At 69.2% G+C, this 112,787-nt stretch carries 101 protein-coding genes and 8 pseudogenes (1 of these 109 running past the window's edge); 33 read left to right on the forward strand and 76 right to left on the reverse strand.

Annotation, left to right across the window (positions count from 1 at the left end; all coding sequences use genetic code 11):
* Window positions 1–830 (forward strand): IS5 family transposase gene (locus AB0H86_RS07595; protein WP_362435226.1). Its coding sequence is split into 2 segments (ribosomal slippage): window positions 1–328 and window positions 328–830, totalling 831 coding nucleotides; the frame shifts between segments, so codons are not numbered across the junction.
* A gap of 32 nt (window positions 831–862) precedes the next feature.
* Here AB0H86_RS07595 and AB0H86_RS07600 read toward each other — a convergent pair.
* Window positions 863–1,512: pseudogene (locus AB0H86_RS07600) on the reverse strand (Ku protein); the annotation flags it as partial.
* Between the two features lie 311 nt (window positions 1,513–1,823).
* On the opposite strand from AB0H86_RS07600, the gene AB0H86_RS07605 reads away from it, so the two are divergent.
* The gene (locus AB0H86_RS07605) at window positions 1,824–2,102 is read left to right on the forward strand and encodes a hypothetical protein (RefSeq protein ID WP_362434177.1); all 279 of its coding nucleotides are present in this window, start codon (window positions 1,824–1,826) and stop codon (window positions 2,100–2,102) included.
* 316 nt (window positions 2,103–2,418) lie between these two features.
* On the opposite strand, the gene AB0H86_RS07610 is transcribed toward AB0H86_RS07605, so the two are convergent.
* Window positions 2,419–3,378: a DUF1152 domain-containing protein gene (locus AB0H86_RS07610; protein WP_362435229.1), complete on the reverse strand. Its 960-nt coding sequence runs from the start codon at window positions 3,376–3,378 to the stop codon at window positions 2,419–2,421.
* A 119-nt stretch (window positions 3,379–3,497) separates the two neighbouring features.
* Between AB0H86_RS07610 and AB0H86_RS07615 the strand changes: the two genes are divergently transcribed.
* Complete coding sequence (locus AB0H86_RS07615; RefSeq protein ID WP_362434180.1) at window positions 3,498–4,262, forward strand: IS5 family transposase; 765 nt, start codon at window positions 3,498–3,500, stop codon at window positions 4,260–4,262.
* A gap of 2 nt (window positions 4,263–4,264) precedes the next feature.
* Here AB0H86_RS07615 and AB0H86_RS07620 read toward each other — a convergent pair whose 3' ends face one another.
* Together AB0H86_RS07620 and AB0H86_RS07625 are read right to left on the reverse strand one after the other, a co-directional pair.
* Entirely contained in the window at window positions 4,265–4,636 is a 372-nt protein-coding gene (locus AB0H86_RS07620; RefSeq protein WP_362434183.1) for a hypothetical protein, read from the reverse strand.
* Between the two features lie 124 nt (window positions 4,637–4,760).
* The gene (locus AB0H86_RS07625) at window positions 4,761–5,270 is read right to left on the reverse strand and encodes a flavin reductase family protein (RefSeq protein WP_362434185.1); all 510 of its coding nucleotides are present in this window, start codon (window positions 5,268–5,270) and stop codon (window positions 4,761–4,763) included.
* A 75-nt stretch (window positions 5,271–5,345) separates the two neighbouring features.
* Between AB0H86_RS07625 and AB0H86_RS07630 the strand changes: the two genes are divergently transcribed.
* Complete coding sequence (locus AB0H86_RS07630) at window positions 5,346–5,867, forward strand: MarR family transcriptional regulator (RefSeq protein WP_358998120.1); 522 nt, start codon at window positions 5,346–5,348, stop codon at window positions 5,865–5,867.
* A 203-nt stretch (window positions 5,868–6,070) separates the two neighbouring features.
* Here AB0H86_RS07630 and tcuA read toward each other — a convergent pair whose 3' ends face one another.
* The 13 genes from tcuA to AB0H86_RS07695 form a co-directional block, all read right to left on the reverse strand.
* A complete protein-coding gene (gene tcuA, locus AB0H86_RS07635) occupies window positions 6,071–7,567 on the reverse strand; it encodes an FAD-dependent tricarballylate dehydrogenase TcuA (protein ID WP_362434187.1) in 1,497 nt (498 codons plus the stop codon).
* A 62-nt stretch (window positions 7,568–7,629) separates the two neighbouring features.
* Window positions 7,630–8,565: a pyruvate carboxyltransferase gene (locus AB0H86_RS07640; protein ID WP_362434190.1), complete on the reverse strand. Its 936-nt coding sequence runs from the start codon at window positions 8,563–8,565 to the stop codon at window positions 7,630–7,632.
* Between the two features lie 9 nt (window positions 8,566–8,574).
* Entirely contained in the window at window positions 8,575–10,218 is a 1,644-nt protein-coding gene (locus tag AB0H86_RS07645; protein WP_362434193.1) for an AMP-binding protein, read from the reverse strand.
* Window positions 10,215–11,183 carry an LLM class flavin-dependent oxidoreductase gene (locus AB0H86_RS07650; protein ID WP_362434195.1) on the reverse strand — a complete coding sequence of 323 codons (969 nt, stop codon included), beginning with the start codon at window positions 11,181–11,183 and terminating at the stop codon, window positions 10,215–10,217. The genes AB0H86_RS07645 and AB0H86_RS07650 overlap by 4 nt, the downstream gene beginning before the upstream one ends.
* Window positions 11,184–11,250: 67 nt before the next feature.
* Window positions 11,251–11,751: a PaaI family thioesterase gene (locus AB0H86_RS07655; RefSeq protein ID WP_362434198.1), complete on the reverse strand. Its 501-nt coding sequence runs from the start codon at window positions 11,749–11,751 to the stop codon at window positions 11,251–11,253.
* Window positions 11,744–12,736, reverse strand: a complete 993-nt coding sequence (locus AB0H86_RS07660) for an Ldh family oxidoreductase (protein WP_362434200.1) — start codon at window positions 12,734–12,736, stop codon at window positions 11,744–11,746. Before AB0H86_RS07660 ends, AB0H86_RS07655 begins: the two co-directional genes overlap by 8 nt.
* Before the next feature lie 467 nt (window positions 12,737–13,203).
* Complete coding sequence (locus AB0H86_RS07665; RefSeq protein ID WP_362434201.1) at window positions 13,204–13,521, reverse strand: nuclear transport factor 2 family protein; 318 nt, start codon at window positions 13,519–13,521, stop codon at window positions 13,204–13,206.
* Window positions 13,522–13,617: 96 nt separating this feature from the next.
* Window positions 13,618–14,466, reverse strand: coding sequence for an alpha/beta hydrolase (locus AB0H86_RS07670; RefSeq protein ID WP_362434203.1), 849 nt, complete (start codon window positions 14,464–14,466; stop codon window positions 13,618–13,620).
* Between the two features lie 94 nt (window positions 14,467–14,560).
* Window positions 14,561–15,016, reverse strand: coding sequence for a helix-turn-helix domain-containing protein (locus AB0H86_RS07675; protein ID WP_329825645.1), 456 nt, complete (start codon window positions 15,014–15,016; stop codon window positions 14,561–14,563).
* 786 nt (window positions 15,017–15,802) lie between these two features.
* The gene (locus AB0H86_RS07680; protein ID WP_362434206.1) at window positions 15,803–16,174 is read right to left on the reverse strand and encodes a hypothetical protein; all 372 of its coding nucleotides are present in this window, start codon (window positions 16,172–16,174) and stop codon (window positions 15,803–15,805) included.
* A gap of 132 nt (window positions 16,175–16,306) precedes the next feature.
* A complete protein-coding gene (locus AB0H86_RS07685) occupies window positions 16,307–17,065 on the reverse strand; it encodes a DUF2182 domain-containing protein (protein ID WP_362434208.1) in 759 nt (252 codons plus the stop codon).
* The gene (locus AB0H86_RS07690; protein ID WP_362434211.1) at window positions 17,062–17,676 is read right to left on the reverse strand and encodes a DUF1326 domain-containing protein; all 615 of its coding nucleotides are present in this window, start codon (window positions 17,674–17,676) and stop codon (window positions 17,062–17,064) included. Before AB0H86_RS07690 ends, AB0H86_RS07685 begins: the two co-directional genes overlap by 4 nt.
* Window positions 17,677–17,837: 161 nt before the next feature.
* Window positions 17,838–18,017, reverse strand: a complete 180-nt coding sequence (locus AB0H86_RS07695) for a hypothetical protein (RefSeq protein WP_362434213.1) — start codon at window positions 18,015–18,017, stop codon at window positions 17,838–17,840.
* 136 nt (window positions 18,018–18,153) lie between these two features.
* Between AB0H86_RS07695 and AB0H86_RS07700 the strand changes: the two genes are divergently transcribed.
* Complete coding sequence (locus tag AB0H86_RS07700; protein WP_362434216.1) at window positions 18,154–18,546, forward strand: replication-relaxation family protein; 393 nt, start codon at window positions 18,154–18,156, stop codon at window positions 18,544–18,546.
* A 273-nt stretch (window positions 18,547–18,819) separates the two neighbouring features.
* Here AB0H86_RS07700 and AB0H86_RS07705 read toward each other — a convergent pair whose 3' ends face one another.
* Window positions 18,820–19,272, reverse strand: a complete 453-nt coding sequence (locus AB0H86_RS07705) for a MarR family transcriptional regulator (protein WP_362434218.1) — start codon at window positions 19,270–19,272, stop codon at window positions 18,820–18,822.
* Window positions 19,273–19,335: 63 nt separating this feature from the next.
* Between AB0H86_RS07705 and AB0H86_RS07710 the strand changes: the two genes are divergently transcribed.
* On the forward strand, window positions 19,336–19,704 hold the full coding sequence (locus tag AB0H86_RS07710; RefSeq protein WP_362434221.1) for a VOC family protein: 369 nt from the start codon (window positions 19,336–19,338) through the stop codon (window positions 19,702–19,704).
* 461 nt (window positions 19,705–20,165) lie between these two features.
* Here the strand turns inward: AB0H86_RS07710 and AB0H86_RS07715 are convergent, their stop codons facing one another.
* A complete protein-coding gene (locus AB0H86_RS07715; RefSeq protein ID WP_362434224.1) occupies window positions 20,166–20,927 on the reverse strand; it encodes an FCD domain-containing protein in 762 nt (253 codons plus the stop codon).
* A gap of 158 nt (window positions 20,928–21,085) precedes the next feature.
* Between AB0H86_RS07715 and AB0H86_RS07720 the strand changes: the two genes are divergently transcribed.
* The 4 genes and pseudogenes from AB0H86_RS07720 to AB0H86_RS07735 all read left to right on the forward strand — a co-directional run bounded on the left by AB0H86_RS07720 (window position 21,086) and on the right by AB0H86_RS07735 (window position 24,816).
* Window positions 21,086–21,901: a carbon-nitrogen hydrolase family protein gene (locus AB0H86_RS07720; protein WP_362434227.1), complete on the forward strand. Its 816-nt coding sequence runs from the start codon at window positions 21,086–21,088 to the stop codon at window positions 21,899–21,901.
* On the forward strand, window positions 21,895–23,358 hold the full coding sequence (locus AB0H86_RS07725) for an APC family permease (RefSeq protein WP_362434230.1): 1,464 nt from the start codon (window positions 21,895–21,897) through the stop codon (window positions 23,356–23,358). Before AB0H86_RS07720 ends, AB0H86_RS07725 begins: the two co-directional genes overlap by 7 nt.
* Before the next feature lie 209 nt (window positions 23,359–23,567).
* Window positions 23,568–24,421, forward strand: a pseudogene (locus tag AB0H86_RS07730) (IS5 family transposase).
* Entirely contained in the window at window positions 24,418–24,816 is a 399-nt protein-coding gene (locus tag AB0H86_RS07735; protein ID WP_362434232.1) for a hypothetical protein, read from the forward strand. The pseudogene AB0H86_RS07730 and the gene AB0H86_RS07735 overlap by 4 nt, the downstream one beginning before the upstream one ends.
* A 114-nt stretch (window positions 24,817–24,930) precedes the next feature.
* On the opposite strand, the gene catC is transcribed toward AB0H86_RS07735, so the two are convergent.
* From catC to AB0H86_RS07860, 25 genes are all read right to left on the reverse strand, one after another.
* Entirely contained in the window at window positions 24,931–25,209 is a 279-nt protein-coding gene (catC, locus tag AB0H86_RS07740; RefSeq protein ID WP_362434234.1) for a muconolactone Delta-isomerase, read from the reverse strand.
* Between the two features lie 48 nt (window positions 25,210–25,257).
* A complete protein-coding gene (gene catA, locus AB0H86_RS07745) occupies window positions 25,258–26,112 on the reverse strand; it encodes a catechol 1,2-dioxygenase (protein ID WP_362434236.1) in 855 nt (284 codons plus the stop codon).
* A gap of 30 nt (window positions 26,113–26,142) precedes the next feature.
* Window positions 26,143–27,246, reverse strand: coding sequence for an enolase C-terminal domain-like protein (locus AB0H86_RS07750; RefSeq protein ID WP_362434239.1), 1,104 nt, complete (start codon window positions 27,244–27,246; stop codon window positions 26,143–26,145).
* Complete coding sequence (locus AB0H86_RS07755) at window positions 27,243–28,442, reverse strand: amidase (protein WP_362434242.1); 1,200 nt, start codon at window positions 28,440–28,442, stop codon at window positions 27,243–27,245. Before AB0H86_RS07755 ends, AB0H86_RS07750 begins: the two co-directional genes overlap by 4 nt.
* Entirely contained in the window at window positions 28,439–28,954 is a 516-nt protein-coding gene (locus AB0H86_RS07760) for a flavin reductase (protein ID WP_362434245.1), read from the reverse strand. The genes AB0H86_RS07755 and AB0H86_RS07760 overlap by 4 nt, the downstream gene beginning before the upstream one ends.
* 74 nt (window positions 28,955–29,028) lie before the next feature.
* Window positions 29,029–29,976, reverse strand: coding sequence for a PDR/VanB family oxidoreductase (locus AB0H86_RS07765; protein ID WP_362434248.1), 948 nt, complete (start codon window positions 29,974–29,976; stop codon window positions 29,029–29,031).
* Window positions 29,977–30,017: 41 nt separating this feature from the next.
* The gene (locus AB0H86_RS07770; protein WP_362434251.1) at window positions 30,018–30,779 is read right to left on the reverse strand and encodes an SDR family NAD(P)-dependent oxidoreductase; all 762 of its coding nucleotides are present in this window, start codon (window positions 30,777–30,779) and stop codon (window positions 30,018–30,020) included.
* Complete coding sequence (locus tag AB0H86_RS07775; protein ID WP_362434254.1) at window positions 30,776–31,291, reverse strand: aromatic-ring-hydroxylating dioxygenase subunit beta; 516 nt, start codon at window positions 31,289–31,291, stop codon at window positions 30,776–30,778. Before AB0H86_RS07775 ends, AB0H86_RS07770 begins: the two co-directional genes overlap by 4 nt.
* On the reverse strand, window positions 31,281–32,534 hold the full coding sequence (locus AB0H86_RS07780) for an aromatic ring-hydroxylating dioxygenase subunit alpha (protein ID WP_362434257.1): 1,254 nt from the start codon (window positions 32,532–32,534) through the stop codon (window positions 31,281–31,283). The genes AB0H86_RS07775 and AB0H86_RS07780 overlap by 11 nt, the downstream gene beginning before the upstream one ends.
* Window positions 32,531–32,890, reverse strand: coding sequence for a hypothetical protein (locus AB0H86_RS07785; protein WP_362434260.1), 360 nt, complete (start codon window positions 32,888–32,890; stop codon window positions 32,531–32,533). Before AB0H86_RS07785 ends, AB0H86_RS07780 begins: the two co-directional genes overlap by 4 nt.
* Before the next feature lie 15 nt (window positions 32,891–32,905).
* Window positions 32,906–34,015, reverse strand: coding sequence for an acyl-CoA dehydrogenase family protein (locus tag AB0H86_RS07790; RefSeq protein ID WP_362434262.1), 1,110 nt, complete (start codon window positions 34,013–34,015; stop codon window positions 32,906–32,908).
* 116 nt (window positions 34,016–34,131) lie between these two features.
* Window positions 34,132–35,358 carry an amidohydrolase family protein gene (locus AB0H86_RS07795; RefSeq protein ID WP_362434265.1) on the reverse strand — a complete coding sequence of 409 codons (1,227 nt, stop codon included), beginning with the start codon at window positions 35,356–35,358 and terminating at the stop codon, window positions 34,132–34,134.
* On the reverse strand, window positions 35,355–37,913 hold the full coding sequence (locus AB0H86_RS07800; RefSeq protein WP_362434268.1) for a family 78 glycoside hydrolase catalytic domain: 2,559 nt from the start codon (window positions 37,911–37,913) through the stop codon (window positions 35,355–35,357). The genes AB0H86_RS07795 and AB0H86_RS07800 overlap by 4 nt, the downstream gene beginning before the upstream one ends.
* Window positions 37,910–39,382 carry an ATP-binding protein gene (locus AB0H86_RS07805; protein WP_362434271.1) on the reverse strand — a complete coding sequence of 491 codons (1,473 nt, stop codon included), beginning with the start codon at window positions 39,380–39,382 and terminating at the stop codon, window positions 37,910–37,912. Before AB0H86_RS07805 ends, AB0H86_RS07800 begins: the two co-directional genes overlap by 4 nt.
* An 8-nt stretch (window positions 39,383–39,390) precedes the next feature.
* On the reverse strand, window positions 39,391–39,993 hold the full coding sequence (locus AB0H86_RS07810) for a response regulator (protein ID WP_362434278.1): 603 nt from the start codon (window positions 39,991–39,993) through the stop codon (window positions 39,391–39,393).
* A 1-nt stretch (window position 39,994) separates the two neighbouring features.
* Window positions 39,995–40,255, reverse strand: a complete 261-nt coding sequence (locus AB0H86_RS07815) for a hypothetical protein (RefSeq protein WP_362434281.1) — start codon at window positions 40,253–40,255, stop codon at window positions 39,995–39,997.
* Window positions 40,255–40,686, reverse strand: coding sequence for a nuclear transport factor 2 family protein (locus AB0H86_RS07820; protein WP_362434284.1), 432 nt, complete (start codon window positions 40,684–40,686; stop codon window positions 40,255–40,257). Before AB0H86_RS07820 ends, AB0H86_RS07815 begins: the two co-directional genes overlap by 1 nt.
* Window positions 40,683–41,510 carry an ATP-binding cassette domain-containing protein gene (locus tag AB0H86_RS07825; protein ID WP_362434287.1) on the reverse strand — a complete coding sequence of 276 codons (828 nt, stop codon included), beginning with the start codon at window positions 41,508–41,510 and terminating at the stop codon, window positions 40,683–40,685. Before AB0H86_RS07825 ends, AB0H86_RS07820 begins: the two co-directional genes overlap by 4 nt.
* Complete coding sequence (locus AB0H86_RS07830) at window positions 41,507–43,255, reverse strand: dipeptide/oligopeptide/nickel ABC transporter permease/ATP-binding protein (protein ID WP_362434290.1); 1,749 nt, start codon at window positions 43,253–43,255, stop codon at window positions 41,507–41,509. The genes AB0H86_RS07825 and AB0H86_RS07830 overlap by 4 nt, the downstream gene beginning before the upstream one ends.
* Window positions 43,252–44,193 carry an ABC transporter permease gene (locus AB0H86_RS07835; RefSeq protein WP_362434293.1) on the reverse strand — a complete coding sequence of 314 codons (942 nt, stop codon included), beginning with the start codon at window positions 44,191–44,193 and terminating at the stop codon, window positions 43,252–43,254. Before AB0H86_RS07835 ends, AB0H86_RS07830 begins: the two co-directional genes overlap by 4 nt.
* 39 nt (window positions 44,194–44,232) lie before the next feature.
* Window positions 44,233–45,738, reverse strand: a complete 1,506-nt coding sequence (locus AB0H86_RS07840) for an ABC transporter substrate-binding protein (RefSeq protein ID WP_362434296.1) — start codon at window positions 45,736–45,738, stop codon at window positions 44,233–44,235.
* Between the two features lie 108 nt (window positions 45,739–45,846).
* Window positions 45,847–46,734, reverse strand: a complete 888-nt coding sequence (locus AB0H86_RS07845) for a sugar phosphate isomerase/epimerase (RefSeq protein ID WP_362434299.1) — start codon at window positions 46,732–46,734, stop codon at window positions 45,847–45,849.
* Window positions 46,731–47,858, reverse strand: a complete 1,128-nt coding sequence (locus tag AB0H86_RS07850; RefSeq protein ID WP_362434302.1) for a Gfo/Idh/MocA family oxidoreductase — start codon at window positions 47,856–47,858, stop codon at window positions 46,731–46,733. Before AB0H86_RS07850 ends, AB0H86_RS07845 begins: the two co-directional genes overlap by 4 nt.
* A gap of 35 nt (window positions 47,859–47,893) precedes the next feature.
* A complete protein-coding gene (locus tag AB0H86_RS07855; RefSeq protein WP_362434305.1) occupies window positions 47,894–48,814 on the reverse strand; it encodes a sugar phosphate isomerase/epimerase in 921 nt (306 codons plus the stop codon).
* Window positions 48,811–49,962, reverse strand: coding sequence for a Gfo/Idh/MocA family oxidoreductase (locus tag AB0H86_RS07860; protein WP_362434308.1), 1,152 nt, complete (start codon window positions 49,960–49,962; stop codon window positions 48,811–48,813). The genes AB0H86_RS07855 and AB0H86_RS07860 overlap by 4 nt, the downstream gene beginning before the upstream one ends.
* Window positions 49,963–50,184: 222 nt before the next feature.
* Here AB0H86_RS07860 and AB0H86_RS07865 point away from each other — a divergent pair, with 222 nt between their 5' ends.
* Window positions 50,185–51,408, forward strand: coding sequence for an ROK family transcriptional regulator (locus AB0H86_RS07865; protein ID WP_362434311.1), 1,224 nt, complete (start codon window positions 50,185–50,187; stop codon window positions 51,406–51,408).
* A 507-nt stretch (window positions 51,409–51,915) separates the two neighbouring features.
* Here AB0H86_RS07865 and AB0H86_RS07870 read toward each other — a convergent pair.
* Window positions 51,916–53,550: a CocE/NonD family hydrolase gene (locus AB0H86_RS07870; RefSeq protein ID WP_362435232.1), complete on the reverse strand. Its 1,635-nt coding sequence runs from the start codon at window positions 53,548–53,550 to the stop codon at window positions 51,916–51,918.
* A gap of 178 nt (window positions 53,551–53,728) precedes the next feature.
* On the opposite strand from AB0H86_RS07870, the gene AB0H86_RS07875 reads away from it, so the two are divergent.
* Together AB0H86_RS07875 and AB0H86_RS07880 are read left to right on the forward strand one after the other, a co-directional pair.
* Window positions 53,729–54,442: a TetR/AcrR family transcriptional regulator gene (locus AB0H86_RS07875; RefSeq protein WP_362435235.1), complete on the forward strand. Its 714-nt coding sequence runs from the start codon at window positions 53,729–53,731 to the stop codon at window positions 54,440–54,442.
* 214 nt (window positions 54,443–54,656) lie between these two features.
* A pseudogene (locus AB0H86_RS07880) lies at window positions 54,657–54,746 on the forward strand (IS5/IS1182 family transposase); the annotation flags it as partial.
* Window positions 54,747–54,954: 208 nt separating this feature from the next.
* On the opposite strand, the gene AB0H86_RS07885 reads toward AB0H86_RS07880, so the two are convergent.
* Window positions 54,955–55,710, reverse strand: a complete 756-nt coding sequence (locus AB0H86_RS07885; protein WP_362434314.1) for a TetR/AcrR family transcriptional regulator — start codon at window positions 55,708–55,710, stop codon at window positions 54,955–54,957.
* 247 nt (window positions 55,711–55,957) lie between these two features.
* On the opposite strand from AB0H86_RS07885, the gene AB0H86_RS07890 reads away from it, so the two are divergent.
* Window positions 55,958–58,222, forward strand: coding sequence for an MMPL family transporter (locus AB0H86_RS07890; RefSeq protein WP_362434317.1), 2,265 nt, complete (start codon window positions 55,958–55,960; stop codon window positions 58,220–58,222).
* Between the two features lie 216 nt (window positions 58,223–58,438).
* On the forward strand, window positions 58,439–58,636 hold the full coding sequence (locus AB0H86_RS07895) for a hypothetical protein (RefSeq protein WP_362434321.1): 198 nt from the start codon (window positions 58,439–58,441) through the stop codon (window positions 58,634–58,636).
* A 54-nt stretch (window positions 58,637–58,690) separates the two neighbouring features.
* On the opposite strand, the gene AB0H86_RS07900 is transcribed toward AB0H86_RS07895, so the two are convergent.
* From AB0H86_RS07900 to AB0H86_RS07915, 4 genes are read right to left on the reverse strand one after another with little or no spacing between them, the layout of a single operon-like run.
* Complete coding sequence (locus tag AB0H86_RS07900; RefSeq protein ID WP_362434324.1) at window positions 58,691–59,542, reverse strand: ABC transporter permease; 852 nt, start codon at window positions 59,540–59,542, stop codon at window positions 58,691–58,693.
* A gap of 11 nt (window positions 59,543–59,553) precedes the next feature.
* On the reverse strand, window positions 59,554–60,465 hold the full coding sequence (locus tag AB0H86_RS07905; RefSeq protein WP_362434327.1) for an ABC transporter ATP-binding protein: 912 nt from the start codon (window positions 60,463–60,465) through the stop codon (window positions 59,554–59,556).
* Complete coding sequence (locus AB0H86_RS07910; RefSeq protein WP_362434330.1) at window positions 60,462–60,815, reverse strand: transcriptional regulator; 354 nt, start codon at window positions 60,813–60,815, stop codon at window positions 60,462–60,464. Before AB0H86_RS07910 ends, AB0H86_RS07905 begins: the two co-directional genes overlap by 4 nt.
* Window positions 60,812–61,333: a hypothetical protein gene (locus tag AB0H86_RS07915; protein WP_362434333.1), complete on the reverse strand. Its 522-nt coding sequence runs from the start codon at window positions 61,331–61,333 to the stop codon at window positions 60,812–60,814. The genes AB0H86_RS07910 and AB0H86_RS07915 overlap by 4 nt, the downstream gene beginning before the upstream one ends.
* A 158-nt stretch (window positions 61,334–61,491) precedes the next feature.
* On the opposite strand from AB0H86_RS07915, the pseudogene AB0H86_RS07920 reads away from it, so the two are divergent.
* A pseudogene (locus AB0H86_RS07920) lies at window positions 61,492–61,638 on the forward strand (GPP34 family phosphoprotein); the annotation flags it as partial.
* A gap of 308 nt (window positions 61,639–61,946) precedes the next feature.
* Here the strand turns inward: AB0H86_RS07920 and AB0H86_RS07925 are convergent.
* Together AB0H86_RS07925 and AB0H86_RS07930 are read right to left on the reverse strand one after the other, a co-directional pair.
* Window positions 61,947–62,939 (reverse strand): hypothetical protein, encoded by a 993-nt coding sequence (locus tag AB0H86_RS07925; protein ID WP_362434335.1) that lies wholly within the window; start codon window positions 62,937–62,939, stop codon window positions 61,947–61,949.
* A gap of 94 nt (window positions 62,940–63,033) precedes the next feature.
* A complete protein-coding gene (locus AB0H86_RS07930) occupies window positions 63,034–63,525 on the reverse strand; it encodes a peptidase inhibitor family I36 protein (protein ID WP_362434338.1) in 492 nt (163 codons plus the stop codon).
* 203 nt (window positions 63,526–63,728) lie between these two features.
* Between AB0H86_RS07930 and AB0H86_RS07935 the strand changes: the two genes are divergently transcribed.
* Window positions 63,729–64,766 (forward strand): winged helix-turn-helix transcriptional regulator, encoded by a 1,038-nt coding sequence (locus AB0H86_RS07935; protein WP_362434341.1) that lies wholly within the window; start codon window positions 63,729–63,731, stop codon window positions 64,764–64,766.
* Window positions 64,767–65,530: 764 nt separating this feature from the next.
* Here AB0H86_RS07935 and AB0H86_RS07940 read toward each other — a convergent pair.
* Complete coding sequence (locus tag AB0H86_RS07940; protein WP_362434344.1) at window positions 65,531–66,163, reverse strand: DUF2461 family protein; 633 nt, start codon at window positions 66,161–66,163, stop codon at window positions 65,531–65,533.
* Between the two features lie 476 nt (window positions 66,164–66,639).
* Between AB0H86_RS07940 and AB0H86_RS07945 the strand changes: the two genes are divergently transcribed.
* Entirely contained in the window at window positions 66,640–68,322 is a 1,683-nt protein-coding gene (locus tag AB0H86_RS07945) for a PE-PGRS family protein (RefSeq protein ID WP_362434346.1), read from the forward strand.
* Between the two features lie 204 nt (window positions 68,323–68,526).
* Here the strand turns inward: AB0H86_RS07945 and AB0H86_RS07950 are convergent, their stop codons facing one another.
* From AB0H86_RS07950 to AB0H86_RS07985, 8 genes are all read right to left on the reverse strand, one after another.
* Window positions 68,527–69,375, reverse strand: a complete 849-nt coding sequence (locus AB0H86_RS07950) for an alpha/beta hydrolase-fold protein (protein WP_362434349.1) — start codon at window positions 69,373–69,375, stop codon at window positions 68,527–68,529.
* Between the two features lie 481 nt (window positions 69,376–69,856).
* Window positions 69,857–70,231, reverse strand: coding sequence for a VOC family protein (locus tag AB0H86_RS07955; RefSeq protein ID WP_362434351.1), 375 nt, complete (start codon window positions 70,229–70,231; stop codon window positions 69,857–69,859).
* A gap of 356 nt (window positions 70,232–70,587) precedes the next feature.
* On the reverse strand, window positions 70,588–70,923 hold the full coding sequence (locus tag AB0H86_RS07960) for a transcriptional regulator (protein WP_362434354.1): 336 nt from the start codon (window positions 70,921–70,923) through the stop codon (window positions 70,588–70,590).
* A 31-nt stretch (window positions 70,924–70,954) separates the two neighbouring features.
* Window positions 70,955–71,551 (reverse strand): hypothetical protein, encoded by a 597-nt coding sequence (locus tag AB0H86_RS07965; protein ID WP_362434356.1) that lies wholly within the window; start codon window positions 71,549–71,551, stop codon window positions 70,955–70,957.
* A 546-nt stretch (window positions 71,552–72,097) separates the two neighbouring features.
* Window positions 72,098–72,322 carry a hypothetical protein gene (locus AB0H86_RS07970; protein WP_362434359.1) on the reverse strand — a complete coding sequence of 75 codons (225 nt, stop codon included), beginning with the start codon at window positions 72,320–72,322 and terminating at the stop codon, window positions 72,098–72,100.
* Window positions 72,323–72,464: 142 nt separating this feature from the next.
* Window positions 72,465–73,265: a hypothetical protein gene (locus tag AB0H86_RS07975; protein WP_362434362.1), complete on the reverse strand. Its 801-nt coding sequence runs from the start codon at window positions 73,263–73,265 to the stop codon at window positions 72,465–72,467.
* 420 nt (window positions 73,266–73,685) lie between these two features.
* On the reverse strand, window positions 73,686–74,240 hold the full coding sequence (locus AB0H86_RS07980; protein ID WP_362434365.1) for an XRE family transcriptional regulator: 555 nt from the start codon (window positions 74,238–74,240) through the stop codon (window positions 73,686–73,688).
* Window positions 74,241–74,250: 10 nt separating this feature from the next.
* A complete protein-coding gene (locus tag AB0H86_RS07985; protein WP_362434367.1) occupies window positions 74,251–76,464 on the reverse strand; it encodes a helix-turn-helix transcriptional regulator in 2,214 nt (737 codons plus the stop codon).
* A gap of 188 nt (window positions 76,465–76,652) precedes the next feature.
* Here AB0H86_RS07985 and AB0H86_RS07990 point away from each other — a divergent pair, with 188 nt between their 5' ends.
* Both AB0H86_RS07990 and AB0H86_RS07995 read left to right on the forward strand, forming a co-directional pair.
* Entirely contained in the window at window positions 76,653–76,991 is a 339-nt protein-coding gene (locus tag AB0H86_RS07990; protein WP_362434369.1) for a transposase, read from the forward strand.
* A gap of 175 nt (window positions 76,992–77,166) precedes the next feature.
* Complete coding sequence (locus AB0H86_RS07995; protein ID WP_362434372.1) at window positions 77,167–78,072, forward strand: hypothetical protein; 906 nt, start codon at window positions 77,167–77,169, stop codon at window positions 78,070–78,072.
* Window positions 78,073–78,186: 114 nt separating this feature from the next.
* On the opposite strand, the pseudogene AB0H86_RS08000 reads toward AB0H86_RS07995, so the two are convergent.
* The 3 genes and pseudogenes from AB0H86_RS08000 to AB0H86_RS08010 all read right to left on the reverse strand — a co-directional run.
* Window positions 78,187–78,363 (reverse strand): annotated as a pseudogene (locus tag AB0H86_RS08000) (transposase); the annotation flags it as partial.
* Window positions 78,364–78,426: 63 nt separating this feature from the next.
* Window positions 78,427–78,915 carry a carboxymuconolactone decarboxylase family protein gene (locus AB0H86_RS08005; RefSeq protein ID WP_362434374.1) on the reverse strand — a complete coding sequence of 163 codons (489 nt, stop codon included), beginning with the start codon at window positions 78,913–78,915 and terminating at the stop codon, window positions 78,427–78,429.
* A gap of 388 nt (window positions 78,916–79,303) precedes the next feature.
* Window positions 79,304–79,837, reverse strand: coding sequence for an AAA family ATPase (locus AB0H86_RS08010; RefSeq protein ID WP_362435238.1), 534 nt, complete (start codon window positions 79,835–79,837; stop codon window positions 79,304–79,306).
* 557 nt (window positions 79,838–80,394) lie between these two features.
* Between AB0H86_RS08010 and AB0H86_RS08015 the strand changes: the two genes are divergently transcribed.
* The 4 genes from AB0H86_RS08015 (at window position 80,395) to AB0H86_RS08030 (ending at window position 84,900) form a co-directional block, all read left to right on the forward strand.
* The gene (locus AB0H86_RS08015; protein ID WP_362434376.1) at window positions 80,395–81,165 is read left to right on the forward strand and encodes a ZIP family zinc transporter; all 771 of its coding nucleotides are present in this window, start codon (window positions 80,395–80,397) and stop codon (window positions 81,163–81,165) included.
* Between the two features lie 595 nt (window positions 81,166–81,760).
* A complete protein-coding gene (locus tag AB0H86_RS08020; protein WP_362434379.1) occupies window positions 81,761–82,699 on the forward strand; it encodes a TauD/TfdA family dioxygenase in 939 nt (312 codons plus the stop codon).
* 346 nt (window positions 82,700–83,045) lie between these two features.
* Complete coding sequence (locus tag AB0H86_RS08025; RefSeq protein WP_362434381.1) at window positions 83,046–83,579, forward strand: GNAT family N-acetyltransferase; 534 nt, start codon at window positions 83,046–83,048, stop codon at window positions 83,577–83,579.
* 283 nt (window positions 83,580–83,862) lie between these two features.
* Window positions 83,863–84,900 (forward strand): DUF2332 domain-containing protein, encoded by a 1,038-nt coding sequence (locus tag AB0H86_RS08030; protein WP_362434384.1) that lies wholly within the window; start codon window positions 83,863–83,865, stop codon window positions 84,898–84,900.
* Window positions 84,901–85,209: 309 nt separating this feature from the next.
* Here AB0H86_RS08030 and AB0H86_RS08035 read toward each other — a convergent pair.
* A pseudogene (locus AB0H86_RS08035) lies at window positions 85,210–85,386 on the reverse strand (substrate-binding domain-containing protein); the annotation flags it as partial.
* A 347-nt stretch (window positions 85,387–85,733) separates the two neighbouring features.
* On the opposite strand from AB0H86_RS08035, the gene AB0H86_RS08040 reads away from it, so the two are divergent.
* The 3 genes from AB0H86_RS08040 (at window position 85,734) to AB0H86_RS08050 (ending at window position 88,653) form a co-directional block, all read left to right on the forward strand.
* Window positions 85,734–86,423 carry an NAD(P)-binding domain-containing protein gene (locus tag AB0H86_RS08040; protein WP_362434386.1) on the forward strand — a complete coding sequence of 230 codons (690 nt, stop codon included), beginning with the start codon at window positions 85,734–85,736 and terminating at the stop codon, window positions 86,421–86,423.
* 217 nt (window positions 86,424–86,640) lie between these two features.
* On the forward strand, window positions 86,641–88,020 hold the full coding sequence (locus AB0H86_RS08045) for an MFS transporter (protein WP_362434388.1): 1,380 nt from the start codon (window positions 86,641–86,643) through the stop codon (window positions 88,018–88,020).
* Between the two features lie 156 nt (window positions 88,021–88,176).
* Window positions 88,177–88,653, forward strand: a complete 477-nt coding sequence (locus tag AB0H86_RS08050; RefSeq protein ID WP_362434391.1) for a hypothetical protein — start codon at window positions 88,177–88,179, stop codon at window positions 88,651–88,653.
* Window positions 88,654–88,743: 90 nt separating this feature from the next.
* On the opposite strand, the gene rph is transcribed toward AB0H86_RS08050, so the two are convergent.
* Complete coding sequence (gene rph / locus AB0H86_RS08055) at window positions 88,744–91,341, reverse strand: rifamycin-inactivating phosphotransferase (protein WP_362434393.1); 2,598 nt, start codon at window positions 91,339–91,341, stop codon at window positions 88,744–88,746.
* 644 nt (window positions 91,342–91,985) lie between these two features.
* Between rph and AB0H86_RS08060 the strand changes: the two are divergent.
* A pseudogene (locus AB0H86_RS08060) lies at window positions 91,986–92,132 on the forward strand (IS5/IS1182 family transposase); the annotation flags it as partial.
* A gap of 185 nt (window positions 92,133–92,317) precedes the next feature.
* Here AB0H86_RS08060 and AB0H86_RS08065 read toward each other — a convergent pair.
* Together AB0H86_RS08065 and AB0H86_RS08070 are read right to left on the reverse strand one after the other, a co-directional pair.
* The gene (locus tag AB0H86_RS08065; RefSeq protein ID WP_362434395.1) at window positions 92,318–93,961 is read right to left on the reverse strand and encodes an NAD-dependent malic enzyme; all 1,644 of its coding nucleotides are present in this window, start codon (window positions 93,959–93,961) and stop codon (window positions 92,318–92,320) included.
* A gap of 106 nt (window positions 93,962–94,067) precedes the next feature.
* Window positions 94,068–94,286, reverse strand: a complete 219-nt coding sequence (locus tag AB0H86_RS08070) for a hypothetical protein (RefSeq protein WP_362434397.1) — start codon at window positions 94,284–94,286, stop codon at window positions 94,068–94,070.
* Window positions 94,287–94,807: 521 nt separating this feature from the next.
* On the opposite strand from AB0H86_RS08070, the gene AB0H86_RS08075 reads away from it, so the two are divergent.
* Entirely contained in the window at window positions 94,808–95,170 is a 363-nt protein-coding gene (locus tag AB0H86_RS08075) for a hypothetical protein (protein ID WP_362434399.1), read from the forward strand.
* Between the two features lie 387 nt (window positions 95,171–95,557).
* On the opposite strand, the gene AB0H86_RS08080 is transcribed toward AB0H86_RS08075, so the two are convergent.
* Window positions 95,558–97,117, reverse strand: a complete 1,560-nt coding sequence (locus AB0H86_RS08080; RefSeq protein WP_362434402.1) for an NAD(P)/FAD-dependent oxidoreductase — start codon at window positions 97,115–97,117, stop codon at window positions 95,558–95,560.
* Between the two features lie 1,275 nt (window positions 97,118–98,392).
* On the opposite strand from AB0H86_RS08080, the gene AB0H86_RS08085 reads away from it, so the two are divergent.
* Both AB0H86_RS08085 and AB0H86_RS08090 read left to right on the forward strand, forming a co-directional pair.
* Window positions 98,393–98,800, forward strand: a complete 408-nt coding sequence (locus AB0H86_RS08085; protein WP_362434404.1) for a hypothetical protein — start codon at window positions 98,393–98,395, stop codon at window positions 98,798–98,800.
* 155 nt (window positions 98,801–98,955) lie between these two features.
* Window positions 98,956–99,099, forward strand: a complete 144-nt coding sequence (locus AB0H86_RS08090) for a hypothetical protein (protein WP_362434406.1) — start codon at window positions 98,956–98,958, stop codon at window positions 99,097–99,099.
* An 84-nt stretch (window positions 99,100–99,183) separates the two neighbouring features.
* Here AB0H86_RS08090 and AB0H86_RS08095 read toward each other — a convergent pair whose 3' ends face one another.
* From AB0H86_RS08095 to AB0H86_RS08110, 4 genes and pseudogenes are all read right to left on the reverse strand, one after another.
* Window positions 99,184–99,726: an MOSC domain-containing protein gene (locus tag AB0H86_RS08095; RefSeq protein ID WP_362434408.1), complete on the reverse strand. Its 543-nt coding sequence runs from the start codon at window positions 99,724–99,726 to the stop codon at window positions 99,184–99,186.
* 163 nt (window positions 99,727–99,889) lie between these two features.
* Window positions 99,890–100,426: a hypothetical protein gene (locus AB0H86_RS08100; RefSeq protein WP_362434410.1), complete on the reverse strand. Its 537-nt coding sequence runs from the start codon at window positions 100,424–100,426 to the stop codon at window positions 99,890–99,892.
* A 112-nt stretch (window positions 100,427–100,538) separates the two neighbouring features.
* A pseudogene (locus AB0H86_RS08105) lies at window positions 100,539–100,823 on the reverse strand (hypothetical protein); the annotation flags it as partial.
* A gap of 43 nt (window positions 100,824–100,866) precedes the next feature.
* Complete coding sequence (locus AB0H86_RS08110) at window positions 100,867–101,856, reverse strand: right-handed parallel beta-helix repeat-containing protein (RefSeq protein WP_362434412.1); 990 nt, start codon at window positions 101,854–101,856, stop codon at window positions 100,867–100,869.
* Between the two features lie 928 nt (window positions 101,857–102,784).
* Between AB0H86_RS08110 and AB0H86_RS08115 the strand changes: the two genes are divergently transcribed.
* A complete protein-coding gene (locus tag AB0H86_RS08115; protein ID WP_362434414.1) occupies window positions 102,785–103,531 on the forward strand; it encodes an IPT/TIG domain-containing protein in 747 nt (248 codons plus the stop codon).
* 143 nt (window positions 103,532–103,674) lie between these two features.
* On the forward strand, window positions 103,675–104,949 hold the full coding sequence (locus AB0H86_RS08120) for an IPT/TIG domain-containing protein (protein ID WP_362434417.1): 1,275 nt from the start codon (window positions 103,675–103,677) through the stop codon (window positions 104,947–104,949).
* Window positions 104,950–105,151: 202 nt separating this feature from the next.
* Here AB0H86_RS08120 and AB0H86_RS08125 read toward each other — a convergent pair whose 3' ends face one another.
* From AB0H86_RS08125 to AB0H86_RS08135, 3 genes are all read right to left on the reverse strand, one after another.
* Complete coding sequence (locus AB0H86_RS08125) at window positions 105,152–110,218, reverse strand: DNA-binding protein (RefSeq protein ID WP_362434419.1); 5,067 nt, start codon at window positions 110,216–110,218, stop codon at window positions 105,152–105,154.
* Between the two features lie 91 nt (window positions 110,219–110,309).
* Window positions 110,310–111,176: a DUF4132 domain-containing protein gene (locus AB0H86_RS08130; RefSeq protein ID WP_362434421.1), complete on the reverse strand. Its 867-nt coding sequence runs from the start codon at window positions 111,174–111,176 to the stop codon at window positions 110,310–110,312.
* Between the two features lie 284 nt (window positions 111,177–111,460).
* Window positions 111,461–112,787, reverse strand: the 3' portion of a protein-coding gene (locus AB0H86_RS08135) for an Nramp family divalent metal transporter (RefSeq protein ID WP_362434423.1). Its footprint extends 104 nt past the window's final position; 1,327 of the gene's 1,431 nt are visible here — the last part of the coding sequence; its start codon lies off the right edge, out of view; it ends in the stop codon at window positions 111,461–111,463.

Here is a 112,787-nt window from a genome sequence, read left to right on the forward strand (position 1 = left end):
ATGTGGGACCGGATCGAGCCGCTGATGCCGGCCGATCCGGTCCGTGGACGACGGTGGGCCAATCACCGCCGCACCCTGGAAGCCATCGCGTGGAAGTACCGCACCAACTCGCCCTGGCGAGACCTGCACGACGAGCTCGGCTCGTTCCAGACCGCCCACAAGCGCCTGATCAGATCGGCTGTCGACGGCACCTGGGAACGGATCCTGGCCTCCGTCCTGGCCGCGGCGGACTCCGACGACGACATCGACTGGACCGTGTCGGTGGACTCCACTGTCGTCCGGGCCCACCAGCACGCCGCCGGGGCACTCAAAAGGGGGCGGCAGGACGCTGTGAGCCGGCCGATCACGCACTCGGACGTTCCCGCGGAGGCCTGAGCACCAAGGTTCACCTGGCCGCGGACGGCCGTACACGGCCCTTGGCCTTCACGCTCACCGCAGGCCAGGCCGGTGACGCACCCACCTTCGAAAGGGTGATGGCCCTTATCCGCGTGCCACGCACCGGCCCGGGCCGGCCCCGGACCAGGCCCGAGGCTGTCTTGGCCGACCGCGCTTACTCCTCACGCGCCATCAGGGCCCATCTGCGGCGCCGAGGAATCCGCACGGTCATCCCGCAGCCGTCCGACCAGATCGGCCACCGCCAACGGCGAGGCCGTCACGGCGGTCGCCCGCCAGGCTTCGACCGCGAGGCGTACAAGCAGCGGAACACCGTCGAACGCTGCATCAACCGCCTCAAGCAGTGGCGCGGCCTGGCTACCCGAACGGACAAGCTCGCCATCGCCTACCAGGCCGCGCTCCACCTCGCCGGCATTCTCATCTGGACCCGACGCTGACCAAAGAGACAGAACCTAGGCGGATCGCGGCTGATGGTGTCGGTGTAGGCGTCCTCGAACTCTGAGCCTTCAAGGTCGTCGCGGCTCATCGATTCCATCAGGGCGAGAGCGCCGTCGATCTCCTCCTCTGTGACCTCCGTCGGCGGAGGCAGCAGTTCGGCGGGGTCGCGGATCTCTTCCGGCCAGCGCATCGCATGCAGGACGATCACGTTGTCGCGCACCCGGAGCAGGCCCAAGCCCCCGCGCCCGGACCACGCGTACTTCGCGACGGCCACCTTCGACGAGCGGCCCAAAGCCTGCACGAGCAGCTTGTACGGTTTCGCCGCTACCTGGCCGTCGGGGACCAGGCAGTAGCCCTCACCGATCTGGATCGGGGCGACGGACTCCAGCGGGACGAACGCCTGGATCTCGATCGCTTTCGCCGTCGGCAGCGGAAGCGCCCGCAGTTCCGCGTAGGAGATGGGGACGACCTGGCCCTTGGCGTACTCGTAGCCTTTGCCGATCTCCGACTGGCTGACCTCGCGGTCCTCAATCTCGCACACCTTCTTCACCCGCACCTGGCCCATGTCCTGAAGGTGGTACTGGGGGAACTGGATGCTGTGATTCTCGTAGCACTCGCCACGTGGATGTGTACCGTGACCAGGCCAAAGCTGATCGCGCCGCTCCAGATGGTTCGGGGCATGGCCGACCTCCGCATGAGCCCCGAAGACGACCTAGCCTGAAAGCAGACACCGGCACCGTCACCTCGACGCAGCGCACGACCCAGGAGCACGCTAGAACGCCGAACAGCTCAGCTCTCGGGGGGTGCCGATGGAATGGATCTCGTTGGCTAGCACCGTAGTGGGAGGTGGAATCGCTACAGCGTCAGCCGGGCTCCTGGACCATCGCCGATGGAGGAGAGAGCGAGGCGACCAGCACACCGAAACCCGCCGCTCCCTCTACGTCTCCTACCTGACCGCGCTGGCAACGGCTCGACACGCCTGCCGCGTCGCCGTGCGAGAGCCCGAACCGGAACCAGACCAGCGCAGGCGCGCCGTATGGGAAGCGTTCGAGGCGTGCACGGCTCTGCGCTACGAAGTATCGATCTGTGCACCTCGCTTCATCGTCGGGCCGGCAGATGACTCGTTCCGACGGCTCCGCGACCTGCGCGACCTCGTCGCCGATGGTTTCAGTCGGGACAGCGATGAGTACGTCGCGGGCCGGTTGCGTTACGACAAGGCCTACCAGGCCCTTCGGGATGCCATGCGCAAGGACCTTGGTGCCGACGCCTAGCCTCAACAGTCGACACAGCATGGGCCGTTGTCGCGGCCAGCGCATCGAGTGTGGGAGGACCGTGCCCTGATGTCAGGCCATGGACGCTGCGGGTTCGACCGCGGCTTCGTCCAAGACAGCCCGCAGCATCGGGGCTCAGGAACCAGCTCTCCTACTCGGTCGGGTGAAGACGGGGGGCCTGAGAACTTCTGCGGGCGCCGGCGCGATGACTCACAGCCCCGAGAACTTGTGGTGCCGCTGAATGCTCGCTGACTATGGCCTCCTTCCTGGCGGACGCAGCGATGTCACTGGGCAGTGTGCGCAGTCGGCCTGGTCACTAGTGCGGGAAGCGGCGGGGTGGGCGAGTGCGTATGGATTCGCGGAACTCGGCGATTCGCGAATGGACTTGGCGCATCAGGTGGGTGTCCTCGATCCGATCCAGGTAGAGGCAGCGGGCTGCCAGGCCCGGCAGGTCGAAGGCGAAATACAGGGACATCAGTGGGTTCACGAACAACTCGTTGCCCAGGGTGCGATCAGTGAACCGGACGTCGCCGAACGAGCCGCGCACGGCTGCCGCGATTGAACCGTTCACGATGCTGGGGTGCTCCGGGGTGTGGTGCTGAGCGTGTGTCACCGCGTCAAGGTAGAGAGCGCCCTCACGGGTGGCGCGCGGTATCGAGAACGCGCCGAGGTACGCGCCGTCGCGCTCCAGCGCGGCGATATTCTCCAATACCTGCACATGGTTTACGCCGTGGTACGCGTCCACACCGAAGCCGACTGAGACGACGAGGCGGGTCGGTATACCGTCCAGCGCGGCCAGTGCCGCCACGCTGGCCAGATCCTCTTCCGGAGTGCCGAGCCCGGCTTCGTCACCGCACAACAGAATGTCCGTACCGCCGTCAACCAGCACCACTGCGTCGACGCAGTGCAGCTCGATCAGTGCTTGGTAGGCGGCGCGCAGCGGACGTACCCCGGTCTGGGGGAAGGCGTACACGGCAAAGGGGTAGCCGTGCCGGCGCAGCCACTGAGCAAGGGTCCGCTCGGGGAAATAGCTCTGGTGCAAAGCAGAGTCGGGAGTGATCGCGACCAGGTCGGGGGCGACCCAGCCGTCGATCGGAAGACCCCCGAGTGCGCTGAAGGAGAGGTTCGCGAGATACACCTGCTTGCCCTGATGCAGATGGGAAAGAGCCAACGGCAGGCCGGAGTAGATGTCGAATCCGCCACCCGCGCCCGCGACGAGGATCCGTTCGGCATCGGCAAGCCGAGTGAAAAGTGGGTTGGAGTGGAGAGACGTCATGCCGATCATTGAGCCTTTTCCAACCTCGGGCTTGCGATGGCCAGTTGGGCTGACAGCGCAGTGAAGCCCCTGGTAGATGGGTTTTCGACCAAGAGAACCGTCTCCACCAGAGTCGTCGCATGCTTGTCTATCCGTCGGGGATCGACGTGTCCAGCTCAACCCTGCGCTTTCTGTCAGCTCAGCTGCGGGCCCACCGCCGGCGGCGCGGCACCCGCTGGCGACGTCTGAGCGCCGACCACCAGGCCCTGCTGGCGCTGGCCCACCTGCGGTGCGGGCACACCTATGCCCAGCTCGCGACTGGGTTCGGTGTCGGCACCACCACCGCCTACCGGTACATTGCCGAGGCCGTCGACGTTCTTGCAGCGCTCGCCCCGGACCTGGCTGCCGCGGTGAAGACGGCGGAACGCAAGACGTTCGTGATCCTCGACGGGACGCTGCTGCCAATCGACCGGATCGCCGCCGACCGCCCGTTCTACTCCGGGAAGCACAGGAAGCACGGCATGAACGTGCAGGTCATCGCCGATCCGCATGGCCGATTGCTGTGGGCCTCGCCGACCCTGCCCGGCGCTGTCCACGACCTCAAGGCCGCCCGCACGCATGGCATTATCGACGCCCTCGCCGACGCGGGCTTGGCCTGCTGGGCGGACAAGGGCTACCAGGGTGCCGGTGGGACCGTCCGGGTGCCTTTCCGTGGCAGGTGGGAGCGGCTTTCCACAGGTCAGCGAGCCGTCAACCTGTCCCATGCGCGTATCCGCGCGTTGGGCGAGCAGGCCATGGCTGCCCTGAAGCAGTGGCGCCTGCTGCGGAAGCTCCGGTGCAGCACGACCCGTATCACCGACACCCTGAAGGCCGTACTGGTCCTCCACCTCGCCACTACTCTCTGAGCTCAGCCCGCAGCATTCACCAGGGCCATCAGTACGGCCTCGGTGGTCCCGGTTGGCAGACGCACGTCGAACGTGTAGCCCTCATCGCAGAACACCAGGTCAAGGTGCATGGGTGTCAGCCTACGGAAGGCGATCGCCAACCAGATCGCGTCCTCTTCCCAAACGTCCATGTTCAGGCAGGTACCGTCCTCGTGCAGATACGCCTCACCCGGGCCGTTCCGCGTTTCGAACCCCCAGATGAGACTGCGTACTTCACTACGGTGCGACGAATCGATCTCGACCTCAGCCCACCGAGCACGGATCGCCTCGGTCAGCGCATCCCGATCGACGTGCCATCCGCCCGCATCACCCTCGACCACCGCCAAGAACGTCATAGCCGGGTCTATCAGATGCCCATGACACAGCGCTGATCAGCAGTTGCCTGAAGTTGGAATGGGCTCACTGACGCAACCGTCCGCCGCCTCGCGCAGCCGGGTGGGTCTGCGGCGTGCTCACCGATCAGGCGGATACGAGGTGGTTGTAGCGGCTTTGGAAGAACAGCAGGGGTGACGCCGTACTGTCGGCGTCGAGGTCGTCGACGCGTCCGATGACTATGTAGTGGTCACCGGCGTCGTGCACGGCTTCGATCGTGCAGCCGATCCAGGCGACGACGCCGTCGATGACCGGTTCTCCGTGCGGCCCGGGGTGCCAGGTCACCTCGGCGAACTTGTCACCTCCCGACACCGACAGAGCGCGGCAGATCCGCTCTTGGTCGGTGGCGAGGATGTTCACGCAGAAGGTGCCGCGCTCGGCGATGACCGGGAACGTCGACGATGTCTTGCCGGGCAGGAACGCCACAAGCGGAGGGTCGAGCGAGACCGAGGTGAAGGACGCGACGGTCATGCCGACCGGCCCGCCCTGCGCGTCGCGCGAAGTAATAGCGGTGATGCCGCTGGGGAAGTGCCCGAGGACGCTCCGAAAGCGCGCAGCGTCGGGGCCTGGATGCTGAGATTCGACTGATGTAAGCATGCTGATATTCTATAAGCATGCTTACTACTATGCAAGCATGCTTATGTTCCGGCGGACAGGCCCTATGCTGCATGGGTGACAAGCGAACTGCCCTACATCAACCCGTTCGACGACGGTCGGTCGCCGGCTGGAGCCACCGCCGGTATGGACGAGGCGTCCTCGATGATCGACGCTGTCTTTCGGTTCGAGCGGGCGGTCACCAGGATCGGCAACACGCGACTGCGTCCGTGGAAGATGACGCTGTCCAGTTACACCGCGCTGCGGATCCTGGCCAACCAGCCTCACCTCAGCCTGGCTCAGCTGTCACGCCGCTGCTACGCGCGCCCGCAGACCATGACGCGGATCGTCACCCAGCTGGAGAACCGTGGCTTCGTGGCCCGTGACACACATCCGGAGAGCGAGCGGGCACTCTCGCTCCAGGTCACCGAGGCAGGCATGACCGCCTTGGGCGAGATGAGCGACGAGGTCCTCAAGATCAGCGACACGCTGAACGCCATGCTCGGGCGGGACGACATCGTCGCCGCCGACCGCCGCCTGCGGGAGGCCGCACTCGCAGTGGAGAACGAACTCCGGGACATGGACCGCCGCGAGGATTAGGGCCTGCCCGGCGGATCGTGCCGCTGACGCGGGGTCTGGCACCGTCGCTCTCCTGCGACTTGATCCGCCGGACAGGCCCCAGGCGCTGACCGGCCAGGCCGCCGTCCGGCCGGTGTGTCGTGGACGACGGCCCGCCTCTGCGATTCCGGCTCCGGCAGCGGGAGCTCGTCGGCTTGAGGCCGGAGATGCGGAAGTCGCGCACCTCAGGCCGAGTGATGCGCCGGCGTGGTTTCGGTCGCGGCCGTGCGTCCGGCCGCACGGCCGAACACCGCGGCGCGCATGAGGGCAGCGCCACCGGGATAGTCGCCGTAGAACAGACCACCGACAGCCTCACCGGCCGCGTACAGACCGGGCACCGGCGCCCCGTCCGTTCCGAGTGCCCGCCCGTCCGGGTCGATCCGGATTCCGCCGAAGGTGAAGGTGAGCCCCGCGACGGCGTGGTAGACGACGAACGGCGGCCGGTCGAGGGGCGAAGCCCAGCGGGACTTGGGCGGCGTGATGTCGGCCGTGCCGCGATCCTCGCTCATGTCGTCACCGGGCGGGCAGGCGTCGTTGAACGTCGCGAGCGTGCGCGCCAACCGGTCGAGGGGCACCCCGATCCGCTCGGCGAGCTCCGGGACCGTTTCCGCGACGATGGGCACCGCCGAACCGGCGAACTCATCGGCGACCCGAGCCGCGGTCCGCTGGTCGAAGATCTCGAAGGCCTCGCGCCCGGGCTGACGCATGATCGCCTTGCCCATCTTCGAGTAGTTCCTGACCCACGGGCCGGGGCCCTCGTCGACGAACCGCTCGCCGTCACGGTTGACAAGGACGCCGAGCCAGAAGCCGTGCAGCGGGAACGGCGGTGCGGCCGCGCTGCTCTCCGGTGAGGGCATGGTCGGGTCGACCGCGGCCGAATGGCAGCGTGACCAGGTCCCGGCCTTGTCCGCGCCGGCGCGAAGTGCGGCCTGGATCCCGTCGCCCGTGGCAAGCCGGGTGCCGCGCAGGCGCACCGTCTCCCACTGGGGCCCGAGATGCTCGCGGCGCAGGTCACGGCTGGCCTGGAAGCCGCCGGTGGCAACGACCACGGCGTCGCCGGGCACGGTCTGGCCGCCGTCGCCGACCGCGACACCCGTGACCCTGCCCTCACTGTGCAGTACCTCCGCCAGTGGCGTGGACCAGCGGATCTCGACGCCGATCCGCTCCGCGTGCGCGAGCAGGGGACGGATCACCTCGAACCCGCGGGACATTCCCTCGCCGGTGCACGTCAGGACCTGACCCGGTGGAATGTGCAGGACACCGTCGCGGACCTCGGCCCCCAGCGTTCGGTTGAAGGTGAACCGGACGCCTTTCGCGGCCAGCCATCCGACCGTGTCCAACGACCGTTCGGCGAGCTTGTCGACCAGTCGCGGCTCGGCTCGGCCGCCGCTCATCGCCATCAGTTCGGCCACGAACGCTTGACGGGTGTAGGGCGGTGCCTCGATCCGGGCGGCCTTCATGCCCGGCTCGAAGTCCTGCGTGATCGATGTCAGATCGTCCGGTCCGTCATAGCAGAACAGAAACAGCCCGCCGGAAAACGCGGCGTTCCCGCCGACGTCCCGGCGGCTTCCCTTTTCCAGCAGCACAACGCGGGCGCCTGCCTCGCGGGCGGAGACCGCCGCGGAGAGCCCGGTCAGACCGGCGCCGGCAACGACGATGGTGGGCGTACGTGTTTTCGTCACTGCTCCTCCTTGACCCATGACTCTGCACAGGTACGTGTTGGCCGGGGGTGAGCCGGCTGTTGTCACCAGGTGAAGGCGAGTGGTGTGCCGGGCCGGGCCGGGCTCGGTACGCAACCGGTCTGCCGGACGAATCCCTTACCGGGCACGCCGACCTCGCCGGCGAGCCAATTGGCCGCATCGATCAGGCCGGACAGGTCGATACCGGTCTCCACCCCGGACAGGTGGAGGAGTTGCACGGCGTCCTCGGTGCACATGCCGCCGCCGTGGCTGCCGGGCATCGCCGGGTGGCCGCCGCTGCCGGCGAGGGAGGTGTCGATGGCGCGGATACCGAGTTCGAGGAGCGGGAGCAGCGCGGCCAGGCCCATGCCGCGGTCGTCGTGGATCTGCACGGTCAGGTTGCCGGGCGGCACGTGCGCGAGCGCGGCGGTGACGAGTTCGCGGATCTGGGGCGGTGCCGCGTAACCGGAGGAGTCGGCGAGGATCCAGTGGTCCACTCCGATGTCGAGAAGTCGCCGGGCCAGCGGCTGGAGTTCCTCGCCGCCACGGGCGGGGCCGGTCGGCCCGCCCCAGGCGAAGATGACGTAGGTGCCGAGCACGACGTCCTGGTCCGCGGCGAAGGCGGCCATACGCTCCAGTTCGCGCAACGAGTCGGTGGTGGACCGTCCGGTGTTGGCGCGGGCGAAGTCCTCGTCGGCGGACAGCAGGAAGGACGCTGTGTCGGCCCCCGCGTCGACCGCGCGGGCGAGCCCGCGCGTGTTGCCGACACAGCAGCCGAGGCTGAGCCCGGGCACTCGCGGCACCCGGGCGAACACCTCCTCGGCGTCGGCGAGGCCCGGAATGAGGTCGGGCCGGACGAAGGAGGACAGTTCGAACGCGCGCACGCCGGCGTCGATGAGCCGCCGCACGAGTTCGATCTTCACTTCGGTCGGGACTGTGTGGTTCTGGAAGGTCAACCGGGGCGCGATCTCGCGGATGCGTACCGTGTCGGGTAGGGACATGGTGGTTCCTCAGGCGTGGCGGGTGGGTCGGAGACCCGCGGAGAGCGCGTCCCAGGCGTCGGTGCGGCCCTCGTCACGCAGTTGGTGCTTGCGTACCTTGCCGTTCGGCGTGACGGGGAGCTGGTCGACGACGCGGTAGTAGCGGGGGACCATGAAGTGCGGCATCGACCGGTCGCAGTGGGCGAACAGTTCCGCGAGTTTCAACGCGTGCCCGGGCTCAGGCTGCACGACGGCGAGGACCTCGTCCTCACCCAACTCTGACGGCGTGCCGACAGCCGCGGCGGCCACGATGCCGGGGTAGGCCAGCAGAACCGACTCGACCTCGTGGGAGGAGATGTTCTCCCCGCGGCGGCGCAACGCGTCCTTCTTGCGGTCGACGAAGTAGAAGTAACCGTCTTCGTCCGTGTAGCCCAGGTCTCCGGTGTGCCACCACAGATCCTTCATGGTCGCGAGCGTCGCCTCGGGATCGCGGTGGTAGCCGGAGAACATGATGTCCGCCAGGCGGGGCCGGTAGACGATCTCCCCGGCCTGGCCGGGCGCGGCACGGTTGCCGGACTCGTCGTGGATCTCCAGGACGGACGATTCGGTGGGCAGGCCCAGCGAGCCGACCTTCCGGGCGCTGAGCGGGTTGTAGAGAACGTTCTTGATCTCGGTGAGCCCGTAACCCTCGACGATCTGCACGCCGAAGCGCTCCTCGAAGGGATACAGCACTGGGGGCGGGGCGGGCGCGGCGAACACCTTCGTCACCTGGTGGTCGCGGTCGCGGCCGGACGGGGGCTGCGCCAGGAGCACCGGCAGCATGGAGCCGAGCGCGTTGAACTGGGTGACCCGGTGGGTGCGCAGCTCGTCCCAGAATCTGCTGGCGCTGAACCGGCGCCCGAGGACCACGGTCGCCCCCGCGTAGAGGCCGTGCAGGGTGATGTTGATCTGCGCGGCGCCGTGGAACAGCGGTAGGCATGTGTAGAGCCGCTCGTCGGCGGCCGTGGCCATCTGCGTCGCGCACTCGCGCCCGGCGACCAGATGCATCAGGTGCGACTGCACCACGCCCTTGCTCCGCCCGGTGGTGCCGGACGTGAGCATGATCGCGACCGGGTCGCGCGGCGCGACGTGCGGGAGCTCTGTCGCTGTGCCGCCAGCCGCGAGCAGGTCGCTCCACGTCCGTACCATCACCCGGGGCGGGACGCGGCCGGGCCGGTCGGAACCGAGCAGCACGACGGTTTCGAGGGTGGGCGGTATGTCCGGCAGGTCGGCGACGAGTTCCAGCAAGGCCGCATCGGTGACCAGCACGCGCACGCCGGTGCTGCGGAGTGCGTGGTCGAGGAAGGGGCCCTTGTAGGCGATGTTGATCGGGACCTCGACGAGCCCGGCGCGGGCCGCTCCGAGCCAGGCGAGCAGGTATTCGGCTCGGTTGGGCAGGAAGATGCCGACTGAGCTGCCCGGGGCTGCGCCTGTCGACACAAGACCGCGCGCCATGCCGGTGACCGCCCTGTCGAGGGCGCTGTAAGTCAGCACGGTGTCTTCGAAGACGAGGGCCGGCTTGTCCGGGTGTGCCGCGGCGCGGGCGGCGAGGAGGCCGCCGACCGTGCCGTCTGCCAGATCGGACAAGTCCTCAAGCCCCCGGGCGCGATGGTCCGGAACGACGGTTGCCGTCATGCCAGCTCCTTCTTGGCGCGGGCGAGAAAGCCCTCCAACGACGGGTCCCAGGCCGCTTCGGCGCCCGTCGTGACGAGAAACGCGTCGACCCCGAGCTCCTGGTACCTGCGGAGGGTGTCGAGAACGCGTTCCTCGGTGCCGACCAGAGCCTGGGAGTTGGCGAAGCCGCCCAGGAGCTTGGTCAGCCCGGTCCAGAAGCAGTCGTCGTGCAACTCGTCGTCGGTGAGCGCGAGGGCCCGTTGCCGGCCGACGGAGGTGTCCGTCGACGACGAGCGCAGGAAGGCCGTGCTTCCGGCGGCCTCGGCGATCTGCCGCTCCACGGCACGGGCCTGGGCCCAGGCGTCGTTGTCGGTGTCGCCGATGAACAGGCGCAGACTCAGCGAGAACCGCATAGGGCGGTGGTAGCGCTCGGCGGCCGCGGTGACCCGGTCGATGCGCTCCTTCGTGCCGGCGAACGGTTCTCCCCAGAGCATGTACAGGTCGGCGTGCCGGGCGCCGAAGTCCACGGCGTCGTCGCTCTCACCACCCATGAAGATCGGTACCTGACCCTGCACCGGCTTGGTCTGCAGCTTCACCGCCTCGGCGGTGTAGTACTCGCCGTGGTGGTCGAACGGCTCGGTCTCGGTCCAGGCGCGGCGGACGATGTCGAGGTACTCGACCGCACGCCGGTAGCGTTCGGCCTTGGGCAGGTCGTCCGATTCGCGGCGCAGATCCTTGTCGGAGCCGCCCACGACCACATTGACGGCGAGCCGCCCGCGGGCCAACACGTCGAGGGTGGCGAAGTAGCGCGCGGCGGCCACCGGCGCCATCACGCCGGGACGGTGCGCGACGATCGGCGAGAACTTCTCCGACGACGCCAGCGCGAAGGGCGCCGTGGCGTGGTTGTGCGGCCAGGTGGAGGAGTACCCGACGAGGACCCGGTCGATGGCCTTCGAGCGGTCCAGTTCCTGAACCCTGGAGATCATTTGGGCGGGGTCGGTGTCCCCGGCCTGAAAGGGCTGTAGACCGGTGAAGAATTCGACCATGGCGTTCTCAGCTTTCTTCGTAAGATCCGTTGGTGGACGTTGATTGGCGGGCGAGCCATGCCTCGTGGCCGGCGAAATGGTCCGGCCGGCGTGTCCGCAGCTCGGCCCGGGAGGTGGCCAACGCCGCGCCTGCGAGCGTCATTTCGGCGGAGACCTCCCACTCCCTGCCGACGTGCCGTTCGATCCGTGCCAGCACGTGGAGGGGCCGCTCGACCGGAACCGGGCGGAGGTAGGAGACCGCCAACGACTTGGTGACCAGCCGCGGTTCGGCCCGCAGCGCGACCATGTTGAGTACGTCGTCGAAGACGGCGGCCGTCCAGCCGCCGTGCGCGACACCGGGCCCGCCGCGCCAGGACCGTGGACAGACGACGTCGAACCGCACCTGGTCGCCCTGCGTGCAGCTGATCTCGACGCCCAGGCGGCAGGAGTCGTGCGGTGCGCAGCCGCCGCACAGGAGGCGGCCCGACGGGGACGGCTCGATCGCGAAGGCGTCGGGGTCCTCAGACATCTCCGGCCAGCTGACGCAGGGCCACGAGCACCGCTTCAGGCACATCAATGGTGCCGCGACGCAGTGCCTCGTTCCGGCAGGTCACTGAGCGATCGAACGGCACCCGGACCGGGCCGCCGCCGTCGACGGGACGGGCGGCGCGGACCGATTCGGCGAAGGCCGCGACCCTCCGCCGGTAGTCGTCCGCGTCGGTGAGCGTGCCGGGGTCGAACAGCACGATGAAGAAGCCGCAGTCCGAGACACCGGGCGGGTCCGCGGCCGCACCGGTCATCATGCCGAGCAACTGGACGACCAGAGCGAGCCCGGAGCCCTTGTGGCCGCCCCACACGCCGAACGCGCCCGTGAGCGCGGCGGCCGGGTCGAGCGTCGGGACCCCGGCCGCGTCGTACGCCTGGCCGGACGCCAACTTCTCCCCGAGCCGCGCCTTCAGCATCACCTCCCCGTACATCACGGTGGAGGTGCCGATGTCCCAGATGACCGGAGCCGAGGTTGCCGGGAAACCGAACGCGATCGGGTTGGTGCCGAAGCGGGCCTCGGTACCGCCGTGCGGGGCCACGACCGCCGGTCCGCTGCCCGCGATCATCCCGGCGAGCCCGGCTTGCGCGGCCTTCTCCAGGTAGTACGAGAACATGCCGGTGTACCAGGTGTTGCGCGCACCGACGACTGCCACTCCCTGAGTGCGGGCCTTCGCCACGGCCAGCTCCAGCGCCCGCATGCCGACGAGGTAGCCCACCTGGTCGCCGCCGTCCACGGTGGCCGACACCGGTGTCTCGCCGACGACTTGGATCGGTCGCGGCGGCTCCTCGGTGGTGCGCATGCGCTCCGCTATGGACAGCGCGCGGGCGAGCCCGCCGAAGGACAGCCCGCGCAGTTCGCAGTCGAGCAGATGGTCGGCGATGGTCTCCGCGGCCCCGGCGGAATGCCCGCACGAGGTCATCGTCGCCACGGCGAGCGCACGGGCATCGGACAGGGTCAGAGTCGTCATGAGCCGGCCTCCACGGCCAGGGGCGATGGGGCGGGGAGGGCTGCGGGTGCCAGGCCGCCCGGCGGGTGAGCGCGAACGCGGCGATCGCGCCGAGTCGTACATCTCGACGCCGCGGCCGGGATCTCCATGGGATGGGTCATGACACGCCTCTTCATTGAGGTTCGGGAGTACGGTCCACCGCTTCAGGCCGGAGCCTGTGGTGTTGCCACCGCGCCGCCGGTGGCCAGACCACCGCGACTTGGTAAGCATGCTGATAAAATATAAGCCTGCTTAGCTAAATGCAAGCATGCTGATACCGCCGATATGGAGGAGATCCGGGCGCCGGAGCACCTACGACGACAGGCCCGCGCGAGGGCTTCGCGTGGGCCTGTCGTCGAATCGCGCAGGGCGGCGAGGGCAGAAGGTACTGGTCCTATCCACCCTCCGCTCCCGGCTCTGGGGCACTCCCGACCGCCCCTGGAGCAAGGTCACATCACGGCGTCGGTCTGGAGCGGGCCCGCGGTGATGCGGAGCTCCCGGACGCGAACCGGCTCTTCCTGGTCGAGGTAGAAGATGTGCATGAACGGGGCGCGCACCACCTTGTCCGGGTCGCTCTTCTTGGCCATGGTCGCCTCGCCGCGAAGCAGGCGGACGCCGTCGCCGGCGGCCCAGTACTCCAGGACCTCATGGGTGATGTTCAGCGGTGCGTCGATCTTGACGAAGAACGCCTTGATGGCCTCGACACCGTGAATATGTGCGGTGCCGAAGTACATGTCGGTCCTCGGCCAGTGGCGCGAAGCCCTCATCGAAGTTCAGGGTGTCGATGGCATCCATGAACTTCAGGACCCAGTCGGGTACGGGAGTCGCGTGTGCGGTGTCTGTCATGGTGGTGGTCTCCTGATTCAGGCCGCGGCGGGCAGGGCGGCGAGGAACGCGTCGATCTCGGCATTGACGGCCTCGGGGTTCTCACGCGCGGCGAGGTGGGCCGTGTGCCGCAACACGCGGAAGGTGCTGCCCTCGATGGCGTCGGCCATCTTCCGCACCACGTGCACGGGGAACTGACTGTCCTCCTCGCCGGCGACGATCAGGACGGGCACGTCCTGGATGGTGTTCAGGCGGCGGTGCTCGTCCTTACGGCCGATGAGGATGCTGCGCAGTGCCCAGGCGACCGACTTCGGGTCGTCCCGCAGGACGAAGTCGGTGAAGTCGAGGAATTCGGGGTCGGTGGCCTCGGCGGTGGGGCCGGCGAACGCGCCGCACGCGGCCTTGGCGGCCAGCGGCGGCATTTTCGCGTGCAGCGAGAGGTAGGTGGACAGTGCGGTGGCCCAGATGCTCTCGAACATGGTGGGCAGGGATGCGGTGCAGTTGATGCCGATCGCCGCTGTGGTGCGCTGCGGGTGATAGGCGGGGAAGACCCCGGCGAGCATGCCGCCCCAGCTGTTGCCCACGAGGATGCACCTGTCGATGCCGAGCGCGTCGAGGATCTCCACGAGCGCGTCGGAGCAGTCCTTGAGATCGATGAGCTTGCGCAGAGCGTCGGACTTGCCGTGGCCAGGGCTGTCGATGAGGACGACGCGGTGGGTGGGGGCGAAGTGCTCGTACTGGTACTGCCACATGGTGCCGTCCATCATCAGACTGGGCCAGCACACCATGGCCGGGCCGTCGGGACGTCCGCCGACGCGGACGTTGACGAGTCCGAGCGAGGTGGGGATCAGCTTCTCGGTGAGTCCCTTGAGCCAGTTGGTGGTCATGATCGGTCCCCTCCGCAGTCAAGGAGGAATAGAGTCCCTAGTAGCGTATTGCTACTAGTGTCAAGATGCAACCAGCTGCATCACGTCGAGGTGATCAGCGAGGTCCGTCCTCGGCGGGTACCGGCCGCAGGGCAGAGGCCTCGACCGGCCGATGACAGCTGCTGCACGCGAGGTACGGGTTGGTCGGATTCCCGCACTCCGTGTGCACCAACAGGTGATGTGTGTCGCCGTCCGTCGCATTGGTCTCGGCCCACCGCGTGATGGTCACAATGGCGGGGACGACGAGTTCGCGGGCACTGTCGGTGAGCTGGTACTCGTACCACGGCTTGTCCGGCCGGTAGGCGTGCTTGGTGAGCAGACCCAGTTCGGTGAGGCTGTTGAGCCGCGCGGTGAGGATGTTCGCCGAGATGCCGAGGGCCCGCTTCAGTTCACCGAACCGGCCGACACCGAAGAACACCTCCCGCAGGATCTGGTAGTTCCAGCGCTCGGAGATCGCGGCCAGGAACTCCTGCCCGTGCTGAAAGGTGACGTGACTCGTGCGTTCGGACACGGCTTCTCCTCGTCGGCTATCCGGTAGTAGTGTTGAATTGCAAGTAGTTCTCCGATGTTACTAATTGGCAGCCTGTCGACAGCACGCGAGGTCCTGGCGCGACACGAAGCGGCCACCCTGCCGGGTGCCCGGACCTGCGGGAAAAGATCGACGCCCTGGAAACCGCCGTCCCGGAACTGCGGCGCTTCCTTCTCGACGGTCAGGGCGGCCCGTCGGCAGACCGCATGGTCGGCTACCGGAACCCGGCGCTGCTCACCCTGTAAGCAGCTGCGGCACGACGCCACCGACGACGAGATCGCCGACGTCGTCAGCGTGGTCGCCGCCTACGCGGGCGCGCCGCGCACGGTCAACCCCGCCCGGATCCTCGGCCGCCGACCCGCCGACCCGCCGAGCTGCGGGCCACGCGCCTGCCCGACATCAGTGGGCGGCGACCTGGCCAGGGGCCGGCTCCCAGGTAGGCACGGTCGGCGAGGACTGGTTCGGACCGTCAGCGACGCGGAAGGTTCCATGACTCCGCACATGTCCGCGTACTTTGCCCGCGATCACGCCCGGCAGCGGCACCAGGCGCCCTTCACCCGACGCACGCCACTTGAGGTGCCGGATCCATGTGCCCGACCCCGCCCCTTCGAAGTAGCACCCCGACGTCTTCGCTGCCCGGCCGTCGAGGCAGCACCATCCCGTGTGATCTGCCGATCCACGAGCAGCACGCCGGCCACGAAGTCGAACGGCTACAGGCACACCGCCCTCGCCTCACCGATCCGCGACCCGCACCATACGGATCCGATTTCAGGAATCGCCGTCACCGTTCGCGGATGCTGTCCGGGCAAGGGTGTCCGCCACCGTTGTGCATGCGAGCCGGGCCACGGAGCGCAGGTCGGCGTCCGAGGTCCCGGCGCGGCTCAGTACGGCCAGCGACTGGTTGACGGCGACGACGAACGTGGCGAGCTCGTCGAGTGTTCGGCTGTCGGCAGAGGAGTCCGCCAGTGCCGCGCGTATCCGTTGGCGCTGCATGTCGAGCAGGGCACGCACCTGCACACTGTTCTCCTCCTTCAGCGTCAGTGACTGCGCGGCGGACTGGGCGATGAGGCACCCCACGGGGGCCGACGGGTCGGCGATACGGCCCAGGATGACGTCGAAGAACGCCTCGACCGCGCGCACCGGATCACCGGGATGCGCCGTGAGCGCCTGCTCGTACTGCGCGCCGTAGATCGACGAGTAGCGGTCGAGGCACTTGCCGAAGAGCGCCTCCTTGTTGCCGAAGGCGCCGTAGAGGCGGGCGTGGCCCCGTCCTCACATCCGGGCCATGCCGCTACCGGTGAGGCCCGGAGCGAGCGCCGGGACCCAGAAGACGGCGCCGGCCAGGACGATCGAGGCGATTCCCACGGCACGGGCCACCATTCGGCCGGCCGGAGCCAGCTTCTCAGTGGTGATCACGGCGGTCAGGGCCACCATGGCCCACAGGTTCATCACACCGAACGCCGCCAGCAACCCCATCAGCGACCAGCAGCAGCCCAGGCAGAAGGCCCCGTGGTGGGCTCCGGCACGCAGATCGCGCGAGGGCCCCGGGTACGAGGCGTAGCGCAGCATGAACCCGATCGGCGAGCGGCACCTCGCCAGGCAGCGGTCTTTGAGGGGCGTGAGCTGGTAGACGCCGTTGACCGCGAACACGGCCGCGGCCACCGCGGTCCCCGCCGCGGCGGGGAGGTCCGCCGCGCGGCCCAGGCCGGCGGCCAGCCCGTACGCGGGCAGTCCGGCCGTGGCCCAGACAAGCAGGTAGGCGACCGTGAAAACGACCATGCGCGGCGCCCGGTGCACGGTGATGGTGCGTGCGTACAGCGCGGCGACGGGTGCTGTGGCGGGCAGCATCATCGCGGCCGTCATCAGGGTCCACATGGCCAGGAAGGCGGGCAGGCCCAGGCCCATGGTGCCCGGCATCGCCTGCATGCCGCCCCAGCGTGTCACCAACCAGGCCCAGGCGGCAGCCGCCGCGAGCAGCAGCAGTCCGGCGGGACTCGCTCCGCTGCGGACGGTGACCGGCCGACCGGTCACGCGGACCACGTGAAGGGCGCCGAGTGTCCGTTGCCGCCGGAGAAGTCCCAGGACCGGCCGTACACGCCGTCGCCCGTCGCCCGGGTGGACCGGGCGATGGTCAGCGTGCTGTTCACCGGGTGGAACATGCCGGTCAGGCCCATGACCGGACCGTCCTCGCCGAACTGTGGGGCAACTTGGTCCTTGATCTCGATGTCGATGGCGTCGCCCACCCGTGCGGCGTGGCGGCGGCCGTCGTCGCGGTAGTCGATGGGAACGCGCTCCACGCCGAGGACTTCGCCGATGAGCGGAGTGAGCGCCGCCATCGGCCCGCCGGCCTGGCCGGAGAAGACCTTGCCCAGCGCCTCGGCCTGGCCGTCGTCGGCCGAAGCGTCCAGGTACAGCGCCACCTGCCAGCCGCCTTCGGCCATCACCCGGGGCGCGTCGATGAAGACGGCGACGCTGCGGTCGGAGACGTTCACGCCGTCCACGTTCCCGCTGTCCACATGGAACGCGAAGGTCACCTGGCAGCGCTCGTGGTCGGCCGGTGCGGTGAGGCCCGAGGTGGTGCAGGGGCACACCACGTCGCAGTTGCAGCTCTCCAGATACGTGCCGTCCAGATTCCAGGGCATGGCTCATTGCCTCCCTCTTCTACGTCCCCCTCAGTAAAGGGAATGCATCGGGAGGCTCCGTTCCGTCCCGGTGCCACTCTTCTTCAGACTATTCCCGACGACCCCTGTCGCGCAGATCCACAGCCAGCGCAGCTCACCGTCCTATACGGGTCGTGGGGGCATCAGCGGCCCCGGATGCGTTTCTTCCTGTTGTGGGGCGTGGACTCGGGGGCGTAGAGGGGATGTCGGCCTCCCGACCACGGCGGGATCAGCGTGGTGACCTGCGGATTCGCGGTCAGGCGCGGCAGAGGGTGCGGACGGTTGTCGGCCGGGTCGTCTGCGGGGATGTGGGCCTGGTCCACGGAAGCGTCGTCGCTTCGTGACCGTGGTCGGGCCTTCGTAGTCGGGGCCTGGTCGGGGCCGGCTGCTGCTGTGGCCGGTACGCGCGACGTCCGGCAAGGACGGCGCCGCACCGGACGGGAAGCGAGCGGATCCGTGATGATCGGCGTGGACGTGGGCAGCGGGGACCGGATCGCGCTGGGCGTGCTGACGCAGTACCGGATGGCCACCACCGAACAGATGCACCGGGTGATCGCCCCCGCGGTGCGCATCGAGCAGACCCGGCGGCGGCTGGCCAGACTGCGCGCGGAGGGGCTGGTCGACCGCATCACCCTGCCGCAGGCCGGACGGACCCGGGTGTGGTTCCCCACCGCGTACGGCGTGCAACTCGCCTCCGAGTGGCCCGAGATGCGCGGGCAGCGGCCTTCCAGGACCGTATCCGATCCGACCGCCGTGCGGCTGAAGGCCGGCCACACGCTGACCGTGGCCCAGACCGCGCTCATCTTCCTCGAGGACGCCCGCCGCCGCGACCTGTTCCGGCCGCTGGACTGACAGCTGGAGAGCGGTCGTTGTGCACACGAAAGGCCCCGGGGAACCACCCCCGGCCGGCCTGCTCCAGCACGGTCCCTCCGCACCGGTATGGCGCCCCGTCCACAACCCGGCCAGCGAGTCCGCTGGACCGGGTCAGCGCCTCGGCAGACGTAAGTGGCTCATCGCAGAAGAGGGTGTAGTCGGGGTCTGTCGGTTTTCGAGGTCGCCGGCACGGATTTTCACGCTCGGCTGCACTCCTATCCGGGCGCGACGAGACGTGCGCCGAGGAACGAACTATGCACCGTCGTTGCCATCGCGCAGGGAATGAATCATGCTCTGCAGGATCCGGAACGCGCCTGACTGCTCGGTCTCGGTCATGCCGGCCAGCATTCTGACCTCGACGGACCGGACCGCTACGGTCGCCTTCTCCAGGCTCCGTCGGCCGCGAGACGTGAGCCGCGCGGGAAGAACCTTCCCGACGGGCGCCTCCGCAGGCCTGGTCACGTAGCCCTCTCGTTCCAGGGCCTGGAGCAGCACGTTCATCGACTGCCGTGTCACGAACGCGCCACGCGCGAGCTCGGAGTTCGACAAGCCCGGCCGTTGAGCCAGCAGCTCGAGGCAGGAGTAGTGCGTCACGCTCATCCCGAGCGGCCGCAGCACCTCCTCCATGGCTGCGCGGAGGACGCTCGACGCCTCTTTCAGTAGGTAGCCCAGAGACGTCTCCAGGTCGACACCGTCTTGATTCATGTCAGAATTCTGACATAGATTGACCTGTGTCAGTAAGCTGACACGAAAAGAAGGAGCATCGCCATGCCCGCCACCGGCCCCGACTTCATCTCGCTCCAAGCGCGCGACCTCGACGCTTCGCATGCGTTCTACGAGCAGTACCTCGGCCTCGTCCGGTCGCAGGCCGGACCTCCGCACGCCGTCGTCTTCGAGACGAAGCCGATCGCGTTCGCACTCCGCGACGTCGTTCCCGGCACCGATCTCGCATCCGTTGCTCAGCCCGGCATCGGTGCCGCGATCTGGCTCCACGCCACCGATGTCCAGTCCATCCACGATGCTCTCGTCGCCGACGGTCACACCATCGTCTCCGCACCGATCGACGGCCCCTTCGGCCGGACATTCACCTTCGCCGACCCCGACGGCTACCAGGTCACTCTCCACGACCGCGCCTGATCGGCCAAACGCCACAGGACGATCACCGATCCCCGAAGACCGCGGTTGCGCCCTAGGCTGCTGCGTGACGCTACCTTCTGCCTTGCTGACCTGACGACGTTCTGCCGGCTAGATGACCTCGGCTTGGAAGTGGTCGGCCAACTCTCGGTTCGTGATCGCTCGTTCATGGCCCGTCCTGGCGCCACAGCTCGCTCGGTGCCCGTTTCTACTGGCGCCTCGGGGCGATGTGGGTGGTCGATTTCTGTACTGGGGTGATGTCGTCCCCGTGCAGGGGTGGAGCGGCCGGTGTCGGTGGGCTGTCTGCGTGTGGCTGGGCGCCGGCACACTGACGTCAGTTCATGCGCAGGCGCGTGCAGGGCTCGCCGGGGCGCATGTCCCTACGGTGTTGCGGTGGCCGGAGGCAGCCTGGAGCGGACCGGTGCGGACCGGCTGTTTTCGTCGGACGGGTCCCAGCTCTTGGGTCAGCCGTCGATGTCCTGGTCGGCGGAATGGGCGAATCCGACGTACATCGTCTGGTGCAGCTGCGCGATGTGTTCCTTGATGAGGCGGGCCGCCAGGGCGGCGTCGTGCGTGGCGAGCGCCGCCCTGATGTGCTTGTGCTCGTCGTTACTGCAGCGCAGATAGCTCATCGGGTACGGCAGGAAGTAGAGATACAGCTCCTTGACCACCCGCTCGTACATCACCAGGGCGGAGGGCATCCCGGCCCCGCGGGCGATGCCCACATGGAACCGCTCATCGGCCGCGTGGAACTCGGCCCAGCTCTCCGCCTCGTCCATCTCCTTGATGCAGCGGTCCAGTCCGTCGAGCCCCGCCTGGTCGAGGCGGTCCGCGGCCAGGTGGGCGAAGCCGACCTCCAGAACGACGCGTTCGTCGATCAGCCGGTGCACCCGCTCACTGTCCTGCTGGTACGCGGCGACCTCGGCCACGGTCTGGCGGCGGGGCTGGTCGGCGACAAAGGTGCCCCCGGAGCGGCCCGGCCTGCGCTGGACGACGCCCTCGCGCTCCAATGCGGTGAAGGCACGCCGGACGGTGATCTCGCCGACACCCAGCGCCGCCGCCGTGGCCTGGACGTTCGGCAGCCGCTCGCCGGGCGCCAGCAGGCCCAGATCGACCGCCAGGGAGATCCGTGCCCGGACCGTGTCGACCGCGCTGGTGCGGCGGATTGCCGCAAGGGCGCTGCTGGTCAACGGGCTTGGTGCGCCGATGTCGTCCTGGGTTGCCATCCAGCCAGGGTAAGCACCGGCCCAGCGCGGCTCGTGAGGGGGCCGGGACGTCGGCTGATTTACGGAATCGATACCCGCAACCCTTTACCTGCTCAAAGTGAGCATGTTCTGATGGCTCGCGCCGCTCCCCTCCGATGTCCGACCCGAAGGCACCCCGCATGAAGATTGCTGGACTGCAGACCGCCGGAACACCCGGCGACGTCGAAGCCAACCTCCGCGAACTGGACGCGGCATGCTCCCAGGCCCGTGCCGGGGGTGCCGACCTGCTGGTCACCACCGAACTGTTCCTCACCGGCTACGACATCGGCGACATCGTCCACGACCTGGCCCGCACCGACCTCCTGTCGCCGGCGCAGCGGATCGCCCGCCGCCATGGCATCGCCCTTGTCCTCGGCGCGCCGGAGTACGACGGTGGCGCCTACTACAACAGCGCCTTCTTCATCGACCCGACCGGAGCGATGCTCGGCCGCCACCGCAAGACCCACCTCTTCGGCGAACTCGACCGCAGATACTTCACCCCCGGAGACCGGCTGAGCCCTGTCGTCGACTACGCCGGAGCGCGGATCGCCATGCTGATCTGCTACGACGTGGAGTTCCCCGAGAACGTGCGCGCCGCCGCGGTGGCGGGGGCGGACCTCATCGCCGTGCCCACCGCGCAGATGCAGCCGTACGAGTTCATCGCGGAGCACTTGCTGAGGGTCCGCGCCTGGGAGAACCAGGTCTACATCGCCTACATCAACCACGACGGGGACGAGGGCTCGCTCCGCTATGTCGGCCGCAGCTCCATCGTCAGCCCGTCGGCAGACGTCCTCGACAGCGTCGAGCACGGCAACCAACTGATCTTCGCGACCGTGGAGCCGGGCACGGTCCGAAAAGCCCGCGAGGCCAACCCGTACCTGGCCGACCTACGGCCGGATCTCCACGCCGCCGCCCCGGCCTCGACTGCACCGCTCGCAAAGGACCGCACATGCTGAGTGACCTCTCCACGGAAGACTCCGCCAGACGGCAGGCACCCCCCGCGAACCTGCAGGGGCGGCTCGGGACCGGCGCCATCGTGTTCATGGTGATCGCCGCCGCCGCGCCCCTCACGGTGATCGGCGGCAACGTCCCGCTCGCCGTCGCCAGCGGACCGGGCGCCGGAGCCCCCGTCGGCTTCGCGATTGCATCACTGGTCCTGCTGCTCTTCGCGGTGGGATTCGTCACCATGACGCCGCACGTTCCCGAGGCCGGCGCCTTCTACGCCTACACCACCCGCGGCCTGGGGGACCGCATCGGGGTGGGCACGGCCGCGGTCGCGCTGGTCGCCTACACGGCGATCCAGGTCGCCATCTACGGCTACATGGGATGGGCTGTGAACGACGTGGTGCAGTACTTCGGTGGCCCGTCCGCCCCCTGGTGGCTGTGGGCGCTCGTGGCGCTCGGGATCGTGGCCCTCCTCGGCTACCGCCACATCGACCTCAGCTCCAAGGTGCTCGGCGTGGCGCTCGTCCTGGAGATCGCCGTGGTAGTCGTCCTGGACGCGGTGATCTTCGCCAAGGGCGGCGCGCACGGTGTCAACGTTGAGTCCTTCACCCCCGACGCGGCACTCTCCGGCCCGCTGGGCATAGCCGTACTGTTCGCTCTCACCGGCTTCATCGGCTTCGAGGCAACGGCCGTCTTCCGCGACGAGGCCCGCAACCCCGAGAAGACCATTCCCCGGGCCACCTACCTGGCCGTCCTCATCATCGGCGCCTTCTACACCGTCTCCTGTTGGGCCCTGGTCCTGGCCGCAGGCACCGACGAGGCGTCCGCCGTGGCCAACAAGACCCTCAACGGCGAGGGCAACATGCTCATGGACATCGGCCAGACCTACGTCGGCACCGCACTGCGTGACATCATGCAGGTGCTCCTGCTCAGCAGCCTCTTCGCCTGCGTGCTGTCCTTCCACAACGTCATCGCGCGCTACACCTTCACCCTCGCCCGCAAGGGCCTGATGCCCGCCCGGCTCGGTACCGTCCACCCGCGCCACCACTCGCCGTCCTGCTCCTCCGTCGTCCAGACGACAACCGCGCTGGTCCTGGTCGGTGCCTGCGCCCTGATCGGGCTGGACCCGCTGGTCGGCGTGTTCGGCTCGATGGCCGGGGTCTCCACGGTCGGCATGGTCCTGCTCATGCTCACCACATCCGTCGCCGTGGTGGTCTTCTTCGCCCGCAACCCGCACATCGCCGACGGCAGGCCCTGGCAGACCCGGATCGCTCCGGTACTCGCCGTGCTGGGTCTGCTGGCCAGCCTCTGGCTCGTCTTCTCCAACTTCACCCTCGTCACCGGCGGCAGCATGGGCGTCAGCATCGTGCTCGGCATCATTCCCTTCGCCGCCTTCGCCGCCGGAATCGCCCGCGGACCGAAGAAGAACCCCGAGCCCGCCGCGCAGACCCCTTCCGCACAAAGCTGATCCATCTGCCCGCCCCAGCCGCGTGGCGCCGCGCTCCCCCGGTCGCGCCACGCGGCCTCCCCGTCCGCCAGCAGCCCCTCGCGCCGGCGCGACGAGGGTGGTATGGGGTCCTTGCACTATGGGCGCCCGATGAGGTCGCGTGGCCAAGGCGAGCAAATGAATCGTCGTACAGGGCAGCCGATCGGCATGTGCATGCTGGGATGCGGGGCATGGTGCGAAGACCGTATCCGAGCGACTTATCGGATGAGCAGTGGGCGTTGATAGAGCCGATGATCACGGCCTGGAAGCAGGACCGGGTGAGCCGTTCGGCGACCGGAGACCCGGGGGCCTGTGATTTCCGGGAGGTCGTGAACGCGATCTTCTACCAGAACCGGACGGGCTGTCAGTGGCGTTATCTGCCCCATGATCTCCCCGCCTGGTCGGCGGTCTTCTACTACTTCACGCTGTGGCGCCAGGACGGGCTCGACCAGCGGATCCAGGAACTCCTGCGCTGCCAGGTCAGGGAGAAGGCGCGCCGATTAGAGGACCCGTCCCTCGTGGTCATCGACACCCAGTCCGTACGCGCGGCCGCGCGTGTCCCAAAGACCACGACGGGACTGGACGCGAACAAGAGGACACCGCGGCGCAGACGGGGACTGGCCGTCGACCTGCTGGGGCTGATCATCGGCGTCGTCGTCCTGGCCGCGTCGGCACACGACAACACCGCCGGCACCGCCCTGCTCGACCAGGCGGCCGAGCGGTGCGGGATGCGCCTGGAGAAAGCCCTGGTGGACCAGGGGTTCAAGGACCAGGTCATCATCCACGGTGCGCTGCTGGACATCACCGTCGAGGTCGTCCGCCGTAACCCGGACGACCAGGGCAAGGGCTTCGTCCCGCAACCCAAGCGGTGGGTGGTCGAGCAGGTCAACGGCACATTGATGCTCACCGGCGCCTGGCCCGCGAATACGACCACCGCCCCGACAACTCCGCCTCGCGCGTCTACTGGGCCTCCACCGCCAACGTGGCCCGCCGCCTCACCACACCGACTCCGGCCTGGCGCGACACACTCCAGGCGGCCGCGTGAACATCACCGAACTCCTCAACGACCTCCAGCACCGCCACGACGCGGCCATTGCCCGGGCAGACGAACTACGCGGCCAGATCGAGCGCCTCACCGCCGCCCTCACCGAGACCGAAGCACGTCTCACGGACCTGGCCACCACCCGGAAGGTCATCGCCGAACTCGAGCCGACCGGGGACGCACCGGATCCGCCCGAGTCGACCACCGCATACCAGGCCATCCTGAACGCCTTCAACCAGCACTCCGACCGGCCATTCCGAGTCCGCGCACTGCACGAACTCCTCGGCATGCCCACCGACGACCCAGCCCTGAACGTCACCCGCAGCCGCCTCGGACGCCTCACCCGCCAAGGCTTCCTCACCCAACCCGGACGAGGCATCTACCAGAAACGGACTTAACGCCCTCTCAGTAAGGCCCACCCAGGCCCTGCGTCGCTATCCGGAACGCTGCCGAGGGCGAGCAGAGGTGGCCGCACAAGACATCGCCCGGGAATCGGCTTCCGACGGACAACGTCAGTCGATGGCCGAGGGATGCCGGGCCAGCGACGTCACGGTGATGTCCATGTACGGGAAGAGCGGCAGGCCCCACAGGATGTCGTTGAGCCGGTCGTTGCCGGCGACATCGAAGATGCTGAGATTCGCGTACTGGCCGGCACAGCGCCACAAGTGCAGCCACTCGCCGGACTGTTGGAGCCTCTGCGCGTACTCCTTCTCCGCGGTGAGGGTTGCGTCCCTGACCTCGGTGTCCAGGTCGGGTGGCAGGTTCACGGTCATCTGCACGGCGAAGAGCACGGTGGCCTCCTGAACGCGGTCGAGAGAGGGATGGGGTACAGCGGTCAGTCAGGAGCTGGGGTCCAGGACGAAGTCGTACGTGACCTCGTGCGCACCCGTACTGTTCGGCCGCGGATCGAGGACGAGTTCGGGCTTCACGGCAGAGGCCACGTCGTCCTGGAGGTGGGCACCGCCCGTGAAGTAGAGCTGTGTGGTGAGCGGTTCGTGTCCGTGCGCCGAGACTTTCAGATGCAGGTGGGCGGGACGCCAGGGGTGCCAGCCGGCCGCGGCGATGAGCCGGCCGCAGGAGCCGTCGGTGGGGATCTGGTAGGGGGCCGGCTGAATGGTGGTCACCGCGAACCGGCCATCGTCGTCAGTGACGATGCTGCCCCGCAGGTTCCACTCCGGTATGCCGGGTGCGAACTGTGCGTACAGTCCGTCGTCGTCGGCCTGCCACATCTCCAGCAGGGCGCCGGCCAGCGGCTCGCCGGTGACGCCGGTGACCTGCCCCTGGAACAGGAGCGGGGTGCCCGCCTCGGTGTCCCGCATGGGAAGGGTGCTGACGCTGGGCAGGGTAGGGGCGCCGGGCACGTAGTAGGGACCCTCGATGGTGCCCTTGCTGCCCTGCCGGGCCGCGGTGGCGACCTCCTCGACGACGTGCTCGATCCACACGTCGAGGAAGAGGGGCCACTCACCGTCCTGGCCGACGGAGATCAGCCAGGACTTGAGGGCGTTGTACTCCTCGTACGTCACCTGGTGGCTGCGGATGACGTCGTGGACGGCGGTGATGACCGCGGTGGCCAGGGTGTTGACGCGTGCGGTGTCGGTACTCGGCCCGGACACTCCGGTCTTGTCGGTGAGGAAGCGTTCCGTGGCCGAGGCCCCGGATCCGGCGGCCGTGGCCTCGATGGTGGTGTCGGACATGGTGTGCGGCTCCTTCGAAAGCGGGGGTTGTCAGTGGTCCTGGCGGTAGCGGGCGAGCTTGGCGTCGTCGATCGCGACGCCCAGCCCGGGTCGGTCACGGACGGCGAGCGTCCCGCCGGTGATCACCAGTGGTTCGGTGAGCAGGTCGTCGCTCATGTCGAGGAAATTGGAGAGTTCGCCGGCCCGGCGGGACGATGCGGCATAGGCGGCGCCGAAGGCAACGGTGCACACCGTGCCCAGCTGGCTGTCGATCTGATTGCCCATCACGACCTCGGCCCCCAGCCCCTCGCACTGGAACAGCACGCGCTGGGAATCGGTGAAGCCGGTGCGGGCCGTCTTGATGCTGATCGCGGTGGCGGCGCCGTCGAGCAGGGAGCGGGTCACCTCGGCCGGTGTGGTGGCCGACTCGTCCGCGACGAAGGGGATGCGGCTCTGGCCGACGAGCCAACGGCGGCCGAGGACGTCGTCGGCCGGGCACAGCTCCTCGGCGAGCGTCATGCCGAGCTCGTCCAGTTCGCGCAGTGCGGCGGCGGCTTCCGAAGCCGTCCATCCGCGGTTGCCGTCGACGTACAACTCGGCCTCGTCACCAAGGGTTTCCCGCAAGGCACGGCAGACGTCGAGGTCGAGGCGGGTGGGGCGGCGGCCGACCTTCACCTTGAAGACCGTGATGCCGTACGTGTCGCGGACCCGCACCGCCTCGTCGGCCATCCGCTGCGGCGCGTCGAAGCCGAGCATGTGACTGACCCGCATCCGGTCGGTGCAGCCGCCGAGCAGCTGGGTGACAGGCCGGTCCAGGGCCTGGCCCGTGATGTCCCACAGCGCCATGTCGAGGGCCGACTTGGCGGCCGGATTGCCGACGGTGCGATGCAGTCGGGCGCGGATCTGCTCGCGGGCGAACACGTCCGCGCCCACCATCTGCGGCGCGAAGATCTTCTCGATCACACCGATCACGGACGCCTGTGTCTCGCCGTAGGTGAAGGGGCGGGGCGGGGCGTCGGCCACACCGGTCAGTCCCTCGTCGGTGTGCACGCGAACCAGGACGTGTTCGGCGGTGTGCACCTCGCCGCTCGCGAACTTGAGCGGCTTGGTGTACGGGATCGCGTACGGGACGGTCTCGATCGCGGTGATCTTCATCGGACGGTCTCCTCGACACGCCGGGCGATGCCGAGCAGGCGGCCCACGCGCGCGGGGTGGCCGATGAGTTGCAGGCCCAGTGGCATGCCGTACGGGTCACGGTGACCGGGGACGGTCACGACGGGCAGGCCGAGCAGCTGCCAGGGGCGGCTGAGGACCGGGGTGCCGGTGGCGTCCAGTCCGTGCGGGGCGGGGCCGGGGGCCGCCGGGCCGAGGATCACGTCGGCCCGGTCGAGGAGTTCGAGGATCCGGGTGCGGGCTTCGTGCCTGACGGCGAGCGCTGCTTGGTACTCGTCCGCCGGGATGTCGCGCCCGCGTGCCAGGAGGTCGTTCAGGTGGCGGCTCAGGGATTCGGGATGTTCCGCCTCGGCCGCGAGCGAGCGGGCGGCTTCGTACGCCATGACCGTGGCGTGCGCCTCGGCGAGTTCCGGCGTCCGGACCCGTCCCGCGAGTTCGTCCGTCGCCGCGCCGGCGGCGGCCAGGTCCCGCGCAGTGCTCTGCAACGCGTCGAGCATCGCCGGGTGGACGTCGGCCAGCTCCGTGCCGGGCCACACCAACACCCGTACCGTCGCGTCCGGGGCCTCGCACCGCGTGCCGTCGACGGCCTCCACGGCCGCGGCAAGACCGTTCACATGCTCGGTGAGCAGTCCTGGTGCGTCCAGGGTCGGGCTGAGGCCGGTAATTCCGGTCGTCGGCCAGGCGCCGACCGGGGCGACATATCCGGCGACGCCGCAGAAGGAGGCGGGCCGAGTCAGTGAGCCCGCGGTCTGTGAGCCCAGGGCGAGGGGCACGACGCCGGCCGCGACGGCGGCGGCCGAGCCGCTCGACGAGCCGCCCGGGGTGTGGGCCACATCGTGCGGGTTGCGGGTGGGGCCGGGCTGGAAGTACGCGAACTCTGTCGTCACCGTCTTGCCGAGGGGAACGGCGCCTGCCTTGCGCAGCCGGTCCACGAGCCAGGCGTCGTGCTCGGCCGTCCTTCCGCGGCGCAGCGGGGAGCCGCACTCGGTGGGCAGCCCGGCGACATCGATGATGTCCTTGACCCCGAACGGCACACCCCTGAGCGGTCCGTCCGGTGCCCGCTCGGCAGCCGCGCGGGCACCCTCGGCGTCCACGCGGACCCAGGCGCGGATGTCCGGCTCCGTCTTCGCCAGTCGACCTAGCGCATCGTCGACCGCGGCCGTGCGGCCGGGCGTCACGACGGCGCGCCTTCCGCCACGAGGGGCGTGGCGTCGAGACGGTGGAACGTCCGGTTGAAGTAGACGAGGCTCTGGCCTCCGGGGCGGGTGCGGATCTGTTCGATGTCGACGAACAGCACGCTGTGGGATCCCATGGGGACGGTGTGCTTGATCGTGCCGACCGCCGTGACCAGGGCTTCCTTGAGGACCGGGACGTCGTGGGTGCGGTCCCAGACGTCCCAGGTGAAGCGTTCGACCATGTCCACCTTGGTCGCGCCGGAGAAGTGCAGGGCGAGTTCCTGCTGGTCGCCGCCGAGGACGTTGAGACCCACGCGGCCGTTCGCACGGAAGACGTCGTGCATGGCGCTGGCGCGGTTCACACACACCAGGACGGTCGGCGGGTCGTCGGTCACGGAGCAGACGGCGCTGAGGGTGATGCCGCAGCGGCCGTTCGGACCGTCGGTGGTCAGGATGTTGACGGCTGCCGGGAGGTGGGCCATCGCCTCGCGGAAGTCGGTCCGGCTGGGGGCCACGGCTTCGCCCTTCCTCTCGTTGTCGTACGTCGGAGTAATCGGAGTAATCGGAGTACGCGGACCACTCGAAGTACTCACCACAGCTCGACCACCAGCCGGGCCGACTTCGCCCGTGACACGCAGGCGGCGATCTGGTCTCCTGCCGCCTTCTCCTTGGCGGTCAGGCAGTGGTCGCGGTGGTCGGGTTCGCCCTCGACCACCCGCAGGACACAGGTCCCGCAGATGCCCTCGCGACAGGAGGTCTCCAGCGGGACGCCGTTGTCCTCCAGCACCTCGGCGATGCTCCTGCCGGGCGGCACGGTGTAGATCTCACCGGTGTCGAGTTCGACCTCGAAGGTCCCGCCCGCGTCCGAGGGCTCACCGGCCTGGAACAGCTCCGAGTGGATCCGTTCCTCGGGCACGCTGCGCGCGGCGACCTCACGGACGTACGTCATGAAGCCCTGGGGCCCGCATGTGTAGACGTGGGCGTCCGCCGGAAGACCGGTCAGTTGCGCGGCGAGCGCGGCACCGGCCGACTGCCGGCCGAGCCCGAAGTGGCGGACCACGCGCTCGGTGAAGCCGGACTCCTCCAGAAGTCCGGCGAAGGCCGCCTCCGCCCGGCTCCGCGCCACGTAGTGCAGAGTGAACTCCGCTCCCCCGCCGTGCAGTTCGTACGCCATCGCCAGCAAGGGCGTGATCCCGATGCCGGCCGCGACGAGATGGTGCTCGGCCGCGTCGGGGGCAAGGCCGAACAGCTGCCGGGGCGCGCCGACGGTCAGCTCGGTGCCCGGCTCGGTCTTGTCGTACAGGGCGTGGGAGCCGCCGCGCGAGTTCTCCTCGCGCTTGACGGCGATGGTGTAGGCACCGGTGTCGTCCGGCGGCCCGCACAGCGAGTAGGGCCGGGTGATCCCGGTGGGTCCGGTGACGTCGATGTGTGCGCCGGACGGGTACGGGGCGAGGGGTACGCCGTCGGGTCGGACGAGTCGGAGGACCTTGATCGTGTCGGTTTCGTGGTGGGTGTCGGTGACGGTGACAGGGAACATCCGTCTGCCTTCGAGGGTCGGATCGGGAGCTGACGGCGCTGTCAGCGCATGTACAGGCCGCCGTTGGCGTCCCAGCAGGCTCCGGTGACCGCGTCCGCGTGCTCGGCCGCGAGCAGGACGGCCATGTCGGCGACGAAGCGCGGACGGCCGAGCCGGCCGACGGGAATGGTCGCCTCGATCTGCGCGAGCCGCTCCGGCGCGACGGTCTCGCGGACCACCGGAAGGTCCTGGGGTCCCGGGGAGATGGCGTTCACCGTCACCCCCTGCGGGCCGAGGTCGCGGGCGAACACCTTCGTCAGGGTGGCCACTCCCCCCTTCGCCGCCGCGTAGTGCGCGCCGGTCGCCGTCCCGCCGTTCTGGCCGGCCAGGGAGGCGATGTTGACGATGCGTCCGTAGCCGCGTTCGGCGAAGTAGGCGCCGAAGACCTGACAGCCGAAGAAGGTGCCGTTGAGGTTGGTGGCCACCACGGCGTCGAAGCTCTCCGGCGCGATCTCCATCAGTGGTTCGACCTTGGAGTGTCCGGCGTTGTTGACCAGGACGTGGACGGCGCCCCAGCGCTCGGTCAGCCGGTCCCGGACCGTGACGAAGGCGTCCTTGTCGCGGACGTCGAGTGCGAGTCCGACGGCGTGGTGCCCCTCGGGGTCGAGTTCCGCCGCCGCCTTGGCCGCGGCCTCCTCGTCCAGGTCGGTGAGCGCGACGCAGTAGCCGTGGTCGTACAGCCGTCCGGCGATGCAGGCGCCCAGGCCCCCGGCCGCGCCCGTCACCAGGGCGACGCGCCGCTCGCTCTCCTCGTGTGGGCTCACAGCAGGAACCCCGAAGCGGTCACGGTGTCCTCGGAGTTGACCAGTTGGACGATCTTCCGCGCGATGCGGGGACCGTCCGCGCCGAACACGATCCGGTGGGTGACGTCGGCGGCGAGGACGAAGGTCTCATCGCGTTTGTAGCCGACGAGGATCTGGGCGGAGCAGATCTCGATCGCGTCGGTCGCGCGGCCGGTGACGACGAAGCGGGAAACCGAGCGGACCGTGCGGGCGGCCGCCGCGGCGGAGATGGACATCCCGCCGGTGAGCCGCTCGATCCGCATCCGGCGCATGCGGTCGTCGTCGTAGACGAGGTTGAGGCGGGAGGCGAAGTCCGTGACATCACGGTCGATCGGAATGACGTACTCGCCGCCCTCGGACCACAGCTCGTCCCACTCCTCGTAGCGGCGGGCGTCGAGCAGATGGGCCTCGTGCCAGATCAGGGAGACGGCGGCGAGGGCTCGGGGATCGTCCAGTGGCAACTCAACTGCCGTGCTCTGGGCCTCAGTTGCCATCGGTCATCATCCTCTTCCACATGTCGTACGCCTGGCGCATCCCGGTCTCGTCGGTCGCGTGGGAGGTGGGCTGTCCCAGGTCGTCGGGCTTCTCCCGGGTCAGGCCGCGGTTGACCAGGATCGGCATGTCCACACCGCCGGCCACACCCCGCTGGACTCGGTTCCAGGCCTCGGCGTCGTCGGGGCTGCCGAATCCGAAGGGGCCCTGGAAGTGCTCGTGGATGCGCAGGCGTTCGCGGTTGACGATCTCCGGGGCGCCGTCCAGGCCGAGGGCGACGTGCCGGATCTCGGTCTCCGTGACCGAGATGGGGCGCAGGACGCGGAAGAACGCCATCGACATGGCCACGTTCGGGAACAGGTTGAGGTTGAATCCCGCGCCGTGGAGGGAGCGGACGATGCGCCGCACCTTCTCCGGCGGCAGGTCCTTCGACAGTTCCTCGACGATGTGGCTGAAGCGGCCCTGGAGCTTCTCGGTGCCGTCGTCCACATCCAGGTCGGCGTGTTCGGCGACGGAGATGGAGACGCTGTGGCCGTTGCCGAGGGCGTGGGTGACCGCGGTCTCGTCGGTCATGATCGACAGCATGCTCGCGGTCTCGGCGTCGACCGAGGACATCCAGGAGCGGTGCACGATCGGGAAGTGGTACCAGTCGGTGGTGTTCTCCAGCTGGATCTTCCAGTTGCCGTTGAAGCGGAACCTGTGCTCGCCCTGCACCTTGATCGGGTAGCCCGCGCCCTGCTTCATGAAGCGGTCGATCCACAGCCGGGCCCCGCCGAGGAAGTCCTCCAGCGGCTCGATGTCGTCGCTGAAGCTGGCGAAGACCATGCCCGCGTAGGTGGCTACCTTGAGCCGCTGGAGCGGGAGGTCCTTCTTCTCCAGCACGTCTTCGTAGCCCTCGGGGTACGGGATGCCTCGCAGGGTGCCGTCCAGCGCGTACGACCAGGCGTGGTAGGGGCAGGTGAAGCCGTTGCCGTTGCCCTTGGGGGTCTCGCAGACGCTGGCGCCGCGGTGTCGGCAGCGGTTGAGGAGGACGTTGATGCCGCCGCGCCGGTCCCGGGTGACGATGACGGGACGGCGGCCGACCCAGGCCGTCTTGAAGTCGCCGGCCTTGGCGATCTCGCTCTCGTGGGCGACCCACACCCAGGTGCGGTGGAAGATGCGGTCCATCTCCCGTTCGAAGAGGGCCGGGTCGGTGTAGAGGGTGCCGGCGACGCGGTCGGATTCGACGAGCGGCGAGTGCGTCATCGGGCCACCTCCGGCTCGGGGAGCGGGCGGCCGAGGCGGGCCTCGATCTTCATGTAGCGCCACAGGCCGTGGTCGCCGACCTGGACGGTGCGGAAGAGGTTGCAGGCGGCGGCAGCGGCGGCCTGGTCGACGACGTCGGCGAGGACGTAACACGTCCAGGGCCAGGAGTCGGACGGACCCACCATGTGCAGGTCGTCGTCGATGGTGCCCAGGACGGTGACTCCGGGCAGTTCGTACAGCTGGCCGAGCATGGTCGTGAAACCGTCCCAGACGGTCTTGCCCTGTCCTGTCGGCAGGTCGAAGAAGTTCTGGTTGACGCCTATGCAGAACAGCACGCGCAGGGGTGCGTCGGACACGGGGTTCCTGCCTTTCTAGAGGTAGCCGGGGAAGGGCTGGAGGCCCATGAGGACCGCGCCCGCGCCGTCGTACATGCCCTCCTGGAGGAAGGCGTGCTGCGGCACGACCGACGCGTCGCGCAGGTAGCGCTGGAGGGGGCTGCCGTCGGTGATGGCACCGATGCCACCGAGCTGGTAGGCGGCCCGTACGACCTCGAAGGAGGTCTTGGCGAGGTGGGCGGAGGTCAGCCTCAGCAGGCTCGCCTGTTCGGCCGTCGCGGGGTCGCCCGCCTCGACCGTGGCCCACACGTCCTCGGTGGTCTCGTAGAAGAAGGCGCGTGCGGAGCGGAGTTGGGCCTCGGCCTGGCCGACCGCGATGCGGTAGGTGGCGCGTTCGGCGGGCTTCGGGGCGCCGGTGAAACTGGAGCGTCCGCCCTGGGCGATGACGTGGTCGAGGGCCGCGCGGGCGACGCCGAGTCCGACGACGGCCAGGACCTGGGCCGCGTAGGGGACGGTGGGATAGCGGTAGAGGGGTTCGCCGACGGTGGGTTCGCCGCCGCGCAGGAACGTCCACTCCTCCGGTACGTCCACGCCGTCGACCACGAGGTCATGGCTGCCGGTGCCGCGCATGCCGATGACGTCCCAGTTGTCGACGATCTCCACCTGTGCGGGCCGAAGGACGGCGGTCCGTGGCCGCCCGGCGCGGTCCTCGCCCGCCTTGATTCCCACGCCGAGCAGGTCGGCGCCCTTGCAGCCGCTGGCGAACTTCCAGCGCCCGGAGACGCGGTAGCCGCCCTCGACGCGCTCGGTGGGCTGCACGGGGAAGAGGCCGCCGGCGAAGGCCACGTCGGGCCCGTCGGCGTACAACTCCGCCTGTGTCTCCAGCGGCAGTGCGGCGAGGTAGATCGCGGAGGAGCCGAAGCTCGCGACCCATCCGGCCGACCCGTCGACCACCGAGATCCGTTCGATGAGACGGAGGAACTCGGTGGGCGGAAGGGCATCGCCACCGAATCGCTTCGGAACGCCCGCCCGGTAGATTCCCGCGCGCTTGAAATCGGCGATCACATCCCGCGGCACATGCCGCTTCTCTGCGAATTCCGCCCGCCGGTCCGCTACGACCATCAGCAGTCGATCGAAATGCGTCATGAGGGAATCTCTCCTCGCTTTGCCGGGCGATACTCCCGCCCGCCGTGTCATCACGCTATGCGCGACAACCAGGGCCCCGCCATTGGGACTTGACCTCGCCGCGTAGGGGATTTCTCTTATCCGAGCAGCCCTACGAGGTCCTTGTGGACCTCTCCCGACAGCGCGACCAGAACCACGTTCTCCGGTCGGCCCAGTACGGCGATGTCGTGCACCGGATCCCCGTCAACGACCACGAAATCGGCCGTCTTTCCCGCTTCGAGGGAGCCCAGCCGGTCGTCGACGCGGAGGAGGCAGGCCGCGTTCAGGGTGCCGGCCGTGATCGCTTCGAGCGGTGCCATGCCCAGGTCGACGAGGTGGGACAGTTCGAGCAGATTGCGGGCGTGCGGGACGACGCCCGAGTCCGTGCCCAGGGCGATCGGGACACCGCGGGCGATGGCGTGGGCGATGTTCTCCTTGCTGATGCCTGACCAGCGGCTCTTCTTGCGGTAGTGGTGGTCGGCCATGACGGCCGGGTCGAGCGGGGCGAAGACGGTGGACAGAGTGGGCACGAGGAACGTGCCCTGCGCCAGGGCCAGGTCGCAGAGCTCGTCGGTCATGCCGTAGCCGTGCTCGATGCTGCTGACGCCGGCGCGGAGGGCGTTGCGGATGCCGGCGGTGCCCTGGGCGTGCACCGCCACGGGCCGGCCCCGGTGCCGGGCGGCCTCGTCGACGACGGCCGCCATCTCCTCCTGGGTCAGGCCCTCGTCGTCGGGATCGTCGTGCGGGCTGCCCATGCCTCCGGTGGCGCACACCTTGACGACGTCCGCTCCGGCGCGCAGCACCCGGCGGACGGCGAGCCGTGCCTCGTCCACCGTGTCGGCGAGTTCGCCGAGGTGCGGGGCGGCGTCGATCCCGCCGGGCAGCGAGCAGTCGGCGTGTCCGCCGGTGTGGCTGATCACCTTCACGGCGACCTGCAGCCGGGGGCCCTCGATCAGCCCGCGTTCGACGGCCGTCCGATAGCCGGCGGGTGTGCCGCCGAGGTCGCGCAGGGTCGTCACCCCCGCGTGCAGGGTGTCCCGCAGTCGGCGCGCGATCTCGAACGTCTCCACCGTGGGGTCGGCGGCCAGGCCCGCGACCAGTCCGCGTTCGGGGGTCATGGACAGGTGTACGTGGCAGTCGATGAAGCCGGGCAGCAGGGTGCGCCCGCCGAGGTCGATGTCCGTCGCGTCGGGCGTCCGCGGTGCCGCGGACGCGGGGCCCGCGTAGGCGATCAGCCCGTCGTCGTCCACGACGAGGACGGCGTCGGGGACGGGGGCCGCCCCGGTTCCGTCGACGAGGACGGCGTGCCGGTATCGAGTGGTCATGACAGCTCCGTTCGGAACAGGTGGGTGCCGGAGCCGACCTCGACGGGTGCCGCGGTGCCCGGCAGGTCGATCAGCGCGGTGGTGCCGGGCGGGACCGTGACGGTGACGCGCAACGCGCTCCCGGTGCGGGACCAGGACACCTCGGCGCGGCCGTAGGGCGTGTCGTGGGCGGCGCGGGCGTGGGTCAGCCCGCCTCCGGGGCGGGGACGGACGAGCAGGCGCCGGTAGCCAGGGGCGGCGGGGGCCAGGCCGGCGACGGTGCGGTGCAGCCAGTCGGCGACGGCGCCGAGGGCGTAGTGGTTGAAGGACGTCATCTCGCCGGGGTTGACCGTGCCGTTCGGCAGCATGCTGTCCCAGCGTTCCCAGACGGTGGTCGCGCCCATGGTGACGGGGTAGAGCCAGGACGGGCAGGTGCGTTGCAGCAGCAGCCGGTAGGCCGTGTCGTACTCGCCCGCCGTGCACAGCGCGTCGCAGATCAGTGGTGTGCCGACGAAACCGGTGCCGATGTGGAAGTCGTCGGCGCGGACGAGTTCGGCCAACCGCCGTCCGGCGCGGGCGCGTTGCGCGTCCGTGGCCAGGAGCCCGAACCGCAGGGCGAGCGCGTACGCGGTCTGCGTGTCACTGGTGAGCAGGCCGTCGGGGGTGAGGTACTCCCCGCGGAACGCGTCCCGTACCGCTTCGGCCAGCTTGGTGTAGTGGGTGTGGTCGTCGTGGTGGCCGAGCAACTCAGCGGTCTGTGCGAGGAGTTGGGCCGAGTGGGCGTAGTGGGCCGTGGCCACGAGGTGCGGGTCGGTGCGGGCGTCGCCCGGGCGGTCCGGTGGGGCGGACGGGTCGAGCCAGTCGCCGAGCTGGCGTTCGCTGTCCCACACGTGCCGGTCGCCGGCGACCCGCGTGATGCCGTCCACCCAGGCCTTCATGCTGGCGTACTGGTCGGCGAGGATGCCCGGGTCGCCGTAGCGTTCGTACAGCACCCAGGGCACGATCACGGCGGCGTCGCCCCAGGCGGCGGCGCGCAGTTCGGGGAACGCGGTGGGGATGTGCGGCACGTACATCGGGACTCTGCCGTCCTGGTGCTGCTGGGCGGCGAGGTCCCTCAGCCAGGAACGCAGCAGTCCCGCGCAGTCGTGCAGGAAGGTGGCGGTGGGCGCGAACACCTGGACGTCGCCGGTCCAGCCGAGGCGTTCGTCGCGCTGGGGACAGTCGGTGGGGATGTCGAGGAAGTTCCCGCGCATGCCCCACAGCACGTTCTCGTGCAGACGGTTCAGCAGCGGCTCGGAGCACTCGAACCATCCGGTGCGGCGCATGTCGGTGTGCAGGACGACGGCCTGGACGTCACCCGGCGCCAACTCCCCCGGCCATCCGGTGACTTCGGCGTAGCGGAAACCGTGGAAGGTGAAGCGCGGCTCCCACTGCTCGCCGCCGGGCGTCCCCCGCAGGGTGTAGGTGTCCGTGGCTCGCGCCTCGCGGAGCGGCCGGACGCACAGTTCGCCGTCCTCCAGTACCTCGGCGTGGCGCAGCGTGACGGTGTGTCCGGTCTCCCCCTCGACGCGGATGCGAAGCCGGCCGACGAGGTTCTGGCCGAAGTCGAGGATCGTCCGGCCGGCGGGTGAGGTGAGGACGGCGACGGGATCCAGGACGGCGGTGCGGCGCACCGGCGGCCCGTCGGGCGCGACCAGCCGGGACGGCTCGTACGGCACGAGCCGCACGGGGCTCCAGTCGGCGGGCTCCCGGCGGGCGTCGTACTCCTCGCCCTCGTAGATCCCGGAGGACAGGATCGGGCCGGGTGCGGCCTGCCAGTCGAGGCCGCTGCCGAAGGTCTCGGTGGTGCCGTCGGCGTACCGGACCTCGATCTGCACGAGGGCGGCGAGCCGGTCGCCGTAGATGTCGCGCGTTCCGCCGCCGAAGCCGAGCCGCCCGCGGAACCAGCCGTCGGCCAGCAGGACGCGGATCTCGTTGTCGCCGTGGTGCAGCAGGCCGGTGATGTCGTGCGTCTGGTAGCGCAGGCGTTGGGGGTAGTGGGTCCAGCCGGGGGCCAGGACCTGGTCATCGGTCCGTACGCCGTTGAGTTCCGCCTCGTACACGCCGTGGGCGGTGGCGTAGAGGCGGGCCGAGGTGACCGGGCCGCGCGGGCGGAAGGTGCCCCGCAGGACGGGCGGCGGGAGGTGACGGTCGACGGGCTCCGACCGGGCGGGCGAGATCATGCCGGCCGACCAGTCGGCGGGCTCCAGCAGTCCGGCCTCGACGGTGAGCGGATCCGACCACGGGGTGGGTCCCTCGCCGTCCGGCCCCCACACGCGAACCGCCACCTCGACCCGGCGGCGCGAGGTCAGCGGATCACCCGGCCAGGGAACGAGTACCGACTCGGCGGACCGGAGGTGGGTCCGGCCCACCTCACGGTGCTCCTCGGTGAGCCGTATCTCGTACGCCGTCTGGCACCAGCCGGGCCGGTCGGTGGCCGTCCGCCAGGACAGCCGGGGGCGCCGCTCGCCGATGCCGAGGGGCTGCCGGTGGTGCTCGGCCCGTACGTCGGTGACACGCGGTCGGTGGTCGGTCATGTGCTCCCTGCTTCCGCTCGCGTCGGGGCTGTCGGCAGCGCGAACCAGAAGACCGCGCCGCGCGGCTCGTTCGCGTGGACGCCGATGGTGCCGCCGTGGCGGGTGACGATGCGGTGGCTCAGGGCGAGGCCGATGCCACTGCCGTTCTCCTTGGAGGTGAAGACTCCCTCGAAGATCCGCTCGTCCGTCGGCGGCCCGTGTCCCTGGTCGCGGACCGCGAGTTCGGGGCGGCCGTCGTCGCCGCGCCGGGTGTCGATCCGCACTCTGCGTTCCGCCTGGGGCCAACGGGCCATCTCGTCGACCGCGTTGAAGGCGAGGTTCATCACGACCTGCCCGATGAGCACGTTCTCGCACAGGACCGGGAGGGGATCGGCGGCAAGGTCGAATTCGACCGCCACCGCATGCTCCTGGGCCCGCAGTTCGACGAAGTACGCGCAGTCACGGACGATCGTGTTGAGGTCGGTCAGCTGCTCGGACTGCTCAAGGCGGCCGACGTAACCGCGCAGGCTGCCCAGGATCCGGCGGGCCCGCTCGATCTGCCGTACGGCGTTGTCCAGCCCCCAGGCCACCGCCTCGTCGCCGGTGCCGGTGCCGGTGCCGGTGCCGGTGCCGGTGCCGATCCGGCCGCGCGCTCCCTCGACGAAGTTGTACGCGGCCGCCAACGGTTGGCTGACCTCGTGGGCGATCGCCATCGCCATGTCACCCATGGCGTTGTAGCGGGCGAGGTGGTCGAGGTGCTGGGTGTCGCGTCGGTGCCGTTCCTCGGCGCGGACACGGTCGGTGATGTCGTAGAAGAGGAGCATCCGCCCGCGCAGGTCGCTCTCGATGTCGATGCGCTGGCAGGTCGCGGCGTACCAGCGGGGTGTGCCGCCCGGCGCGGCGAAGCGGTAGCGGCCCTCGCGCTCGGGGACGAGTCCGTCGCAGCAGTAGGCGGTGAAGTCCGCCCCGTCGAGGTCGCCGCCGAGTTCGCGGGAGGCGGCCTCGCTGGCGAAGACGACCCGGTTCGCGTCGTCGAGGACGACGATCCCCTCGGCCAGGCCGCCGAGGAAGGCGTGCAGCCTGTTCTCGGTGCGGGACAGGTCGCGTCGGACCGCTTTCTCCTCGGCGATGTCGCGGAACTGGACCATCACCGCCGTCCGCGCGGCCAGTTCGACGCGGATCGCGATCGCCTCGGTGAGGATCTCCTCGCCGTTCTTGGAGCGGTAGCACCACTCGGTGGCACTGATGCCGTGCTCGACGGCGTGCCCGAGCCAGCGGTGGCCGAGTTCGCGGCTGTACTGGCGGGCGTTCTTGCTCATGTCCGGCGCCTTGAGCGGCTTCAGCTCGTCGACGGTCCAGCCGAGCACGTCGCAGGCGGCGCGGTTGGCCCAGAGGATGTCGAAGGTGCGGGCGTCGTGGATGAGGACGCAGTACTTCAGCGCTTCGGTCAGCTCGTGGAAGTCGGTCGGGGCGAGGTCGTCCACGGGCATGCCCCTGCTCACCACGCGTCCAGCCGGAGCACGTCCAGGACCAGGGCGGGGACGCTCTCGGCACCGGTCTTCTCCCGGATGCGGGCCCGGTGCACGTCCACCGTCTTGGCGCTGATGCGGAGCCGCCCCGCGATCTGCTTGTTCGACGCGCCCTCGACCGACAGCGCGAGCACTTCCCGCTCGCGCCCGGTCAGAGTGTCCAACTTGGCGCGGAGTCGGCTCTGTTGAGCCTCACGGTCGAAGCGTTCGCGTGCCGTGCGCTGGGCGTTCTGTACGACGTCGAGCAGGTGCTGGGGGTCGTAGGGCTTCTCCAGGAAGTCGACGGCGCCGTTCTGCATCGCGCGTACGGACATCCGGATGTCGCCGTGCGCGGAGACGAAGACGACCGGCAGCGGCGACCCCGTCTCGTTCAGCAGTTCCTGGACGCCGAAGCCGCTGACTTCGGGCATGCGGACGTCCAGGACCAGACAGGCCGGCCGGGTGCGGTCGTAGGAGCGCAGAAAGGTCCGGGCGTCCTGGAAACGCTCCGAGCGGATACCGACCGACTCAAGGAGCCAGGCGAGCGACTCGCTGAGCTCCTCGTCGTCGTCGAGGATGTACACGAGGCACATCTCAGCCGTCCCAGGCGGCCTGGGCGGTCCAGTACTCGCTGCCGTCGGCGCTGATCCCGCGCCGCCACTCGGTCGTGCGGCGCAGGGCGGGCTCGACCCGGGCGGTCGCCGCGTCGGCCCCGTCGGGGCCGTCCTCGTCGACCGCCCAGTGGACCCAGTTGACCTCGCGGCCGGTGTGGTCGTGGGTGAACAGGTCGACGTGGTGCCAGCCGTAGTGGTGGGTGTCGGCGTAGCAGGTCAGGAGCATGGTGCGGGCGTTCATCACTCCCCCAACAACGGTGCGGCGAAGAGTCGTTCGGTGCGGAAGGCGGAGATGCGGGGCCGGTCGTCGTCGAGTCGGAAGGTCACGTTGAGACGCGCCACCATCACCTCCGCGCTGCCGGACTCGTACCGCGAGAACTGCTGCATGGACCAACTGCCGTGCGCCGTGGCGTCCTTGAGGTCCACCGTCCCGGGAAACAGGAGGTGGACGTTGGTACGGAAGTGCGGGCTGGGCGGCAGGTAGTCCGACAACATCGTGACGATCGCCTCGCGGCCCTCGGTGCGGCCGAACTTCTCGGCGTACGCGCTGCCGCCGCCCTCCCACACGGCGTCCTCGGTGAAGAGCTCTCCCAACTCGCCCTCCGCGCCGGCGGGTACGTCGCACAGGGCGAGGTAGTGGGTCAGGGTGGCCGTCACCTCGTCGGTGGTCATGACGCGGCCGCCTTCTGCCGCTCCGCGCGGCGTTGCGCCTGCCGCTTCGGGTCCGGCACGGGAGCGGCGAGCAACAGCCGCTTGGTGTAGGCGTGTTCGGGGCGCTCGGTGACCTGGGCCGCGTCGCCCGTCTCCACGATCTCACCCTGGTACAGCACGGCCACACGGTGGCTGATGTGCCGTACCACGGACAGGTCGTGGGTGACGAAGAGGTACGCCACTCCGGTCGCCTCCTGGATCTCGATGAACAGGTCGAGCACCCGGGCCTGGGTCGTCAGGTCGAGGGCGCTGACCGGTTCGTCGCAGACGATCAGCCTGGGGTCGCGGCACAGGGCACGGGCGATGGCGATGCGCTGCCGCTGGCCGCCGGAGAACTCCCGGGGCAGCCGCTGGGCCGCGTCCTGCGGGAGGTGGACATGGTCGAGCAGCTTCTGCACCCGGCCCTCCGCCTCGGCGCGGGCGACGCCGGTCACCAGCAGCGGTTCGGTGAGGATGTCCATGACCGTCATGGCCGGGTTCAGCGAGGTGTAGGGGTCCTGGAAGACGACCTGGATGTCCTTGCTGAGTGCCCGCCGCTCCCGCTTGCCGAGCCGGGAGACGGGTGTGCCCGCATAGCGGATCTCGCCGCTGGTGACGGGCGCGAGGCCGAGGACGGCCCGGCCCAGAGTCGTCTTCCCGGAGCCGGACTCGCCGACCAGGCCGAGCGTCTCGCCGGGCGCGATGGACAGGGAGACGCCATGCAGGACACGGAACGGCTTCCGGCCGCGGCCCTTCGCCGGGTATTCCACGACGACGTCGTCGAGTTCGAGCAGTGGGCTGGTCAAGACGTCACCTCCTTCAACGGCACGGTGGGGGTACGCAGTTCGCCGCGCACGGGTCCGCCTTCGAGCGTCGAGTCCAGCAGCATCCGGGTGTACGCGTGCTCGGGCGCCGCGAAGATCCTGCCGACCGGAGCGGTCTCCACGATGCGCCCCGTCTGCATCACCGCGACGCGGTCGCAGATGTCGGCCACGACGCCGAAATCGTGAGTGACGATGAGCATCCCCATCTCGCGCTCCTGCTGGAGCGAGCGCATCAGGTCGAGCACCTCGGCCTGGACGGTGACGTCGAGTGCGGTGGTCGGCTCGTCGGCGATCAGCAGTTGCGGGTCGCAGGAGACGGCGCCGGCGATGAGGACGCGCTGGGCCATACCGCCGGAGATCTGGTGCGGGTAGGACCTGAACACCCGCTCGGGGTCCGGGATGCCGACCCGGGCGAGGAGGTCGAGCGCCTTGGTACGGGCCTCGGCCCGGGACAGCCCCAGGTGCTTGCGCATGGGCTCCACGAGCTGGGAGCCGATCCGGAAGCAGGGGTCCAGGTTGGACATGGGCTCCTGTGGGATGTAGCCGATCCCGCGGCCGCGCAGGGCGTTGAGCGCGGTGAGGTCCAGGCTCAGCAACTCCTTGCCGTCGAAGACAAGTTGATCGGCCGCCACCTCCGCCTCGTACGGCAGCAGTCCGAGGACGGAGAACGCCGTCTGGCTCTTGCCGGAGCCCGACTCCCCCACCAGGCCGAGGACTTCGCCACGGGTCACGGTGATGCTCACCCCGTCGACGACGGTCTTCTCGCCGTAGCCGACACGCAGGTTCTCCACGGTGAGCAGACGGTCGGCGGGCACCTCGGCGGCCGGGGCCACGGCCGTGCGGGGAGCAGGCCTGCGGCGTTTGGTCACGTGAGGTTCGGTCGTGCCCAGGGCGTCCCGCACGGCGTTGCCGAGGAGGCTGGACGCCACGATCGTCAGGCCCATGGCGACGCCCGGCCACACCAGGAGCGCGGGTGCGCTGTAGACGTTGGTGAAGGCGTCGTTCAGCATCGCGCCCCAGCTGGCCTGGGACGCCTTGCCCAGGCCGAGGAAGGCGAGGCCCGCCTGGATGCCGATCGCCACGGCGAACACCTGGGTCGCCTGGATGACGGACGGGGCGATCACCACAGGCAGGATGTGCCGGCGCATGATCCGCGCGTCGCCGAGTCCGGAGACGCGGGCGGCGTCCACGTAGAGCTCCTCGCGGACCGCGAGCACCGAGGCGCGGAGGAGGCGGAAGACCATCGGAGCCATGATCACGCCGAGGACGATCATGGCGACGTTGAGGTCCTGCGAGACGGCTGCCATGACCACGAGCATCACGATGATCGCGGGTACGGCCATGATGACATTGGTGATCCACCCGGCCACGGCATCGAACCGGCCCCGGTAGAAGCCGCTGATCAGGCCGAGCGGTGCGCCGACGGCGAAGGCGACGAGGACGGCGAGGGTGCCGCCCACCAGGCTGGTGCGGCCGCCGTACAGCAACCGGGACAGGACGTCCCGGCCGACGCCGTCGCCGCCGAGGGGGTGGGCGCCCGACATGGGCGCGAGCGTGTCGGCGAGGACACTGCGGTCGGGGGCCTGGTCGGTGAGGAGCGGTGCCGCGAGACTCGCCACGATCACCAGGCCCAGGACGACCAGGCAGACGACGGTCAGGGGGTCGCGCAGGGTCCGGCGCAGGAGGCGGTCTCGCCCGGGGGCCGGCGCCGGGGCCACTTCGGTCATGAGACACGCACCTTGGGGTTGAGCCAGCCGTACGCGATGTCCAGCAGCAGGTTGACGGCTACGACGATCATGACGGTGACGACGACCGTGCCCAGCAGCACGGGTGCGTCACCGCGTACGGCGGCCGAGTTGGCGAAGGTTCCGATGCCCGGCAGGCCGAACACCTTCTCCACGACGACGGCGCCGCCGATCAGGCCGATGAACTGCAGGGCGAGGACGGTCAGGGCGGGTGGGGCCGCATTGCGCAGCGCGTGCCGGAACACGACGCTGCGGGTGGTCAGTCCCCGGCTGCGCAGGGTGCGGACGAAGTCGGCGCGCAGGACGTCGATCAGCGCGCCGCGCACCTGCATCGCGGTGGCCGCGGTCGCGGCGACGGCCAGTGACAGGGCGGGCAGGGTGATGGAGCGGAGCCAGCCGGTGCCGGACTCGCCGAGGGCGACGTAGCCGGTGGCGGGCAGCCATCCGAGCTGTACCGCCAGGGTGACGGCGAGGACCAGGGCGATCAGGAAGCTCGGCACCGCGGTGCCGAGCACCGCGGCGAACTGTACGAGACGGTCCACCCAGCCGCCGCGCAGTGCCGCCGCGGCGCCCAGTGCCACACTGAGCACCGCCGCGACCAGCATTCCCGCGAGTACCACGGAGAGGGTGACCGGCAGCGTGTCCATCAGGGACTGGTTCACCGAGTCGCCGGTGAACCATGAAGAGCCCAGGTTGCCCTGCGAGGCCTGTTCGATCCAGTGCCAGTACCGCTCCATCAGGGGCTGGTCCAAGCCGAGTTCATGGCTCTTCTGGACCACCGCGGACCGCGAGGCCGTCTCGCCCAGGACGTTGCGGGCGACATCGGTGCCCGTGAGGCTGAGCAGTAGGAACGTCGCGGTGGCCACGACGACCACCAGGACGGCGCCGGCGGCGATGCGCCGGAACAAGAAGACGAGCACGGTCAGTTCCTCCTTCCGCGTGCCGGAGAGGGCCGGTGACTACTTCGCCGGCGTGTAGTTGTAGATCGGCGGGTACTGGGACCCGGGCTGGGGTGTCACCTTGACGTCCTTCGCGGTGGCGTACGCGTTGGCGATGACGCTCCAGGGTGCGTTCCATGCCTGGTCGACGACATAGGTGTTGAGCTGCTCGAAGAGCTTCTCCCGCTCGCTCCCGGTCGCCTTGCCGATGCGGGCGATGAGGTCGTCCGTCTTCGGGTCGCCGTACTTGAAGGGATTCCAGGTGGACTTGTTCGTCAGCTCCAGCTGCACCTTGTCCCAGGCGGTGGGCGCGCCCAGTTTGAAGTACGACATCGCGTATTTGCCGGACAGCATGGCGCTGAAGATCTGGTCGCCGGGCAGGGTGTCCAGCGTGACCTTGATGCCGATGTCCTTGAGGGACTGGTCGAGCGCGGCCTGCTCCTGCGGGAAGATCGCGGAGAGGTCGGGGACGGTGACGGAGAAGCCGTTCGGGTAACCGGCCTCGGCCAGCAGTTCCTTGGCCTTCTTCGGATCGTAGGAGTACGTGTCGTCCAGCGCGGCCTGGTAGCCGTCCTCGCCCTTGGCGAACACCTGCGTGGTCGGGGTACCGAGCCCGGTCTTGGCCGACTTGATGATGGCCTGCTTGTCGAAGGCGTAGTTCAGCGCCTGCCGGACCTTCAGCTTGCCGAGGGCGGGCACCTTCTTGCCGGCACGGTCCCAGATGTAGAGGCCCTCGACGTCGCCGGGCTGGTAGGTGACCACGTTCAGGCCGCGGTCCTTGACGGTCTTGACCCGGTTGAGGTTGAGGGTGGCGCCGTCGAGCTGGCCGGACAACAGGGCGTTGGTGCGTGCGGTCGGGTCGGCCAGGTACTTGATGACGATCTTGTCGTAGGAGAAGGCCTTCGCGTTCCAGTAGTCGGGGTTGCGGGTGTAGGTGTACGTCTGCCCGGCGGTTGTGGCGCTCGTGTCCAGCTTGTACGGGCCCGAGCCGACCGGGGTCTTGGGGCCGTCGAGCGCCTTGGGGCCGGCGATCATGCCGGAGACCTGGCCCAGCGCGGGCAGTAGCGCTGCCGTGGGGTGGCTCAGTCTGACGGCCACGGTGTGGGCGTCGACGACGTCGACACCCGTGATGTCCTGGATCTCGCCGGCCGCGGTTCCCGTCCCGCTCTTGGTGTGCAGCAGGCTCTTGCGCACCGCGTCCGCGTCGAGCGCGGTGCCGTCGGTGAACTTCACGCCGTCGCGCAGTTTCAGTGTCAGGGTCGTCTGGGCCTTGTCGTACGTCCACGAGGTGGCCAGGTTGGGGGTGGGCTCCCCCTTGGTGTCCAGCCGGATCAGGGTGTCGTACACCGGCTGGTAGTACTGGGCCTCGGGGCCCATGCTCGCCTTCGCCAGGTCCCACGGCGTGGCCGTGACCGACTCCGCGAGGGTCAGGGTCTTGTCCGAGCCGGCGGCCTGGGTGCCGCCGCCACAGGCCGCGACGGTCGCCGTCAGGAATCCGGCGCCGATGAACGCCACTGTCTTGCGCATGTTCTCTCCACCTGTCTCAATCCTCAGTCTCCTGGATGTCCCCCGGGTCGCCCCGCTGCCGGGGGTGCACTGCCGGTACCGCTGTCGCGCCACGTAAGCCGGTCATGCCTACGCCTGCCGCGCGGCCCACTCGCCGCAGAGCCGCACGCTCTCGTCCGGCGTCGGCCGGGCGCCCCGGTCGACCTCGACGATCAGCCACCCGTCGAAGTCGTCGGGCAGGGCGCCGATGAAGCCTTCGATGTCGGCGTTTCCGTGGCCGGGTTCCGACCACAGCCCCGCCAGGACGGTCTTGCGGTAGTCCCAGCCGGCCTCCCGCGCCTGGGCGGCGAGGCCGAGGTCCAGGTCCTTGATGTGGACACTCGCCACCCGGTCCGCGTAGTCGCGCACGAGCTGCGCCGGGTCGGCGCCCGCCCAGGCCAGGTGGCCCATGTCGGGTCCGAATCCGAGGACGGAGGAGTCGACGGTGTCGAGGATGAAGCGGGTCTCCAGCTCGGTCTCGGCCCAGGTGCCCACGTGCGGGTGGAAGGCCGGGGTGATGCCTTCCGCGCGGATGATCCCGGCGATCTCGGCCAGCAGGTCCCGTACGCGTTCCAGGCGGCCCTGCTCCGCCAGGTGCCCGACGGCGGGACGGGCCACGCGCTCGGCGTCCTTCGCCATTCCCATGGCGAGGAAGACGGTGGGCACGCCGAGTTCCGCGTGCTGTGCGGCGACCCGCGCGGCCGTGTCGCGGAAGGTCTGCCGCTCGGTCGCGTCGTCGGAGAGGCGGACCGGGATGTAGCCGGGCGCGGCGCTGATGCCGTACTCGGCGAGCTTCTCGGCGTACGCCCGCGCGGTCAGGTCGCCGGGGACGGCGCTGTGCAGGGCGGTGATGCCGGCGTCACGGATGACCGCGAGCTGCTGGTCGAGCGGTGGGGCGAGCGTGGGGTCGATCCAGCCGTCGGCGCTGGCGACCCACTGGAGGGGGTTGATGGCGAGGCGGTCCTGCTTGATCTTCATGCGGTGCGGTCCTCTCGGTGGGCGGGGCGCGGCTCGGGGCGTTCACAGCTGCCGGCCGGCGTGACGAAACGGTTCTCCCGCTGGGAGGTCTCGAAGCTCTCGAGAACGTCCAGGACGTGGAGGGCGAACTGGGCGTTCGCGCGGTGCGGTCCGCCGTCGATCGCGCCGGCGAGGTCGCTGACGCCGAGTCCGCGGCGGTGCTGCTCGGGGGTGTCCACGGCTCCGAAAAGCTCGGTGACCGGGCTGAGCACCTGCCACTCCACGTCTCCGTGCCGCTTGAGGCGTACGTCGCCGTCGAAGAAGTTGGGGTTGGGCAGCGCCAGGGTGCCCTCGGTGCCGTAGATCTCGATGCGCGGGAGCTCGGTGTCCCAGACGTCGAAGCTCATGAGCGTGGTGCCGATGGCTCCGGAGGCGAAGGTCAGGGTGGCCGAGGCGTGGGTGGGGACCTCGACCGTGATCTCGTCGACCACCCGATCGGGGCTGGTGACCTTGCGGGTCGGTGCTCCGGTACGGGTCGCCGCCGACAACTGCCTGACCGGGCCGAGGCAGTTGACGAGCGCGGCCAGGTAGTAGGGGCCCATGTCCAGGACCGGGCCGCCGCCGGGGCCGTAGAAGGCACGCGGATCCGGGTGCCAGGTCTCCGAGCGGCTGGAGCGGACGAAGGCGGTGGCGCCCACCACCTCACCGATCCTGCCCGCGTCGATGGCGTGCCGGCCGGTCTGCACGGCGCTGCCGAGGAAAGTGTCTGGGGCCGACCCCAGCAGCGCCGTGCCCCGCCCGGCGGCGTCGAGGACCTCACGGGCCTCGGCGGCCGTGGCCGCGAGCGGCTTCTCGACGTAGACGTGCTTGCCGGCCTCCAGCGCGGCTATGACGGTCTTGGCGTGGAACTGCGGCGGGGTGATGTTGACGACGATCTCGACGGAGTCGTCGTCGAGGAGTTCGTCGCCGTCGCCCCAGGCCGCTATGCCGTACTCGTCCGCGGCCTGCCTGGCGCGGGCCGTGTCGACGTCGGCCACACGGACCACCTCGAGCTCCGGGAAGGTGCGCAGGCCCTCGACATAGCGGCCGAAGATGTTGCCGGCGCCCAGGATCCCGATGCGGTGCCGTGCTTGTTGCTGAGCCATGAATCTCCCGTAATCCGTAGGGGGTTGAGGTGGTGTCAGGTGATGACGAGGGGGCGCAGGGTCCGGTGCGCGATCCGCAGGCCGGTCTTGACCCGCTCCTCGGTGCCGCTCCACACGGGGTCCTCGTGCTCGACGGAGAGGGTTCCGGTGAAGCCGTTCTCGTACAGCGCGTCCACCACGGCGTTCCAGTCGACCTGGCCACGGCCCGGCACGCGGTAGCGCCACCAGCCGGTGTCCCAGGGATCCTCGCGCTGTGCCGCCTTGCCGAAGAAGCCGTAGCGGTCCACCTTTCCGGGCAGGATCTGCAGGTCCTTGGCCTGGGCGTGGACGATGCGGTCGGCGTACGGCGCGATGGTCTTGACCGGGTCGATGCCGATCCAGGTCAGATGCGAGGGATCCCAGTTCAGGTACAGGCCGAGGGAGAACATCCACTCCCACAGCTCGGGCGAGTAGGCGAGGTTGCCCGGGTAGCCGTCGGGGTGCCAGCCCTCCATCACGCAGTTCTCGATGATGAGCTTCACCCCGTTCTCGCCCGCGTACTCGACGAGTTCGGGGAAGACCTTCTCGGCCTCGGCCAGGTTGTGCGCCACCGGGCGCGTCCAGTCACGGCCGACGAAGGTGCCCACGTACGGGACGTCCAGTGCGGCCGCCGTGTCCACGACCTCCTTCAGGTGGGAGTGGATCCCGGCCCGCCGCTCCGGGTCGGGGTGGAGGTTGTTCTCGTAGTAGGCGAGGGCGGAGATGCCGAGGCCGTGACGCTCCATCAGGGCTCGCGTCCTGTCTGCCGCACGGTCGTCGAAACCGGCCACCGGGAGGTGGGCCGCCTCGAAGTCCCGGCCCCCGGTGTCCGGCCAGGCGGCGACCTCCAGGGCCTCGTAGCCGGCCTCGCTCGCCCATGCGGCGATCTCGGCGAGGGAGAGCCGGGGCAGACAGGCGGTGAGCATGCCGAGTTTCATACGGAGGCCTCCAGGGCTGCGGGTTCGGAAGCGATGTCGGTCCAGGTGAGCGACGCGGCAGAAGTCAGCGCTGCTTCGACGATCCGGGCCGAGCGGATTCCGTCCTCACCGGTGGGCAGGCCCTCGGGCCTCGCTCCGCGGATCGCCGCGTAGGCATCGGCGACGAAGGCGGCGAAGCAGTCGCCGTAGCCCTGCGCGTGACCTGCGGGCAGGTGGGAGAGGCGGCGCTGCTCGGCCGAACCGTGGCCGGGGTCGCGCACCAGGATGCGCGCCCCGTCGGGGGCGCCGAGCCACGCCGTCTCGGGGTTCTCCTGGTCGAATACCGCGCTGCCCGCGGAGCCGTCGAGCTCGAACCACAGCCGGTTCTTGCGGCCGGCCGACACCTGGGACACCGTCAGCGAGCCGAGGACACCGTGGCCGGTGCGCAGCAGCACGGTCGCCACGTCCTCCGTGCGCACCTCGACCCGGGGTCCCCCGGCGGCGGTCGAGAAGCTGGCGCCGGTGCCGGCGGGGCGGGTGGCGACCGTGGTGCCGAGCCTCGCGGTCAGCTCGGTGAAGCGGACTCCGGCGACCCATTCGACCAGGTCGCACCAGTGTGAGCCGATGTCCGCGAACGCCCTCGACGGTCCGCCGTCCGCCGGGTCGACCCGCCAGGACATGGCGTCGGCGGAGAGCATCCAGTCCTGCAGATAGCTGCCGTGGATCAGCTGCCACGCCCCGAACTCACCGCGCAGCCGACGGTCGCGGAGCTCCCGGACGAGTGGGTGGTAGCGGTAGACGAAGGGGACGGCGAGCAGCAGTCCCGACTCCTGTGCCAGCCGGGTCAGCCGTTCGGCGTCGGCGGCGGAGGTGGCGAGCGGCTTCTCGCAGATCACGTGCTTCCCGGCACGCAGGGCCGCCTCCGCCTGCCGCACGTGCAGTGCGTTCGGGGTGCACACATGGACGACCGTGACGCTGTCGTCGGCGAGCGCCGCCGAGAGGTCGGGATAGTGGGCGGGTACCGCCCACTCCTCGGCGACCCTCGCGCTGCGCTCGGCGGTCGAAGCGACCACTCCGGCCACAGAGCCGCCTGCGGCGCGAATGGCCCGGGCGTGGACGGCACCGATCATTCCGGCCCCGACCACCACTGCCCGCATCGAGTCACTCACCGGTGCACCTCCGTCGTCGTCCAGCGACCGACCGCGGTCTGAACGCCGCGTTGCGCAACACCATCGTTTAGTTCGCCAACACAGCACAAGAGAACCAATTTAATTTTCTTCAAGGCCTAAAAGGAGCCGTAATTCGGGAAACATGTCCGCTTGATCCGACCTCACCTCTCGCCGCTCGGGCTCTATTGACGGACACAAGGAAGCGGCATTACGTTCACGTGAATGCATAAAGATGACGGCAGTGCCGAAGTAGAGGTCGGGTCCGCGTCCGTGCCGCTCGCGCTGCGCCGGGTGCTGGGGCTCGTGGTCTCCGGCCAGGCGACCAACCGCGCCGAGATCGCCCGGCGCAGTGGCCTGGCCCGGTCGACCGTGGGCCAGCAGGTCGACCATCTCGTCGGCACCGGGATTCTGGAGGAGGTCGAGTCCAGACGGTCGGTGCGGGGCCGGCCGCCGCGCGTGCTGACGATCAGCCCGCTGGCAGGGACCGTGATCGTCGTGGACGTCGACACCGCGGAGTCGCAGATCGCTCTTGCCGACCTGACCCGGCGGGTGATCGCGCGCGAGACGGTGGACGTCCGGATCGACGCGGGACCGCAAGTGGTGCTGGACGCGGTGACCGAGCAACTGCACGGGCTGCTGGAGAAGCACCAGCGCGCTCCCGACCGCGTGCGCGAGGTGGTCGTCGGTCTACCCGGACCGGTGGACTTCGAGCAAGGGTGCGCGGTGCAGCCGACGGGCATGCCCGGCTGGGACGGCTTTCCCGTCGCCGAGTATCTCCGGGAGCGCTTCCACGCGCCCATCGTGGTGGACAACGACGTCAACCTGATGGCGCTGGGCGAGGCCGCGCAGGCCCGGCTGGAGACTCCGCTGCTGTGCATCAAGATCTCAAGTGGCATCGGGGCCGGTCTCATCACCACCCCCGATGACGTGTACCGCGGCGCCGACGGTGCCGCCGGCGACATCGGCCACATCCGGGCCGTGAGCGGCAGCAACGTCCTGTGCGCCTGCGGCAACGTCGGCTGCGTCGGAGCACTGGCCTCTCATCGGGCGGTACTGCGCGGCCTCGGCATCGCCGAGTCGACCGCGGAGGACCCGCTGCACGGCGCCCGCGAACTTGCCAGGCGTATCGCGGCCGGCGACCCGACCGCCCTGCACGCCGTGCGTCAGGCCGCCACGGAGATCGGCGAGGTCGTGGCCATGCTGGTCCACATGTTCAACCCGCGCACCGTGGTACTGGCCGGACCGCTCAGTGAACTGCGCGACGACCTCGTCTCCGCGGTACGGGCCGCCGTGTACCAGCGGGCCCTCCCGCTGGCCACCCGCAAGCTCACCATCACCGCTTCCCAGCTCAAGGGCGGTGCCGGCCTGCACGGCGGCATCGCCCTGGCCAGCCAGGACGCCTTCAGTCCGGCAGGCATCGCACGGCTGCTGCACGAGGGGCGTTGAGCCGACGGTTCGGCTGACAGCCACATCGCCGCTCCCCAGGTACCCGGCCTCGACTCAACCGTCGACGAGCCTGAACTGCGCTGCCAGGAGGCCCGCCGCCCGTGGTGACGGGTTTCTCCCGGCGTCGATGCAGGCTCAGATCGCTGTCACTCGCCGCTCCATGGGGCGCTTGCCGTCGTGCAACACAGACGGGTTCGCTGTCGAGTCCCTACAAAGCGATCAGCGCCGCGATTCCTGGTGAGCAGCCGAGTCGCCGTGGGGGCCGGGCGGCGAAACCCCCTCGTCCCGCCCGGCTGTTCCAGCGCGAGTGCGAAGCCCATGGGCGGCGCAATGGACGTGGCTCACGGCACCCACCGGGTCATCGCCCTGATGGAACACACCGCCAAAAACGGCAGCCATGCGGGCCGGGCGTAACCCCGGCCAGGACATCGCCACCCACACCGGCACACCCATGATCCGGAGGCCATGAGCCCTGGTCGCCGTCCGGCGTCCGTCAGTTCCATGCGCCTATGCGTCGGACTGCTGAACGCCGAAGGGCTGCGCAGCCTGGGCACCCCGGGGAAGCATCAATGCCGAGTCCGTGTGGAGGGTAATTCGTACCGGCGTGAATGTCTTGGCGTCGACCGATGACTCCCCGGTGCCGGGACTACGGGCATAGCGCGGATGGGCACCTCCGCTGATCTGCCAGCGAATACGATGGCCAGCGGCGAAGCGGTACGCGGTGAAGCTCATCGGTACGGTGACCTCCGAAGGCGCCTGCCCAACAGTCCTCAGCTGAGCCAGCCCGTCACAGACGTTGGTGGAACGCCCTTGTGCGTCCACGTCGCACAGGCGGGCGAAGACGTCGGCGTGTCCGGTGTCCGTGGAGACACTCAGCCGCGCGGAGACCGGGCCGAGGACGTCCACGGGCTCGGCCAGCGGCGGACTGGTGAACGTCACAACGTCCTCTCGGGCCTCCAGGGCGCTGTTGTCGCGAGGTCCGGCGGTCCGGGAAAGCAGAGCGCCGCCGAGCGACGGGGTGGGGGCCGCCGGGTCGTAACGGAAGGATGTCAGCGGTGTGATGTCCGTAGGGGCCTGCTGGGTCAGATACCCGTCCGGGGAGGGGAACCATGACGTAGCGGCCGGAGACAGCGGCCAGTCATCGAGGTCCTGCCACGCGTTTTCGCCACCGATGTGGAGGCGCACTGCGGTGGGACGCAGGCCGGAGGGGTCGGCACACAGGTGCGCGCGCAGCCAGGCGAGGCTCTCTGCGAACACCTCGGGCCAGCCCTGTTGAAGTGCGGAGGTGTGTGTCCAGGGGCCGACCAGCAGGGCGGTCTCGCATCCGGCCCGGCGCAGACGACCGTACTGCTCGAAGGTCTGGTCGACCAGCGCATCGTGCCACCCGGTGATCAGGCTGGTGGGCACGCTCAGCCGCTCCGCCGCCTCTCCCGGGGATGCACCGGTCCAGTACGGATCGTCGGCATCCGGGTGTGTCATCACGCCGTCCAGCCAGGGCACTTCGCGCCCAAGCGCTGACATGTACGCCCCGCGCAGCGGCTGCGCGGTGATGATTCCGCGCAGTCGGCGCTGCAGGCGCAGCGTCGCTCTCACGAACGGCGCCATCCCCCGGTGCTGGTACGCCATTCCGACGCCGACGAGGAGGGCGTTCTCCAGGCGGAGTGCACCGTCTGTGTGGAACAAGGCGTAGGGATCGTGCAGACCCACCTGCACCACCATCGCCTTCAGCTCCGGCGGCGGGTCCAGAGCGAGCGCCCACTGCACATACCCCAGGTAACTGGGACCGATCGTGCCCAGCGTTCCGTTGAACCACGGCTGCTCTCGCAGCCAGGACACCGTGGCCTGGCCGTCCGCGGCCTCATTGCGCCACAGATCGAACTGACCGCCTGAGCCACCGGTGCCGCGGCAGCTCTGCAGGACCACATGGAAACCCTGTTCGGCGAAGAGGATGCCGTACTGGGGTGACCACGGCAGGCCCCTGCCGTACGGCGAGCGCACGACAAGGGTGGGGAAGTCGCCCTCTGCGCGCGGAAAGTAATGGTCCGTGATCAACGGGCTGCCGTCAGCGGCCGGAGCCACCAGCCCCGGCTCCCACCCGACTTCGTACCGCTTGGCGGGGAGATTGCGCCAGATCGCTCTCATCATCCGCGAGGACCACGGCGGCTTCCCGGAAGGCGGTGTCCAGGCCGGGTTCAACGCAGCGTCGTGCGTAGGTGATGTCATCTTTCCCCTCCACTATTTCCGTACGATGTACGAGAATAGTAGATGCTTGGATGACCTCCACAAGGGCCGTACCGAGGAGAAGGGGACTACGAAGATCGTGACCCGTGATGGTGTGTCCGGCAGAGGCGTCGATCCCCAACAGCTCTGGCTGAGCCCCACCGGGCCCCGCAGGGGGCGCAGGCCCTTCTTCAGCCGCGAGGTGATCACAGTGGCAGCGGTCACCGTGGCAGACACCGAAGGGCTTGACGCGGTCACCATGCGACGCGTCGCCTCACAGGTCGGAGCCGGTGTCATGTCGCTCTACAGCTACGCCCCCGACAAGGAGACCCTGCTGGAACTGATGGTTGACCACGTCAGCGGCGAACTGCCGACGAACTGCGCACCCACCGGCGACTGGCGCGCCGACCTGAAGACCATCGCCCATCTCCAGCGTGCACTCATGCTGCGGCATCCCTGGCTGCCCGGCACCCTGTCCACCCGCCGGACACCCGGCCCCAACACCCTGGCCTTCCTGGAACGAGCACTTGCCGCCTTGCGGCCCACCGGCCTGGACGGCGCAGCGAAGCTCGAGGTCTTCGCCCAGCTCACCGCGTTCGTAGCAGGGCACGTCGCCTACGAGATCGCGCAGGCCGCAGCCGCACAATCACCCGACCGGGCCGCAGCCGAAGCCCGCTACCTCGCCGCTGTCGCCGCGGACGGCCACCACCCAGAACTGGCCGAAGCCATCTCCGCACCCGGACGCCCCCTCACTCCCGAAGCCACGTTCACCCGCTTCCTCAACCGCCTGATCGACGGCCTCGACGCCGACTGATCCGGCCGCGCTTGGGCGCCCTGCGGTGGGCGGTGACTTCAGCGACGTCGTCCTCGGGCCGAGGCGGACCGCGTCCAGCAGTTGGCACCACGCCGTACACCCGGTCTGTGAGTCGATGACGCATGCGATGGGTTCGAACTCCCGGCCTACCTGCCTTCCTACCTTCCTGCCTGCGGACTTGGCGGCGGAGGAGGCTGTTGAGCTGGCCGAATACGGCATCGACGTCCAAGCCGTCCGCCAAGATCCGGCCGCGAAGGGATTCAAGGTGATCCCGCGGCGCTGGGTCGTCGAGCGGACCTTCGGTGGGGGTTCGGAGTGCTTGCCCGGTCCTCGCGGGAGGCGACGTCCTTTCACTCCATGCGGTGGTGCGGAACATACCCATTCGATGCGTCGGTCGGGTGTTGACACACTTGCACTGACCATGGTCGGTGGGCGAACGGCTCTCTTCCCGTCGGTCGAGGACTGAGAAGCGCAACGGGATGCGCAGCGGCCGGAGATGCGGGCTCCGACTGTCAGGGCGCAGTCGGTGTCCCCATGGGCTGCTCGGGGATCCGGCGATGAATGTCCTCGAGTAGCGCCCGCATCGCCATGTGGAAGATCTCGGCCTGGTGTTCGCCAACGAAGGATGTGTGCCCGAAGACTTCCAGGACGACCATGCCGTGCATGTGCCCCCATGCGCTGAGGACGAGAGCGGTCGCAGGAGGCGGCAGGGTTTCCGGACCGTGCGGAAACAGGGGTTCCAGATGCGCCCGGAGAGCCGGCGAGAGCACCCGGGTGTCGGCGGCGGCCAGTTGTGCCGTGGTGAACCCGTCGAACATCTCGCGCTGGAAGACATCGCGCATCCGGCGCATCGCCTGAGTGGTCGGTCCCTCGGCAGGTGCCGCGTAGTGACGCAGCGGCGCTCCGTACAGCAGCTGGAATCGCTCGACGTGTGTGAGGGCCCATTGGCGATAGCCCTCGGTGGCGGCCATGAACCGCAGCACAGCCGGTTCGTCCGCCGCTGTGTCGACGGCTGCCGTCACGGCATCGGCCAGATCCTCGTACGCCTTGGCGACGAGAACCGTGACGAGGGCGTCCCGGTTCGGAAAGTAGTGGTAGAGCCCCTGCACGGTCATACCGAGGCTGCGGGCGACCGCTCTCAGGGAAAGGGCGTGCAGCCCGTGCTCGGCGAGGTGACTCTCGGCGGCGGCCACGATCTCCTGGGTGGCGACGGCCCGGCGTCGCTGGCGCAGGGATGGCAGGACCGTCGCGTACTCGTCTGCGGACATGGGGCGATCCTAGGACGGCCGATCGGACGGAGCACCAGGAAACTACAAGCTGACTGGAAAACCTAACAGCGTCAGGTAAATCTCCTTCTGCTAAAAGACCCGCTGCCTTACTAGCGTCGTTCTCGGCGACGAAGAGCGCGACACCGCGCCCCCTCTGACGGGGCGAAGGGCTCTACGACGCGTTGCGCCGGCCCCGCCCGGCCGACATCCCTCGTCTTTCGCAGAAGAACATCGAAGGAGATCCCCCGTGTTCGAACGCATGGCCGAATTGGCGATTCGCCGGTCCCGGCTGGTCCTAGTCGTCGCCGTCCTGGCCGTGGCCCTCATGGGCGTGGTGGGCGCGGGCGCCTTCGGCAAGCTGAAGGGGGGCGGCTTCGACGACCCCGCCTCCCCCTCCACCAGAGCAGCGAAGGTCATCGACGAGAAGTTCGGCGGCGAGGTCAACCTCGTGCTGCTGGTCCGCTCGCCCGACGGCCGCATCGACACCTCCGCCTCCCAAGAGAGCGGCCGCGCCCTGGTGACCGACCTCAAGAAGGACAAGCGGCTCAGCAACGTCGTCTCGTACTGGGAGACGAACAGCCCCGGCCTGCGCTCCAAGGACGGCCGCGAGGCCATGGTGCTCGCCCACGTGAGAGGCGACCCCACGGAGCAGCGGGAAAACGCCAAGGAAATCCTCGACACCTACACCGGCACCTACAAGAACACCCTGACCGTTCAGGCCGGAGGAGGCGCCGCCGTCGGAGCCGACCTGTCGAAACAGGTGGTCGACGATCTGATCCTCGCCGAAGCGATCGCCATACCGCTGACTCTGATACTGCTCCTGTTCGTCTTCGGCAGCGTGGTCGCGGCCCTGCTGCCGCTGGCCATCGCGCTCATCGCCATCATGGGCTCATTCGCCCAGCTCTTCCTGCTCGGCAGCGTCACCGATGTCGCCGACACCGCGACCAACCTCACCACCGCCCTGGGCCTCGGACTGGGCATCGACTACGCCCTGCTGATGGTCAGCCGCTTCCGGGAGCAGCTCGCGGCCGGGGCGAGCGTGGACGACGCCGTCCGGCGCACGGTGCACACCGCAGGACGCACCGTCGCCTTCTCCGCCGCGACAGTCGCGGCAGCCCTGGCGGCGCTTTTGGTGTTCCCGCATTACTTCCTGCGCTCGATGGGCTTCACCGGAGTCGGTGTCGTCGCCATCGCCGCCCTCAGCACCCTGTTCGTGATGCCGGCCCTGCTGAAGGTTCTGGGGCACCGGGTCAACAGCGGGCGGCTGCCGTGGGCGAAGTCGCGGCGCTCCCACGCCCGCACACCTCTGTGGGGACGGCTGGCTCGCACCGTCATGCGGCGGCCGGTGCTCACCGCACTGCCTGTCCTCGCCGTGCTGCTGCTTGCGGCGAGCCCGCTGCTGAACATCACCTTCGGCACGCCGGACGAACGTGTGCTGCCCAAGGACGCCGAGAGCCGCCAGGTCTCGCAGGTACTGCGAGAGAAGTTCGACGGCAGTGAGGACTCGGCCCTCCTCATCGCCATCGGCCAGTCCGTGGACAAAGCCCCACTGGCGTCGTACGCGGGCCAACTGGCCGCACTCAAGGGCGTCGTGCGTGTCGAGACCAGCACGGGCATCTATACCGCGGGACAGTCCGCGGCGACCGGCCCGGCCAACTCCGCTCTCGGTCGGCCCGACGCACAGCGAATCAGCGTGGTGAGCAGCCTGACACCGAAGTCGGACGCGGCCCAGAGCCTGGTCAAGCAGGTGCGCTCGGTCACCCCGCCCCCTGGGGCCCACCCCCTGGTCGGAGGGAATGACGCCGTACTCGTCGACGCCAAGGAATCCATCGCCGACAAGCTCCCCCTGGCCGTGGCCCTGATCGTCCTCACCACCTTCCTGCTGCTCTTCCTGTTCACCGGCAGCATCGTGCAGCCGTTGCGCGCACTTGCCCTCAACCTGATCAGCCTGGCAGCCACCCTCGGCGTCATGACCTGGATCTTCCAGGACGGCAACCTCTCCTCCCTCCTCGGCTTCACCGCGCAGCCGATGGAGATGACGATGACCGTGCTGATGTTCTGCATCGCCTTCGGCCTCTCGATGGACTACGAGGTCTTCGTCACCAGCCGGATCAAGGAACTCCACGACCAGGGCGAGGACAACGAGTCCGCCGTGGCCAACGGTCTCGGCCACACCGGGCGTATCGTCAGCGCGGCGGCCTGCCTGCTCGCGGTGAGCTTCTTCGCCTTCGGCACCGCCAAGCTCAGCTTCATGCAGATGTTCGGCCTCGGCAGCGGACTGGCCGTCCTCCTCGACGCCGTCGCCGTCCGCGGCGTCCTCGTCCCCGCCGCGATGCGTCTGCTCGGGCACACGGCCTGGTACGCGCCCGGCTTCCTGCGCAGACTCCACACGCGGTACGGCCTCAGCGAAGGCGGCCCCGAGCCGACGCCGACACCCGCACCTGCACCTGCACCTGCACCTGCACCTGCAGCAGCGGCTCCGACAGACACGAAGAACTCGACCAGGGTCTGACCCGCTTGATCTGCGACCTCGGGCGTCGAACGATGCCTCAGGATTGATCGCTCGCGTCGGTAACTGCCTTACGTGCAGGCGGCCTTCGGCTGATCATGTGCTCCCGACCGAGGAATGCACCTGGCCAGAACGAAGGCCGCAGCGTCGAGTGTGTTGCATCGGGCTGTCCGGCAGGAGCCGAGTGCGGAACCGTCGCTCTTCAGGGGTGAGCTGATCGTGGTGGACGCGGGATACGACGTGCCCCGCCTGGCCTTTCTACCGATGGACATGGTGTGCGGACAACAGGACCGCTGGTGTGGACAGTTCACCATCGAGGCCGATCAGCAGCCGGTGGACCGTACGCCAGCGTTGTCGGTCAGGACCCGGTCGATGCCCGATGCGGCGAAGCACGCCGGCTGGCTCCGCGATCAGTGATCGTTTCTCGAACAGGACCTGGGCCGTGCCGTCACCCAGCGGTCCCAAGGCCGCCTACCCGGGCAGCGCGCCGCTCTGTGCCGCCTTGCGGTGTCGCGCGGACAGGCGGGAGCCGGACTCGCGGCGGGCGGCGCGGCGCAGGAGGGGAACCGCGAGGAGGAACCCGAGGACCGCCCAGGCGGTAAGGACCAGGGCGACCATGGGTAGTTCCCAGGAGCCGGCCACCTCCGCGGTCCGTGCCGCATCGGGGAGCAGCGCCGAACGCAGGCCCTGTGCCATCCACTTGAGAGGGAAGACCGCGGCCACCTGTTGGACCACCACGGGCAGCGAGGTGATCGGGAACACCGTTCCGGAGGTGACCATGAGCCCCATCGTCGGCAGCATGATCAATGCCAGCGCCTCGCGGGGGTTGGGCAGTACCGCGCCGATGGCCGCGCCCAGCGGTACCACGGCGAGCAGCCCGAGCGTGGTGACCCACAGCAGCGTCAGCCAGTCGCCCGGCCCGTGTGGCAGTGGCCCGTCCACCAGCAACGCCGCGGCCGCCAGGAGCAGGGCCAGGGTGCCGACCGCCACGACGACCACCAGCACGCACTTGGCGACGAGGTAGGCCGGTATCCCGCCAGGCGTGGCGCGCAGCCGCAGCAGGGCGCCCTCCTCCCGCTCGGTCACGAGTATCTGCGGGAGGTTGATCAGTCCGATCTGGAACAGCAAGAAGGCGGCGAAGCCCGCCACCACCAGATGGGCCATCGGGGTCCGGGTGCCGGGCACGTCGTCGCTGACGTAGGCGGCGACGAGCAGCGCGACGACCACGTTGGTCAGGTGGCCGGACATCTCCTTGCCGTTGCGCAGGAGGTGTCGCAGCTCGATGCCACCGCGCTGGAGCCCGGCACGCCAACCGTTTGTCATGGGTGTCTTCCTCATGCGGCCTGTACCTCCTCGTCCGCTTCCCCGTCCGTGCCGTCGGCCTCTGTGTGCACCATGTGCAGGTAGGTGTCCTCCAGCGTCGGTCGGCGGACCTCCAGGCCGGCTATCGGGCCGTCCGCGTGCTGGTGGAGTTCCCAGACCAGCCGTGAGGGGTCCTCGGTGCGTTCGCGGCGAGAGGTCCCGTCGTCGGCCGTCCAGCGGACCTCGGCCCGGGCGGCGGCCCGCCCGGCCAGTTCCGCGGGCGTGCCGCAGACCCGGATCCGGCCGCCGACGAGCATGGCGATCCGGTCGGCGAGCCGCTCGGCCTCCACCAGGTCGTGGGTGGTGAGCAGGACGGTGACGCCCTCGTCGCGGGCCAGCCGTTCGATCAGGACATGGAACTCGTGCCGCGCCTGAGGGTCGAAGCCGGTGGTCGGCTCGTCCAGGAAGAGGAGTTCGGGGCGGCCGACGATGCCGAGCGCGACGTCCAGCCGCCGGCGCTGGCCGCCGGACAGTCGGTCCACCTGCCGACCGGCCTGGTCGGTGAGGCCGACCAGGGCCAGCAGTTCGGCCGGGTCGCGCGGGTCGGGGTAGTACGTGGCGAAGTGCGTCAGCAACTCGGCGACCCGCCAGCGGCGGTGGTCCCGCCAGGACTGCAGGACCAGTCCGATCCGGCCGCGCCACGCGTCGTCGCCCCGCTCCGGGTCCGTACCGAGGACGCTCACCTCACCGGCGGAACGCCGCCGGAAGCCCTCCAGGATTTCTACGGTGGTGGTCTTCCCGGCGCCGTTGGGTCCGAGCAGCGCGAAGACCTCGCCGCGGTGGATGTCCAGGTCGACGCCGTGGAGGACGTCGATGCCGCCGTACGTCATCGTCACGTCGCGCGCGTGGACGACCGGCTGGGCGGGTGTGTGCTCCGGCGTCATCGTCCTGCCTCCGAGCGGTGTCGCGGTCCTGGTGGTGTTTGGGTCGCCGCAGGGGGACCGGCGCCCTCGACGATCGCCCGGAGCGCCGCGACGTGCCCCTCGAAGGCGGTGCGGCCGCGGTCCGTCAGCCGTACCCTGGTGCGCCGCTTGCGGCCGCCGCCCTCCTTGTGGAGCTCCAGATATCCGACCTCCTCCAGGGTGTGCAGCTGCTTGGAGAGCGCGGAGTCGCTGAGCGAGAGGCTGTCGCGGACGAACGCGAAGTCCGCCCATTCGGTGGCGGCGAGCAGCGCGACCACCGACAGCCGGGTGGCGGGGTGGATCAGCTCGTCGAAGCCGGCGGGGATGCTCATCCGTCCGCCCCCGCGCCTGCTGCTCCCGTGCCCGCCGTCTGTGTACCGCGGCCCCGCGCCGACCCGGCCGCCCAGCGGCTCGTCGGCCCGACGAACAGCACGAACACCGTCGCCGAGACCGTGGCCTGGATCAGACTGGCGGACATCGGCTCCAGCGAATCGACCAGACGGCCGGACAGCAGGGTCGTCCCGCCGGTCACCACCGCCCCCGCGACGAAGGCGGCGAACATCCGCCGGGTGCACCGGGTGTGGTGCAGGCGCACCCGGCTCCGCCGGTTGTGGAGCACGGCCACCACGCTCAGCACCGCGACGTACGCGGCGATGACCAGCCCCACGCCCCACCCGGGCAGGTCCAGGCCCAGACCGGCCAGGAAGAGCCACATCAGCGCGGCTGTGGCCCAGGTGGTGCCCGAGCCGCCCGCAGCGGACCGCTCGACCTCGTCGTACACCCGCTCCTGCGGCACTCGGATGCGCTGCAGGTCTCTCCATGCCTGTTCGGCATCCACCGGTGCGCTCACGTTCCATGCCTCCCGCCCCCGCTTTACTTTCCTGGTAGGAAAGTTATCTTTTACTTTCCTGGTAGGCAAGTTGACGGTTCGTCGGTGCTGACAGGGTGGGAACGGGAAGAGGGCTCATGCAGAAGGACCTGCTCATCGTCGAAGACCTGATGTTGCTGATGTTCGACGACTCGTCAGGGACGATCGCGGGGGCCGGCACCCTGTACTACACCCTGGGCGGCGCGGTGCTGGTCGAGCTCGCCCAGGCCGGCCGCGTCAGGGTCGACGAGCAGGACAAGGGGCTGAACGGTCTACGGGTGCACGCCGTCGCCGGTGAGCCGTTGCCCGATCCCCTGCTCCGGGCCGCCGACGCGAAGGTCACCGAGCGAGTGCGGGCGTACAGACCCTCCTCATCGAGATCGGCACCGGGCTTCGCGAGACCGTGCTGGACCGGCTCGTCGAGCGGGGCCTGCCGCGCCGGGAGAACAAGAGGGTGCTTGACGTGTTCCGCACGACGGCCACGCGGGCCGGGGGCACACGGCACAAGTCGGCCCTTGTCGAGGCGGGTACTCGCGGCGCTGCCACGGCGGCCGCACTCCGGGCGGTCACGCGCTCCCGTCGGGACGCCCCGGTCTCAGTCGGGTGTCCCGGTCCGGCCGAGTGCGGTCGTCCAGATCTCGGCGGCCTGCCGCAGGCGACTCCTGTCGGCTTCTGGGAGTGAGCCCGCGTACTGCTTCCTCAGCGACAGGACGACCGAGGGGATGTGAAGCCGCTCAGCGCACGTGCCGTCGGCCACCGCCACGTCGATCTCGCGCCGCCGAAGGCTTTCCGCCGCCCCTTGCCTCTGGTACTCCGCCTTCAGCTGCTCGGCCGCCTCGTCGGGCGTCCTGTAGTGGTACCCGCGTTCGGCCATGCACTTCTTCCAGCCCCGTATCGCCGCGGTGTACTTCGCGTCTTTTGTCACGTTGTCCGTGAGCGAGCTGTTGAGGTTCTGGGGTATGTAGGTCGCCGCGGCCCAGTCGTCCAGTTCACCGAACAGCCTCTTGCGGCTCTCCGCTTCACAGCCCACCTCAGAGAAGGTGATCGCCCTTTCCTTGTCGAACCGCATCTCGCGGAGGTCATTTTCCCCTCCGCGCAAGGCACGCATGTACGCCGCCGCTTTCTGTGCGGGCAACTGGGCGACGTATTGGTCATTGGTCAGAGATTCCTCGCGGTTCCCGGTTGCCGAAGAAGTGGAGGAAGTAGAGGAAGTAGAGGAACCAGAAGATCTTTTGGCGGCGTACTCACGGTAGAGCCCGTACCCTTCAGTGCGCCGCTCGCCCAGTTTCAGCTGACGTTCCTGATAGGAGTCGGAAGACGGAACGAACTCGTCGACCTTGTAGCGGAAACCCCTGTCCGTCATGCATGCCGCGATGAGCTTCGTCTCCGCCTGGTAGAGCACCGCCTCGTCCCGGGTGTAGTCCCCGGACCGGGTGAGAAGGTCGAGTTCCGCTCGAGTGAGGCTGGATGCGGTGTTGCCCTCGCTCGCGCCGCCGCCCCCAGGAGACGTACAAGCCGCCAGCGCGAGCACCCCCGCTACGACACCGGAGGAAAGCACGCTTCTCTTGAAGGTCCGACCGTGCGCCATGCGGCTGCCCTCACTGCTCCTTCGTAGACGCGCTGCAGGTGTGTGTGACGCGCGACGGTGTCCGCCGGTCACCGGCGGACACCGTCAGGTTCGGTCAGTCGTAGGGGTTCGGGCCACCGCAGGCGGACGTGGTGGTGTTGCTGGGGGAAATCCAACTGTTGGACGAGAAGGCGTTGTTGTGCGAGGAGGCAAGCTGGGTCTCACCGGAGCCCCGGGACAGGCTGTAGAAGCCCCCGGTGTAGTTCTTGCCGGTCCACGCAACCGCGTTGCAGTTGACGCCGTTGTTGTAGATCGAGGAAGCGCAGTTGTCCCAGGTTCCGTTGGGACAGGCGCTGTTGCTGAAGGCCGACCAGTCCGAGTTTCTGCCGGACAGCTGACCCGGCCCGGCGCCCGTGTAGTTCTCACCGTTCCAGAAGCAGAGGTTCCCCGAGCCGCATCCGGTCGGCGCCGCGGCCAACTTCGCGCTGGTGGGCATCACGGCTACGGACGTACCGCCGGAACCGTTCGCCGAACTGGCCGCGGACGTACCGGCCATACCTCCCATGGCCAGCACGGCTCCTGCCGCCACGACTAATACTCGTTTCATAACCCTCCCCTTCGGCTTGGGTGATCTCGACCATGGTTTTTCACTGGCCGATTCACGCGCTTGACTTATACGCATGTGCCTCTGATCAGGCCACGGCGCGCACGGATTCCATGAGCTTTCTGTTCCACCATTGCCCAGAGGTGCCACGCTGGGCAATGATGTGGCACCTGGGTGAAAAAGCCGAGGTCATTGGGGGGAGTGAAATGCTCCGCATCCATTTCACGGATGTCGATTTGGCCCGCACACGAATTGGTGGATCACCGAATCCGCTGTGGGAGATCACCACCAGTCTGCACCGTTTCCAGACGCGAAAAGGTCGCTGGACCTATGCGGAGTGGCACAGAGCCACCCGCGGCCGTCTGGAGGAGAGAGGGCTTGGCCGCGTACTCCGCGAGATCCTGCTGCCCATGTTCCCGAGGGCGTCCTACTTTCCCGACTTCCTGACCCCGGCCGAGTCGGTGGAGGGACTTGACGCCGGTCTTGAGGCCGTCGTCGCAACCCCGCCGCACCGGGTCCTGGCGGAGGTGGCGCACCTGGACCGCGTCGTGGGAGCCCCCTCCTGGGCCCCACGACTCGCGGAGCGGGAGACGCGGGAGGAACTCGTGCGGGCGATCCGCGCCTACCACGATGCCGCCATCGCCCCCTACGGCGAACAGATACAGGCCCGCCTCGAAGCCGAGCGGGCGATGCGGTGTCGGGCTCTCCTCGACGGCGGCGTCGAGGGGATGCTGACAGATCTCGGCCCCGCCATGCGCTGGCGTCGATCCGTCCTTCATGTCGACTTCCCGTGCAGCGACCGGGACCTGTATCTGAACGGCCGCGGGCTGACGCTCGTCCCGTCGTACTTCTGCTGGCACAGTCCGACCACTCTCGCCGACCCGCGACTGCCGCCCGTCCTGGTCTACCCGGTACACCACGAGACGTCGGCTCTGCGGCTGGGCTCGCCGGGAACGCGGGGTGCCGGGCACGTCGTTGGCCCGACCGACTACCCGGCGGCCCTGACCGGGTTGCTCGGCCGCGCCCGGGCCGGCGTGCTGTGCGCCGCGGCCGTCGGAGCCACGAACGGCGAGATCGCACGGGCGGTCGGAATCTCCGTCTCGTCCGCCAGTAGATATGCCGCAGCCCTGCGGGCGGCAGGACTGATCACCAGCAACCGCTGCGGGGCGACCGTCCTCCATACGCTCACTCCCGCCGGAGCCGCCGTACTACGAGCGGGCAGCGAAGCGACGAACCAGGCGTGAACGCCACGGATGCTCCACCCCGTCCTCGGGGTCTCACTGCCAGGCAGCTGTCCGCGCCACTCCCAGTACGCGCCCGGCTCCTCGGCCAGGTCGGCGAGCCGGCGATGGCCACGGCGCCCAGGGCCGCCGCGACCAGCACGGCTCCCAGTGGCACGGCAGCGGCAGTCCGCGCAGGTCGGCCAGCCCCAGCAGCGGCGGTCCGAGCGCCGGGGGAAGGCCATAGAGGGCGGCCAGCAGGCCAGCGGTCGCCAGAGAATGGCCGTCCGCTCACGCAGCCAGGATCAGGGCGGTGCGATGCGATGCGATGCCCGGTGAACTCGGCCGGCTCTCATCTGCGGTGGTCTCGGCTCGCGGTGCATCCCCGCCAGGTTTGCTGAGGCCGCTCCGGACGGGCAGATCGCTGACCTGCGGTGTCTCACGGCCCGCTATCACCCGGGACGGCTGTGCGGTCGGCTGTGTGGGGGTGCCGTACGGCGGGAAATGCGGAGGTCGTTCTGCCGCCGGATGTTCGACCGCAGCATCACGCTGCGCGGGGGCATAGCCCCGGTCCGCGCCTGCATTCCCAAACTCCTGCCGGATGGGCTCTCCGGGGCCCTCGGTCCAGGGCCCGTCTTCGACGGTGCCGTCCCTTTGGCCGAGGTGCCGGACGGATATCGGGCGAGGGACGACCGGTCGGCGCTGAAAGTGCGCATCACCGTCAGAGTGCGGGGGCCGGCGGCGGCACGGGTGTGGTTCCTCCCGTGCCGCGTGGCGCCCTCGTGTTGTCAGGCGGCGCGCTTCACGTGGCGGACCAGCCACATCAGCAGGGCGTCCAGGTCGGCGGCGGCCGAGAGGACCCGGTCGACCGCCTCGGGGGTGTGCAACCACTGCTCGCAGCCGAGGGGACGGGCGGCGATCAGCGAACGGTGGCGCAGCAGGTTCGTACGGGAGTGGTCCGTCGGATAGCCGCGCGGGGGACGTTTCATCACGTCCCCGGAGATGTCGTAGCCCTTCTTCCGCACGTCCTCGACGATGGCGGACAGTTCGCGGCCGCTCCCCTCGGAGGCCACGGCTTTGCGGAACATGTCCACCTGGCCGGGATCGGGGTACCACCAGGCGCCCTGGATCTGCAGGCCGTCCAGGGAGAACCGGAGACCGATCTCGATCTTGCGGCCGAGCCGGATCACCGCGCCCTGGTGCTGCCACCACCAGGAGTCGGTGCGGTAGTGCCAGACGGAGAAGTCCTCGTACCGGGGGTCGGTGTCCGCGACCTCGTTGAGCAGGGCGATCATCGGCTGCCGGACCAGGCGTTCACGGTCCGCGCGGTAGCGCTCGCGGGTCGCGTGGGTCGGTTCGCCCTGGAGCTGCCACAACACGTCCATGGCCTGCTCCGGCCAGCCGGTGAACTGTCCGCGCATGCACGCAGGTTAGCTCACCCGTGATCCGCGCGCACCGAGAGTGAGACGGGCAGGGAGGCGTAACCCCAGACAAGGTGGGATGTGCTGCGGCGGGCCCGGCGCGAACTGCCGTAGGCAGGAGCAGGAGTTGTCGAGCATCACCGGACGACCGTTGTCACGCGGCCCTACTTGGCGATGAGCGGGCGCAGGGCTGCGGTGTCCATCAAGTCCTGCCCCGGAATGGCGGGCGAGTTCGAGTGGCATAGGACGGCCAATGGTTGCCCGCAGGCGCACCGGCGCTGCCCTTGCGGCTCTTGAGCCGCGGCCGGGCAGGTTGAAGCCTGGTGCGCAGAACGCACGGTAGGCGATACCGGCACACGGGTTCGGGGCCGGGCGGTGCGACCAGTCGGGAGGGGACAAGGATGTACGGACAGCGGCACGGTGACACCGAGCAGAGCCGGCCGAGGACGCCGGCGCGGACCGTACCCGCCCCGCAGGTGGCAGCGCCAACCGTCCGGGGGACGGGCCGCCCAGGCCGGGTGAGCCCCGCCGAGGTGACGGCGCTCCAGAGCGCGGCCGGCAACCAGGCGGCGACGGCGATCGTCCAGCGGGCCCGGGAAAGCCAGATGGAAGCGGACGCCCCCGCGAGGGAGAGCACGCCGCCAACCGACGAGGCTGCCCTGCAGGCCTCCCAGGCCCCCGATGCGGTGATGGTCCGGCTCAGCGCGTCGATCGAGGCTCACACGCTCCAGAAGAAACGGAAGTTCAACTTCTGGGAGCCGCACAAGAAGTGGCCGGAGGGCTGGCTGCTGGAGAATTCCCGGATGCAGTGGGTCCTGGAACGGCGGCTTGTCCTCGGGACGGCCTTCCAACAGGACGAACTCAGGGACATCGAGATCCTGTCGGCGAAGAGGCCGGGCTGGCTGAACAGTGTGGGCATCGGCACCCTGGCAGAGGGCAGGCGAATCGCTGAGGGCAAGGGCCGGACGGCCGGCGCGGGCAAGAGCGCGAGCGGCACGGACAAGGGCGGCAAGGACAAGAGCGGGAAGGACGCGCAGGCCGAGGCCGCGGAGCGCGAGCGCGCCGACTACTCGGCCTGGCTGAAGCTCAGCCCGGGACGGCGTGTCCTCGCCGCGACCCTCGCCTTCCAGACACAGGCGCCGGTCCGGGGAGCCTCCACGCCGAGTAATCCGGCCTACACCCTGGGCCGATTCATGCGCACCAACGAGCTGGGGCCCGACGATCCGGAACTGGAGACGCTGAAGGCCGAACGGGACGGGCAGATCCGGGAAACGGCCGTCGACACCCTGTTCCCGGACGGCCTGCGCGAGGAGCAGAAGCACGAGTCCGCCGGCGAACACGCGACGAAGGAGATGAAAGGGCGGGACGACTTCGCCCGGAACATCCTCACCAACGTCCTGCTCATCCTGCGGCACGGTCTCCAGGTCGCGGGGAAGGACGGCAAGTACGTCGACTACAAGGACGGCGACGTCATCCGGGCGCTCGCCCACGGCGGACGCGTCAACATCCGCATCCCCGCGCTCCGCAACGGGGAGAGCCCTCATCAGCTGCTCGACTTCCTCGGCGTCACCAAGCAAGGCACCCCGCACGAGCACGCAGTGAAGCGCGACTACGCCACGCACCGCTCCTCCATCGGCAAGAACAAGGACGGTGAGCCCGGCAGCTTCAAGGAGGAGGGCGGTGTCGGGGCGGCGGTGAAGAACAAGGTCTCGGAGTACACCCCCGGCATGACCACCCCGGAACTGCTGGCGGCCAACCTCTCGGGCGGCGGCTTCGGAACCAAGGACTGGAACGGCGATGTTGTCCTGCCGAACGGCTCCTACGGCCACATGCTCCTGGTATTCACCGCGCCGACCGGTGACAAGGACGGCGGCCTGCTGGTCGGCATCGAGACGGTGGCGCCCGGCGCCCGCAGCCCGGTCGGCTATCACCACGGCGTCAGGTCCACGGAGGCGACCGCCAACCCCGAGTCCGTCCTGCACGGCCACAAGCAGGACAAGATCGGTGCCACGAGGGCGGAACTGGGGAAGATGGGCGGGGAGGACTGGCACGGCTTCCTCCAGACGATCAAGCAAGACTGGGTGGGCAAGCTGGAGGCAGTCAAGGACACCGCCCAGAAGCGGAAGCTGTACGAGGAACTGGTCGGCCCGCGGGAGTAAAACGTTGTGGGGGCGCGCACAGATTGCCGGGCAGCTCTTATGGGCTGTGCCTGCGACGAACTTTCCCGCCGCGAAAACCGCATCAGCCGCCTGAACCGGTCGCTACCCTCCGGCCAACTAATACGCTCAGAGTGGTCAACTGGGGCGCCCAAAGCGCCCCTTGGCCGCCCTGGTGCTCAGGGGTTGATCAATGCCTGGCAGCGCTCAGACCTCATTCGACCGCCACAACCAGCGGAGGGCATCGGGGAGCAGGACGCCGCCGTGGTTGGGGCTGTGACCGCCGTCGCCCAAAACCAGGCGGAAGTCGTAGCCGGTTTCCGCGAGCGCGGCCGCCACGCGCAGGTTGTTGGCGAGCCAATTCCTCTCAGGCTCGTTCCAGTGCAGGTCGCGATGGCCCGCTTGGAGGAAGATACGCAGCGGCTTGCTGGGGACGCGGGGAATGAGTTCGGGGTAGGGGTTGCCGCCGGGCATCTGCGTGAAGCTGGACAGGAACGCGGTGACCCGGCGGAACTTGTCGGGGCGTAGCCATGCTGCGGTGAAGGCGCAGTTGCCGCCGCTGCTGCCACCGCAGATGCCCCACTGATCGGGGTCCTCGGCGATCGAGTAGTGCTTGCCGACCTCGGAGATGATCTCGCCAAGGAGGAAACTGACGTACCGATCGTCGAATGCGTCGTACTCGGTGTTGCGGTTCTTCGGATCCTCGGCGTCGGGGAAGATACCGGGGTCGACGAACACGCCGATGGTGACCGGGATGTCCCCCCGGTGCATGAGGTTGTCCAGGACGATCGCGCCGCGCACCTCACCTGCGGGGTCCAGGTACCACCATCCGTCCTGGAACACCATGAGCGAGGCTGGTTTGGAAGGGGTGTAACTCGCTGGTACGTGGACCCAAAACTTCCGGGACGTGCCGGGATAAATCGCGCTGTCGTTCCAGTCGAACTCGACCGTCTCGCCAGAGGGCACGCCGGGCTGTACAGCAGAGTCGGGGCCGTGGGCGTAGCGAACGTCTGACTGGTGAATCGGAAGCGGCTGGTAGGGCACCTCGATCGTCACGCGGACCAACCTAGGAGAGATCGGGACCTGCCTCAAATGGGTTTAGGGTCTGTTGTGAAAGTGCTGGTCACAGCGGTTCGTCGAGGCCGTTCAGAGTCGATGTGCTCGGCGAGCTTGTCGGCGTACTCAAGGAGGGCGTTGTCCAGGAGACGGGCGAGGACCGGGGGCTTCCGGCTTCCTGCTCCGAAAGGCCGGCAGGAAGGGTGCCCTGCGGCCAGCTGCGACGCTCAGGGTGGCCAACTGAAGCGCTCAGTCACACCTATGCGGCAAGGGCAGGCCTCACCTGAGGGCCGAGTGGCATGAGTCTGACTCGTGCCCGGTTCCGTCGCGTCCATTTGCCCAATTCCGCTGTCCGCTGTCCGCGGATGGCTCTAGGGACACGGCTTCCACATCATCCACTTCCAGGGGCTGCGATCTGGCGTGTCGAACTCACTAGTGCGGTCTCGGCCGCCAGTTGCTGCCCCGATGCGGGCCGCCGGCATTAGGCGCCCGGAAGGAAGAGGCAGAACGGATGGCCGTGAGGGTCACAAAGGACCCGCACGTCCTTCTGAGGCTGGTACTCCTGCAGCGTCGCGCCCAGGGCGCAAGCGCGTTCGGTCTCCGCTTCCAGGTCGTCGACTTGTAGGTCCAGGTGGGCTTGCATCTGCTGAGTACCCGGCCGCTGCGGCCACGTTGGATGCGTGTGATCGCTCTCCAACTGGAAGCTGAGGCTGGGGCGTTCCTGATCTGGGGCCTTCAGGCGGACCCACTCCGGCTCGCGGTCGACTTCCTGCCAGCCGAGCAGGGCCCGGTAGAAGTCCGCCAGCGCGGGAGGATCGGGAGTGCCGAGAACAAAAGCACCAAGCGTTGTTGTCATGCCTCCAGGCTTGCCCCTGACATGCGTCCTCACGCATCTGTGTACCTCGCCACCCCATGATCGACGTGACGCCGGGCAGTGCTCGTGGACGTTCACCAACGCTAGTGAAGTGGGACGGTTACCGGACACTCGTGGTCCGGTGCACTCGTGGTCCGGTGGTCCGGCGACCGTGTGTTGATCCGGTCCCGCTCCGGCGGTGATTTGACGGGGGCGTATCCCGAGACCGTCGCCGCAGCCGCCGGCCCTCCCGACGACACCGCGCGCGCCCGTGGGCGTGGTTGTGCGTCTTTCGTCCGTGGGCTGCCGAGTGACCGCTCGGCAGCCCACTTCATGACGTTGGTGAAGTGGGCGAGGCCCTATTCCAGGCCGGGTTCCTGGATGGATTCCTCGGAGAAGTTCCTCAAGCGCTCCAACTGATCCCAGTGATGGGCGATGCGTTCTCTCCCGACCGCCGTCAGGGTGACGCTCGTCTTGGGCTTCTTGTGTACGAAGGCCTTCTCGATCTTGACCAGGCCCGCTTCCTCCAGCTTCGACAGGTGGCTGGAGAGATTCCCCTTGGTGAGCCTTGTCGCGCGTTGGAGGAATACGAAGTCGCAGGTTTTCACGGAGGACAACACCGTCAGGATCGCCAACCGGCCCGGTTCGTGGATCAGGCGATCGAGGATCAGCTCCTCGTTCCCAGCCCTCGACATGACAGACCTGGAGACTTCAGACTCCGAGATTTCAGACCTGGGCATTGCTGTTCCCGGCGGTCTGCTCCTCGGCGGGCCCGAAGGCGCGGTTGAGGGCGCGGTGGTCGAAGATCCCCGTCGCGAAGGTGGCCGCCCCCGTCAGGATCAGGCCTAGATTGATCTTGATGTCCGCTCCCACACCGCCCCAGACGGGTACGAGGCCGGATGCCAGGAGAGCGCCGCAGATGATCGTGTGGTGCGCCCTCAGCCCTACGCCGACGGCGTAGTAGACCACCATGATCAGGGCGAACGAGGCCGCGGTGAGGCTGAGCGGCAGATCGAGGGACCAGTCCGCCTGCACCCCTCCGGCGACCACCACCGCGCTGACGGCGGTGGCGACGGCGCCCTTGGTCTGGGCCCTTGTGGACAGGGTGACCCGCCCGTAGTTCTCGTTGTAGTAGCGGGTGATGAGCAGGTATGCCGCCGCAGCCGCCAGTAGGAAGCCGATGAACACCCAGGCGTGGCGCAGTGGGCCCCATTTCAGGTTGCCGAGCCCCGCGAGGATGATCACGGCGCCTACCGGGATCGAGAGAAGGCCTCTCAGGTAGTAGTAGATCGCCGCCGTTGACTCCAGACTCCTGCGTTCCATTGCCGCCCCTCCCAAACTGGTCTGTCCTGCAAACCATACGTTCGAGGCGGCACGTTGCCAACTGGTTTGCACGGCAAACCTCAGTTCCGTCGGGAGGCCGTCGTAGCCCGCGACGCCCAGGCGGGCGGTGGCCAGGGCTGACACGACGGTTGGGCGCGGGGACGCGCGGACCAGCGGGTAGTCGTTCTCGCCCCTGCGACGGGTCCACCGGCCAGGCCAGGTGTTCGCCGTCCAGGAAGAAGCGGGCGTCGAGGCCCTCCTTTGTTGCCGCGGGCATCAAGGCGGATCCAGCGGTCCGCCGACGCGAGGTGGACCGCGGTGAGGTTGCCAATCGGCAGCGCGTCGCCGCAAGCACGCCGTGCTGACCTCGCAGGCGCGAATCTGACGAGCTCGTGCACGGTAGGCAGCGCGTCGGAGAACTGTTCTCCTTCTCCCTGCCGATGGCAGCGCGCAACTGCTCATATCCTTCTTCGCGTTGCGGTTCCGGCGGCCAAAACCCCGAAGAGGTTTCCTGTTGACAATCGCAGCGGCCCAGCCCGCCGGTCGTCAGCGCCGGCGGAGGGCGAACGCCACGGCGAACGCGGCAATCAGCGCCGAGGCCACCCCGCCTACCGCCCCGATCGGCCCGGTCAACGAGGGGTGGACCAGGCACAGGTAGAGCGTGGCGCCCAGGACCAGGACGATGACGATCCCCAGCACCAGGAGCAGCACGGGGTCCGTGCCCGAGGGCTGCGTGGCCGGCGGCTGCTGGGACTGGTCGGTGGTGGGCATGAGGGTTCCCTCCCTGGGATGCTTGCGGACGGTCCGCAGGCGGAACGCGGAGCATGAGACGCCCGCACCCCTTTGCGTCACGGGGTGCCAGGCGGACAGCAGAGTGCGAGACAGCGGGGTTAGGGCCGCAAGTCGACCGGGATCACCGCCCAGCGATCGCGGCCGTCTTCCTGGGCTTGCGCGGCCGTGTGATGGCGGTGCGCTGGTACTGGTGGGCCATGGTGAAGCCGAGCGGGGAGAGCGGGGCTTTGGTGCGGTGCTCGTGTCGCTCGACGAGCCCGAGGGCGACGAGCTTCTTCAGCCCGCGTTCGTGGGTGTCAGGGGACCAGCCGTACCACTCGGGGGCTTTCTCCGCGGGGAAGGTCGACCAGTTCTTCTCGCGGGCGACGACCAAGAACAGGGCCAGGCCCGGCAGGTCCAGGTCCTCGTCACGGCCCAGCGTCCAGAACGTGGTCGGGATCTGCAGGAAGCGGTTCTCCTCCTTGTCGCCCACGGGGCGGTCGTAGGGCTTCCCGCTGCCGTCCTCACGCAGGAGTGTGACCGTGATCATGGTCCCGCTGCGGCCGCATTCGATTAGCTTGCGCGCCTGCAGTCGGCGCAGGGCCCGCCAGGCACCGGTACGGGCGGACTGGTCGGTCGCGGTCTCGTGGATGTCCATCAGCCGGGCCCACACCGCGCTGTCGTGCGTGGTCGACCAGCCGTTGTCCCCGTTGCTGCACGCGGCCACGATGATCAGGTAGGCCTTCAGGCCCCGCAGGTCCCTCCCGGTCACGAAGTCCTTCAGGGGCCCATGGCGGCTGGCGGCCCCCTTGTTCGCCTGAACGAAGGTCTTGCGCAGAGGCACGTTGGCCCGGATCGAACGGGTGAGGACCGCCGTACGCGTATCCCGCCCAGTCGCGGTCGTCTCCTGCATGTCCCGCTTGGCGGGCCTCGTCGTCTTCATGCATCAGACGGTAGCCAGTTGAGCCTCCAACCCCAAACGATTCAGCTCCCTGGGAGCTGACGCACCAGCTACTGATCACGGACGTTCCAGCGGGTGTTTGAGAGTGCCTGATGAAAGGTCCATGTGGCAGATCCAGGTGAGAGGCCCAGGTGAAAGGTCAACTGGGATAACTACTGTTTGGGATGGGGGTACACCTCAGCTCCGCAACCCGCATGCCCTGCCGCCGCCGTCCCGGCACTACGGCGGACCCGACCGACCGCCTCGCTCTTCCGGCCGCCGAGCCCGCTTCGCGCCCCTGGCCCCGTTCCACCAGCATCCACAACACGAGGCCGCAGGCGGCCCTCTGAGCGTCCTTCAGGCACTGCTCTGACCCTGGGGAGGTCGTTCCACACCCGGCTGGTCCGGGGCCCGCGCCGTGGATCAGAGGTCGAACTCCAGGTGTTCCAGGTCGGTGAACTCCACTTCCAGGCCGTGGGCGCGACGGCCGCTGTCACGGAAGTAGACCTCACCCAGGGCCTCGGCCGCGATCTGGCGCAACTGGTCCTCTGTGGCGCCGGCTTCCCGAGCATCGAAGAGGCGGGCTGCATGATGGGGCGGGAGGGCGAGGGTGAGGTGGCGCAGCCGGGCATCGTCGGTCGTGCCGGGGGCGGCGGTGAAGCCGAAGCGGGCGCGGGTGTCGATGACGATGCCGCCCGTGGTGGCCGCGGTCTGCTTGGCCTTGGCCCGGATCTGCGGCTGCCAGAGCTTCCTCACCTCGCGTTCCAGGCGCTCCGCGAGGTCCTTACGGGGCTTCTTGATCTGGTCCTTCACGTACCGTTCCACTGTCCGCTGCGAGACTCGGAGCATCTGGGCAACTACCTTGGTGCCCTTGTACTGCTTGACCAGGTACCGCATCTGCGCGCCGGCCGACTTCGGCACCGGGCGGGTGAACGCCTTCTGCACCGCGGCGTCCAGGCCGTCCCCGAACATGCTCATCGTGGTCTACCTACTCCCCGGTGTCCTGGTCGGTGACAGTGCCGTCCTTGATGTACCGGGCGAGGTTGAGCTCCGGGGCGTCGAACTGCTCGCGGACGCCCTCGCCCCACAGCACGCTCTGGGTTCCCTCCCACTTGATCAGCCCGGGGTTCACGCCGAGCTTGAAGCCGCCCGGCAGGGGCTTGCCGTCCCTGTAGGGCAGGAAGTCCAGCGGCGACGGCCCGTCGGCCGCGTACACGGCGCAGTCGGACAGGATCGCGACCGGGTACTGCCCGGTGAAGGCTGCATGCTTGACGATCTTGCGGTGCATGTTGATCCGCGTGCGGGCGATGACCGCGGCGCGGATGTCCGGGCGCCACGTCGGCCGGGACAGAGCCCGCCACGGCTGCCCGGGCTTCCAGCCCTCCCCGCGCGGGCGTTCGCGCAGTTTGCCGATGCCGCCCTTCACCGTCGCCTTGATCGCGGACACCACGATCGCCAACTGAGGGTCGCGCTGACGGTAGCCGTCCATCGCCGTCAGGAACTCCTCCGGCGACAGATCGGCGCCCACCCCGAGGTCGGCCATCGTGGCGATGTACGCGTCGCGCAGCCGGTTGTACCAGCCGTCCAGGTAACGCCCGTTGTCGTAGCGCACCCACGCCTCGACCGGCGCGACCTCGTAGCCGAGCTCCACCGCGTACGCCACGGTCGGCGTCGCGTACCAGGCCGGCCCCGTCGTGCACTCGCCCTTCGGCGTGAACGGACTGGGCAGCAGCTCGCCGTCCAGGTCCGCCCACTCCTTGCCGACCTTCACACGGGACAGGTCAACGTGGCTCAGGTCGACCAGCCAGGAGCCGGGCAGTTTGGGGTCGAACACCGGCTGCTTGACGTACGTCGGCGCACTGAGGCCGACCGTGAGGCCGTTCGCGCCGGCGGCGAAGGCCATGTTCACGTCGATGCCCACCAGGTTGCGGCGCAGGCATTCGGCGTCAGTGAGCGGGCGCGCCCAGTCGTACGCCTCCTCCACGAGGACCTCCGCCGGGGTGCGCTGGTGGAAGCGCGGCAGGTCGGCGAGCAGCGGGTGCCCGTCGGGGGCCTCGCACGGTGCGCAGTCCACCGGGTCCTTCCCCAGCGAGCCGGGATTGTGCTCGGAGTGCCGCTTGCCGTCGGCGTCCGGCTCGGAGGCGCGGGTCGGCGGGTGCAGGGCGGTCATCAGCTCCAGGCCTGTCACGGCGGTGGAGCCGCGCGGCGTCATCACCCTCGACGCGTACGTACCGAGCAGCTGGGCGAGTTCGGCGGGCGGAAACTGCCCGGCCTCGCCCCAGTGGCGGGTGTCCAACGCCTGCCAGGACGGGATGCACAGCTGTACGCAGGAACGCTCCGACCCCTGCGCGGGGCGGTAGATCCTTGCCCATGGCCCGAAGCCGCGCTTCGTCAGCTGCCAGTCCGCGCGGGCCAGTTGCTTGATGACCTTGTGGCCTTCCGGGATTCGCCCGGCGAGCCGCTCCTCATCTGTGAGGGCGATCGGCAGGCCATAGCGCTCGCAGGCGGCCTCGGTCAGCACGAGCAGCGGATCGGCATCCTTGCCCGGCCCGGACAACTTCGGCTGCCCCAGCTTCGCCTCGCGCAGGGTCCAGTCCACCAGGGCCGGGATCGACTTGGCGGGCACATCCAGGACCAGGCCGCCGGTGCAGTACGCCAGCACCTGCCCGTCCTCGACGTCGACGACCGCCAACGGCCCGTTCTCGAACCGCGGGTCGGTGCCGACCGCCGGGACGGGCTTTCTCTCGCCCTGGCGGCGCGACGTCGGCCTGGTCGTGGCCGCCGGCCGCGGTACAGCGGCAGGGGCGGCGGGGCGGCGTGCGGTGTTCGCAGGTTCCGCAGTTGGGTCTGTGGTGCCGGTGTGGGCTTGGGCAGGTTCAGCTACCGGTGGCGCAGGAGCGGCCGCAACGGCAGGCGTCTCGGGGACCGCCGTGTCCGCCGCGGGAACCGCGGCGTTGGGGTCGGCGGGGTAGAGCTGGGCGAGCTGCTTGAGCATGCGGGCGTAGGCGTCGCGCTCCGGCAACCGCGGCTCGGTCTTACCGGCCTCCCAGCCGCTGACCGTCGCCCGCCGCACCTGCAGTGCGGCGGCCACCTCGTCCAGCGTCAGGCCGTGCGCCTGGCGCAGCCGCCTGCGCTCCGCCGGGGGCGGCAACGGGGAACGGGACGCGACCAGCGCGTCGACCGCGTCGAACAGCTCGGACATACGGAACCTCCTGCCTCCGACCCTAGCGTGAAGCGCACGTTTCGCGTACCGAACGCGTACGGGCACCGTGTGCGTTTGGGTCGTCGCCATGAACTGTCCGATGCAGAGGGGGAGTTCGTCCGGCCGTTTCCGCCCGCGTCGCTGCGGGGGCGGAAGCGGCAGGATGACCGCAAGGTGCCAACGGGATCGTGTGGAAGTCCCGCGCAGGGACGGCCTGGCGGAACGTGCCCGAGCGGTACGGGCCGTGGGCCACGCTCCACACCCCTTTCCGCCGGTGGGCCATGGACGGCACGTTCGAGCGGATACTCCGGCCCCGCCCAGGCACGGGTCGCTGCGGCCGGGGACATCGACTGACTGGCGTCGGTCGACTCCACCATCGTCCGATCCCACCAGCAACCCCCCGCATCACTCCCGACGTGGGCGCGACACTTGAAGACAACTCCTTGCGGCAGAATTCGCCGGCTCGCATCTCGGTTACACGGCGGCCTGAGGCACGGAGGCCACGCCTGCCCGACTTACGACGCTGACACCTGGTGTTGGCTGAAACATCAACTCATCACACCTGAAACACAGTTGTCGCACATCCTTCTGGTTGGCAGACTCGCCTCACCGACGGAAACATGCGGACAAGCGTGCGAACGCGCACGCGGAAGCATCACGTCGGTGGACGGGGCATACGTCATCTCACCAGGGGGAACATCCATGAACCTCAGCCTGCCCAGACGCGTCCTGGCCCGTGCCACCGCCACCCTCGCGCTGACCATGGCCACCGGCACCACCGGCATGCTCTCCGGCACCGAAGCGCACGCCCTGCCGGTCACCGGGGGCTCCTTCAGCTTCAGCGGCGACGAGGACGACTACATCAGCGGCGGCCAGTCCTACGCCTACGCGACGGCGTCCCAGGACCGCATGAACGTCTCGGGCAACACCGACAACGGGGTGGTCACCGTCTCCGTCGACGGAGCGAACGGCGACTGGTGGACCCTGAACCTCGCGGCGCCGTCCGGCAAGGCCCTGACGGCCGGGACCTACACGGGAGCCACCCGCTACCCGTTCAATGACGGGACCGAACCGGGCCTGTCGCTCAGCGGCAACGGCCGCGGCTGCAACCAGCTCACCGGCACCTTCACCATCTCCGCAGTGGAGTTCGGCCCCCAAGGCTACGTGAAGGAGCTCGACGCCACCTTCGTGCAGCACTGCGAGGGAGGCACCCCGGCCGCGCGCGGCGAGGTCCACATCGAGAACCCGCCCCCGCCGGCCGAACTCGGCCTGGGCCTCGACATCGCCCTGGACGGCACCGCGAGCTCCCTCAACGGCAAGGCCACCTTCCACGGCACGGTGAGCTGCAACAAGCCGGTGCAGGTGACCGTGGCGGGCAACGTCACGCAGGTGAAGAAGCGGGACCTCATCCGCGGTTCCTTCTCCACGTCGGTGTCCTGCACCCCGGGCGCCCCAATCACCTGGACCGGTGCGGCCGTACCCACCGGTTCGGTCCCCTTCCAGAAGGGGGACGTCGAGGTCGAGGGCCGCGCGACGGCGACGGACCCGGACTACGACCAGCCGGTAACGGTCAGCGAGACGGTGGCGGTCCGCCTCACCCGGGTCTGATCCCCACGTCCTGACACACAGCCACAGCCACACCGCCCGGCCCGGGCCCTGGTCCTCTCGAGGAGCGGGGCCCGGGCCGGGTCGCGTTGTGCGGCACCTGGGCCACGGGGCTACTTAGCTTGTTCTTGATCTTCCGGGCCGGCCGATGGCTTTGAGGGTTTCTGGACGCTTGACGGTCTTGCCCACGTCGTAGCGGGGTGCCGGGCGGCGGTTCTTGGCGCCGGGTTGCCGTCCGGGTCCAATACCACGGGGTTGGGGAACACGGGCCGGGCAGAGCAGGTGAGCGCGGATGCAGTTCATCGACGACTATGTGGCCCCGCGTCGCCGGATCGTCCGACCCCGCTGACGGACAGGTCAGTCCCACTGCTCGTCCGCGAGGGAGCTGACGGGCTGCGGCTTGCCGATGACTGCCAGGGCGATGAAGAAGTTGATCTGGCCGATCGCGATGGTCAGGGTGGCCAGCGCCTTCTCGTCGTAGTGCTCCGCCACCTCGGCATACAGCTCGTCGGAGACGCGCTCCTTGCCGTGCGGGGCGGGCTGGAGGGTGGCCTCCACCAAGGCTAGGGCGGCGCGCTCGGCATCGGTGAAGTACAGCTCGTCCTGCCAGGAGGAGACGGCGGTGATGCGCTCCTCGGACTCCCCGGCCTTGCGCAGGAAGCCGGTGTTCAGGATCGTCAGGTAGGTGTTGCCGACAATCTGCCCCGCGCGCAGGTGGACGAGGTTCATCGTGGTGCGCGGCACCGAGTGGTTGCCCGTGGCCCGGAAGAGGGCGGCGCTGATGTCGTTCAGCTCGGGCACGAACTCGGCCGGGTTGGGCATCCGGGAGATGGAGGTGTTCGTCATGGCTGCTCTCCTTCGCTTCGGCCTGGTTGGCGTCTCCACAGCACTGACGGAACGGCGCACGCAGATGTGACAGGAATGCGGAGAGGTTCTCTGGCGTGCTCCGGACTGGTGACAACCCCAGCGGACGCCCTACGGCCATGATTGCGGCCGGCGCAGACATCGGACTCAGTCACCTAACCGCTGGCCGCTTCCTCGTGCCGGTCTGCCGTCGCGCGCACGACCAGGTCCAGGACGCCGTCCAGGGCGAGGCGCAGGCCCCGCCCGTTCTCGGATGCCGCGCGGCTGGTCGACTCCAGTGCGGCAGCGCACCGTGCAGGACTACGGCAAGCTGCCCGTGCGTGACCTTCGGGTCGGCCGCGGCGGCCGCAGTTCCGCGACCAGGCCTAGGTCAGCGGTCCAGTGCGGGCAGGTGGGCCAGGCCGGTGTCGAGCATGATGCGGCCGACGGTCTCGTGCAGGGCACTGTCCGCGCCGATGACGGTCTCGATGCCGCCGGGCAGCAGATCGCGCGGCCGGTACCAGTCGCGCAGTTGGGTCTCGTTGACGTCATCGCAGATCGGCTTGGTGGCGTGCCGGGCGAGGGTTTCGGCGAACGGCACGTCCAGGTAGTAACTGTGGCTCGGGCCGCGGTGGTCGGCGCGCAGCAGGGTGAGCATGTCGCCGTAGCGGTCGGCGTACAGGATGCCTTCGACGACGACGTGATACCCGGCGTCCAGGGCGTAGCGGGCCGTCAGGTCGATCAGGCCGATGTTCGCGGCCCCTGGACGGTCGCGTTCGCGGAGCACGATGCGGCGGAGGTTGTCCTGCCCGACCAGGGCCAGGCCGCGGCCGAACCTCTCACGCAGGCCGGCCGCGACGGACGACTTGCCCGAGGCGCTGTTGCCGCGCAGCACGACCAGCCGCGTTTGTTCGGTGCCCACCATCACGGCGGTCACCATAGCGAGGGCCGGTGACACTGCCAGGGGTTTTCGTTGATACCTGACCGTCATGCCTCACGTCGGCCTCGCGCCCGGCCATGGCAGGCACCGGACGCGAGGCTGTCTCACGTGCCCGAGCGGTGGCATGGTCAGCCATCCGCCCGCGCGGGGTGCAGTATCAGCGACGTATGGTGCCGCGGTGGTGGCGGTCGCGGCCCCAGGGCTTCTACCGCGCTCTCCTGCCACCACCAGATCGCCAGCCTCACCCCAGGCGCACAATTAACCGCGGCCTGCCGCCGTGACCACGGCGCTTGCGATGGGCGGGACGGAGCCCGTCAAGGCGCGGACGATGGCGGGCGCGGTGCTCACCGGTGATGCTGGTTCGTCGGCCGGCTTGGGCCACTGCTGCTCTTCCACAGCGACCCCGGCGCCGTGGAAGAGGCCAAGGACATCGCGCTCCAGGCCGTCGACCACTCCTGCTCAGCCTGGGGTGAAGTAGTAACCAGGGCGTATGCCGCGCCGGTCGCCGTTGATCCACATCCAAAGCGGGTAGACGGGTCGGCATGGCTGAAGTGGTGGAAGCTGGACTAGCTGGACTATGGGGACTGGTGGCGGGCTCGGCGCTGTTGCTCGGTGCCGCGCTGGGGTACGGGCTGCGGGTGCCGCAGAAGGTGATCGCGACGGTGATGGCCTTCGGGGCCGGGGTGCTGATCTCAGCGGTGTCCTTCGAGCTGGTCGGGGAGGCATATGAGGAGGCGGGGCTTGCTCCCGCGGCCGTCGGCACTCTCATCGGCGCCGTGGCCTACACGGGCGGCAACGTGTGGTTGGCCCGCCGGGGTGCCCGCCACCGCAAGCGCTCTGGTGGTGCCTCAGCGCAGGCGCAGCCCTCGGAGGCCGAGCAGGGCGGGTCCGGGACGGCGCTCGCGCTCGGCGCTCTGCTCGACGGGGTGCCGGAATCCGCGGTGATCGGCGTCAGCCTGCTCGACGGCGGGGCGGTCAGTCTGGTGACGGTGGCCGCGGTGTTCATCAGCAACGTCCCCGAGGGGCTGTCCAGTTCGGCCGGGATGAAGAAGGCCGGCCGCACCAAGAGGTACGTCTTCGGTGTCTGGGCGGCGATCGCCGCGGCCAGTACGGTGTCGGCCGTCCTCGGTTACACCGTGGTCGGTTCCTTCTCCCCCGCCGTGATCGCCGCGGTGACCGCAGTGGCGGCCGGGGCGATCCTCGCCATGATCGCCGACACGATGATCCCCGAAGCGTTCAACGACGCCCACCTGGCCATCGGACTGATCACCGTCAGCGGCTTCCTCGTCTCCTTCGCCCTCTCCCACACCTGACCGCTGAGGTACGGGGCCGGGACGCGCGCCTCCTGCGCCCCGCCGGACGCCCGGGCGGGTGCGTTTCCTTTCTCACGTACAGGACGGCAGGAAAGCGGCGCCGACCTCCCCAGGCACTGCGCCGCTTTCCCCACCAGCACAGCCCGCCTACCCCGGGATCACGGTCCCAGCCATACAGGGACCGCAGCCGGACCGCCTCCGATGCAGCCGGGGCCCGGCACCATTGACAGCGGCGGGGAGAAGATCACACACTCCTCCCATGACCACCTCCTGGTTCGACTCGACACCGGAGCACCTCTGTTGCCCCGATCGAACCGGGTGTGAACGCTCCGGTCGATGACCGGCTGCCGCTGAGCCCTCTGCTCGCCGCACACCACGAGCGCGTCGGCGCCCCTCGGCGCGGACAACACAGAGCGTCTTTCGTCCCCGACCTGCCGGCCCCGACCTGCCGGACGCGTACCGCCTCCTGCCGACAGCCGTCCCGGCCGAGAACCCTGCGCTCACGGACGGGTCACCTTGTTCGTATCCACGCACCCCCTGATCAGGTCCGTGTCCACGCCTTTCGTGATCGGGCCGACCCGAAGGAGACATCTCCATGACCGCCACGGCCGCCGGACCGGCAGCCATACTTCGCGACGCACGCATCCCGGGCGACGGGATCTACGAGGGCACGCGCATCCTGCGCCGGCTGCCCGACGGGTGGGAGGAGCGGCCCTACGAACAGTTCGACGTCGTCCCGCAGGCCCGCACGATCGGCGCCGAGATCAGTGGCGTCGACCTCTCGCGCCCGCTCACGCCCCACTTGCGCGATGAGCTGAACCGCGCCCTGCTGGAGTGGAAGGTCCTCTTCTTCCGCTCCCAGCACCTCACCAGCGACCAGCAGCGGTCCTTCGCCCGCAACTGGGGCGAGCTGGAGACCAATCCGCTGCTGGCCGCCGGTGCGAGCGAGGACGTGGTCCGGTTCGACAAGAGCGGCGGCACCACCCCGACCTTCGAGAACGTCTGGCACACCGACGTCACCTTCCGTGAGCGCCCCGCACTCGGTGCCGTGCTGCAACTGCGCGAGGTGCCGCCGTTCGGCGGCGACACGATGTGGACGGACATGGCCGCCGCCTACGACAACCTCCCCCAAGAGGTGAAAGACCGCGTCGGCGACGCCCGTGCCGTGCACGACTTCATCCCCGGCTTCGCCCGCTTCTACGCTCCCGACCGGCTCGCCCCCTTCCAGGACCTGTTCCCGCCCGTGGAACACCCCGTCGTGCGCACGCATCCCGACACCGGACGGCGCATGCTGTTCGTCAACACCTCGTTCACCACCCGCATCACCGGTATGGACCGCGACGAGAGCGACCGGCTGCTGCGCCTGCTGTTCCAGCAGGCGCACGTCCCCGAGTACCAGGTGCGTTTCCGCTGGCAGCCCGGCGACATCGCGTTCTGGGACAACCGCGCCACCCAGCACTACGCCGTCAACGACTACGGCTCCCAGCGCCGCGTCGCGGAACGGGTCGCCATCGCCGGCGACCGTCCCCACTGACCCGACCGCCGGGCAGGGCAACCAGGGGTGGCTGCGTATGGCCGACGCCCAGGAATCGATGCTCCGGGTCCTTGAGCTCGTTAGCCTGGACCAGGCCATCCCCTGCCATCCCACCATCGAGCACTATCGAGCACCACCAGTGCACCTGCTGAAGTGCAGGTCTTGGTGGCTACTTGCTTGAGGGATGGAGCTGCCGGAGAAGCGGCTCAGCATGCGCGGCTCGCACCAGCCTGATGCCGCGACTTTCGGCACATCCGCGCTTGGGGGTGTCTTCAAAGTGATCTCTCATCGACGGTTGAGGCCTACAGATGTGACAACGCCGAGGCCATACGCGAGGCTCGTCGACATGGAGATCAGAACGGGTGTGCGGGGCGATGTGGAGCAGATCGCGGCGCTTCACGCGGAGAGTTGGCGTACGGCATATGCAGGGATTATGCCGAGTAGTTTCTTGGGCGGCCCCCTGTTCGAGGACCGGCTGGCGCTATGGCACGGACGAATTCTCGAGCCGCAGCCGGCTGCAGGACTGTTTGTGGCCGTGAGCGGAGGCGAGATGGACGGTTTCGCGTACCTCGTTCCGCGCCCCGACGGCCGCATCCTTCTGGACAATTTGCATGCCCGGCCGGGCCGTACTGGTTCCGGCATCGGAGGCCGACTGCTCCGACACTCTCTCGCGTGGGCTGCCACCGAGCATCCCGGGCGGGATGTCTATCTGGAGGTACTGCGCGCCAATGCACGCGCCATTGCCTTCTACGAGCGACACGGCGCTCTCCGTACCGACGAGCGCGTCTGCCTGTTCGAGCAGGGTTTTGCGCTGCCTGAGCTCGAGTACACCTGGGCGGCCGGGTCAGTGTCGATGGCTTCGGGCTCGTTGTCACAGTGATCGCGTCCAGATCAGGAGCGATGTGAGGGTGACTCCTGCTTCGTAGGAGATGGCAGTCTTGTCGTACTGGGGCGCGTCCCACGGAAGTTCTTGAGTGGCAGGTTGGAGTGCTCGCTCTTGGTTGAGGAGCGGCAGTAGCCGGCGAGTCGGTCGAGAATCTTCTCCGCCCTCTTGTGCCAGGTAAGGGGTCATGGGGTTTCGTGCCGATGGCTAGGATCGCAGGATGCCGAGGCCGACTGCAGGAAGCGCCGCACCCGTGGGCAGGGCCCGCACACTCGCCCAGGTGTACCGGCGCTTCGGTGAGGTCGACGCCGCCGGAACATCGCCGCTGTACGAGCGCGTCGCCGTCGCCCTGAGTGAGTCCGACGAGGCGTTGCGCGCCATCGAGGCGGCGCCGGCGCGCAAGCGGCACCCCACGGTGATCCTCGCCGCGCTGCACGACCTCGCCCTCGCCGGACGCGCCCCGGCGCTCGCCGCGGCTTATGCCGCTGCGGACGGTGACGCTGCCGCCGACGCGGCGCTCAACACGCTGCTGCGAATGACCGACTCGGTCGTGGCCATCGCCGTGCGCCGGCAGACACGGACCAATGAGACTGGACGCTGCGCCGTGCTGTATCCGGCTATTGCCGAGGCAGCGCACCGGGTGGGCGCGAATGCGGTGGGGCTGATCGACGTGGGCTGTTCGGCCGGGCTCAATCTCAATGTCGATCGCGTTGGCATCACGTACGACAACGGGCAATCGCTGGGCGACGCGGCATCTTCCGTACAGCTGTCGACTTCGATCGTGGGAGATCGGCCGATCCCGGCTCGGGCGATGCCCGAGGTCGTCGCCCGGGTCGGCGTCGACCTCGATCCGGTCGACGTGACCGACGCGGATGACGCCCGATGGTTACGCGCCTGCCTGTGGCCGGATCAGCCGGAGCGGGTTGCAAGGCTCGAAGCGGAGATGGCGTTGGCGGCGACGGCTCCTCCGCTGCTGTTGCAAGGCGACGCCGTCGAGGTGTTGCCCGACGCCTTCGCCCGTGTGCCCGCGGACGCCTTGCCTGTCGTCACCACGACGTGGGCACTGTCGCACTTCCCGCTCGAGCGCCGCCTGCGCTTCTTGCACCGCCTCGACGAAGCGGCGGGCGGCCGGGCGGTGGCGTGGGTGTCAGCGGAGGGGGTCGGAGTCGCGCCGGCGATACCGACACTTGGCGATCGCCGCGCCTCCGGCCACAGCATCATCGGCCTGGCAGTGTTCGAGCAGTCGGCACTGCACGCCGAGGCCATTGGCCGCTGCTGGTCGCAGGGCCGCTTGCTGGCGTGGCTGGCAGATTCCTAGACCTTCTGGTGGTGTCTGTTTCTTTGGGGTTCTGGCCACATTCCGTGAGGGATCCGAAAATGTCGCGGGCGGCGGCCACCTGTCGACTGACCAGCATCAACACCGCGCAGGGTGCCCAAAGCTTGTGGCGGCCGGACACGGATTCACCAACGGTGTCGCTGCAATGCCGGGGTGGGTCGCTGTTCGCACCCGGCGGCTGAAGGCCGCCGCGAGGTCATGGGCGAAGCCCATCGCGATGTGCCGGGCCGTCGGCTTCCGCATCCAGAAGGCGGCGAGGCGGGGCTCCTTGTGCTTTTGCCTGGCCGCGAGTCAGTTGTCCTGGCAGCGCCCGTTGGTCCCCCGTACAACCAGCTTCGGGTCCAACACCGCCTCCTGATGCTCCAGGTCCGGGCTCTCCATGCGCGCGACGGCGAACCGCACGGCATACTCCGCCGTGAGCAAGGAGTCTTGACGGACCGTCGTCAGACTGACCGGCATCAGATGCGAATCGAGCGCGGCCAAGTACCGCCGCTTGCTCTGGCAGCGGGGGATCCGGTGGCGGGTCATCTTGACCAACGGCGGAAAGACATCAGTGACAGCGTCGCAGCCGGCTACGGTCCCGTGCCCTCGCCCGGCCGAGCGCCCTACTGGCGGACAATCGGGTGAGATCCGCACCATCCACATCCCGGACAGCAGGGGTGAAGGACTTCTGTCTGCTTACCTGAGCAGCGCACCTGACCCGCCCGGCCCCTGCCCAATCGGACAGATCGGCATACCGGACAACTCCGTCTGGTTTTCTGGCCGGCCGCGGGCACCGGTGTCCCCCGGCCCGCCTCGCAAAGGAACCGATCCCCATGCGTTACGCAGTCCTCGGTACCGGCATCGTCGGCCGGACCATCGCCGCCAAACTCGTCTCCCTCGGCCACGAGGTCGTCATCGGTACCCGCGACCCCGCAGCCACTCTCGCCCGCACCGACCCGGACGCCATGGGCAATCCGCCCTTCGCCGCGTGGCACGTGGATCACTCGGACGTGCCCCTGCAGACGTTGGACGAGGCCGCCGCCATCGGCGAGACCGTCGTCAACACCACCGCCGGCGTAGCCACGCTCGACGCCCTCACCGCCGCGGGTGGCGCGAACCTGGCCGGCAAGGTCCTCATCGACGTCGCCAACCCGCTCGACTTCTCGGAGGGCATGCCGCCCCGGCTGGACCCCGTCAACACCGACAGCCTCGGTGAGCAGGTCCAGCGTGCCTTCCCCGAAGCGAAGGTCGTCAAGACCCTCAACACCATGAGCTGCTTCATCATGGTCGAGCCCGGCCGCGTCGCCGGTGCCCACAACGTGTTCGTCGGCGGCGAGGACGCCGGCGCCAAGAAACAGGTCGCCGAAATGCTGGTCTCGTTCGGCTGGCCCGAGAGCGCCGTCATCGACCTCGGCGGCATCGAGACCTCCCGGGGAACCGAGATGCTGCTGCCGCTCTGGCTACGCCTGATGGGGTCCCTCGGCCACACGGACTTCAACTTCCATATCCAAGGCGCCCGTTAGGGCTTGCGTCGTGATCAACCTTGCCGCTCCGGATCCGCCTGGACCACGCGGTCTCCCGAAATTTCGCGGCGCGATTTCGTGTGCTCCGTCCCGAGCGTCGTGGGCATGGGCACACGCCCGACGTCGAGGGTGCTTTCGTACCAGGACATCATGATTCCGTGGACGGGATGGAGTTGGGACCGTGGCGTTCGCGGGGTCGGCCGGTGGAGGTGAGTCAATGCCCTCTCCCCCGGCGGCCCCAGAGTCCGAGCGACGGTCCTGGGCACCGCTGCTGGCGGTGTGCGCCGGGTATTTCATGGTGATCCTGGATGTGACGGTCATCAACGTGGCCGTGCCGGTGATCGGCCGGGAACTGTCGGCATCGCTCACCGGCGTCCAATGGATCACCGACGGATACACCCTGGTGTTCGCCGGGTTCCTGTTGACCGGTGGCGCGCTGGGCGACCGGCTGGGCAACCGTCGTGTCTTCTGCGCGGGTGTGGCGGTTTTCACCGCGTCCTCGGCCGCGTGCGCGCTCGCGCCGAACGCCCCTTTTCTGGTAGCCGCCCGACTGGTGGAGGGGCTCGGCGCGGCGCTGATCGTGCCCGGTTCCCTGGCCCTGCTCCAGCAGGCCTACCCGGCGCCGGCCACCCGCTCGCGGGCCTTCGGGCTGTGGGGTTCGATGGCGGGCATCGCGGCATCAGCCGGACCGCTGCTGGGCGGGCTGCTCGTCACCACGGTGGGGTGGCGCTGGGTGTTCCTCATCAACCTGCCCGTGGGTGTGGCCTGCCTGGCGTTGGTCTTGCGGCATGTGGCACGCTCGCCCCGGCGGGCCGCCCGCGCCCTGGACTGGCCGGCACAGTGCGCGGTCGTCGCGGCGGTGGCGCTGCTGACCGCAGCGCTCAACGAGGCCGGACGGCGGGGCTGGTCAGATGTGGCTGTTCTCGCCGGAATGGGCCTGGCCGTGCTGGCCGCCGCGGCGTTCGTGGTGCGCGAGCGGCTTGCCCGCTCTCCTGTCCTTCCACTGAGCCTGCTGCGTTCTCGTGCGATGGGCGGCGGATCCGTCATCGGCCTGCTGTTCAACTTCGGCTTCTACGGCATGGTGTTCACCGCCAGCCTGGAATTCCAGCACCAGCGCGGCTACAGCGCTCTCGGCACCGGGCTGGCACTGTTCCCGGCGGTGGCGATGACCATGTTCGCCTCCGTCCTGTCCGGACGGCTGAGCCGCCGCACCGGCGACCGCCCCCTGGTGATCTCCGGCATGCTCCTGGCTGCCGTCGGGCTGGCCGGCTGGGCCTCGACGGGAGCCGACCCCGCCTACGCGCTGCTGGTGGCCCCGATGATGGCTGCGGGATTCGGTACGTCCTTCGCCCTCACCGGCTCGACCGCCACCGTGATGGGTGCCGCACCCCCGGAGTACTCAGGGGCCGCCTCCGCCCTGTTCAACACCACCCGCCAGATCGGCAGTGCCACCGGCGTAGCGCTCGGCGGCAGCCTGCTCGCGACAGCCACCGACTACAACACCGGCCTGCGGACGAGCATGGCCATCGGCGCGCTCGCCTACCTGACTGCCGCAGGCCTCGCGTGGCTGTGCGTGCCGGCGAAACCGAGCGGGTGAACCCGGAGCGTTCGTGCGCCTCACTCGGACGGCTCACACCCGCCCGCATGCGGCGGGCACCTCCGTACGAAGACCGGAACCCAGCCGGTGCACGCAAACCGACGCGCCCCGCACAGTGTGACGTGGGCAGCTTTTCTCCTCGGCAGAATGAGCCACATGGCCGTAGACAAGGACGCAGCGTTCACATTGCCGCGAGGCGCCACGGGATTCTTCCAGCCGAAGGACGGGCCGCTACCTGAAACCGACCAGCGGACGTTCCGGGCAGCGCTGTATGCGGCCGCCCGGGCGGCCAAAGGCCTTGTGGGCGAGATAGAGGCACAGACGTACCCTCGTACGTTCCACATCGCGACGGTCATCGAGGGCACAGGCGAGTGCATCATCCTGTGTCACGCCCACCACCCCTGGATCGCATTCGCTCAGGAACGCCGGGACTGGTACACCGAGGAGTTCCTCGCACCGCCACCGTGGGCCCATACCTTTGCCGACCTCGGGTTTGTAGTGCTTGATCGCGCGCAACTCACCTTGTCGCTCTCGGACATCGAAACCTCGGTCCTAACCCAGGGCGAGTGGCGCGAAGTTCGCTTCTACGGCATCACCACATTGGGCGGAGTGCTCTTCAACGCATGGGACTGACGTCCAATCAAGACTCCGCACTCGACGCTGGACGATAAACGTCAAGGTCAGGTGGGCAACGCGGTGTAGCACCCGCTTCCGAGTGGTCGGTCAAGACAGGATCTCGACGTACCCGTCGGTTCCGTGTACGCGGATCCGCTGCCCGTCCCGGATCAGCCGGGTCGCCTGCTCCACGCCAACAACGGCCGGCAGGCCGTACTCCCGGGCGATCACTGCGCCATGGGTCATCACGCCGCCCACCTCCGTCACCAGGCCCGCGATTCCGACGAACAGCGGCGACCAACTGGGATCCGTGTAGGTCGTGACCAGGATGTCGCCCGCTTCGAGATCGGCCTCCGCCATGTCAAGGATGACGCGGGCCCTTCCCTCGATGGTCCCGGCGGAGACCGGGAGGCCGATCAGGGCACCGGCCGGAACGTCGTCGCGCCGGTACGTGCCGGTGACGGCCTCGCCGTCCGATGTGAGGACTCGGGGCGGGGTGAGCGCGTGGTACGACCGAAACGCCTCCTTGCGCTGCTTGATGAGCCGGTCGTCCACCTGGTTCGAGCGCGCGACGTGACGGAACTCCTGGAATGTGAGGTAGAAGAAGTCCTCTTTCTCACGAAGCACGTTGGCCCGTACGAGGCGCTCGGCCTCCTCCAGCAGTGCCTGCTTGTAGACGAAGTAGCGGCTGATGATGCCGTACTTCGGGTACTCCCGGTACCCGATGAAGGTTCGGACTCGGTCGATCATCCGCTTGGCCTCGTCGGCTTTCTGGTCCCCGTCCGGCAGAGCCCGCAAGCGTGACAGCACGTCTTGCTCCTTCTTCTGCGCCTTCTGCCGCCCTTGCTCGAAGCGCCGCTCGGCGGTGCCCGGCTCGAAGTTCCTGACGTTGTCGAGGATCACGGGCACGAGCGTGGTGGGGCGCTCGCGCCAACGTGGCCTCGTGATGTCGATCTCGCCGACGCAGCGCATGCCGTACCGGTCCAGGTAGCCCTTGATCGCGTCACGTGCTTCGGTCCCGCCCGGGAGCTTCGCCAACTCGTCCACGAAGCCCTCATCCTCGACGTTTTGCAGGAACGCCACGACCTCGGGATGTGGGCGGATCACGTCCGCGACGTCAAGCAGCGCCAGTCCCATCTCCGAAGTGACGTTGCCGTGGGCGGACAGCGTAAGAGTGTCGGCCGCGTTCTTCTCGCCCAGCCACTCCTGGAGCTTGTCGTTGAGCCACCACGTGGCCTCCATCCCCGCCATGATCGCCTGAATGCTCAGTGGATCACTGAGGATTCGCTTGTGCTCCTCGAAGGCCTCCATCAGGAAGTCGAACAGCGCCGCTCCGGTCTTCGTCCTGATGTCGCGCTCCAGGGCTGCGACGGACGCCTGGCTGCGTTCGATCAGCTCGGTGACGATGGCCGGATCGGTCCCGATCGAGGCGGACGCGCCGACGGTCGGCGGGCCGCCGGGACCCGCGTCCGGGAGCGACGGGATGAAGTCGTCGCGGTCCAGGACGCTCTCCAGCGCGTTCCTGACCAGCGGATCGCCTCTCCCCACAACATCCAGGAGGCCGGCGCGGCTCGTGGGCGAGGCCAGGCGCCGGGTGACGTCGACGAACAGCCTCCCGCCGGCCTCGTGCATCGGCACCATGGCCGTCAGCTGCCACATGGAGAGCCCCAGGGGCTTCATGGCGTCGGTCATCATCTGCTGATGGCCGACGGAGACGTAGACGTGATTCTCCTGGTCGCTGGTCTCGGGGATGGGGAACAGCGTCGTGATCGGCCGGCTCTGTACGATCTGGAAGCCATCGTCGGCCAGGCACCATTCGATGTCCTGCGGGCGGCCGAAGTGCGCTTCGATCCGCCGTCCGAGCTGCACGAGCCGCACGACCTGCGCATCCGTCAGCGCCGGCTGTTCCCGTCGCTGTGCGTCGATCGCCACTTCCTGCGTACCGCCGGCCGGCAGGGCGTGCAAGGCACGCTGTTTGGCGGCGATCGTCCTGGCGACGACTTCACCGTCTCGCACCTTGAAGACGTCCGGGTTCACCAGGCCGGAGACCAGGGCCTCGCCGAGGCCGAAGCCGGCATCCACGGTGGCGACCTTCCGGTTGCCCGTGACGGGGTCGGCCGTGAACAGGATGCCTGCCGACTGCGGGAAGACCATTTGCTGCACGACCACGGCCATGTGGACCGTACGGTGGTCGATGCCGTTCCGCCGGCGGTAGGTCACGGCCCGCTCGGTGAACAGCGAGGCCCAGCACCGGCTGATGTGCTGGAGGATCGCCGTCGGCCCCACGACGTTCAGGTACGTGTCCTGCTGACCGGCGAAGGAGGCCGTCGGCAGGTCCTCTGCCGTCGCGCTGGATCGGACAGCGTAGGCGGCCTGCTCGCCGAGCCGGGCGAGCACGCGGGTGATCGCCGCCGCAAGATCGCCCGGGATGGCGGTCTCTTCGATGGTCCGGCGAATCTGCGCGCTGAGTGAGCGGATCTCCTCACGGTCGTCCGGGTTCAGGCGCGACAGCTGATCGAGCCGATCCTCGATCGACGGCGCTTCCGCCATGATCCGCCGGAAGGCGTCCGTCGTCACGCAGAAGCCAGCCGGCACGCGGATGCCTTCGATCCGCGACAGGCCGCCCAGGTGCGCGCCCTTGCCGCCGACGACCGCGACCTGCGTCTCGTCAACCTCTTGGAGATCCCGCACGTACTGCTCAATCATCGCGATACCTCCGGGGCGCCCGTGCTCCGTTGTACTGCGGTGGCCGATCGAGTCACCGGCGCTTCCCACCCTGCCGAACCTCTGGTCGAGCACGTCCTCATCCCTGGTTGCCTTCCCTCTGGCGAGTCGGGCGGCGCGCACCCCCGCGCCTCCGCACCGAGCACCCGTAACTGCACTGCAGGTCCCACCACTGGTTCGACGTCACCGCGTCCCCCATACGTCGACAACACACGCACGTCTTGGCCCCGTTTCCGCAGGTTGTAGCCTCGGCCGACAAGTTTGCGCCGTGACCCGGGTCTTGTGGCAAGCCCCCCAGTGCGCTATAAGTTGAGAGAGGCAAGGAGAGAACTCTCCTTGCCTTTGTCTTTTGCCGTTCCAATGGAACTGACAAGCTTCTCGCGAAGCGGTGGTGCGCCGCGTACGGGTACGCGGCGTTGGCCCAGGCGGATGGCCCATCGGCCTACCGATGCAGCCGCGGAACCAGAAAGTTCTTTGTCGGCAAGGCCCGAACAGCGAGCGCGCCGCCATCTCCCGGAGGTCGTCGCGGCACGCGAGTGCTGGTCCGAGCTCGCCAAACGCACGCTTGACAGTCGCCGTAGCTCAAATCGGCCGGCACTCAAGCGAACGGCCCGCGGATCGGCGTACGCATCGCCCGCAAAGGTACCGAGACCAGCGAACGATCAGGGCAGCGCCGCTGGGTCATTGAGCGCACCATGTCCTGGCTGTCCGGCTACCGGCGGCTCAGCCCCCGGACATCCCGTCGCGGCCCGCGGGATCAGCGGAGCGGGTAACTCCCGCTCCAAATCGGTGAGTTCATGGAACTTGGCGACCTATCACCCCACCGTGATCCACCAAGCGGTGATCATTTTAAGACGGCCCCCAGCCAGTGCGGCCTCAGCTGGAGTGGGCGGGTGAACTCCCGGGGCGGAGCCCTCGGTTGCCCACTCCAGCCGACCGCGCGCGGCAGCTCTGGCCGTCACTGTGCGTACTTGGGGCTCCACTGGGCGGCCTCGACAGCCGCGCGCAGTTCCTCCTGCGTGGCCTTCGGGGCGACGCCGTCTTCCACCGCCGCCGTCGCGGCGGCCACCGCGATGTCCCGGGCCGCGTCCCGCATTTCCCGCAGTGGCGGCAGCAGCGGCGCGGGGGCGTCACCGTTATCCGGGGCGAACCGGGCGGCGCAGTCACCGACAGCGCGGGCGGCGGCCACCATCATCCGGTCCGTAACCCGAGAGGCCCGACTTGCGGTGACCGCCAGGCCGATGGCCGGGAACACGTACACGTTGTTCGCCTGAGCGACCGGCACCTCGCGGCCGTCGACCGTCACAGACGGGAACGGGGAGCCTGCGGCGACCAACACCTTGCCGTCCGTCCAACGCACCAGGTCGGCAGGGTCGGCCTCGGCGTGGGAGGTCGGGTTGGACAGCGGGAAGATCACCGGGCGGTCGCAGGCGGCCGCCATCCGCCGCACGATCTCCTCCGTGAAGGCGCCATGCGCAGTGGACAGTCCGATCAGCACCGTCGGCTCGACCCGGTCCACTACCTCGGACAGGTTGTACGACTCCTGTTCGTCGTCGCGGGCGTAGACCCGCTGCTCGTCGGTCAGCCCGTCACGGGAGCCGGTCAGCAGCCCGTCGACGTCCACGAACCAGAATCGGGAAACGGCCTCCTCCTCCGACACGCCGTCGTCGACCAGCGCGGTACGGATCATGTCGGCCACACCGACCGCGGCGGAACCCGCGCCGAGGATCACGATCCGCTGGTCGGCGAGCCGGGTCCCCGCAATCCGCATCGCCGTGGTCAGCGCACCGAGCGCGACGGCGGCGGTGCCCTGGATGTCATCGTTGAAGGTCAGCAGCCTGTCTTGATAGCGGGTAAGGATTCGCCGGGCGTGCGCCGTCGCAAAGTCCTCCCACTGCAGCAGCGTCCCCGGCAGCTCAGCCTCCACGGCCGCCACCAGCGCCTCCACCAGCTCGTCGTACTCGGCTCCGGTCACCCGGCGCTCGCGGCGGCCCAGGTAGTGCGGGTTGTTCAGCAGCTCCTCGTTGTCCGTCCCGGCGTCCAGCAGGATCGGCAGCGTACGAGCTGGATGGATGCCGCCGATCGACGTGTAAAGACTGAGCTTGCCGATCGGGATGCCCATCCCACCCACCCCCTGGTCGCCCAGGCCCAGGATGCGCTGGCCGTCAGTGACGACGATGACGTCCACGTCGTCGTGCGGGCGGTTACGCAGTATTTCCCGGAAGCGGTGCCGGTCCTCGTAGGACAGGAACAGCCCGCGTGGGCGGCGATAGATCTCGCTGAAGCGGCGGCACGCCTCGCCGACCGTCGGGGTGTAGACGACCGGCAGCATCTCCTCCAGGTGGCGGGTGACCAGCCGATGGAACAGCACCTCGTTGGTGTCCTGGAGCTGGCGCAGGTAGATGTGCCGGTTCAGCGGCTTGTCGTAGCCGAGGAACGCCGCGTACGCCCGGTCGGCCTGGTCGTCCAGGGTCTCCACGGCAGCCGGCAGCAGCCCGTCGAGGCCGAGCTCTGCCCGCTCCGCCACGCTGAACGCGGTCCCCTTGTTGCGCAGTGGGTCATACAGGAGGGCGGTGCCCTGGCCGAAATCGTTCACTGTCATGCCTTCCCGGGTGCCCCGCATGCCCTGCCCCTCACACCAAGCCATGGCAAGGCGTCGGCAAGGAATGGTCAGTGGGCCGCCACCGTCCCCGATGACGCAGTTTCGTTCACCCCGACTGCTTCCAACTCCTCAGGGTGTGCACGTCCTGACGCTGCGTGGGTAGGTCCGCTGTGGAGGCGCTGGACGCCGACGCGATCCGGGCCGCGATGCCCAGCCCGCCGATCTCCGGGGGCGCGGCGGCGGACCGGATCGCGGAAGCCCTCGGCAGCCCGAACGTGATCGGCGAGAGGGCGAGCGTGACGTCGTTCGTGGTCCGGCGGTTCATCGGGGCGGAAGCTGCTCACCCAGCTGAGCAGGGCGGCTGTCCAGCAGGTCACGGCCGGGGCCGGGATGCCCACGAACTCGGGGATCGCCCGGTCCATGTACTGCTGACGTACGGCGACGCGGTCGGTGTCAACGGCCGCCACCTGTCCAGTGTCCCGGTGAGGTCCTCCCACCAGGAGGGCCCAGGCCATCGGTGGGCTCACTCATGGGCTCCGGGCCGGCTTGCCCCGGGTCAGCGGCTGACCGATTCCCGTCAGCGATCCCTGTGACCGTACGGCCGTACACGCCGATCTGCCGTTCTCCGGTTGTCCGGACTCCGTCCGCTTCCGGGACACCCCATGCGGTGAGTGCCGCTGACAGCGGTGCGCGCTCCCAGGGCACCGAACCTGGAAGCCGGTCGGCCAGGGGAGCGTACGGGAAGACGGATACGGTCCGGCGTACTCCGGGTCCGCTCAAACAGGGGGTTTGACCCCTTCAAGTGACCGTGTGATGTGTCGCTCCCCTGCTGAGCAAGGAGTCCTGGTGTCCAACAACTTCCAGCTCGACCAGATCCCGCACGGCTTCGCATTCACCGAGACCGGCGCGCTCATCCACTACAAGCACACCATCATCCTGACCGTACCCCCGCTCAACGCCGGCCCCTGGGGCGACACGTGGCTCAGCTTCGGCTGCGCCTGGGCGGACGTCAAGCTCGGTGTGAGCATCTACACCAGCGGCTCCTGGGGCGGCGTGACGCCCCGCAGTGTCCCCGACAACGGCGACCGCCTCGGCGAGAAGCTGCCCGCCGGAACCCGGAAGGTCCTCATCGGCCGCATGAAGACGGCTGCCGCGGACTCGGCGGACGACGTGCCGGTCAGCTGGCTCCTGGAGTACCTCGGGACCTGACCTGATCCGCCGCCGGTGCCCGGCCTGGGCCGCCACGGGCCGAGCCGGGCACCGGTCTGCCAGCCGCCTCACGCCCCCGTCCGGCGGAGCGGGAGGGGCACGCTGCGTGGCCTCCCGTCCCGCTCACTTGGCGCTGTGGACGCCCCTCCGTCCTTCCGGCGTCCGAAGCCGGCGCCGCCCCGTCGGCCCAACTCGGCTCAGCTGGCTCGGGGTAGAGCCATAGTCGACCCACTCCTCCAAGCTGAGCGGCGACCGAGAACTACCGCACTGAGATCACCTCCCATTGATGCCTCAGGCCAAGGGCAGCGCTCGACGGCCGGTCCTGGAGCCGAATGGGATCAGCGTGGTCAAGGACGGCGTCGGGTTCGGGATCCCGTACCTTCCGCGTCATGGCTGTTCCGCGTTTGCGGCTGCCGTATGTTCTCCAGGCTGCGGCCTCGCCTGAGCAGGGAGGGGAAGAGGGCGGTCCGGTGTGTCGGAGGTGTAGGCGTCGGCGTCGAAGTGGCTCAGGCGGCGTACGAGCCGTCCGGTGGACCACGGCCAGGCGAAGGTGTTGTGCCCGGTGGGAGTGAGGTAGTAGCTGGTGCAGCCGCCCGTGTTGTAGACCGTGGTCGCGAGCGCCTCTTGGACGGCGGTGTTGTGCGCGGCCTGTGCGTCCGGCCGGACGTTCAGGGCGCGGTGGCCGCCTTGGTCGAGGTGGGCCAGGGCGGCGATGAGGTACGTGAGTTGGGCTTCCAGGACTGTGATCGCGGAGGTGGAGCCGCCGAGCAGGTTGGGTCCCAGAAGCAGGAAGAGGTTGGGGAAGCCGCTCACGGTAGTGCCCAGGTACGCCTGCGGTTCACCGCCCCAGGCTTCGTCGAGTGTCTGGCCGTTCGTGCCGTACAGGGTCGTGGCCAGCGGCAGTTCACCGACGCGGAAGCCGGTGGCCTCGATGAGCACGTCTGTGTGGACGGTGGTGCCGTCGGCGCCGACGACCTCGTTGCCGCGTACGGCGCTCACGGCGGTGGGATGCAGGCGCACGTGCGGCTGGGACACGGCCCGGTAGAAGGTGCTCGACGTCAGAAGGCGCTTGCAGCCCAGCCGGTAGTCCGGTGTCAGTTGCCGGCGCAGCTGCCCGTCGCGGACCGCGAGGCGCAGATGTGCGCGGGCGCCCGCCTCGAGGAGTCGGGCGGCCTGCGGGTGGCGGAAGGCGTAGCCGAAGCCCTCCTGCAGGGCGTACTGGCCGGCGCGCAGGGCGCCGCGCGCGCCTGGAATGCGATCCATAAGCTGGTTGAGCGCTGCGGGTACCGGCAGATCGGGCTTGGGCAGTACCCATTGGGGTGTGCGCTGGATGAGGTTGACCGTTGCGGCCTGGGCTTCGATGGCCGGGACGATCTGGACGGCGGAGGCGCCGGTGCCCACGACGGTCACCCGTCGCCCGGTCAGGTCGACGCTGTGATCCCACTGGGCGCTGTGGAACACGGGGCCGTCGAAGTCCTCGATGCCGGGGACCTCCAGGTGGCGCGGGACGTGCCACGGTCCGGTGGCCAGGACCAGTACGGTCGCACTGTAGGGCCCGTCGCTGGTCTCCAGCAGCCAGCGGCCGGCCCCTCTGTCCCATCGTGCCCCCATCACCTGGACGCCGCAGCGCAGCACGTCACCGAGCCGGTATCGCTCGGCCGTCGCCCGCAGATAGGCGAGGATCTCCTGCTGCCCGGCGAAGACCCTGCTCCAGGCGGCATCCGGTGTGAAGGAGTAGCTGTAGAGCGTCGAGGGCACATCACAGGCGCAGCCCGGGTAGGTGTTCTCCCTCCAGGTGCCGCCAGGGTGCGTCCCTTTCTCCAGAACGAGGACGTCGTCGAATCCTGCCTCGCGAAGCCGGACGGCGGCCCCGATCCCGGAGAACCCCGCCCCGACGACCACGGCCCGCACGTCCCTGACCGTCCGCGCCCTCTGCTCCGGGATCACAGCAACGCTCCAGCCAGGCGGCCGGCGCACAGGCCCCGGCCCGCACCCGGCTCTCGCGGAGCCGCTCTGCGGGCGGCCCTCGGCAACCGGGTCTGAGGCGTGGCGGGTTGAGCGGCGGCGGGGGATGGCAGGGCGATCGGGGCCAGTAACCGCTTGAGTGGTGTGATCACGTAATACCAAACGATCACAGCGCTGCGGCGTTACCCCGCCCGTTGCGATGGTTCACCGACTCCCCCGGCAGGATCAGCGGTTGCGGCGCTCTGAGCCCCGTATAGCTTCTGTCCCAGTCCGGGCAGGGTTGCGGCACCTTCCCTTCGCGTCCGGGGCGCGGCCCCAGCGGATGTAACCCACTGCTGGCGACGGCCGGGCCGCCGTCATCGGACGCAACGACCACCGCGGCGTGAGACCGCGCCCGGCGGGCAGCTCCTCAGACGGCCCGGTGCGCTCACAGCTCGGTCAGTAGCCCACAGATGTCCCCCACCGGGTAGCAAAGCGCAGCACACGTCTTTCTCAAGGTACGACCCACCGCTGACAACCGGGATAGGAGACAACTGAGCAGGCGGTAGGACGCGCCGAAGCCCATAAGGGGCTTCGCCGGCTTCCTCCGGCAGGACCTCGACGCCGCTACTGCCGAACTGACACTGCCGTGGAGCTCAGGGTTCGTCGAAGGGCATGCGAACTGCGAGAGATCGTATCGGCCGACGCTCGGTCGGCTTCAGCGCGACGGGTGGTGACCGCTACCGGTGATTCACTTCCCGGACCCGATATACCCGTGCCGCTCGGCTCCCCGACCACGGAGTGCGGGTGGCCCTCCCAGTGGCATCCCAGCAACACCGCGATGTCGCAGGTCAGAGAGCCACCGCCATCCCATCCTCCCAGGGTGCCCAGAACTCCTTGGCAGGCACCTGGCCGTGCGAACAGCCTGTTGCCGCCAGGCCGCCGGGGGGTGCAGCCGGATCACCGTCCGACTGTCCGTACTGGGGCCGGCCCACGACCGCGAGGAGCCAGCCTGACCATCCGTAAGTACAACGGCCTGCCCCCCTCCCTCCGGGAAGCGGCGTCGCCGTACTGCCCGCGACCGGGGCGTCAGGCACCGGGGGGTCAGGTCGATGCCGGATGGCGAGAGCCCTGCCGGACCAGGCGGTCATCAGCAAGGCGGATAGGACATACGACTCCGTCGGCACGAGACCACGCTGCCGACCTCCACAGAACCAAGGGCGCAGCACCTCACCGCGGCGAGAGAAGACACCTCGCCCCGAACACATGGGAGAAATCATGAAGAAGCGCGGCATCACCGCCGTCGTTGCCGGCCTCGCGGCCATGGTCCTGGGGTTCACACCGGGCACGGCCAACGCCGCCGACAACGACCCCCGCAGCGCCAGCACCACGGGCGCCTCCGTCTCACTCACCGTCGACTGGACCGGTTCGGATTCATTCACCCTGCGCAACGTGAAGCTCAGTGACACCTCCTGCGACGCTCACCCGGTGTACTTCTACGTCACCGTGCCGGGCTTCCAGTTCCCGAACCACTGGAACAGCAGCGGGTGCGGCACCACCACCACTTGGAGCAGTCTGCCGGGCAGCGAGGACAGCGGCATCCACAGCCTCTGGGTGACGGTCTGCCGCGACACGACCTTCGACAACTGCAGCTCGTCCAGCGCGTCGCTCAACCCCTACTCCTGATTCCCTGACGGCAGGCGCCGTTGACGGCCTACGCCGGCGGCCCGGGCAGCTTCCGGGCCGCCGGGTTTCGATCGCAGCCCGGTGGTCGCCGCTTGTCCGGAGCGGTCAAGCCGCGTCCGTGCTCGGCTTCTGCCCCAGGAAGCCGGGCACGGACGGTGAGATCAGAAACCGATTGCGGTCTCGATGGTGTTACGGGCACCGCCGAGGTCGTACCGCTGCGCCTGTCCGCCGGACACCACCCCGACGACCCGCAGCTCACCGAGCTGATCGGCGAGCTGTCCCTGCGCAGCGACAGTTAATCTCGCGACCCCAGATCGCTGAGCACCTCACGGCATGGTCCGAACTCATATGTCAACGTCCGGCGGCCTTTCGGTATGGAGTCGTCAGACCCGCTCCAGGGGCCGGTGCGGCCCGCTGGGAAGCTCGGCTTGGATCGTGTCGCCGGGGCGCACCGTGCCGCCTTCCTTCACGACGCTCATGATTCCGGCCTTGCGCACGACGTTCCCGGCCTCGTCGCGACCCACGACCTGCTTCAGCAGCCCGTCCTGGAAGTTGTCGATCTGCAGGCAGGGATTGCGCAGGCCGGTCACCTCCAGCACTGCGTCGTCGCCGATCCGGAGCAGTGTGCCGACCGGTAGGGCGTGCAGATCGATGCCGTGGGTCGTGATGTTCTCGCCGAGGTCACCGGGCACCACATTGAATCCCTCTGCACCGACCTCGGCGAAGAGCTCTTCATGAATGAGGTGGACCTGACGCAGGTTCGGCTGGGTGGGGTCCTGCGCGATGCGCGAGCGGTGCTTGACCGTCACGCCGGCATGGACGTCACCCTCCACACCGAGCCCGGCGAGCAGCGTGACGCTGTCCCGGTTCGGCTTGGTGAACGAGTACTCGCCGTTGCTGCTGACTGCCGTCACCAGTCCGCTCATCCTCGGATCCCCTCCTCAGTGACAATGATCAGTCACGACCCTAGCTCTCGGGTCTCAACCGTGCAGTAGCGACGGTCAATCGCGGGTGAGGCCGTGAGCGGTCTACCTCTACGCGGTCATGGACTCGCGGCCATTCTCGCCGACCTGGCACCCGATCGCCTGCCTACTTGATCAGGGCGTTCGCGATAATGATCACCAGGCCGATCAGCATGTCCATGCCCCCTGCCAGGCAGGAGGACGGCCATCCGTGCCCGGCGGTGCGGGCGGCCCAGGTACCCCAGCCGAACAAGGCGACGGTGTTGAACAGCAGGGCCGTTTCCACAGCCGTGGCCTCTGCCCACCACCCGGCTACCGCGCCAAGCAGTATCCCCACCGTGGGCAGCACGGCGGCGACCAGTGGCCACTCGGCGAGCACCAACTGCCGTCTGCTCGCGGTGGCTGCCTTGTCGGCGGACGCACGCCGGGCGATGACGTGCGCGTACCCATGGGCGGCGGCCGACGCCAGCGCGGTGAGCATGACCCACAGCGCGTCCGGACCGGGATCGGCCTCCTCGCCCGTCGCGTCCAGCGCGGCCCCCAGGGCGCTGGCCAGCACCAGACCGTAGATGCCGCTGAACAGCGACTGCTCCTGCGGCCGGTGCCGCGAGATCCACCTTCGTGTGACGCTCTCGGGGCAGACATGGTCGGCGCGGTCGGGCATCGCATCGCCTCGGTGCGGGAAGGGGACTGGGTCCGCACATGCTCACCCGTGTGGCGTCGAGGAACATGACGCCACGCGCTGCTCGCATGATTGTTGTGCTGCGAGGGGGGCTTCAGAGGGCTGGGTGTTTGCGGGCGAGGGTCATGCACGGTGCCAGTTGGAGGAAGGCGTCGTGCATGTCGTCGCGTACTCTCCAGCGGGTCCGTAGGCGGCGGGGGCCGTGGAGCCAGGCGATGACGGACTCGGTGTCGCGGGCGTCGGTCAGCACGTGATGCTTCGAGCCCGGCCGTGCACGGCCGATCCGGCTCGGACCGACTCTTGGCTGGTTCGCCCCCGACTGGCTGCGCATGGGAGCGCCGATGGTGACGCGGGAGAAGTCCGGACGGTCCGCCGCCTGTGACCGGTCCCGGTGGTGCCCGTGGTGATTCTCTGACCAACGGTCACTGCGGGCAGCCGGGGACGGCGCCGGCAGGGGCACACTGATCGGGCGTGTTGCCGGTGACGGCGCCGCCGATGAGGAGGAATGTGCCGCTGTTCTTGTACACGCCCCCGCCTTGCTCTCCGGCGGTGTTGCCCTGGACGGAAGTGCCCACCAGCAGCACGGTGCTGCCGTAGCTCGCGATACCTCCGCCGTACGTGGCGGCCGTGTTCTCCGCGATGCTGCCGCCGGTGACCATCAGGGGCCCGGTTGCCGTGTAGATGCCGCCGCCCTCGAAGGTGTCCGTCGTGTTGTCGCGGATCGTGCTGCCGGTGAGCACCGTGGAGCCGAAGTTGGCCAGTCCTCCGCCGGTGTAGGTCGCGGTGTTTTCCTTGACTGATCCGCTGGTGACGGTCAGCCGGCCCGAAGTGCTGACGTGCACTCCGCCGCCGTCGGAGGCCTCGTTGCCCGACACGGTACTGGCGGTCAGCTGCGCCGCGGCACCGGCTGCCACCGCGATACCGCCGCCGATGCCCGAAGCGGTGTTGCCGGTGACGGCGGAAGCGACCAGGGTGAGATTTCCGTGTGTCAGGATGCCGCCGCCGACGGTGCCGGGGGCTGCGGAGGCGCTGCCTCCGGACACGGTGATCCCCTGGAGTCTCAGGGAACCCTGCGTGGCGACGTCGGCGATGCGGAACGGCGTGGCGGAGTCGCGGGTGATGGTGGCGCCAGTGCCGAGCATGATCAGGTGTCCCGTGATGGTGGGAAGTCCGTTGGCACCGTCGGGCCCGGATGTCTCGGCCGGAGCGGTCAGCGTGTAGGTGCAGCCGGCCGCGAGCACGATCACTCCGATACCGACGGTGTTGGCCTGGTTGATCTGGTTGCTCAGCTCGGTGACGTCTCCGCACGGCACCGTCGCCGCTCGACGCGACGACTGGCTCTCGGCGGTGGCAGGCGCGGCCAGGCCCGGCACCGATGTGCTCAGCAGCACGGCCAAGGTAAGGCCGCGCAAGGTCTTCACGGTCAGCACTGGTTGTTCCTCACTTCGTCGAATGGGCGCCTCGGCCCTGGGGGTTGTCGTCAGCAGTCCACTGTGATCGTGGCCGTCGGTCGTGCGCACCCAGTGGGATCCGGACGGGTGAGGGCAGGGCTGCGCCCGCCTTCGCGGGGGTAGCGCCTTTCGCGGCAGTCCGCACGTCTGTGCGCCCGCAATCGGGTCGTCTACTGCCTGGACTTGCTGCTCACGACGCGAGGGGACGCGAAAGTCGCGTTGGGCCGTTCGTGTGAGCCGGTCAAGAGGGGCTTGCTGCTGGCATAGCCGCGATGAATAACTGGAGCAGATCCGACCGGTGGGCTGCCCGTCCTCGCCGGGGGATGCGGCAGTCGGTCGGCCCACCCGCGGCGCTTTCCGGAAGAGTCCGGGTGACCAGGCCGGCATACCGCGATGGGCACCCCCGGTGGGGAATCCGGATCCCGTTCAGCCGGTGCCGTCCGCGGCACCGGCTGACACGGCCCCCAGGTCACGCCGTGAAGTCGAGCTCTTCGACATCCATCACCGACTAGGACAAACGAGCGACTCATCCCTCTTTCGGGTGACGCGAGTTGAGGGCTCTTGTCACTCGATCGGACCTATGAGTCACTGATAGTGCGAACCGGCGGGCTGCCCATCCCGTGCCGGGGTCCAGTTGAGAAGGGCAGCCCTTGCCGGTTATCTCCTTGCCCGGGGATGCCCGAAGGCTGCTGCACCTCCCGCCCTGTGTGCGGAAGCAGCCGACTCTTCCTTCGCCCCGTGTCCGGTAACACCGACTGCTCCTCGATCGCCCGGGATGAGAGCAGCAGGCCTGCCTGTCGGCAGGGTTGGGTCCGCAGACGCGGCAGCCGGTGACCGGGGGCCCTTGCCGGTTCCTCGCAAGTCCCGACCATCCAGCGAGGAGTGTCCCATGCCCATTTCTCCGAATCAGGGTTCCACCGGCGGCGGAACGACGGTGACCATCACGGGGACGAACCTGTCCAACACCAGTGCCGTGAAATTCGGCACCAAGTCGGCGACCGGCATCACTCAGGTCTCGCCGACGCAGGTCACCGCCGTCTCCCCCTCCGGAACCGGCACGGTGGGCGTCACCGTGACCACGCCCGGCGGGACCAGCAACCCGGTGTCGTTCTTCTACGTCGGAGCCCCCTTCAAGGGTTCCCTCGGAAGCAGCTCCGGGCCGCTGGCCGGCGGCAACACCATCACCATCAACGGCACCGGCCTCTCGACGGCCTCCAGCGTCTCCTTCGGCGCGACGGCCGCGACCCCCACCGTGGTCAGCGACAGCCAGCTCTCCGTCGTGGTTCCGGCGGGCGCCGCGGCCGGGTCGGTGGGGGTCACTGTGACCACCGCCGGTGGCACCAACAACGGCCTGACGTACACGTACATCGACAACCCGACGATCGGGACCATCACCCCGGCCTCGGGCTCGACCTCCGGCGGGACGGCGGTGACCATCACCGGGACCAACCTCAGCAGCACCGAGTCGGTCACCTTCGACGGCACTCCCGCCCCGTTCTCGGTGATCAACGCCACCACGCTGTCGGCGGTCACCCCGCCCGGCACCGCGGGTGCGGTCGACGTGGTGGTGAGCAACCCCTCGGGGTCGGCCACCGCGGTCGGCGGCTACACCTACATCGCAGGTCCCGGCATCTGATCCATCCGGCAGCCTTCGCGCGACGGAGGCGTTGAACCGCGCCCGGGCGGCATACCCCTCATGCCGCCCGGGCGACGGGCCATCCGCCGCCCGGGAGTGCCCCGACTCGCATCACGAGCGTGTCCTACCGAAGGAGTACAGCCATGGCCGCCCCTGTGGTCGCTTCGGTCAGTCCCAGCCAGGGACCGGCCTCCGGCGGCACCACCGTCACCGTGACCGGTACCGGCTTCACCGGAGCGACAACCGTCCGGTTCGGCGCCAAACTCGCCACCTCGTTCACTGTCGACAGCAGCACTCAGATCACGGCGGTCAGTCCGTCGGGCACCGGTTCGGTGAACGTCACTGTCACCACCGGTCAGGGCACCAGCAGCCAGCAGGTGCCCTTTGTCTATACCTCAGCACCGTCCCTCACCGGTCTGACGCCGACTCAGGGACCGGTCTCCGGCGGCACCACCGTCACCCTCACGGGTACGGGCCTCACCGGCGCGACGGCAGTGAGCTTCGGCGGGGTGGCCGCGACCTCCTTCACCGTCAACTCCGCCACACAGATCACCGCGGTCGCCCCGCCCCACACCGCCGGCGCCGCGGCCGTCACCGTGACCACCTCCAGCGGCACCAGCAACGCCCTCACTTTCACCTATCTCGGGGCACCGTCCCTCACCGGTCTGACGCCGACTCAGGGACCGGTCTCCGGCGGCACCACCGTCACCCTCACGGGTACAGGCTTCACCGGCGCGACGGCAGTGAGCTTCGGCGGGGTGGCCGCGACGTCCTTCACCGTCAACTCCGCCACACAGATCACCGCGGTCGCCCCGCCCCACACCGCCGGCGCCGCGGCCGTCACCGTGACCACCTCCAGCGGCACCAGCAACCCCGACAATCCCAGCGCGTACTTCTTCTACGCCGCTTCCCCCTCGCTCGCCACCGTCGCCCCTTCGTCCGGAAGCACAGCGGGCGGCGCGACGGTCACCCTGACCGGCAACGATCTGCTGGGCGCGACGGCGGTGAGCTTCGGCGGGGTGGCCGCGACGTCTTTCACCGTCAACTCCGCCACACAGATCACCGCGGTCGCCCCGCCCCACACCGTCGGCACCGCGGCCGTCACCGTGACCACCCCCGGCGGCACCAGCAACGCCGTCGACTACTTCTACCTGACGCTGCCCACGCTGCTCTCCCTCGTCCCCAACCAGGGACCGACGCATGCCGGCACCGTTGTCACCGTGACCGGCACCAACCTCACCACCACCACCGAAGTCCGGTTCGGTTCCACCCCCACGGCGTTCACGGTCGTCTCGCCGACTCAGGTCACCGCCGTGGCCCCGGCCGGCGCCGGCGGGCCGGTCAACGTCACGGTCATCACCGCCGCCGGTACCAGTAATTCCCTCACCTACACCCGGGTCCCCGCTCCCGGCATCTGATCAGCGGCTCCCTGGCCGGGCGACAGGTTCCTACCTCCGCCCGGCTCCGGCTGTCGCGAGGGCAGCAGGGCAGCAGGGCAGCGCGCACCGCAGTAGCCGGTCGAAGACCGCTTGATGGTGTGCCGCTGCTTCGGCGGCGCGGGTCCCGCCGGCGGGGCGGTCATACGCTGCACGACGACCGCCCCCGCCTCCGTACCCGGGTTCAGCGGCGTCCCCTGCGCGGTCGCGGTATCTCCAGTTCGTCCAGGCGGGGTTCGTCCCCGTCCAGGACGCGCGACCAGGCGGCGCGGTAGAGAGCGGCCACGGGACCGGTGGGCACGATGACGCCCAGGACGGCTTCCTCGCCGTCGAACAGGTCGTACATCGGCACCTTCCACCGCTCCAGCGGAACGTGCGGCGGTGGGAGGTGGGCCCAGCCGCCGGGCAGGAACAGTGAGCGTCCGGCTCGGCTGCGACTGCCCTCGACCACGAGGTCGGTGGCGGCGAGTTCGGCGCCGGCGGCCCGCAGCCGGGCCGTTCCACCGCGCTGCTTCGTCCAGCCGGTCCAGATCGCGGTGTTGCGGTCGGTGGGATCCGGCAGGGCCAGCAGCATCAGATAGATGACGGCGGCGTCCTCGCCGATGCCGTACCGCTCGGCCACCTCACCGACCAGGCCGGGCACCGACCGGGCCGGGTCCTGCGGCCACCACAGACCGTCCTCGTCGCGCTCGCCCGCCACCGGGTTCCCGGGATCGGCGAGCAACTCCGCGAACCCCTTGTCGTGGACGAGGCGGAGGGAGGTCTCCCCGGGAGCCGGCCGGTTGCCAGGGAACAGTGCCGCCAGGTTGGGGTCGCTCCCGGCCGGGTCCAGCAGCGCCGGGGCGACTGCGGGCACGGGTTCGTCGTCCTTGGTGGACACCACCACCGCGCCGTAGCGCACGAAGTCGTCGCCGGTCTCCGTGGGCTCCCCGGCAGCCCGGCGCAAGGACTCCAGACCGACCCGCCTGCCGAGGCTGATCAACAGGTGCGGGTGGGCCAGCCGTTCACGTATCGCGGTCAGCACCGTGGGGAGGACCGCGCGGATCGGGTCGCCGGACGGGAGACGGTGGGCGAGCCAGGCGGCCAGGGCCACAGAGCCGTTCAGGACGTCGGTGCCGAAGCCGGGCGTGTCACCGTCGGAGCGGGGGTAGAAGCCGCCGATCGACCAGTTCAGGTCATGGGTCAACCTCGGTTCCACCGCCACGTCGAGGAATCCGCGCAGCGCGTCGGACGGTTTCCACCACGAGGTGTACTGCAGAGAGCGGAACGCGTCGTGGAGCACGTTCTCGGGCAGAGGCGTCAGCCGGCCCATCCGCCGGTTCCAGACCTTCGCCGCCGCGGCCACGTCGGGGCCGTCCGTCCACAGCTCGGACGGCTCGGCGGGCAGCAGCGCCGAAAGGACGGCCTGCCAGACGCCGGAGTTCGCGAACCTCACGGAGTCGCATCCCAGAGCCGCTCTGGCCACCCCCACATCGGCCGCCTTGACTCCGATGGCCTTCAGCGTCTCGGCGGGCACGGGCTTTTTCCCGTCGTCGGTCATCGGTACTCCTGCGACCACCAGCCGGGCCATGGTCGGAGTGATGCCGGTGAGCCGGGCGAATTCCTCGGCGGCGGCCGGGAACCAGGGCGCCGGACCGCGCTCGGCGAGCTCGGCCCGGAAGGCCCTGAACCAACCGGACGCACGTGTCTGCTCCGCGACGAACGGTTCGGCGGACACCAGAGTGTACGGAGCCGGCGCCTCGAACCGGCCGGACGGATCGTGGAAGACCGCCTCGAACATCCAGCCGGCGTCGACGTGCCGGTCCATGCCGAAGGGGAAGATGAGGAACGCGCCGCCGTCCAGCGGGAGGACGTTCCCCGTGGACGTGTTTCTCACGGCGTCGGGCCCCTCGAAGAGGCTCTCGTCCAGACACAGTTCGACACGGCGCCAGTGGTCCGGGTCCAGCACCGCCAGCTGCTGGGCGTCGAGTTCGGCGAGGAGCGCGTCCAGCGCCTCCCGGTGGTGGTCCACGGTGCCCGCCGTCCCGGCCCGGAGAGCCACCAGGGCGGACAGCGTGGGCAGGGTGTCCCAGCCCATGACACGCAGACAACTCTGTTCGGGCAGGGCGAGGTGCAGGCGACCCGCCGGTGCCGGTTCGGTGATGCCCCGCAGCGCCTCCCCCAACAGCCGCAGCTGCAAGAAGATGTCGCCGCCTCCGAAGTAGTAGTACGACCTGCGGTACGACCACCACCGGTCGCCGTTGACGCCAAGGCCCTGCAGTGCCGCGGTGAGCGTGCCGTCGTCGGGCTCGGCCCGTCGCTCCTCCCGGACATTGCCCGTGACCGCCGCGTCGAGCCGGGTGCGCGCCGCGTCCAGGATGCGCTGCTGGTCGGCGGCGAACCGCAGCACCCCGGCGATGCCCGTGCGCAGTGCCTCATGGGAGACCTGCGGCAGCAGGGTGCGGACCACTCCGGGCAGCCGGTCCCGGCCGTCCGCTTGCGCGCGCTCCTCGTCCGGGCCGGTAGCGTTCTCAGCGGTCTCGGCGTCCTTGGTGTCCACGGACTCGGCTGTGGCGGCCGTCAGCAGGGCCGTCGCGGTGTTCTCGTCGACCTGGCGGAGCGCCGCGGAGCCCTGCGGGTCGCGGGGCTGGAGCAAGTGCCAAAAGCGCAGGGGCGGCAGCAGGTGAGTGCCCGCGGTGAAGGGTCCGGAGGTCTGGTCCCAGGGGATCTCGGCCATCTCCACGCCGTCCTCGGTGAGCAGATGGATCTTCCGGTACTGCCTGATCACCGCCATGGGCCGGTCGGCGCCGGGGAACTCCAGTGCCCACCGCGGGCTCTGGTCGGTCCCGGGCGGCACGACGACCGAGCGCCCTGCCAGGTCCTCGCCCCGCCGCGACCCGTCGGGCAGCGTCACCACCCGCCAGCCGAGCAGCCCGTCCACCGGTGAGCACGCCGGGCCCGCTACGACGGAGGGGGCGGGCAGCAGCCACCCCGCCTCCAGGGTGCTTCCCTCCGGGGCGTCGCGCACGCCCTCGCTGAACCAGTCCGGCAGCCCGGGTTCGCCCTGTGTGTTGCTGACCGGGTCGTACGCGAACCAGGTACAGTGCGACAACTCGGGCCCCGCGTAGTCCCACACCCAGTACGACGTCCCGTCGCTGATCACCTGCCGCGCCGGTGGCACGACGGTGTCTCCTCGGCGCAGTACGCCGCCCCCGGTGGTCCGGCCGCCCCCGGGGAGCGGGAGGGAGACGGGGTCCAGGTCGTCTCCCACACGGGAGGTGCGGGAGTAGGCGGCGTACTCGACCGGCATCACCCGCGAAGGGTCTTGGTGCCAGTAGCCCTCCTTGCCTTGCGAGTCGTGCGAACGCCACCAGACCAACAACTCGCCGTCCACATAGTGACAGTTGGTGTAGCTGGGGTAGCGCGTCAGCCTCTCGGGGAGGTTCAGGTCGTGCGTGAGCAGCGTGCCCTGCGCACCGATCACGCGGATCTGAAGGCCGACCCGCACGATGAGGTGCGGCCAGGCATCCGCGACGTCGAATTTCTCCACCGAATCCAGCGATCCAGGCGCAGCCGCGACCGCCTCGTCCCAGGCGGGCCAGCCGAGTTCGTCGAGGATCCCGGCCCGCAGAAAGCGGGCGAGCGCGGGGGCGATGCCAGTGCTCAGTGCTTCCCGTACCGCCTTCTCGGCGACCGCCAGTACCTTGCCCGGCAGCCAGCTCAACGTCCTGAGAGCACCGGGGTAACCGGCGTTCGCGGGGAGTTCCGCGGCGACGTACCACCGGCTGACCTCGCCCACCCATGCGGCGAGCATCGGCCGCGCACCGGGGCACTCGGCCAGGGCGAGGACGGTCCGCATGCCATCCTGGCCTTCGTTCTGGGGGCAGCCATTGCGGAACGCCGGATGGAAGCGGGTGTCGGCTTCGAGGGCGACGAGATCGCGCCGTTGATCGCAGGCCGCCCACGCCGCCAGATCCAGTCTCGCGCCCTCCCGCGGATCCGCCAGCGGAATGTCCAGGGCCAGCAACTGGTCGAGGAGGTTCACATCACCGCACGGGGGCGGCAACGCGCCCTGGGATGTGGTGAGTTCGGTGCGCAGAGTGTCGGCCATGCGGTCGACGAGCGGATACAGCTCCGCCGGAGCGAGGTGCCGGTGTTCGGCCCCGCACAGTTCCAGGAACCTGCGGGTCCAGCCTGCCGTGCCGTCGGCGGGACGCACTTCGGCGGGCAGTGTGGCGTCGCAGAGGCCGGCGGTGGCACCGGACGTCTCCAACAGGTCCAGCCACTGCGGCAGTTCGGCGTGCTCCCATCCCGAGGGCAGCATCCCCAGCAGGGTGCCGCGGAAGGCGGGTTCCTGCTTGGTGAGTTCCAGCAGGGCAGGCCGGTGGGTCTTCCACCAGGCCGGCGGCGCCTTGACCGTGCCGGGCTGGGTCAGCATCTCGCACAGATAGGCGATCTCCTCCGCGCGCGCGTTCTTGCCCGCGGCCGCCTTCGCCAGTCTGCGCAGATCGGCCGCGCCCGGACCCGACGGAGCCAGTCCGTTAGCGGCCAGGCGTACAAAGAGGTGGCGAAGGTGCCGGAACGCCGTGGCGGCCGGAACCCGGGACGACAGTCCCTTGGCGTAGCCGGAGAGCACCTTCGTCGGTGCGGCATCGGCCAGCGCGAACTCCAGGAACACCGCGTCCATGCGCTCCTCGTCGAACGGCAGCGCGTGCGCCGTCTCCGCCTTGCGCGCGTTGACGAACATCTGGGACGCGTACGCCTTCTCCTCGGCGGCCAGGAACACCCGGCCCGCCTGTTCGTAGAAGGTCGGCAGGAAATGCGGTACGCCCCCGGCGAGCCGTTCGCCGATGGACTCGTAGGCGGCGCGCGCTCTCTTCGGCCTGGACCGCACCGTCCGCGCCACCTTGTTCATCTCCTCGACCAGGGACATGGCCAGGTGACCGTCCGAGGGATAATGAACCAGCACCCATTCCGGGAACCCCAGGGCCCGGGGCCGCCCGAGACCCACCTCCGCCGGCTCACCTTCCGGTTCGAGACCGAGGAAGCCGCTCCCCAAGTCCTCGGTCTGTTCCGTGGCAACCAGGCGTACGACGATCCGGTCGTCCAGGCCCGGATGGCGATAGGCCTGGCTGAACACGGGCACCGCCCGATCGCCTCCCCCGGTGGTCCCCGGGGGCAGTAACGCACCGGCCCGCAGCAGTTCCTCCGCGTCGGCCTCCGCCGTCGCCCTGTCCGCTGTCGCCCTGTCCGCTGTCACCGCGTCGTTCATGATTCCGTGCCTTTCGCGGCCGTGCGGCCGGTCCCCTGGGCCTTGCTGTTGCGTGTGCGCCGGTCGGTCTCGGTCCGTCCCGTTGTGCCGTTCACGCGGCGCCGTCCGCGGTCGCGGTGCGGCCGGCGTGCAGGGCCGCGGCCATGCGCATGCCCTCGGACCAGGCCACGGGGCCGACGTCGGTCAGCCTCAGCCTGCGGCCGCGGTCGTCGTCCCAGGTCAGCCTGCCGGTGTGGCCCTCCTCCTCGTAGTACGGATTGCCGATGTCGACCGCCGCGGTGAACACCCGCCCGGTGTCGCGGATCCGGCCGATGACCTCGCTGCCGGCGACCTTGTAGCCGAGCGAGGTGGCGCGGGCGGAGAGGTGGAACCACGACCGGTACACCGCGCCGGAGAACTCGGTGACCTCGTCGGCGTCACCATCGAGGTCAGCCGGTATGCGCCAGGTGGCGCGGTGGATCTGCTCGACGCCCTGGACAAGCCCCAACTCGACCGCGAACCTGCGCAGTTCATCGAGGTCGGGGAGCAGGATCGGGTGGGGCATGGTCACCGTGCGGGGCGAGATGCTGACGGTCTCACCATCCAGGTTCACCACCCGCAGGTCACCCGAGCCGTCGGCGTCCCGCAGAAAACCGACCTCGCCGGGGCCTTCGCCGACCACGACGAGATCACGCAGGACCGACCGCCACGCCTCGTCGGGCCAGACCCGGGCCAGCAGGGCGGTCGGTACGGGCAGCGAGGACACCATCCAGTTGTCGACCTGCGCCGCGCACTCCGCCGCGTGCCAGTCCAGCCACTCGGCGAACCGTTGTAACTCGATCACTTCGGGGCGGTCCCGTAAATCGGCCGGCAGGGTGCTCAACTGCCCTTCCATGGACGCGTCCGACGCGGACCGGGCCACCACCTGCCCCTCCACCAAGGTGATTTCGTAGGTGTCGCCCACTGCCAGCCAGCCCATTGGTTCTCCGCCTCTTTCGCCGTTCTGAAAACCGGCACAGCGACCCCGGCCCCCGGATCGACCACCCCCGCTGTGACGATGTGCCAAAGACTAGAGGCACCCACTGACAGTTGGCGTGCGCCGCATTTACGTCCGTTCGCGCGGTCCGCGAGCACGCCTTCGCCCAACTGAAGAACTGGCGCACCCTCAGGGGCAGGCGCTGCAGTTTTGAAGCGCGGCTCAGGGGCCATCGGGAAGGATGGCCCCTGAGCGTTGTTCGATTGCCGCGTGTGCGGGTGGCTGGTTCAGCTGCCCGGCGTGAGACCCAGCGTGTCGAGCACCCCGTACACCCCGAGGAAGAGAATCGCCGCGCTGCTGAGGACGAGGGCCGCGGTCATCCAGGGGTTGGCGCGGAAGCGGGGCGGGACGCCGGTGTAGCGCAGGCGCCAGACCGCGATCACGACGGCGAGGAGGAAGATGCCGCCGCCGATGCCGCCGATCTGCACCATCAGGACCGGGGACTGGACCCACAGGAAGAAGGACATCCACACCGGGGGCAGGCACCAGGTGAGGATCCGGATGGTGCGGGTGCGCGAGCGCATGTCGTTCCAGTCGATCGCGCCGAGCAGACCGAGGGTGTTGGTCCACAGCCGCGGGACGCTGGCCGACGAGGCGACGGTGACCGAGAAGAGCACGGAGATCGCGCCGCCCAGGAAGAGGTACTCGGCCCAGGGGCCGAGGGTGTCGGTGTAGCTGTGCGACAGCGTGGTGATCATGTCGTTGCCCTCGGGCACCAGGCCCTGCGGATGCAGCACGGAGGCGCCGATCACGTAGAAGGACAAGGTGCAGATGGTGCACACGAACCAGGCGACGCCCACATCCAGCCGCATGACCTTGAGCCAGCCCTCGGCGCGCCGGGCACGCTGCTCGGTCCCGTCGTCGGGGCCGGTCCAGCGGGCGTAGCCCTTTTCGAGGCACCAGTAGGTGTAGGTCGTCATCTCGTCGGCGCCGACGCCGGTGATGCCGAACATGGCGAGGGCGATGCCGACCGTGCCGGCCGGGATCTGGAAGCTGAGCCCGCCGGCGAGCTGCTCGGTGCCGTACCCGAAGGCGGTGAGCGGCAGGGCGAGTGCCAGGCCGACGGTGATCACTGTCTTGAGCGTGATGCCGATGACTTCGACCCGCTCGACGACGTGGTACTTGCCCGTCTGGAGGATGAGGATGGCGGCGACGGTGACGATCACGGCCCAGATGGTGAGGGACGTGCTGCTCAGCGACCCGCCGTGGATCGGGAAGAGGATGGAGCATGCCGCGGCGGTGCCGCCGATGATGCCGCCGCGCTGGAACATCTTGGCGAAGTCCATGCCGATCCAGAGCCAGTTGATCCAGCTGAGGCGGCCGATGCGTGGTCCGACGTCGCGGAAGCCGTCCAGCGCGGGGCGGCCGTTGAGGATCGTCCAGCGGGCCAGCTCCATCTGCACCCAGACCTTGACCGCGGTGGAGATGATCACGAGCCACAGCAGGGCGAAGCCCGCCTTCGCGCCGAGCGAGGTCGTGGTGATCAGTTCACCGGAGCCGACGACCGCGGCGGACAGGACGAGCCCGGGCCCGAGATGGCGCAGGCGGCCGCGG

Origin of the sequence: Streptomyces sp. NPDC050997 (assembly GCF_040660135.1) — a bacterium.
Lineage (GTDB): Bacteria > Actinomycetota > Actinomycetes > Streptomycetales > Streptomycetaceae > Streptomyces.

What these genes read in the sequence shown, in the direction of transcription:
- AB0H86_RS07610 (WP_362435229.1), bottom strand. Translation starts at nt 3,378, where the DNA reads ATGACGTCTCTCCACTCCAACCCACTTTTCACTCGGCTTGCCGATGCC.
- AB0H86_RS07615 (WP_362434180.1), top strand. Translation starts at nt 3,498, where the DNA reads ATGCTTGTCTATCCGTCGGGGATCGACGTGTCCAGCTCAACCCTGCGC.
- AB0H86_RS07620 (WP_362434183.1), bottom strand. Translation starts at nt 4,636, where the DNA reads ATGACGTTCTTGGCGGTGGTCGAGGGTGATGCGGGCGGATGGCACGTC.
- AB0H86_RS07625 (WP_362434185.1), bottom strand. Translation starts at nt 5,270, where the DNA reads ATGCTTACATCAGTCGAATCTCAGCATCCAGGCCCCGACGCTGCGCGC.
- AB0H86_RS07640 (WP_362434190.1), bottom strand. Translation starts at nt 8,565, where the DNA reads ATGTCCCTACCCGACACGGTACGCATCCGCGAGATCGCGCCCCGGTTG.
- AB0H86_RS07645 (WP_362434193.1), bottom strand. Translation starts at nt 10,218, where the DNA reads ATGACGGCAACCGTCGTTCCGGACCATCGCGCCCGGGGGCTTGAGGAC.
- AB0H86_RS07650 (WP_362434195.1), bottom strand. Translation starts at nt 11,183, where the DNA reads ATGATCTCCAGGGTTCAGGAACTGGACCGCTCGAAGGCCATCGACCGG.
- AB0H86_RS07655 (WP_362434198.1), bottom strand. Translation starts at nt 11,751, where the DNA reads ATGTCTGAGGACCCCGACGCCTTCGCGATCGAGCCGTCCCCGTCGGGC.
- AB0H86_RS07660 (WP_362434200.1), bottom strand. Translation starts at nt 12,736, where the DNA reads ATGACGACTCTGACCCTGTCCGATGCCCGTGCGCTCGCCGTGGCGACG.
- AB0H86_RS07665 (WP_362434201.1), bottom strand. Translation starts at nt 13,521, where the DNA reads ATGAGGGCTTCGCGCCACTGGCCGAGGACCGACATGTACTTCGGCACC.
- AB0H86_RS07670 (WP_362434203.1), bottom strand. Translation starts at nt 14,466, where the DNA reads ATGACCACCAACTGGCTCAAGGGACTCACCGAGAAGCTGATCCCCACC.
- AB0H86_RS07690 (WP_362434211.1), bottom strand. Translation starts at nt 17,676, where the DNA reads ATGCCCTGGAATCTGGACGGCACGTATCTGGAGAGCTGCAACTGCGAC.
- AB0H86_RS07700 (WP_362434216.1), top strand. Translation starts at nt 18,154, where the DNA reads ATGATCGGCGTGGACGTGGGCAGCGGGGACCGGATCGCGCTGGGCGTG.
- AB0H86_RS07705 (WP_362434218.1), bottom strand. Translation starts at nt 19,272, where the DNA reads ATGAATCAAGACGGTGTCGACCTGGAGACGTCTCTGGGCTACCTACTG.
- AB0H86_RS07710 (WP_362434221.1), top strand. Translation starts at nt 19,336, where the DNA reads ATGCCCGCCACCGGCCCCGACTTCATCTCGCTCCAAGCGCGCGACCTC.
- AB0H86_RS07715 (WP_362434224.1), bottom strand. Translation starts at nt 20,927, where the DNA reads ATGGCAACCCAGGACGACATCGGCGCACCAAGCCCGTTGACCAGCAGC.
- AB0H86_RS07720 (WP_362434227.1), top strand. Translation starts at nt 21,086, where the DNA reads ATGAAGATTGCTGGACTGCAGACCGCCGGAACACCCGGCGACGTCGAA.
- AB0H86_RS07725 (WP_362434230.1), top strand. Translation starts at nt 21,895, where the DNA reads ATGCTGAGTGACCTCTCCACGGAAGACTCCGCCAGACGGCAGGCACCC.
- catA (WP_362434236.1), bottom strand. Translation starts at nt 26,112, where the DNA reads ATGTCCGACACCACCATCGAGGCCACGGCCGCCGGATCCGGGGCCTCG.
- AB0H86_RS07750 (WP_362434239.1), bottom strand. Translation starts at nt 27,246, where the DNA reads ATGAAGATCACCGCGATCGAGACCGTCCCGTACGCGATCCCGTACACC.
- AB0H86_RS07765 (WP_362434248.1), bottom strand. Translation starts at nt 29,976, where the DNA reads ATGTTCCCTGTCACCGTCACCGACACCCACCACGAAACCGACACGATC.
- AB0H86_RS07775 (WP_362434254.1), bottom strand. Translation starts at nt 31,291, where the DNA reads ATGGCAACTGAGGCCCAGAGCACGGCAGTTGAGTTGCCACTGGACGAT.
- AB0H86_RS07780 (WP_362434257.1), bottom strand. Translation starts at nt 32,534, where the DNA reads ATGACGCACTCGCCGCTCGTCGAATCCGACCGCGTCGCCGGCACCCTC.
- AB0H86_RS07790 (WP_362434262.1), bottom strand. Translation starts at nt 34,015, where the DNA reads ATGACGCATTTCGATCGACTGCTGATGGTCGTAGCGGACCGGCGGGCG.
- AB0H86_RS07795 (WP_362434265.1), bottom strand. Translation starts at nt 35,358, where the DNA reads ATGACCACTCGATACCGGCACGCCGTCCTCGTCGACGGAACCGGGGCG.
- AB0H86_RS07800 (WP_362434268.1), bottom strand. Translation starts at nt 37,913, where the DNA reads ATGACCGACCACCGACCGCGTGTCACCGACGTACGGGCCGAGCACCAC.
- AB0H86_RS07805 (WP_362434271.1), bottom strand. Translation starts at nt 39,382, where the DNA reads ATGCCCGTGGACGACCTCGCCCCGACCGACTTCCACGAGCTGACCGAA.
- AB0H86_RS07810 (WP_362434278.1), bottom strand. Translation starts at nt 39,993, where the DNA reads ATGTGCCTCGTGTACATCCTCGACGACGACGAGGAGCTCAGCGAGTCG.
- AB0H86_RS07815 (WP_362434281.1), bottom strand. Translation starts at nt 40,255, where the DNA reads ATGAACGCCCGCACCATGCTCCTGACCTGCTACGCCGACACCCACCAC.
- AB0H86_RS07820 (WP_362434284.1), bottom strand. Translation starts at nt 40,686, where the DNA reads ATGACCACCGACGAGGTGACGGCCACCCTGACCCACTACCTCGCCCTG.
- AB0H86_RS07830 (WP_362434290.1), bottom strand. Translation starts at nt 43,255, where the DNA reads ATGACCGAAGTGGCCCCGGCGCCGGCCCCCGGGCGAGACCGCCTCCTG.
- AB0H86_RS07840 (WP_362434296.1), bottom strand. Translation starts at nt 45,738, where the DNA reads ATGCGCAAGACAGTGGCGTTCATCGGCGCCGGATTCCTGACGGCGACC.
- AB0H86_RS07845 (WP_362434299.1), bottom strand. Translation starts at nt 46,734, where the DNA reads ATGAAGATCAAGCAGGACCGCCTCGCCATCAACCCCCTCCAGTGGGTC.
- AB0H86_RS07850 (WP_362434302.1), bottom strand. Translation starts at nt 47,858, where the DNA reads ATGGCTCAGCAACAAGCACGGCACCGCATCGGGATCCTGGGCGCCGGC.
- AB0H86_RS07855 (WP_362434305.1), bottom strand. Translation starts at nt 48,814, where the DNA reads ATGAAACTCGGCATGCTCACCGCCTGTCTGCCCCGGCTCTCCCTCGCC.
- AB0H86_RS07865 (WP_362434311.1), top strand. Translation starts at nt 50,185, where the DNA reads ATGCATAAAGATGACGGCAGTGCCGAAGTAGAGGTCGGGTCCGCGTCC.
- AB0H86_RS07870 (WP_362435232.1), bottom strand. Translation starts at nt 53,550, where the DNA reads ATGAGAGCGATCTGGCGCAATCTCCCCGCCAAGCGGTACGAAGTCGGG.
- AB0H86_RS07885 (WP_362434314.1), bottom strand. Translation starts at nt 55,710, where the DNA reads ATGTCCGCAGACGAGTACGCGACGGTCCTGCCATCCCTGCGCCAGCGA.
- AB0H86_RS07900 (WP_362434324.1), bottom strand. Translation starts at nt 59,542, where the DNA reads ATGACAAACGGTTGGCGTGCCGGGCTCCAGCGCGGTGGCATCGAGCTG.
- AB0H86_RS07905 (WP_362434327.1), bottom strand. Translation starts at nt 60,465, where the DNA reads ATGACGCCGGAGCACACACCCGCCCAGCCGGTCGTCCACGCGCGCGAC.
- AB0H86_RS07910 (WP_362434330.1), bottom strand. Translation starts at nt 60,815, where the DNA reads ATGAGCATCCCCGCCGGCTTCGACGAGCTGATCCACCCCGCCACCCGG.
- AB0H86_RS07925 (WP_362434335.1), bottom strand. Translation starts at nt 62,939, where the DNA reads ATGGCGCACGGTCGGACCTTCAAGAGAAGCGTGCTTTCCTCCGGTGTC.
- AB0H86_RS07930 (WP_362434338.1), bottom strand. Translation starts at nt 63,525, where the DNA reads ATGAAACGAGTATTAGTCGTGGCGGCAGGAGCCGTGCTGGCCATGGGA.
- AB0H86_RS07935 (WP_362434341.1), top strand. Translation starts at nt 63,729, where the DNA reads ATGCTCCGCATCCATTTCACGGATGTCGATTTGGCCCGCACACGAATT.
- AB0H86_RS07940 (WP_362434344.1), bottom strand. Translation starts at nt 66,163, where the DNA reads ATGCGCGGACAGTTCACCGGCTGGCCGGAGCAGGCCATGGACGTGTTG.
- AB0H86_RS07955 (WP_362434351.1), bottom strand. Translation starts at nt 70,231, where the DNA reads ATGACAACAACGCTTGGTGCTTTTGTTCTCGGCACTCCCGATCCTCCC.
- AB0H86_RS07960 (WP_362434354.1), bottom strand. Translation starts at nt 70,923, where the DNA reads ATGTCGAGGGCTGGGAACGAGGAGCTGATCCTCGATCGCCTGATCCAC.
- AB0H86_RS07965 (WP_362434356.1), bottom strand. Translation starts at nt 71,551, where the DNA reads ATGGAACGCAGGAGTCTGGAGTCAACGGCGGCGATCTACTACTACCTG.
- AB0H86_RS07970 (WP_362434359.1), bottom strand. Translation starts at nt 72,322, where the DNA reads ATGCCCACCACCGACCAGTCCCAGCAGCCGCCGGCCACGCAGCCCTCG.
- AB0H86_RS07975 (WP_362434362.1), bottom strand. Translation starts at nt 73,265, where the DNA reads ATGAAGACGACGAGGCCCGCCAAGCGGGACATGCAGGAGACGACCGCG.
- AB0H86_RS07980 (WP_362434365.1), bottom strand. Translation starts at nt 74,240, where the DNA reads ATGAGCATGTTCGGGGACGGCCTGGACGCCGCGGTGCAGAAGGCGTTC.
- AB0H86_RS07985 (WP_362434367.1), bottom strand. Translation starts at nt 76,464, where the DNA reads ATGTCCGAGCTGTTCGACGCGGTCGACGCGCTGGTCGCGTCCCGTTCC.
- AB0H86_RS07995 (WP_362434372.1), top strand. Translation starts at nt 77,167, where the DNA reads ATGAACCTCAGCCTGCCCAGACGCGTCCTGGCCCGTGCCACCGCCACC.
- AB0H86_RS08005 (WP_362434374.1), bottom strand. Translation starts at nt 78,915, where the DNA reads ATGACGAACACCTCCATCTCCCGGATGCCCAACCCGGCCGAGTTCGTG.
- AB0H86_RS08010 (WP_362435238.1), bottom strand. Translation starts at nt 79,837, where the DNA reads ATGGTGGGCACCGAACAAACGCGGCTGGTCGTGCTGCGCGGCAACAGC.
- AB0H86_RS08015 (WP_362434376.1), top strand. Translation starts at nt 80,395, where the DNA reads ATGGCTGAAGTGGTGGAAGCTGGACTAGCTGGACTATGGGGACTGGTG.
- AB0H86_RS08020 (WP_362434379.1), top strand. Translation starts at nt 81,761, where the DNA reads ATGACCGCCACGGCCGCCGGACCGGCAGCCATACTTCGCGACGCACGC.
- AB0H86_RS08025 (WP_362434381.1), top strand. Translation starts at nt 83,046, where the DNA reads ATGGAGATCAGAACGGGTGTGCGGGGCGATGTGGAGCAGATCGCGGCG.
- AB0H86_RS08040 (WP_362434386.1), top strand. Translation starts at nt 85,734, where the DNA reads ATGCGTTACGCAGTCCTCGGTACCGGCATCGTCGGCCGGACCATCGCC.
- AB0H86_RS08045 (WP_362434388.1), top strand. Translation starts at nt 86,641, where the DNA reads ATGCCCTCTCCCCCGGCGGCCCCAGAGTCCGAGCGACGGTCCTGGGCA.
- AB0H86_RS08050 (WP_362434391.1), top strand. Translation starts at nt 88,177, where the DNA reads ATGGCCGTAGACAAGGACGCAGCGTTCACATTGCCGCGAGGCGCCACG.
- rph (WP_362434393.1), bottom strand. Translation starts at nt 91,341, where the DNA reads ATGATTGAGCAGTACGTGCGGGATCTCCAAGAGGTTGACGAGACGCAG.
- AB0H86_RS08065 (WP_362434395.1), bottom strand. Translation starts at nt 93,961, where the DNA reads ATGACAGTGAACGATTTCGGCCAGGGCACCGCCCTCCTGTATGACCCA.
- AB0H86_RS08070 (WP_362434397.1), bottom strand. Translation starts at nt 94,286, where the DNA reads ATGAACCGCCGGACCACGAACGACGTCACGCTCGCCCTCTCGCCGATC.
- AB0H86_RS08085 (WP_362434404.1), top strand. Translation starts at nt 98,393, where the DNA reads ATGAAGAAGCGCGGCATCACCGCCGTCGTTGCCGGCCTCGCGGCCATG.
- AB0H86_RS08095 (WP_362434408.1), bottom strand. Translation starts at nt 99,726, where the DNA reads ATGAGCGGACTGGTGACGGCAGTCAGCAGCAACGGCGAGTACTCGTTC.
- AB0H86_RS08100 (WP_362434410.1), bottom strand. Translation starts at nt 100,426, where the DNA reads ATGCCCGACCGCGCCGACCATGTCTGCCCCGAGAGCGTCACACGAAGG.
- AB0H86_RS08115 (WP_362434414.1), top strand. Translation starts at nt 102,785, where the DNA reads ATGCCCATTTCTCCGAATCAGGGTTCCACCGGCGGCGGAACGACGGTG.
- AB0H86_RS08120 (WP_362434417.1), top strand. Translation starts at nt 103,675, where the DNA reads ATGGCCGCCCCTGTGGTCGCTTCGGTCAGTCCCAGCCAGGGACCGGCC.
- AB0H86_RS08125 (WP_362434419.1), bottom strand. Translation starts at nt 110,218, where the DNA reads ATGAACGACGCGGTGACAGCGGACAGGGCGACAGCGGACAGGGCGACG.
- AB0H86_RS08130 (WP_362434421.1), bottom strand. Translation starts at nt 111,176, where the DNA reads ATGGGCTGGCTGGCAGTGGGCGACACCTACGAAATCACCTTGGTGGAG.